Origin of the sequence: Tistrella mobilis (assembly GCF_041468085.1) — a bacterium.
Taxonomy (GTDB): Bacteria; Pseudomonadota; Alphaproteobacteria; order Tistrellales; family Tistrellaceae; genus Tistrella; species Tistrella mobilis_A.
Genome location: NZ_CP121017.1, coordinates 903,580 through 1,016,185 on the forward strand (window position 1 = coordinate 903,580; position 112,606 = coordinate 1,016,185).

104 protein-coding genes and 1 CRISPR repeat array (2 of these 105 running past the window's edge) are annotated in these 112,606 nt (G+C 68.9%); of the genes, 49 read left to right on the plus strand and 55 right to left on the minus strand.

Annotated elements, in window-relative coordinates:
* The 3 genes from P7L68_RS09930 to P7L68_RS09940 all read left to right on the plus strand — a co-directional run.
* Positions 1–963, plus strand: partial view of a methyl-accepting chemotaxis protein gene (locus tag P7L68_RS09930; RefSeq protein WP_372004693.1) — the 3' portion only. 723 nt of this gene lie to the left of the window's left edge; 963 of the gene's 1,686 nt are visible here — the last part of the coding sequence; its start codon lies off the left edge, out of view; the stop codon is at positions 961–963.
* A 265-nt stretch (positions 964–1,228) separates the two neighbouring features.
* A complete protein-coding gene (locus P7L68_RS09935) occupies positions 1,229–2,914 on the plus strand; it encodes a methyl-accepting chemotaxis protein (RefSeq protein ID WP_372004696.1) in 1,686 nt (561 codons plus the stop codon).
* Between the two features lie 242 nt (positions 2,915–3,156).
* The gene (locus P7L68_RS09940; RefSeq protein ID WP_372004699.1) at positions 3,157–4,833 is read left to right on the plus strand and encodes a methyl-accepting chemotaxis protein; all 1,677 of its coding nucleotides are present in this window, start codon (positions 3,157–3,159) and stop codon (positions 4,831–4,833) included.
* Between the two features lie 29 nt (positions 4,834–4,862).
* Here the strand turns inward: P7L68_RS09940 and P7L68_RS09945 are convergent, their stop codons facing one another.
* Both P7L68_RS09945 and P7L68_RS09950 read right to left on the minus strand, forming a co-directional pair.
* Positions 4,863–5,510: a hypothetical protein gene (locus P7L68_RS09945; protein ID WP_372004702.1), complete on the minus strand. Its 648-nt coding sequence runs from the start codon at positions 5,508–5,510 to the stop codon at positions 4,863–4,865.
* A gap of 79 nt (positions 5,511–5,589) precedes the next feature.
* Complete coding sequence (locus P7L68_RS09950; RefSeq protein WP_372004705.1) at positions 5,590–6,669, minus strand: isocitrate/isopropylmalate family dehydrogenase; 1,080 nt, start codon at positions 6,667–6,669, stop codon at positions 5,590–5,592.
* Positions 6,670–6,804: 135 nt separating this feature from the next.
* Between P7L68_RS09950 and P7L68_RS09955 the strand changes: the two genes are divergently transcribed.
* Entirely contained in the window at positions 6,805–7,689 is an 885-nt protein-coding gene (locus P7L68_RS09955; RefSeq protein WP_372004707.1) for a LysR substrate-binding domain-containing protein, read from the plus strand.
* Between the two features lie 22 nt (positions 7,690–7,711).
* On the opposite strand, the gene P7L68_RS09960 is transcribed toward P7L68_RS09955, so the two are convergent.
* The 5 genes from P7L68_RS09960 to P7L68_RS09980 all read right to left on the minus strand — a co-directional run bounded on the left by P7L68_RS09960 (position 7,712) and on the right by P7L68_RS09980 (position 13,055).
* Positions 7,712–8,911, minus strand: coding sequence for a M20 aminoacylase family protein (locus tag P7L68_RS09960; RefSeq protein ID WP_372004709.1), 1,200 nt, complete (start codon positions 8,909–8,911; stop codon positions 7,712–7,714).
* A 179-nt stretch (positions 8,912–9,090) separates the two neighbouring features.
* A complete protein-coding gene (locus tag P7L68_RS09965) occupies positions 9,091–10,479 on the minus strand; it encodes an L-serine ammonia-lyase (RefSeq protein ID WP_372004712.1) in 1,389 nt (462 codons plus the stop codon).
* Between the two features lie 98 nt (positions 10,480–10,577).
* A complete protein-coding gene (locus P7L68_RS09970) occupies positions 10,578–11,096 on the minus strand; it encodes a hypothetical protein (protein ID WP_372004715.1) in 519 nt (172 codons plus the stop codon).
* Positions 11,097–11,101: 5 nt separating this feature from the next.
* On the minus strand, positions 11,102–11,932 hold the full coding sequence (locus P7L68_RS09975; RefSeq protein WP_372004718.1) for a DUF3100 domain-containing protein: 831 nt from the start codon (positions 11,930–11,932) through the stop codon (positions 11,102–11,104).
* A 211-nt stretch (positions 11,933–12,143) separates the two neighbouring features.
* Positions 12,144–13,055 carry a LysR family transcriptional regulator gene (locus P7L68_RS09980; protein ID WP_372004721.1) on the minus strand — a complete coding sequence of 304 codons (912 nt, stop codon included), beginning with the start codon at positions 13,053–13,055 and terminating at the stop codon, positions 12,144–12,146.
* A 104-nt stretch (positions 13,056–13,159) separates the two neighbouring features.
* Between P7L68_RS09980 and speB the strand changes: the two genes are divergently transcribed.
* The 4 genes from speB (at position 13,160) to P7L68_RS10000 (ending at position 16,894) form a co-directional block, all read left to right on the plus strand.
* Positions 13,160–14,173 carry an agmatinase gene (gene speB, locus P7L68_RS09985; protein WP_372004724.1) on the plus strand — a complete coding sequence of 338 codons (1,014 nt, stop codon included), beginning with the start codon at positions 13,160–13,162 and terminating at the stop codon, positions 14,171–14,173.
* Positions 14,174–14,217: 44 nt separating this feature from the next.
* Positions 14,218–15,207, plus strand: a complete 990-nt coding sequence (locus P7L68_RS09990; protein WP_372004726.1) for an ABC transporter substrate-binding protein — start codon at positions 14,218–14,220, stop codon at positions 15,205–15,207.
* Between the two features lie 23 nt (positions 15,208–15,230).
* A complete protein-coding gene (locus tag P7L68_RS09995; RefSeq protein WP_372004728.1) occupies positions 15,231–16,025 on the plus strand; it encodes an ABC transporter permease in 795 nt (264 codons plus the stop codon).
* A 77-nt stretch (positions 16,026–16,102) separates the two neighbouring features.
* Positions 16,103–16,894 (plus strand): ABC transporter ATP-binding protein, encoded by a 792-nt coding sequence (locus tag P7L68_RS10000; protein ID WP_372004731.1) that lies wholly within the window; start codon positions 16,103–16,105, stop codon positions 16,892–16,894.
* A 513-nt stretch (positions 16,895–17,407) separates the two neighbouring features.
* A CRISPR array of direct repeats spans positions 17,408–17,696; the repeat unit is 31 nt; unit sequence GTTTCAATCCACGCACCCGCAAGGGTGCGAC.
* A 554-nt stretch (positions 17,697–18,250) separates the two neighbouring features.
* Here P7L68_RS10000 and P7L68_RS10005 read toward each other — a convergent pair.
* Positions 18,251–19,168 (minus strand): LysR family transcriptional regulator, encoded by a 918-nt coding sequence (locus P7L68_RS10005; protein ID WP_372004733.1) that lies wholly within the window; start codon positions 19,166–19,168, stop codon positions 18,251–18,253.
* 284 nt (positions 19,169–19,452) lie between these two features.
* Between P7L68_RS10005 and P7L68_RS10010 the strand changes: the two genes are divergently transcribed.
* Both P7L68_RS10010 and P7L68_RS10015 read left to right on the plus strand, forming a co-directional pair.
* A complete protein-coding gene (locus P7L68_RS10010) occupies positions 19,453–20,319 on the plus strand; it encodes an NAD(P)-dependent oxidoreductase (RefSeq protein ID WP_372004736.1) in 867 nt (288 codons plus the stop codon).
* Positions 20,320–20,335: 16 nt separating this feature from the next.
* Positions 20,336–21,895: an aldehyde dehydrogenase family protein gene (locus P7L68_RS10015; protein ID WP_372004739.1), complete on the plus strand. Its 1,560-nt coding sequence runs from the start codon at positions 20,336–20,338 to the stop codon at positions 21,893–21,895.
* Between the two features lie 58 nt (positions 21,896–21,953).
* Here P7L68_RS10015 and P7L68_RS10020 read toward each other — a convergent pair whose 3' ends face one another.
* Positions 21,954–23,699 carry an AMP-binding protein gene (locus tag P7L68_RS10020; protein ID WP_372004742.1) on the minus strand — a complete coding sequence of 582 codons (1,746 nt, stop codon included), beginning with the start codon at positions 23,697–23,699 and terminating at the stop codon, positions 21,954–21,956.
* 199 nt (positions 23,700–23,898) lie between these two features.
* Here P7L68_RS10020 and P7L68_RS10025 point away from each other — a divergent pair, with 199 nt between their 5' ends.
* The 4 genes from P7L68_RS10025 (at position 23,899) to P7L68_RS10040 (ending at position 27,632) form a co-directional block, all read left to right on the plus strand.
* Entirely contained in the window at positions 23,899–25,446 is a 1,548-nt protein-coding gene (locus P7L68_RS10025) for an acyl-CoA carboxylase subunit beta (protein WP_372004745.1), read from the plus strand.
* Positions 25,447–25,868: 422 nt separating this feature from the next.
* On the plus strand, positions 25,869–26,933 hold the full coding sequence (locus tag P7L68_RS10030; RefSeq protein WP_372004747.1) for a fatty acid desaturase: 1,065 nt from the start codon (positions 25,869–25,871) through the stop codon (positions 26,931–26,933).
* 135 nt (positions 26,934–27,068) lie between these two features.
* The gene (locus P7L68_RS10035; protein WP_372004750.1) at positions 27,069–27,353 is read left to right on the plus strand and encodes a plasmid stabilization protein; all 285 of its coding nucleotides are present in this window, start codon (positions 27,069–27,071) and stop codon (positions 27,351–27,353) included.
* Between the two features lie 18 nt (positions 27,354–27,371).
* Complete coding sequence (locus tag P7L68_RS10040; protein ID WP_372004752.1) at positions 27,372–27,632, plus strand: hypothetical protein; 261 nt, start codon at positions 27,372–27,374, stop codon at positions 27,630–27,632.
* 65 nt (positions 27,633–27,697) lie between these two features.
* Here the strand turns inward: P7L68_RS10040 and P7L68_RS10045 are convergent, their stop codons facing one another.
* Positions 27,698–28,039 (minus strand): helix-turn-helix transcriptional regulator, encoded by a 342-nt coding sequence (locus P7L68_RS10045; protein ID WP_345958344.1) that lies wholly within the window; start codon positions 28,037–28,039, stop codon positions 27,698–27,700.
* Between the two features lie 144 nt (positions 28,040–28,183).
* On the opposite strand from P7L68_RS10045, the gene P7L68_RS10050 reads away from it, so the two are divergent.
* The gene (locus tag P7L68_RS10050; RefSeq protein WP_372004755.1) at positions 28,184–28,735 is read left to right on the plus strand and encodes a hypothetical protein; all 552 of its coding nucleotides are present in this window, start codon (positions 28,184–28,186) and stop codon (positions 28,733–28,735) included.
* A gap of 17 nt (positions 28,736–28,752) precedes the next feature.
* On the opposite strand, the gene P7L68_RS10055 is transcribed toward P7L68_RS10050, so the two are convergent.
* A complete protein-coding gene (locus tag P7L68_RS10055) occupies positions 28,753–29,997 on the minus strand; it encodes an NAD(P)/FAD-dependent oxidoreductase (protein WP_372004757.1) in 1,245 nt (414 codons plus the stop codon).
* A complete protein-coding gene (locus P7L68_RS10060) occupies positions 29,969–31,888 on the minus strand; it encodes a LodA/GoxA family CTQ-dependent oxidase (RefSeq protein ID WP_372004760.1) in 1,920 nt (639 codons plus the stop codon). Before P7L68_RS10060 ends, P7L68_RS10055 begins: the two co-directional genes overlap by 29 nt.
* Positions 31,889–32,200: 312 nt before the next feature.
* Here P7L68_RS10060 and P7L68_RS10065 point away from each other — a divergent pair, with 312 nt between their 5' ends.
* The gene (locus P7L68_RS10065) at positions 32,201–33,172 is read left to right on the plus strand and encodes a class I SAM-dependent methyltransferase (RefSeq protein WP_372004763.1); all 972 of its coding nucleotides are present in this window, start codon (positions 32,201–32,203) and stop codon (positions 33,170–33,172) included.
* Here the strand turns inward: P7L68_RS10065 and P7L68_RS10070 are convergent.
* Positions 33,169–33,759 carry a hypothetical protein gene (locus P7L68_RS10070; protein WP_372004766.1) on the minus strand — a complete coding sequence of 197 codons (591 nt, stop codon included), beginning with the start codon at positions 33,757–33,759 and terminating at the stop codon, positions 33,169–33,171. The two genes, P7L68_RS10065 and P7L68_RS10070, sit on opposite strands and share 4 nt — an antisense overlap.
* A gap of 229 nt (positions 33,760–33,988) precedes the next feature.
* Here P7L68_RS10070 and ykgO point away from each other — a divergent pair, with 229 nt between their 5' ends.
* The 5 genes from ykgO (at position 33,989) to P7L68_RS10095 (ending at position 39,275) form a co-directional block, all read left to right on the plus strand.
* On the plus strand, positions 33,989–34,114 hold the full coding sequence (ykgO, locus tag P7L68_RS10075; protein WP_014748080.1) for a type B 50S ribosomal protein L36: 126 nt from the start codon (positions 33,989–33,991) through the stop codon (positions 34,112–34,114).
* Positions 34,115–34,321: 207 nt separating this feature from the next.
* Positions 34,322–35,809: an FAD-linked oxidase C-terminal domain-containing protein gene (locus P7L68_RS10080; RefSeq protein WP_372004768.1), complete on the plus strand. Its 1,488-nt coding sequence runs from the start codon at positions 34,322–34,324 to the stop codon at positions 35,807–35,809.
* Positions 35,810–35,813: 4 nt separating this feature from the next.
* Entirely contained in the window at positions 35,814–37,046 is a 1,233-nt protein-coding gene (glcE, locus tag P7L68_RS10085) for a glycolate oxidase subunit GlcE (RefSeq protein WP_372004770.1), read from the plus strand.
* Entirely contained in the window at positions 37,043–38,374 is a 1,332-nt protein-coding gene (gene glcF / locus P7L68_RS10090) for a glycolate oxidase subunit GlcF (RefSeq protein WP_372004773.1), read from the plus strand. Before glcE ends, glcF begins: the two co-directional genes overlap by 4 nt.
* Positions 38,375–39,152: 778 nt before the next feature.
* A complete protein-coding gene (locus tag P7L68_RS10095; protein ID WP_372004775.1) occupies positions 39,153–39,275 on the plus strand; it encodes a hypothetical protein in 123 nt (40 codons plus the stop codon).
* Between the two features lie 279 nt (positions 39,276–39,554).
* On the opposite strand, the gene P7L68_RS10100 is transcribed toward P7L68_RS10095, so the two are convergent.
* The 5 genes from P7L68_RS10100 to P7L68_RS10120 all read right to left on the minus strand — a co-directional run bounded on the left by P7L68_RS10100 (position 39,555) and on the right by P7L68_RS10120 (position 43,222).
* Positions 39,555–40,421, minus strand: coding sequence for a sulfotransferase domain-containing protein (locus tag P7L68_RS10100; RefSeq protein ID WP_372004777.1), 867 nt, complete (start codon positions 40,419–40,421; stop codon positions 39,555–39,557).
* Entirely contained in the window at positions 40,418–41,266 is an 849-nt protein-coding gene (locus P7L68_RS10105; RefSeq protein WP_372004778.1) for an HPr kinase/phosphorylase, read from the minus strand. The genes P7L68_RS10100 and P7L68_RS10105 overlap by 4 nt, the downstream gene beginning before the upstream one ends.
* Entirely contained in the window at positions 41,266–41,715 is a 450-nt protein-coding gene (locus P7L68_RS10110) for an Rrf2 family transcriptional regulator (protein WP_372004780.1), read from the minus strand. Before P7L68_RS10110 ends, P7L68_RS10105 begins: the two co-directional genes overlap by 1 nt.
* Positions 41,648–42,937: an MFS transporter gene (locus P7L68_RS10115; RefSeq protein ID WP_372004783.1), complete on the minus strand. Its 1,290-nt coding sequence runs from the start codon at positions 42,935–42,937 to the stop codon at positions 41,648–41,650. The genes P7L68_RS10110 and P7L68_RS10115 overlap by 68 nt, the downstream gene beginning before the upstream one ends.
* A gap of 123 nt (positions 42,938–43,060) precedes the next feature.
* On the minus strand, positions 43,061–43,222 hold the full coding sequence (locus tag P7L68_RS10120; RefSeq protein WP_372004785.1) for a hypothetical protein: 162 nt from the start codon (positions 43,220–43,222) through the stop codon (positions 43,061–43,063).
* A 191-nt stretch (positions 43,223–43,413) separates the two neighbouring features.
* Here P7L68_RS10120 and P7L68_RS10125 point away from each other — a divergent pair, with 191 nt between their 5' ends.
* Complete coding sequence (locus P7L68_RS10125) at positions 43,414–44,814, plus strand: PLP-dependent aminotransferase family protein (protein ID WP_372004788.1); 1,401 nt, start codon at positions 43,414–43,416, stop codon at positions 44,812–44,814.
* Between the two features lie 4 nt (positions 44,815–44,818).
* On the opposite strand, the gene P7L68_RS10130 is transcribed toward P7L68_RS10125, so the two are convergent.
* From P7L68_RS10130 to P7L68_RS10140, 3 genes are read right to left on the minus strand one after another with little or no spacing between them, the layout of a single operon-like run.
* Entirely contained in the window at positions 44,819–45,346 is a 528-nt protein-coding gene (locus tag P7L68_RS10130) for an ureidoglycolate lyase (protein ID WP_372004791.1), read from the minus strand.
* Between the two features lie 8 nt (positions 45,347–45,354).
* On the minus strand, positions 45,355–46,368 hold the full coding sequence (gene alc / locus P7L68_RS10135; RefSeq protein WP_372004794.1) for an allantoicase: 1,014 nt from the start codon (positions 46,366–46,368) through the stop codon (positions 45,355–45,357).
* 55 nt (positions 46,369–46,423) lie between these two features.
* Positions 46,424–47,107 (minus strand): FadR/GntR family transcriptional regulator, encoded by a 684-nt coding sequence (locus P7L68_RS10140; RefSeq protein WP_372004796.1) that lies wholly within the window; start codon positions 47,105–47,107, stop codon positions 46,424–46,426.
* A 278-nt stretch (positions 47,108–47,385) separates the two neighbouring features.
* Between P7L68_RS10140 and P7L68_RS10145 the strand changes: the two genes are divergently transcribed.
* The 5 genes from P7L68_RS10145 (at position 47,386) to P7L68_RS10165 (ending at position 52,150) form a co-directional block, all read left to right on the plus strand.
* Positions 47,386–48,204 carry a transporter substrate-binding domain-containing protein gene (locus P7L68_RS10145; RefSeq protein WP_372006811.1) on the plus strand — a complete coding sequence of 273 codons (819 nt, stop codon included), beginning with the start codon at positions 47,386–47,388 and terminating at the stop codon, positions 48,202–48,204.
* Between the two features lie 110 nt (positions 48,205–48,314).
* The gene (locus tag P7L68_RS10150; protein ID WP_372004797.1) at positions 48,315–49,040 is read left to right on the plus strand and encodes an amino acid ABC transporter permease; all 726 of its coding nucleotides are present in this window, start codon (positions 48,315–48,317) and stop codon (positions 49,038–49,040) included.
* The gene (locus P7L68_RS10155; RefSeq protein ID WP_372004799.1) at positions 49,033–49,683 is read left to right on the plus strand and encodes an amino acid ABC transporter permease; all 651 of its coding nucleotides are present in this window, start codon (positions 49,033–49,035) and stop codon (positions 49,681–49,683) included. Before P7L68_RS10150 ends, P7L68_RS10155 begins: the two co-directional genes overlap by 8 nt.
* Positions 49,684–49,690: 7 nt before the next feature.
* On the plus strand, positions 49,691–50,443 hold the full coding sequence (locus tag P7L68_RS10160; RefSeq protein ID WP_372006812.1) for an amino acid ABC transporter ATP-binding protein: 753 nt from the start codon (positions 49,691–49,693) through the stop codon (positions 50,441–50,443).
* Positions 50,444–50,686: 243 nt separating this feature from the next.
* Entirely contained in the window at positions 50,687–52,150 is a 1,464-nt protein-coding gene (locus tag P7L68_RS10165) for a PAS domain-containing methyl-accepting chemotaxis protein (RefSeq protein ID WP_372004801.1), read from the plus strand.
* A gap of 134 nt (positions 52,151–52,284) precedes the next feature.
* Here P7L68_RS10165 and P7L68_RS10170 read toward each other — a convergent pair whose 3' ends face one another.
* Together P7L68_RS10170 and P7L68_RS10175 are read right to left on the minus strand one after the other, a co-directional pair.
* Complete coding sequence (locus tag P7L68_RS10170; RefSeq protein WP_372004804.1) at positions 52,285–52,593, minus strand: type II toxin-antitoxin system RelE/ParE family toxin; 309 nt, start codon at positions 52,591–52,593, stop codon at positions 52,285–52,287.
* A complete protein-coding gene (locus tag P7L68_RS10175; RefSeq protein WP_372004807.1) occupies positions 52,593–52,874 on the minus strand; it encodes a type II toxin-antitoxin system ParD family antitoxin in 282 nt (93 codons plus the stop codon). The genes P7L68_RS10170 and P7L68_RS10175 overlap by 1 nt, the downstream gene beginning before the upstream one ends.
* Positions 52,875–53,197: 323 nt before the next feature.
* Between P7L68_RS10175 and P7L68_RS10180 the strand changes: the two genes are divergently transcribed.
* On the plus strand, positions 53,198–53,455 hold the full coding sequence (locus tag P7L68_RS10180) for a type II toxin-antitoxin system Phd/YefM family antitoxin (protein WP_372004809.1): 258 nt from the start codon (positions 53,198–53,200) through the stop codon (positions 53,453–53,455).
* A gap of 257 nt (positions 53,456–53,712) precedes the next feature.
* Positions 53,713–55,128, plus strand: a complete 1,416-nt coding sequence (locus tag P7L68_RS10185; protein WP_372004812.1) for an NAD(P)/FAD-dependent oxidoreductase — start codon at positions 53,713–53,715, stop codon at positions 55,126–55,128.
* Between the two features lie 21 nt (positions 55,129–55,149).
* Here P7L68_RS10185 and P7L68_RS10190 read toward each other — a convergent pair whose 3' ends face one another.
* Complete coding sequence (locus P7L68_RS10190; protein WP_372004814.1) at positions 55,150–55,620, minus strand: Lrp/AsnC family transcriptional regulator; 471 nt, start codon at positions 55,618–55,620, stop codon at positions 55,150–55,152.
* A 196-nt stretch (positions 55,621–55,816) separates the two neighbouring features.
* On the opposite strand from P7L68_RS10190, the gene P7L68_RS10195 reads away from it, so the two are divergent.
* Positions 55,817–56,833, plus strand: coding sequence for a 1-aminocyclopropane-1-carboxylate deaminase (locus P7L68_RS10195; protein WP_372004817.1), 1,017 nt, complete (start codon positions 55,817–55,819; stop codon positions 56,831–56,833).
* Between the two features lie 54 nt (positions 56,834–56,887).
* Here P7L68_RS10195 and P7L68_RS10200 read toward each other — a convergent pair whose 3' ends face one another.
* The 9 genes from P7L68_RS10200 to P7L68_RS10240 form a co-directional block, all read right to left on the minus strand.
* Complete coding sequence (locus P7L68_RS10200) at positions 56,888–57,877, minus strand: ABC transporter ATP-binding protein (RefSeq protein WP_345958366.1); 990 nt, start codon at positions 57,875–57,877, stop codon at positions 56,888–56,890.
* A complete protein-coding gene (locus tag P7L68_RS10205; RefSeq protein ID WP_372004819.1) occupies positions 57,874–58,884 on the minus strand; it encodes an ABC transporter ATP-binding protein in 1,011 nt (336 codons plus the stop codon). The genes P7L68_RS10200 and P7L68_RS10205 overlap by 4 nt, the downstream gene beginning before the upstream one ends.
* Positions 58,884–59,798, minus strand: a complete 915-nt coding sequence (locus P7L68_RS10210) for an ABC transporter permease (RefSeq protein ID WP_372004821.1) — start codon at positions 59,796–59,798, stop codon at positions 58,884–58,886. The genes P7L68_RS10205 and P7L68_RS10210 overlap by 1 nt, the downstream gene beginning before the upstream one ends.
* Positions 59,795–60,814: an ABC transporter permease gene (locus P7L68_RS10215; protein WP_372004823.1), complete on the minus strand. Its 1,020-nt coding sequence runs from the start codon at positions 60,812–60,814 to the stop codon at positions 59,795–59,797. Before P7L68_RS10215 ends, P7L68_RS10210 begins: the two co-directional genes overlap by 4 nt.
* 105 nt (positions 60,815–60,919) lie before the next feature.
* Positions 60,920–62,515, minus strand: coding sequence for an ABC transporter substrate-binding protein (locus P7L68_RS10220; RefSeq protein WP_372004826.1), 1,596 nt, complete (start codon positions 62,513–62,515; stop codon positions 60,920–60,922).
* Positions 62,516–62,636: 121 nt separating this feature from the next.
* Positions 62,637–63,374 (minus strand): sulfite exporter TauE/SafE family protein, encoded by a 738-nt coding sequence (locus P7L68_RS10225; RefSeq protein WP_062763592.1) that lies wholly within the window; start codon positions 63,372–63,374, stop codon positions 62,637–62,639.
* A gap of 11 nt (positions 63,375–63,385) precedes the next feature.
* On the minus strand, positions 63,386–64,909 hold the full coding sequence (locus P7L68_RS10230; RefSeq protein WP_372004829.1) for an aldehyde dehydrogenase family protein: 1,524 nt from the start codon (positions 64,907–64,909) through the stop codon (positions 63,386–63,388).
* Between the two features lie 43 nt (positions 64,910–64,952).
* On the minus strand, positions 64,953–65,882 hold the full coding sequence (locus tag P7L68_RS10235; RefSeq protein ID WP_372004832.1) for a GTP-binding protein: 930 nt from the start codon (positions 65,880–65,882) through the stop codon (positions 64,953–64,955).
* On the minus strand, positions 65,882–67,528 hold the full coding sequence (locus tag P7L68_RS10240) for an amidohydrolase (RefSeq protein WP_372004835.1): 1,647 nt from the start codon (positions 67,526–67,528) through the stop codon (positions 65,882–65,884). The genes P7L68_RS10235 and P7L68_RS10240 overlap by 1 nt, the downstream gene beginning before the upstream one ends.
* A gap of 304 nt (positions 67,529–67,832) precedes the next feature.
* On the opposite strand from P7L68_RS10240, the gene P7L68_RS10245 reads away from it, so the two are divergent.
* Positions 67,833–68,330: a hypothetical protein gene (locus tag P7L68_RS10245; protein WP_372004837.1), complete on the plus strand. Its 498-nt coding sequence runs from the start codon at positions 67,833–67,835 to the stop codon at positions 68,328–68,330.
* A 252-nt stretch (positions 68,331–68,582) separates the two neighbouring features.
* Here P7L68_RS10245 and P7L68_RS10250 read toward each other — a convergent pair whose 3' ends face one another.
* Together P7L68_RS10250 and P7L68_RS10255 are read right to left on the minus strand one after the other, a co-directional pair.
* Positions 68,583–69,365: a hypothetical protein gene (locus P7L68_RS10250; protein WP_372004840.1), complete on the minus strand. Its 783-nt coding sequence runs from the start codon at positions 69,363–69,365 to the stop codon at positions 68,583–68,585.
* Positions 69,366–69,527: 162 nt separating this feature from the next.
* Positions 69,528–70,994, minus strand: a complete 1,467-nt coding sequence (locus P7L68_RS10255; RefSeq protein ID WP_372004842.1) for a PLP-dependent aminotransferase family protein — start codon at positions 70,992–70,994, stop codon at positions 69,528–69,530.
* Between the two features lie 241 nt (positions 70,995–71,235).
* Here P7L68_RS10255 and P7L68_RS10260 point away from each other — a divergent pair, with 241 nt between their 5' ends.
* Positions 71,236–72,606: an aspartate aminotransferase family protein gene (locus P7L68_RS10260; protein ID WP_372004844.1), complete on the plus strand. Its 1,371-nt coding sequence runs from the start codon at positions 71,236–71,238 to the stop codon at positions 72,604–72,606.
* 73 nt (positions 72,607–72,679) lie between these two features.
* On the opposite strand, the gene P7L68_RS10265 is transcribed toward P7L68_RS10260, so the two are convergent.
* From P7L68_RS10265 to P7L68_RS10280, 4 genes are all read right to left on the minus strand, one after another.
* Positions 72,680–76,465: an AAA family ATPase gene (locus P7L68_RS10265; protein ID WP_372004846.1), complete on the minus strand. Its 3,786-nt coding sequence runs from the start codon at positions 76,463–76,465 to the stop codon at positions 72,680–72,682.
* Positions 76,465–77,712, minus strand: coding sequence for an exonuclease SbcCD subunit D C-terminal domain-containing protein (locus P7L68_RS10270; RefSeq protein WP_372004848.1), 1,248 nt, complete (start codon positions 77,710–77,712; stop codon positions 76,465–76,467). The genes P7L68_RS10265 and P7L68_RS10270 overlap by 1 nt, the downstream gene beginning before the upstream one ends.
* 118 nt (positions 77,713–77,830) lie before the next feature.
* On the minus strand, positions 77,831–78,397 hold the full coding sequence (locus P7L68_RS10275) for a DedA family protein (RefSeq protein WP_372004850.1): 567 nt from the start codon (positions 78,395–78,397) through the stop codon (positions 77,831–77,833).
* A gap of 128 nt (positions 78,398–78,525) precedes the next feature.
* A complete protein-coding gene (locus P7L68_RS10280; protein ID WP_372004852.1) occupies positions 78,526–79,422 on the minus strand; it encodes an AraC family transcriptional regulator N-terminal domain-containing protein in 897 nt (298 codons plus the stop codon).
* 239 nt (positions 79,423–79,661) lie between these two features.
* Here P7L68_RS10280 and P7L68_RS10285 point away from each other — a divergent pair, with 239 nt between their 5' ends.
* The 11 genes from P7L68_RS10285 (at position 79,662) to P7L68_RS10335 (ending at position 92,792) form a co-directional block, all read left to right on the plus strand.
* Positions 79,662–80,126, plus strand: a complete 465-nt coding sequence (locus P7L68_RS10285) for a (2Fe-2S)-binding protein (RefSeq protein WP_372004854.1) — start codon at positions 79,662–79,664, stop codon at positions 80,124–80,126.
* A 9-nt stretch (positions 80,127–80,135) separates the two neighbouring features.
* Positions 80,136–82,454 (plus strand): molybdopterin cofactor-binding domain-containing protein, encoded by a 2,319-nt coding sequence (locus P7L68_RS10290; protein WP_372004857.1) that lies wholly within the window; start codon positions 80,136–80,138, stop codon positions 82,452–82,454.
* Positions 82,455–82,512: 58 nt separating this feature from the next.
* Positions 82,513–83,091: a class I SAM-dependent methyltransferase gene (locus P7L68_RS10295; protein ID WP_372004859.1), complete on the plus strand. Its 579-nt coding sequence runs from the start codon at positions 82,513–82,515 to the stop codon at positions 83,089–83,091.
* A 50-nt stretch (positions 83,092–83,141) separates the two neighbouring features.
* Positions 83,142–84,056 carry an SDR family oxidoreductase gene (locus P7L68_RS10300; protein WP_372004861.1) on the plus strand — a complete coding sequence of 305 codons (915 nt, stop codon included), beginning with the start codon at positions 83,142–83,144 and terminating at the stop codon, positions 84,054–84,056.
* Between the two features lie 225 nt (positions 84,057–84,281).
* Positions 84,282–85,457: an ABC transporter substrate-binding protein gene (locus P7L68_RS10305; protein WP_372006813.1), complete on the plus strand. Its 1,176-nt coding sequence runs from the start codon at positions 84,282–84,284 to the stop codon at positions 85,455–85,457.
* Positions 85,458–85,567: 110 nt separating this feature from the next.
* Entirely contained in the window at positions 85,568–87,412 is a 1,845-nt protein-coding gene (locus tag P7L68_RS10310; protein WP_372004864.1) for an ABC transporter permease, read from the plus strand.
* Complete coding sequence (locus P7L68_RS10315; RefSeq protein ID WP_372004866.1) at positions 87,409–88,182, plus strand: ABC transporter ATP-binding protein; 774 nt, start codon at positions 87,409–87,411, stop codon at positions 88,180–88,182. The genes P7L68_RS10310 and P7L68_RS10315 overlap by 4 nt, the downstream gene beginning before the upstream one ends.
* On the plus strand, positions 88,179–88,901 hold the full coding sequence (locus P7L68_RS10320; protein WP_372004869.1) for an ABC transporter ATP-binding protein: 723 nt from the start codon (positions 88,179–88,181) through the stop codon (positions 88,899–88,901). Before P7L68_RS10315 ends, P7L68_RS10320 begins: the two co-directional genes overlap by 4 nt.
* Positions 88,902–89,107: 206 nt before the next feature.
* Positions 89,108–90,292 (plus strand): acetyl-CoA C-acyltransferase, encoded by a 1,185-nt coding sequence (locus tag P7L68_RS10325; protein WP_372004871.1) that lies wholly within the window; start codon positions 89,108–89,110, stop codon positions 90,290–90,292.
* A gap of 143 nt (positions 90,293–90,435) precedes the next feature.
* The gene (locus P7L68_RS10330) at positions 90,436–91,038 is read left to right on the plus strand and encodes a hypothetical protein (protein ID WP_372004874.1); all 603 of its coding nucleotides are present in this window, start codon (positions 90,436–90,438) and stop codon (positions 91,036–91,038) included.
* A 50-nt stretch (positions 91,039–91,088) separates the two neighbouring features.
* Positions 91,089–92,792 carry a Na/Pi cotransporter family protein gene (locus P7L68_RS10335; RefSeq protein ID WP_372004877.1) on the plus strand — a complete coding sequence of 568 codons (1,704 nt, stop codon included), beginning with the start codon at positions 91,089–91,091 and terminating at the stop codon, positions 92,790–92,792.
* A gap of 9 nt (positions 92,793–92,801) precedes the next feature.
* Here the strand turns inward: P7L68_RS10335 and msrA are convergent, their stop codons facing one another.
* Complete coding sequence (gene msrA / locus P7L68_RS10340) at positions 92,802–93,440, minus strand: peptide-methionine (S)-S-oxide reductase MsrA (protein WP_372004880.1); 639 nt, start codon at positions 93,438–93,440, stop codon at positions 92,802–92,804.
* A 197-nt stretch (positions 93,441–93,637) separates the two neighbouring features.
* Between msrA and P7L68_RS10345 the strand changes: the two genes are divergently transcribed.
* Positions 93,638–94,489, plus strand: a complete 852-nt coding sequence (locus tag P7L68_RS10345) for a tellurite resistance TerB family protein (protein WP_372004883.1) — start codon at positions 93,638–93,640, stop codon at positions 94,487–94,489.
* Here the strand turns inward: P7L68_RS10345 and P7L68_RS10350 are convergent.
* Complete coding sequence (locus P7L68_RS10350; RefSeq protein WP_372004886.1) at positions 94,449–95,402, minus strand: LysR family transcriptional regulator; 954 nt, start codon at positions 95,400–95,402, stop codon at positions 94,449–94,451. The two genes, P7L68_RS10345 and P7L68_RS10350, sit on opposite strands and share 41 nt — an antisense overlap.
* Before the next feature lie 99 nt (positions 95,403–95,501).
* Here P7L68_RS10350 and P7L68_RS10355 point away from each other — a divergent pair, with 99 nt between their 5' ends.
* Positions 95,502–96,170 carry an NAD(P)H-dependent oxidoreductase gene (locus tag P7L68_RS10355; RefSeq protein ID WP_372004889.1) on the plus strand — a complete coding sequence of 223 codons (669 nt, stop codon included), beginning with the start codon at positions 95,502–95,504 and terminating at the stop codon, positions 96,168–96,170.
* A 28-nt stretch (positions 96,171–96,198) separates the two neighbouring features.
* On the opposite strand, the gene P7L68_RS10360 is transcribed toward P7L68_RS10355, so the two are convergent.
* From P7L68_RS10360 to P7L68_RS10370, 3 genes are all read right to left on the minus strand, one after another.
* Positions 96,199–96,555 carry an MFS transporter gene (locus P7L68_RS10360; protein WP_372004892.1) on the minus strand — a complete coding sequence of 119 codons (357 nt, stop codon included), beginning with the start codon at positions 96,553–96,555 and terminating at the stop codon, positions 96,199–96,201.
* Positions 96,540–97,442, minus strand: coding sequence for a sugar-transfer associated ATP-grasp domain-containing protein (locus P7L68_RS10365; RefSeq protein ID WP_372004895.1), 903 nt, complete (start codon positions 97,440–97,442; stop codon positions 96,540–96,542). The genes P7L68_RS10360 and P7L68_RS10365 overlap by 16 nt, the downstream gene beginning before the upstream one ends.
* A 299-nt stretch (positions 97,443–97,741) precedes the next feature.
* Positions 97,742–97,909 carry a hypothetical protein gene (locus tag P7L68_RS10370; protein ID WP_372004898.1) on the minus strand — a complete coding sequence of 56 codons (168 nt, stop codon included), beginning with the start codon at positions 97,907–97,909 and terminating at the stop codon, positions 97,742–97,744.
* A gap of 227 nt (positions 97,910–98,136) precedes the next feature.
* Here P7L68_RS10370 and P7L68_RS10375 point away from each other — a divergent pair, with 227 nt between their 5' ends.
* From P7L68_RS10375 to P7L68_RS10390, 4 genes are read left to right on the plus strand one after another with little or no spacing between them, the layout of a single operon-like run.
* Positions 98,137–98,961, plus strand: a complete 825-nt coding sequence (locus P7L68_RS10375; protein WP_372004902.1) for a hypothetical protein — start codon at positions 98,137–98,139, stop codon at positions 98,959–98,961.
* Positions 98,962–98,971: 10 nt separating this feature from the next.
* Positions 98,972–99,823, plus strand: a complete 852-nt coding sequence (locus P7L68_RS10380; protein ID WP_372004906.1) for a sulfotransferase domain-containing protein — start codon at positions 98,972–98,974, stop codon at positions 99,821–99,823.
* 49 nt (positions 99,824–99,872) lie between these two features.
* Positions 99,873–100,139: a PqqD family peptide modification chaperone gene (locus tag P7L68_RS10385; protein WP_062767920.1), complete on the plus strand. Its 267-nt coding sequence runs from the start codon at positions 99,873–99,875 to the stop codon at positions 100,137–100,139.
* A 4-nt stretch (positions 100,140–100,143) separates the two neighbouring features.
* Positions 100,144–102,072: an asparagine synthase-related protein gene (locus P7L68_RS10390; RefSeq protein WP_372004909.1), complete on the plus strand. Its 1,929-nt coding sequence runs from the start codon at positions 100,144–100,146 to the stop codon at positions 102,070–102,072.
* Here P7L68_RS10390 and P7L68_RS10395 read toward each other — a convergent pair.
* The 11 genes from P7L68_RS10395 to P7L68_RS10445 form a co-directional block, all read right to left on the minus strand.
* Entirely contained in the window at positions 102,047–103,057 is a 1,011-nt protein-coding gene (locus P7L68_RS10395) for a methyltransferase domain-containing protein (RefSeq protein WP_372004912.1), read from the minus strand. The genes P7L68_RS10390 and P7L68_RS10395 overlap by 26 nt on opposite strands.
* On the minus strand, positions 103,057–105,177 hold the full coding sequence (locus tag P7L68_RS10400; RefSeq protein ID WP_372004915.1) for a TonB-dependent receptor: 2,121 nt from the start codon (positions 105,175–105,177) through the stop codon (positions 103,057–103,059). Before P7L68_RS10400 ends, P7L68_RS10395 begins: the two co-directional genes overlap by 1 nt.
* Positions 105,178–105,262: 85 nt before the next feature.
* Positions 105,263–106,450 (minus strand): MFS transporter, encoded by a 1,188-nt coding sequence (locus P7L68_RS10405; protein WP_372004918.1) that lies wholly within the window; start codon positions 106,448–106,450, stop codon positions 105,263–105,265.
* 106 nt (positions 106,451–106,556) lie between these two features.
* Positions 106,557–107,540: a helix-turn-helix transcriptional regulator gene (locus tag P7L68_RS10410; protein WP_372004921.1), complete on the minus strand. Its 984-nt coding sequence runs from the start codon at positions 107,538–107,540 to the stop codon at positions 106,557–106,559.
* An 89-nt stretch (positions 107,541–107,629) separates the two neighbouring features.
* Positions 107,630–108,226 carry a TetR/AcrR family transcriptional regulator gene (locus tag P7L68_RS10415; protein ID WP_372004924.1) on the minus strand — a complete coding sequence of 199 codons (597 nt, stop codon included), beginning with the start codon at positions 108,224–108,226 and terminating at the stop codon, positions 107,630–107,632.
* Positions 108,227–108,253: 27 nt separating this feature from the next.
* Positions 108,254–109,288 carry an aldo/keto reductase gene (locus P7L68_RS10420; protein WP_372004928.1) on the minus strand — a complete coding sequence of 345 codons (1,035 nt, stop codon included), beginning with the start codon at positions 109,286–109,288 and terminating at the stop codon, positions 108,254–108,256.
* A gap of 96 nt (positions 109,289–109,384) precedes the next feature.
* The gene (locus tag P7L68_RS10425) at positions 109,385–110,350 is read right to left on the minus strand and encodes an alpha/beta fold hydrolase (protein ID WP_372004931.1); all 966 of its coding nucleotides are present in this window, start codon (positions 110,348–110,350) and stop codon (positions 109,385–109,387) included.
* A complete protein-coding gene (locus tag P7L68_RS10430) occupies positions 110,347–111,636 on the minus strand; it encodes an alpha/beta fold hydrolase (protein ID WP_372004934.1) in 1,290 nt (429 codons plus the stop codon). The genes P7L68_RS10425 and P7L68_RS10430 overlap by 4 nt, the downstream gene beginning before the upstream one ends.
* Positions 111,637–111,705: 69 nt before the next feature.
* A complete protein-coding gene (locus P7L68_RS10435; RefSeq protein ID WP_372004936.1) occupies positions 111,706–111,945 on the minus strand; it encodes a type II toxin-antitoxin system HicB family antitoxin in 240 nt (79 codons plus the stop codon).
* 161 nt (positions 111,946–112,106) lie between these two features.
* Complete coding sequence (locus P7L68_RS10440) at positions 112,107–112,424, minus strand: hypothetical protein (RefSeq protein WP_372004939.1); 318 nt, start codon at positions 112,422–112,424, stop codon at positions 112,107–112,109.
* Between the two features lie 82 nt (positions 112,425–112,506).
* Positions 112,507–112,606: the 3' end of an AMP nucleosidase gene (locus P7L68_RS10445; protein WP_372004941.1), read on the minus strand. 1,433 nt of this gene lie beyond the right edge of the window; the window shows 100 of its 1,533 coding nt (coding positions 1,434–1,533); its start codon lies beyond the right edge, outside the window; it ends in the stop codon at positions 112,507–112,509.

Below are 112,606 nucleotides of genomic sequence, written 5' to 3' on the forward strand. Positions count from 1 at the left end.
CGCGGCGACGAGATCGGCGAGATGGCCAAGGCGGTTGAAACCTTCCGCGACGGCATGATCCGCGCCGACCGGCTGGCGACGGAACAGGAAGAAGCCCGGGCCGCCCAGGACGCCCAGCGGCGCCGGCGCGAGGAACTGACCCGGGGCTTCGTCGACCAGGTGGCCGGCATCGTGACCACGCTGTCGAGCGCTACCGAACAGGTCCGGGGCAGCGCCGACGAGCTGTCGCGCACGGCCGAGGACCAGAGCGGCCGCAGCACCACGGTGGCGGCCGCGGCCGAACAGGCGACCGCCAATGTTCAGACGGTTGCGACCGCATCGGAAGAGCTGGCGGCGTCGATCCGCGAGGTGGGCGCGCGTACGGCCGAGACCGCCGATGTCACCCGCAGCGCGGTGACCGAAGCGGAAGCGACCGATGCGACGGTGCAGGAGCTGTCGACCAATGCCCAGAAGATCGGCGATGTGGTGCTGCTGATCCAGCAGATCGCGGCCCAGACCAATCTGCTGGCGCTGAACGCGACCATCGAGGCCGCGCGTGCAGGCGAGGCCGGCAAGGGCTTTGCGGTGGTGGCATCGGAGGTGAAGAACCTGGCGACCCAGACCGCCCGGGCGACCGAAGAGATCCAGGTGCAGATCAACGCCATGACCGGGGCCACGGGGCGCACGGTGGAGGCGATCCGGTCGATTTCGGGCACGATCGGCAAGGTGGGGGCGCTGACCACCGCGGTCGCCTCGGCCGTGGAAGAACAGGTGGCGGCAACCGCCGAGATTGCGCGCAACACGCAGCAGGCATCTTCGGGGACATCCGAAGTGCTGCACTCGATCACCGGCATCGCCGATGCCGCCGGCCGGACCGGCCAGGCGGCGGAAGAGATGAATGCTGCCTCGGGCGCGTTGGCGGAGCGCACCCGCGAGTTGAAGCGGGTGGTGGACCAGTATGTGGCAGAGATTGCCCAGGTATGATCTGTCGGCGATAAATCCTTCAGAAATCAATGGAGATGCCGCTGTGATGTCTGTCGCAGCGGCATTGAGTCTGATATGTTCATGAATATTGATGCAATACGCATTCGTTTGAATTGCCGTTCGGCAAAATCGTCTGATGAATTTTGTATTTTGGAATAAACTTTCCCATATTTATTATCACTTCATTAACATGGATGCTGCATAAATATTTCACGACCCCGCTTCGTTGCCGCAAGTTGCAACTCGTTTTCCGAGATCGTTCGCGATGTCAATGTCGTCTGTTTCGATCGGCAAAAAGCTGATCATCGCCTTTGCCACCCTGACCACCGTTATTCTGCTGACCGGCGTGTTCGGCTTCTCGCAGCTGGCGACGCTGGAAGATGCGTCCTATGAACTGCGCGACAACCGCATCCCCAGCCTTAAGATCATTGCCGAGGCGAGCAATGTGATACAGAACCACCGGATTGCGGTGAGCCGGCTGGTGGTTGATGATGACCCGGCAAATCGTCCGGCCCATCTGGAGCAGATACGGCATCAGGTCGATGCTTTTGCGGCCGCGGCCAAAGCCTATGACCCGCTGATCGCCGATGATGCCGAGGCCCGGATGGTGAAGCAGGTCGGCGCGGCCCGGGTGCGCTATCTGGACGCAACAGAGAGGCTGATCGCCGCCGTACAGGCGGGCAATGCGGCGCAGGTGAAAGCGCTGTATCTGGGCGAGAGCGGGGCTGCGCGCGAGGTGGTGGTGGCGGAGCTGGACAAGCTGCGCCAGATGAATATCGACAGTGCGGCCACGGCCGGTACCCGCTCGCGGGCAGCCTATGAGAGCGCGATCACCGTGCTGGGGATTGCGATGGTGGTCGGGCTGGTGATCGCGGTTGCGGCGACCCTTGTGATGACCCGCAGCGTGTCGACGCCGGTGCGGAAGATGACCGAGGCGATGCGGCGGCTGGCCGAGCGGGACACCGGCGTCGAGATTCCGGGTGCCGATCGTGGTGACGAGATCGGGGCCATGGCCAAGGCGGTTGAAACCTTCCGCGACGGCATGATCCGCGCCGACCGGATGGCGGCTGAGCAGGAGCGGGCCCGCGCCGATGGAGAGGCGCGGCGCCGGCGACGCGAGGAACTGACCGAGGGCTTCGTGTCGCGGATCGCCACCATCGTCACCACGCTGTCGGGGGCATCGGAACAGGTACGCAGCAATGCCGACGGGCTGGCGCGCACGGCCGACGATCAGTCGGCGCGCAGCACCACCGTCGCCGCCGCTGCGGAAGAGGCGAGCGCCAATGTCCAGACCGTGGCCACGGCATCCGAGGAACTGGCCGCCTCGATCCGCGAGGTGGGGGCGCGCACCGCAGAGACCGCCGATGTGACCCGAGCGGCCGTGCGCCAGGCCGAGGCGACCGACGGCACGGTGCATGAACTGGCAGGCAATGCCCGCAAGATCGGCGACGTGATCGAGTTGATCCAGCAGATCGCGGCCCAGACCAATCTGCTGGCACTGAATGCGACCATCGAGGCCGCGCGTGCAGGCGAGGCCGGCAAGGGCTTTGCGGTGGTGGCATCGGAGGTGAAGAACCTGGCGACCCAGACCGCCCGGGCGACTGAGGAAATCCAGGCCCAGATCAACGCCATGACCGGAGCGACCGGCCGTACGGTCGACGCCATCCGCGAGATTTCGGGCACCATCACCCGGGTGGGCGCGCTGACCACGGCGGTGGCATCCGCCGTTGAACAGCAGGTGGCGGCGACCGCCGAAATCGCCCGCAACACCCAGCAGGCGTCGTCCGGCACGTCGGAGGTGCTGGAATCGATCGCCGGCATCGCCTCTGCCGCAGGGCTGACCGGCCGGTCGGCCGAGGAGATGAGCGCGGCATCACGCGCGCTGGCGGGCAAGACCCGGGAGCTGAAAGAGGTGGTTGACCGTTATGTCGACGAGGTGGCCAAGGTCTGAGGCGCACCCTGCCGACACCTCGTTTCGCCTGTAAGACGTAGAATACAATACTAATGATTGTGTGTTCGGCGGGTCCTGGCGCAAGGCCCGCCGTTCCCGTTTGGCCTTCTCCCTCATGAGCTTACCGGATCCGGTCATTTATGCGGATTTGACCTGTTGAATCATGCCGGAGGATGCGTCATTTTTTTGGAGTGCCTGCCCGCACACGCATCGCAGATATTTTCCCAATCAGGCGGGTCTTTATGAACACATCGAGATGGACGATCGGCGCCAGGCTGATCGTCGCATTCGCGGCATTGACGCTGGTCATTGCCGCAACGAGCGTGTCGGGCATCTCTCAGCTTTCGATCCTGCACGAGGCCACCGATGACCTCAGGGATAATCGTGTGCCAAGCATCAAGCTGCTGGCCGGGATCGAGACTGCCGTATCCGAGCACCGGATCCATGTCTCGGGGGCGGTCATCGCCACCGATGATGCGACGCGGCAGGCAAGACTGCGCGCGGTGGCACAGGCGACATCGCGGGTCGGCGAATTGCTGGCCGCCTATGAGCCGCTGATCTCTGATGCCGGGGAGCGCCGCCATGTTGAGGCGACCCGAACGGCCTGGTCGGCATATCTGTCGCGCAACGAACCGTTGCTGGCGGCGCTGGCCGCCGGGCGCGAAGACGATGCGCGGCGGCTGTTTACGGCTGCCAGCCGACAGGCCCTGATCGCCGAACTGGACGGCCTGATGGCGTACAATACGGCCGCAGCCGTGGCATCCGGCGAACGCACGCAGCGGGCCCACGAGACCGGGATGACGGTGATGAGCGCTGCGATGGCCGTGGGCCTGACCGTCGCGCTGGCGGCGACGCTGCTGATGATGCGCAGCGTGTCCCGGCCCATCCGGCGGATGACCGAGGCCATGACCCGGCTGGCGGCGCGCGAGACCGGCGTGGTGATCCCCGGCGCCGATCGCGGCGACGAGATCGGTGCCATGGCGAAATCGGTGGAGACCTTCCGCGCCGGGCTGATCGAGGCCGACCGGCTGGCGGCCGAGCAGGCGCGGAGCCGTGCCGGGGAAGAGGCCCGGCGGCAGCAGCGCGAGGATCTGACCCAGAGATTCGTCAACCAGGTCGCCGGCATCGTGTCGACGCTGTCGGGGGCGGCCGAACAGGTGCGCGGCAGCGCCGATGCCCTGTCGCGCACGGCAGAGGCCCAGAGCGGGCGCAGCACGGCGGTGGCGGCCGCGGCCGAACAGGCGACCGCCAATGTCCAGACGGTGGCGACGGCGGCGGAAGAACTGTCGGCATCGGTGCGCGAGGTGGGCGCACGCACGGCCGAGACCGCGGATGTGAGCCGCGCCGCCGTGGACGAGGCCGGCACCACCGACGGCACGGTTCAGGACCTGGCGGCGAACGCCCAGAAGATCGGCGACGTGATCGAGCTGATCCAGCAGATCGCCGCCCAGACCAATCTTCTGGCGCTGAACGCCACCATCGAGGCCGCACGTGCGGGGGAGGCCGGCAAGGGCTTCGCCGTGGTGGCGGCCGAGGTGAAGAACCTGGCCAACCAGACCGCGCGGGCGACCGGGGAGATCCAGGTCCAGATCGATGCGGCGACCGGGGCCACCGGGCGGACGGTCGATGCCATCCGGTCGATTTCCGGCACGATCGGCAAGGTGGGGGCGCTGACCACCGCCGTGGCCTCGGCTGTGGAGGAACAGGTATCGGCGACCGCGGAAATCGCCCGCAACACCCAGCAGGCATCGGCCGGCACGTCGGAGGTGCTGCGCGCCATCGCCGGCATCGCCGATGCCGCCGGCCAGACCGGCCATGCGGCGGCGGAGATGAACACCGCCGCCGGTGAGCTGGCCATCCAGACCCGTGCCCTGAAACAGGTGGTGGACGATTATGTGGAGGCCGTCACCCGGGTGTGACGCTTTCCGTGCACGGACGGCCGGGCTGGTCAGTCCGCCATGTCGCCACGATCCCAGCGCTGAAAGTTGTAGCCGTCGGTGATCAGGATATGGGCGAAGCGGCGGCAGACCAGGGTGAAATCCTGGTCGAGCGGCCTGGTTTCATAGGTGTAGTCGGGCGGGGGTGGTGGCAGGTCGCTGCTGTCGGCCCCGGGGAAGGAGGCGACCAGGGCGTAGCGATCGCCCTGCTCGCCGACCAGTTCGGTGAGGATGTTGCCGGCCAGCAGCGTGGTTTCGGTATGGCGCTCGATCAGCCCTGCCGACCAGGCACTGGCCGTGCCGTCCGGGTTCAGAAGCGGCTGTATGAACAGGATGCGGGCGATGAGCATGAAGTCGATCGCAGCCCGCCCCGCCATCAGGGTGAAGGCCCAGGGCGTGCCTGCCGACGGGGTGCCCGGATAGGGGTAGAGCACCGCCGTCTGCGGCACGCCATTGGTGCCGGGTTCATCCTTCACCAGGGCCGCGGGCGCATCGGGATTGCCGAAGGCGACCCGATCGGGCAGCAGCGGATAGACCGCGTTCATCCAGGCGTCGTAATTGTCGCCGGCATGGCTGTAGATGTAGCCGCCCGGGAATTTGGGATGCTGGCGATATTCCTGATTATAGCCGCCTTCCGGCACCTTCATCGGATCGAGCATGGACCTTCCCCCCATCTGAACCAAGGTGACCAGGATGGCACTGGCCAGGAAATCCATCAATAGTGGATGATGATGGGTTTCACATGATTTTATGGTTGTGGGTGGTGGTGGCGATCGCACCGGCCGGACGGAGCAGCCGCGGCGCCTGACCCAGCCGTGCGATCACCGCATCGGCGAAGTCGCGGGTGCCGGCGCGCAGGCGGGAGGTGCCGGGGGTGAGGATATCGGCCGTGTGAATGCCGGCTTCGATGGTTGCGCGCCAGGCATCATGAACGCGATCGGCGACCTCGTGCTGGCCGATATGGTGCAGCATCATCACGCCCGCGAGCAGCATGGCCGACGGGTTGGCCAGGTTGCGCCCGGCAAGGTGCGGGGCCGTGCCGTGGACGGTATCGAACATCGCGCAGTCGGGGCCGAGTGAAGCCGAGGGGGCAAACCCCACCCCACCGGCGAGATGTGCGGCCAGGGTGGCGACCAGATCCCCGTGCCGCGCCGGCACGACCACCACCCCGAAGGCATTGGGGCGATCCGCCAGCCGGGCCAGACCGGTTTCGAAGCGCTGGCGGCCGGCGGGGATGTCGGGATAGCCGGCGGCAACGGCATCGAACAGCTCTGCCGTCAGCCCCCCCTGATGGTCCAGAAAGGCATCGAGCCGGCGAAGCCCCTGAACGCGGGCAACGGCGAAGGCATGGTGCAGAAGGCGTTCGGCACGTCTGTGCCGGGCATCGCCCTGCGCCATGCCGGGCAGATCATGGATGATCATCAGATCCAGCGCCGGATGGCGGCTGGCGATGGCGGGGGCCATGGCGCGGCAGGGGCGGGTGGTGGCGAAGAGGTCGAAACCGCGCCGAAGCGCCTGCACCGGGCAGGCCATGCCGGCCGGCGGCGCGGCGACCGGCGCGCGGTAGAGCACGCCGGTGCGGCGCAGGCTATGTTGTGCGGCCGCGGCGAGGACCGCATCTTCATCGTCGCAATGCCGGGCGTGGCTGCCCGCATCGATCGGCTCGACCGCGATACGGGCGCCGGCGGCCAGCAGGATGCGGAGGCTCGCCTGCATGATCTCGGGACCGATGCCGTCGCCGAAGACGATGCTGATCGGCCGGCTCGCCCGGCCCTGCCGGGGGTCGGCCTGGGGTCGATGGGGGATCTGCTCGGTCATGGGGCGCCTCCGCTCCGCTCAGGCGTCGCCGGCCGTGATGATGCCGGCTTGAACCCATGCTGTCCTGCACCATGTCTTTTGTGAAATTGATAGTCTGCTGCCTCTCTATTGAGATGGTAAATATTGGGAATGGCAATGCCCGCACCCGTGAACCTGGATGTCGACCTGTTGCGCACGCTGGTCACCGTGGCCGATGCGGGCGGGTTTTCCCGCGCCGCCGACCGGCTTCTGCGCAACCAGTCCACGATCTCGCTGCAGATCAAGCGGCTGGAGGAGAGGGTTGGGGCGGTGCTGCTGGAGCGCGGCCCCCGCCATGTGCGCCTGACCGGCGAAGGCCAGGTGATCGTGGATTATGCCCGCCGGATCCTGGCGCTGAACGACGAGCTGATGGACCGGGTGCGCCAGCCCGAGATTGCGGGCCTGGTACGGCTGGGGGCGCCCGAGGATTTCGCCACCAGCCATCTGCCCGGGGTGCTGGCGCGCTTCGCCCAGGAACATCCGGCGGTGGGGCTGGAGGTCACCTGCGACCTGACGCTGAACCTGTTCGACCGCTTCGCCGCCGGCGATCTGGACCTGGCGCTGGTGAAGCGCGAGCCGAGCGCGCCGCTTCTCGGCACCCGGGTCTGGCGTGAGCCGCTGGTCTGGGTGGCGGCGGAGCGCGGGGTGGCGATGCGCCAGGGCCCCCTGCCGCTGGCGGTATCGCCGGCGCCCTGCGTCTATCGCAAGCGCGCGACCGATGCGCTGGATGCGGCGGGCCGGCCCTGGCGGATCGCCTATACCTGCGGGGCGCTGACCGGCACCCATGCCGCGGTGCGTGCCGGGCTGGGGGTGACGGTGCTGCCCAAGGACATGGTGCCGGCGGATCTGGTGATGCTGGACGAAGAGGCCGGGCTGCCGGGCCTGGCCGATACCGAGATGGCGCTGCTGGTGGCGGCCGATATCGGCCCCCCGGCCCAGCGGCTGCGCGAATATGTGATCCGCGAGCTGGAGCGGGGCCGGGGGGAAGGGACGACGGGGTGATCCCGACCGCCGTGCGGCCCGGTCAGCCGGCGAGCACGGTGCGGACCAGCTGCACCCACCAGCTGGCGCCGATGGGCGCCGCGTCGTCGTTGAAGTCGTAGGCCGGGTTGTGAAGCAGGCAGCCGCCTTCGGTCGGGCCGTTGCCGAGCCAGACATAGCAGCCGGGCTTTTCGCCCAGCATGAAGGCGAAATCTTCCGACGCCATCGACGGCGTCGGGGCGTGGTCGATGGCGGCCGCCCCGACCACTTTTGCCGCGGCAGTCGCGGCCAGGGCGGTTTCCGACGGGGTGTTGATGGTGGCGGGATAGCGGCGTTCGTAGCGCAGCTCGCCCAGGCAGTCATGGGCGGCGGCGGAATGTTCCACCAGGGTGGCGAGCCGGCGTTCGATCACCGCCTGCACCTCGGGCCGGAAGCTGCGCGCGGTGCCGCGGATCACGATCGTCTCTGGGATCACGTTCCAGGTGTCGCCGCCATGGATCTGGGTGACCGAGACGACGGCGCCGTCGAGCGGGTTGATCGACCGGCCCGGGATGGTCTGGAGCTGGGTGACCAGATGCGCCGCCGCCGTCACCGCATCGCGGCCCAGATCGGGCATGGCGGCATGGCAGCCGCGGCCGCGGATGGTGATCTCGAAAATGTCGAACCCGGCCATCATCGGCCCCGGCGCCATCGCCATCCGGCCGATCGCCAGGCCCGGCCAGTTGTGCATGCCGAAGACCATGTCGGCGGGGAAGCGGGTGAAGAGCCCGTCTTCGACCATCGCCCGGCCGCCACCCTCGTTCTCTTCCGCCGGCTGGAAGACCAGATGGACCGTGCCGGCGAAATCCGGATCCGCCGCCAGCACCCTGGCCGCCCCCAGCAGCATGGCGGTGTGGCCGTCATGGCCGCAGGCATGCATGCGGCCGGGATGGCGCGAGCGGTGGGCGAAGTCGTTGACCTCGGTCACGTGCAGCGCATCCATATCGGCCCGCAGCGCGATCGCCTTGCCGGCACCGCGCCGGCCGCGGATCGTGCCGACCACCCCGGTACGGCCGATGCCGGTCGTGACCTCGATGCCGAACTCGGCAAGCCTGCCCGCCACGAAAGCCGCGGTCTCGTGCTCTTCGAAGGCGGTTTCGGGATGGGCGTGGAGATGGTGGCGCCAGCCGCGCATTTCGTCGGCAATGGCCGCAATGGCGGGATCGATGGCGACGTCGTTGCGGGGGGTATTGGTATCTGGCATCTGGCAGGTCCTTGTTTTTGTCCCTCGCCGGGCGGGGTGCTTCCGCACCCCTTGGCCGCCGCCTCAATGGCGGCTTGGGTCTGTTTGTTGTCCCTCGCCGGGCGGGGTGCTTCCGCACCCCTTGGCCGCCGCCTCAATGGCGGCTTGGGGGCTGCGCCCCCCGAAGCGGCGCCCTGCGGTCAGCAGACCGGCACGTTGACGGCCAGGCCGCCCAGGCTGGTTTCCTTGTATTTGCTCTGCATGTCGTGGCCGGTCTCTTTCATAGTGCGGATGACCGTGTCGAGCGAGACCACGTGGCGGCCGTCGCCGGCGAGCGCCAGAAGGGCGGCGTTGACCGCCTTGACGGCGCCCATGGCGTTGCGTTCGATGCAGGGGATCTGGACTAGGCCGGCGACGGGGTCGCAGGTCATGCCCAGATGGTGTTCCATGGCGATCTCGGCGGCGTTCTCGACCTGCGCGGGCGTGCCGCCGAGCGCTGCGGCGAGGCCGCCCGCGGCCATGGAACTGGCAACGCCCACCTCTCCCTGGCAGCCGACCTCGGCGCCCGAGATGGAGGCGTTGAGCTTGTAGAGCATGCCGATCGCCGCGGCGGTGAAGAGCAGGGTATCGGCCGCCTCTTCGCTGCCGGTGCCGGAATGGCGGAGCAGCCAGGCCAGGACCGCCGGCACGATGCCGGCGGCCCCGTTGGTCGGCGCGGTGACGATGCGACCGCCGGCCGCATTCTCTTCATTGACCGCGATCGCATAGGCCGACAGCCGCTCGAACCCGTCGAGCGCGGGGAGCGTGTTGGCGCCGGCGCGTTCGGCCAGCCTGCGGGCGAGATCGGCGGCGCGGCGCCGGGTCAGCCGCCCGGGCAGCGGGCCGTCGGTGGCCAGACCGCGGTCGACCGCCCCCAGCATCGCGGCCTTGATCGCCCCCAGCCGGCGCGCGGTTTCGGCCGGCCCCCAGAGGGCATGCTCGTTCTTGCGCACGATGTCGGCGATGGACAGCCCGGTGGCTTCGGTGAGCGCGATCAGCTCGGCGCCGGTCGAGAAAGGGTGGGGAAGGGGGCCGCGATCGCCATGGACCGGGGCATCGCCCGCCCGGGCCTCGGTCTCGGCGCCCGAGACCACGAAGCCGCCGCCGATCGAATAGAAGCTCTCGTCGGCCAGCACGCCGCCCGCGGCATCGCGGGCGGTGAAGTGCATGCCGTTGGTGTGGTGGGGCAGGGTATCGCCCATGCGCCAGACCAGATCGGTCTCGGGATCGAAGGTGATCAGCTTCCGGCCGAGTGCCGCCAGGCGCTTCGACAGGCGGACGCCTTCGACGATGCCGGTGATCGCATCGGGCTCGACGCCGTCGGGGGTCTCTCCGGCAAGGCCCAGGATCAGGGCGGTATCGGTGGCATGGCCGCGGCCGGTGAGGGCGAGCGAGCCATAGACCTCGACGGTGATGCCGGCCAGCGCGTCGAAGCGGCCGGCCCGGTCCAGCCCGGCAAGGAAGCGGCGGGCGGCGACCATCGGCCCGACGGTGTGGGAACTGGAGGGGCCGATGCCGATCTTGAACAGATCAAAAAGGCTGAGCGACATGGGGCGGCTGGTCCATCCGGACGGCGCGGCGCCGGGAGGGGGACCTCCGCGGCGCCGCGCGCTGTTGGCGTGTCGTTCAGGTGGATATGGGCGCCGGATCAGGTCCAGGCGAGCATCAGCTCCGCCACCAGCACCGAGCCCAGATAGGTGCCGAAGAAGACCAGCACCGCGACCAGGGCCAGCTTCCAGCCCGATTTCTTCGCGGTCAGGATCTCTTCGCGCGCGATGGCGAAGCCGGCATAGGCGAGGGTGGGGGTGGTGAGCGCCAGGAAGTCGATGGCCTTCACCTGTTCCAGAACCCAGGCGGAGCCCGGTGTGAAGGGCAGGGTGACGGCCATGCCGACCAGCGAGATCCAGGCGACGCTGGGCAGGTAGAAGGGCATGATCTTGGTCAGCACCAGGCCCGCCAGGCAGATCGCGTAGAGCACCGCGATGCCGGTGAGGTTGTGCAGGAAGCCGACCTCGTGATTGACGGCGTTGACCACCAGGTCGATCGCGCAGACCACGATCAGGACCAGGGCATGGTCCAGCAGGTTGAGCTTGCGCTCGTCCGGCTCGGCCGCGACGCTGAGGGTGCCGTCGGTATAGGTGGTTCCGGGCTGCATGGTCTTCGACATGGGCCTCACTCCCCGGCGGCGGCGCGGGCCGCGGTCTCGTGCCGGCCGCGGGTCATGGCATAGAGCTTCTCGACCAGCGGCAGGGCGATGAACAGGCCGGCATAAAGGCCGGTCGCATAGGTGAGCAGGTTGGAGGCGCCGGCGAGCGCCAGCAGCTCGTCCTTCATCTCGGGCAGGGCGGTTGCAAGCGCGCCCGAGCAGGCGGCCATCATCGAGCCCGAGCCGACACCGCAGGCCATGGCCAGCGAGCGCGGATCAAAAATGTCGGCGGTGGCGAAGATCGAGGCCAGCACCGCGAAGATGAAGGTGCCGAACAGCGTGCCGATGACATAGACGCCCATCACGCCGGTGCCTTCGGGGGATTTCAGCGTGTAGCGGTCGGCGATGATCGCGATATTGGGCTCGCGCGCGATCGAGAAGGTGGCGCCGATCGCCTCGCGGCCGAGGCCCAGCACCCAGACGGCGATCGGGAAGGCGACCAGCACGGTGCCCAGATTGCCCAGTTCCTGCAGCAGCAGGGCGGGGCCCGCCTCGATGATCTTGTCGATCGCCGGGCCGATGGTGGTGCCGAACTTGGCGATGAACGGCATGATCGCGATCACGATCAGCGGCGAGGCGGCCTTGACCTCGCGCGAGCGGATCAGCCTGCCCGCCGGCTTCACGATGTTCGGGTTCATGAGCGCCGCCATGAGGAAGGCATAGAGCAGCGGCAGCAGCAGGATCGCGCCGATCCCGATCGGGATGCGCCGGATGCCGATCAGCTCGGCGATGATCGCCAGCACGAGTACGGCAAGATGCAGCCGCCAGAGCTGCATCGTTTCTTTGATGACGGACATGAAGCGTCCCCCCGATTGGCTGGAGGTGAGACGTGAACCTTCCCAAGGTCGACACGTTATTTCACGGGAGGGGCGCCACTCCCCGGGCGCAGGCCCCCGTTCATCCCGCCAGAATCAAAACTGTGGCCGGTGGCGGCAAGCGCTTTAAAGAGACGCTGCCGTTGCCGGGACGGCAACAGCGCCCGTCATGCCGGGACGGCAACAGCGCCGGTCACCCGCGATGGGCCTCGATCAGGTGCTGGCGGAAGACCCGGGCGATTTCGGACAGCGCCGGGACCGGGAAATGGGCGGCGCAGAGGGCGACGCCGAAGGAGACCAGATCGGGGCGCAGCGCCCGCATGCGGCCGGCCTCCACCCATTGCGCGGCATAGTGGCGGGGCAGGAAGCTGACGAAACGCCCGCTCAGCACCAGATGCGCCAGGCCTTCCATGGAATAGGCGGTGGCGGCGGGCGGGTCGGCGAACAGCGTGCCATAGCCGGTGGCGATGGCATAGCCGCGCCGGGCATGGGCCTGGGCGCCCAGCCGGTCGAGGGTGAGCTGCTTCGCCTCTGCCCCGAAAAGGGGATGGCGGGCGCCGCAATAGAGGTTCTGTTCCTCGTGGAAAAGCTGCTGTAGTTGCACCGCCGCATTCATCGGCTGGTTCGGCACGATAGCGATTTCCATCTGCCGGTTGAGCAGCGCGCTTTCGATCTGGTTGGGTGAGACCACGGTCAGGGTGACATGGACGTCGGGCACCGCCTGGTTGAAGGCGGCGATGGCGGCATCGAGCGCGCAGCGCGGGTTTTCGACCACCGCATCGACCGTACCCAGCCGGAGTTCGCCCACCAGCCGGCCGCGCATCACCCCCACCTCGCTGCGGAAATTATCGAGGGCGGCAAAGCACTTGATCGTTTCGGCATAGACCTTCTGGCCGTGTTCGGTAAGCGCGAAGCCCGACCGGCCGCGCCGGCAGAGGGTGAGGCCGAGCCGGGTTTCCAGCGCCGCCATCTGGGCACTGATCGTGGAGCGGGAAATGCCGAGTTCGGCCTGGGCCGGCGTGAAGCCGCCATTTTCGACCACCGACCGGAAGATGCGCAGCTGGCGCAGATCGACATCGCTGAGCGGCGGGACGTGCAGGGACATGATGCGTCGCAAAATCCGGACGTGAAGTTTTGTACTTCGATCTTATTGGACGTGTCTTCCCATGACAACCTGACCGGAGCAGCCCCTCTTTGGAGCCCCGTTCCATGCCCGATACCAGTCCCGCCGCGCCCCCCGCCCCCGCTCCAGCTCCCGTCTTCCGGCCCGTCTCCGCCTTCGACGTGCCGCGCTATGCCGGCCCTGCGAGTTTCATGCGCCTGCCGCTGGTCGATATCGACGCGGCCGCGGCGGCGGCGGTGGAGATCGGCATTCTGGGCGTGCCCTGGGACGGCGGCACCACCAACCGCCCGGGCGCCCGCCACGGTCCCCGCCAGCTGCGCGACCTGTCGTGCATGCTGCGGCCCCTGCACCCGGCGACAGGCGACGACCCCTATGCCCGGGCGGCGGTGGCCGATCTGGGCGATGTGCCGGTCAACCCGGCCGATCTGATGGACACGCTGCAGCGCATCACCGGTTTCTACGAGCGGGTGAAGCGGCAGGGCATCCTGCCGCTGTCGGCCGGCGGCGACCATCTGATGTCCTATCCGATCCTGAAGGCGCTGGCCGCCGACGGCCCCGTGGGGCTGATCCATTTCGATGCCCATACCGACCTGTTCCACGACTATTTCGGCGGCTTCCGCTACACCCACGGCACCCCCTTCCGCCGCGCGATCGAAGACGGGCTGGTGGACCCGAAACGGGTGGTGCAGATCGGCATCCGCGGCACGATGTATGACGGATCCGACGTCGCCTGGGGGCTGGCGCAGGGGGTGCGGATCATCCGCATCGAGGAATGCGAGGCCCGCGGCGTCGAGGATGTGATGGCCGAGGCCCGCGCGATCGCCGGCACGGCGCCCACTTACCTCACCTTCGACATCGACTGCCTGGACCCCGCCTTCGCACCCGGCACCGGCACGCCCGAGATCGGCGGCCTGACCACGCGAGAGGCGCAGCGCATGCTGCGCGCGCTGGCCGGGCTCAACCTGATCGGCGCGGATCTGGTGGAGGTCTCGCCGCCCTTCGATCCGGCCGGCGGCACCGCCTGGGTCGGCGCCTCGCTGATGTTCGAACTGCTCTGCCTGCTTGCCGTGTCGCCCGCGCTCCGCGGCCGCGCCGGCTGATCGTCTGCGCCCCACCACCCTGATCCGGAGGATCGCCCATGCCCATGCGGATCCGTTCCCGCCTCGGCGCCGCCGCCCTTGGCCTCGCGCTCGTCTTCGGTGCCGGCGCGCCGGCCGGCGCTGCCGAAAAACTCAAGCTCGCGCTCTCCACCTGGGTCGGTTACGGCCCGCTGTTCATCGCCCGCGACCAGGGCTTCTTCGCGAAGGAAGGGCTGGAGGTCGATCTGGTGATGATGGAGGACGTGAAGACCCGCATGCCGGCGCTGGCCGCCGGCCGGGTCGATGTCGCGGTCACCACCATCGATACGGTGCTGGGCTTTTCGACGGCCGAACGGCCGCTGACCTATCTGTTCGCGATCGACGACAGCCGCGGCGGCGACGGCATCGTCGCCCGGCGCGAGATCACCTCGGTCGCCGGCCTGAAGGGGCGCACGGTCGCCTATACCGAAGGCTCGGTGTCGCAATTCTTCCTGAGCGTGCTGCTGAAGGATGCCGGGCTGACGCTGGCCGATATCGAGACCCGCAACATGACCGCCGGCGATGCCGGGGCGGCCTTCGTGGCCGGGCGGGTGGATGCGGCGGTGACCTGGGAACCGTGGCTGAGCCGCGGCAAGGCGACGCCCCATGGCGCGGTGCTGGTGGACAGCGCCAGCCGGCCGGGGCTGATCGCCGATGTCATGGTCACCACGGTGCCGACGCTGGAGGCGCGCCGGCCGGCGCTGCAGGCGCTCTACCGGGCCTGGAGTGCCGCGGTCGACTGGCAGAAGACCCACGAGGCCGAGGCCGACCGGATCATGGCCAAGGGGGTGGGCGGCTGGCTGGAAGACCCGGCGGTCTTTGCCGAAACCCGCGCCGGCATCGCCTTCTACGATGCCGATATGAACCGCCGCTTCATGGACCCGGCCAATCCGGACGGCATTCTGGCCACCATCACCATGGCGCAGAGCCTGGGCGAGGCGGCAGGGCTGTTCAAGGCGGCGGCCGGGCCGGCCCGGATGATCGCGACCGGCGTGGTTGCCGGCGTGGTTGACTGAGCGTGAGCGGAGGGCCGGTACCCATGTGGACCAGAACGCTGTTTTCGCCCAAGATTTCGCTGCCACGCGGCACCTCTCTGGGCCTCGGCGCCGCATCGGTGCTGGCCATCGCCGGGCTCTGGTGCGGGCTCACCTATGGCGGGTTGACCCCGCCCGACTTCCTGGCCACCCCCGGCCAGGTGCTGGGGGCGGGGCTGGAGCGGATCCTGAACCTGTCGCTGTTCGGCCATATCGTCGCCAGCCTGCAGGTGATCCTGGCGGGTTTCCTTCTGGCCTCGGTGCTGGCGGTGCCGATCGGCATTCTGATGGGCAGCTTCCCGGCGGTGCAGGCGCTGGTGGAGCCGGTGACCGGCTTCATGCGCTACATCCCGATCTCGGCCCTGATCCCGCTGCTGATCCTGTGGATCGGCATCGGGGTGGAGCAGAAGATCATGGTGATCTTCCTCGGCACCTTCTTTCAGCAGCTGATCCTGATCTCGGACGTCTCGGCGCGGGTGAGCCGGGATCTGGTCGACTGCGCCTATACGCTGGGCGCCAGCCGCGGCCAGGTGGTGCGCCAGGTGCTGGTGCCCGCCTGCCTGCCCGGGGTGATGGACAATCTGCGCGTCACCATGGGCTGGGCCTGGACCTATCTGGTGGTGGCCGAGCTGGTCGCGGCCGATAGCGGCCTGGGCTACATGATCCTGAACGCCATGCGCGGCCTGTTCACCGATGTGATCCTGCTGGGCGTGCTGACCATCGGGCTGTTGGGGCTGATCACCGACGCCCTGTTCAAATGGCTGCGCCGGCGCCTGCTGCCCTGGGCCGCCGGCCTCTGAGCCGGCCCCCTTCCTCCGAGACAGCCCCCTTCCGCCGACCTGGCCCTTCCTGCGCTTCCGATCGGGTGGTGACCCCTATGAGCCTGCTTGACATCGCGGATGTGTCCGTCCGCTTCCAGACCCGCGGCAAACCCCCGGTGGTGGCGCTGGATGATGTGTCGCTGACCGTGCGCCCGGATACCTTCTCGGTGATCGTCGGCCCCTCGGGCTGCGGCAAATCCACCCTGCTCCGGCTGGTGGCCGGGCTGGAACGCCCGGATGACGGCCGGATCACCCTGGACGGACGCCCGATCGACGGCCCCTCGCGGGAGCGGGGGATGGTGTTCCAGAGCTACACCCTGTTCCCCTGGCTGACGGTGCGCGAGAACGTGATGTTCGGGCCGAAGCTGGACGGTATGGCCAGGGCCGCGCGCGCCGCCATCGCCGACGAGCTGATCGAAGCGGTGCACCTGACCGGCTTCGGTGATGCCTATCCGACGGAACTGTCGGGCGGCATGCGCCAGCGCGTGGCCCTGGCCCGGGCGCTGGCCAACGACCCGCGCATCCTGCTGATGGACGAACCCTTCGGCGCGCTGGACAGCCAGACCCGCCAGGTGATGCAGGAACTGCTGCTGGAGATCTGGCAGCAGCGCCGCAAGACCGTGCTGTTCATCACCCACGACATCGACGAGGCGATCCTGCTGGGCGACGAGGTCCATGTGATGAGCGCGCGCCCCGGGCGCATCCGGTCGTCCATGGTGATCGACCTGCCCCGCCCGCGCGGCATCGACGCCCTGACCACGGGGGATTTCATGGGCTGGAAGAAGCGGATCCTGGGGCTGATGCATGCCGAGGCGGTGCGGGTGGCGGGGGGGCCGGTTGGACGGTGATCGTCCGGAGCAGTCATGTCGTTTTCAGGGGCTGTCCGGCGCCGTCATATCCGGTGGTCGCACCATACGGCCACCGTCATCCCGGCGGAACGGAGCAGGTGAGCGGCACGGTCGCCCCCTTGCCCGCTGCTGCGGCGTCGCCGTTTGGGTGCGGGCACCAGGGGGGCCGTTTGGACGGCGATCGTCCGGGGCAGTCATGTCGTTTTCAGGGGCTGTCCGGCGCCGTCATATCCGGTGGTCGCACCATACGGCCACCGTCATCCCGGCGAAGGCCGGGATCCAGGTTCGTCTCCGCGCGAAGAACGTCGGAAGACCGTCGAACGACCTGCCGCCTGTCCCGATAGCCAAGTTCGCCACCATGGCTGACATGTCGGTCCCTGCAAATATTCGCCATCCATTCCCGTAGAAGCCAACCTGGATCCCGGCCTTCGCCGGGATGACGGTATAAATGTCGGGTGGGGACTGGCAGGTCCTGAGTCGGACGGGGCTGTCGGGATATGGTGTTGCGTTCGAATTTCAATCCACGCACCCGCAAGGGTGCGACGCGCCGCGATCGGCCATCCCGATCAGCCCGCCAGGTTTCAATCCACGCACCCGCAAGGGTGCGACGCCGCGCGTCCGTCGACGATCGGCAGATGCCGGGTTTCAATCCACGCACCCGCAAGGGTGCGACCATCCTTCTCATTCCAGAGACGCGCATAGGTTTTGTTTCAATCCACGCACCCGCAAGGGTGCGACCCCGTCCGGCCGCTCGACCAGCATTCCGGCCAGGTTTCAATCCACGCACCCGCAAGGGTGCGACTCACCCCTTCTTAATACCCTGAATCCGGGGCCGGAAAAAGGCGATCAGCGCGAACCTACTCCGGAGGTCATGCTTTGGTATGAACATGATGATTTTGTGAAATTTAACTGATTGAAAATTGGCGAGAATTTTTTCCGCGAACCTCCCGGGGTTTTTTACGGGAGCTTGGGGTTCGCGGGCGAGGCGGGGTGGGTCTGGGGGCGGTGGCCTGGGACGGCTGTCGGGGCAGGCGGCAGGTGGTTCGATGGTCTTCGTGCGGAGACGAACCTGGATCCCGGCCTTCGCCGGGATGACGGTATAAATATTGGGTGGGATATTGGCATGTACTGAGTCGGACAGGGCTGTCGGAATACGGAAGGGGACAAGTACCTGGACGTCGCATGGGGATCAGCGCAGTGGCCCTGCCTCACGCGTATGAATATGCAAAAGATGTAATAAAGTTTCCATGACCGGCGCAAATGGTCGTGCCTTCAAACTCCCCCTCTTCCGGCCCTTTGTCAAGGGCGGCCTGTGGCGGCACGGTCCGGGGGGGAGGGCGGGAAAGGCCCGCGGCGTCACCCCGCTTCCGCGCCGAAGGCTTCCATATGGTGGGCCATGAGGTCGGCGACGGCGCGGACGGCGCCGGTGCGGGGGCGGCCGGAGCGGACGACGATGCGGGAGGGGACGTGGGCCAGCGGGGCGTCGGTCAGCGGGATGGCGTGGACCTCGCCGCGGCGGAGCTGGCGGGAGACGGCGAAGGCCGGCAGATAGGTGATGCCGGCGCCGCCGAGCACGAAATGCATGGCGACGTTGATCGAATCGGTGACGAGCTTGGGCCGGATGCGCAGGCCCGAGGCGGCCTCCGCCCCTGCGATCAGCTTGCGGACGCCGAAGGTTTCGGCGAGCAGTGCCGCCGGCTGATCGAGGGTTTCGGCCAGCTGGCAGCTGTCGCGGCCGGCGAGCGCATGGCCGGGCGGCACCAGAACGCAGAGCGGCTTGTCGGCCTCTGCCAGCACGTCGAGTTCGGGCAGGCGCGGTGGGTTGAAGACCAGGCCGATATCATAGGCATCCTTCAGGATGCCCTGCATCATCCGGTCGGTGCCGCCGACATCGATCGAGAGCTGCACCTCGGGATAGGTGCGGGCCAGTGCCGAGACCGCGTGGTGCATAAGGTCGACCACGAAGCCCTCGCCGGTGATGACATGCACCCGGCCGGCGATGCCGCCCTTGGCGGCGGCCAGTTCGGCGGCGAAACCGTCGTCGAGTTCCAGCCGGCGGCGGGCATGGCCGGCGACCAGGCGGCCGGCTTCGGTGAAGCGGATGCCCTGTTTGGTGCGCTCCATCAGCAGCACGCCCAGATCGGCTTCGAGCCCGGCCACCTGACGGCTGATCGCCGAGGGCGCGATGTGCAGCCCGTCGGCGGCCGCCCGGATCGAGCCCGCCTCGAACACCGCCAGGAAATAGCGCAGCGGCTTGTCGTCGATCCGCAGCATGATCCCCGTTCTCCTGATCCGGTCACGACCGGCGGGTCTTGCCGCCGGCCGGGTGACGAAACCCGTCGCCATCCGTTGCCATAACGGCAACGCGCCGTTCCGGCAATAGCGCTTGAGCGGGGGGCTGGCGCGCGCTCATTTTCGGGGGGCGGACAGCCGGAAAACATCCCCCGCCCGGATGTCCGCGCAAGATCATGAGGCAGGCGGCCCAAGTCACGGCCGGCCTGTCATCGGGTCTTCGCCCGCGATCGACATTCCCCCTCACGCTTTCCAGGAGTGACGACATGACCGACCGACGGGTCGCCGTCATCGGCCTCGGCAATATGGGCGCCGCCATGGCAGCCACGCTGGCGAAGGCCGGCTTCGCGGTCACCGGCTATGATCCGGCGCCGGATGCCGAAGCCCGCGCCAGGGCGGCCGGCATCGCGCTGGCGGCAAGCCCGGCCGCGGCCTTTGCCGCCGCAGAGATCGCCGTGCTGTCGCTGCCGATGGCCGCGCATGTCGAGGCGGTGCTGGCGGGGGAGGGCGGTCTTCTGGCCGCCGCCCTGACCGGACGGCTGGTGATCGACACCACGACGTCCGAGCCCGCGGTGACCCGCCGGCTGGCGGCGGCGCTGGCGGAAGCCGGCCATGCCCTGGTCGATGCCCCGGTCTCGGGCGGGCCGGCCGGGGCCGCGGCCGGCACGCTGACCATGATGGTCGGCGGTGCGTCGGCCGATATCGACCGCGCCCGGCCGGTGCTGGAGGCGCTGTCGGCGAAGATCTCGCTGTGCGGCGCGGTGGGGGCCGGCCATGTGGTCAAGCTGGTCAACAACCTGCTCTGTGCCGCGCATCTGCTGACCGTGTCGGAAGCGGTGCGAATGGGCGTCGCCGCCGGGGTCGAGGCCGAAACCCTGATCGGCGCGCTGAACGCCGGATCGGGCCGGGCCGGCGTGTCGGAGGTGAACTTCCCGCGCTGGATCCTGTCGGGCAGCTTCGACAGCGGCTTCACCATGGGGCTGATGCGCAAGGATGTGCGCCTGGCCGAGGCGCTGGCGGCCGAGACCGGCCAGGCCATGCCGCTGCTGGAGGTGGCGGGGCGGCTCTGGCGCGAGAGTGCCGCCGGCCTGGCCGATGGCGAGGATTTCAACCGCATTGCCGCGCTCGACTGACCCGGGAGCCCGAGACATGACTGACATGACCGCCCATCGCCCGGCCGACAGCACGGCCGAAATCCGCGCCATCTTTGCCCGCCTGACCGGTTCCGACCGGATCGGCAGCTTCGTCGACGGCCGGGTGGTCGATGGCGAAGGCGAGGCGCTGCCCCTGATCGACCCCGCAACCGGCCGCCTTGTGCTGAGCCTGGCCGATGGCGGTGCGGCGCTGGTGGACGAGGCGGCGGCGGCGGCCCTGGCCGGCCAGACCGCCTGGGCCGGGCTGACCCATGCCGCGCGCGGCCGGGTGCTGTGGGCGGCGGCCCAGGCGGTGCGGGCGCGGATCGAGGATTTCGCCCGGCTGGAAAGCCTGACCGCCGGCAAGCCGCTGCGCGACACCCGCGCCGAGGCGACCAAGGTCGCCGAGATGTTCGAATATTATGCCGGCTGGGCCGACAAGCTGCATGGCGCGGTGATCCCCGTGCCGACCAGCCATCTGAACTATACCCGCTACGAGCCCTATGGCGTGGTGGTGCAGATCACGCCCTGGAATGCGCCGATCTTCACCGCCGGCTGGCAGCTGGCCCCGGCGCTGGCGACCGGCAATGCCGTGCTGCTGAAGCCGTCGGAGCTGACGCCGCTGACCTCGGTGGCGCTGGGCGCGGTGATCACGGAAGCCGGCGTGCCGGCGGGGGCGGTCAACGTGCTGATCGGTGCCGGCCATACGGTCGGGGCGGCGGCGATCGCGCATCCGGCCTGTGCGAAGGTGGTGTTCGTGGGCTCGCCCGCAACCGGTGCCCGTATCGCGGCGCAGGCGGCGGCGCGGGTGGTGCCCTGCGTTCTGGAGCTGGGCGGCAAATCGGCCAATATCGTCTTCGCCGATGCCGATCTGGACCGGGCGGTTCTGGGCGCCCAGGCGGCGATCTTCTCGGGCGCCGGCCAGTCCTGCGTGGCGGGATCGCGGCTGCTGGTCGACCGGCGGGTGCATGACCGGGTGGTGGCGCGGCTGGCCGAGGCGGCCGGCCGGATCCCGATCGGCGACCCGCTGGACCCCGCGACCCAGATCGGCCCGATCGTGAGCGGCGCCCAGCATGCCCGGATCGGCGAGCTGGTCGGCCGCGGCCTGGCGCAGGGTGCCCGCGCGGCCGCGGGCGCCGGGCGGCCGGCAGGGCTGGCCGGCGGCGGGCTGGAAGACGGTTTCTTCTATGCCCCGACCGTGCTGGCCGGCGTTGCCAACAGCATGGAGGTGGCGCGCGAAGAGATCTTCGGGCCGGTGGTCTCGGTGATCCCCTTCGACGACGAGGCCGAGGCGGTGGCGATCGCCAATGACAGCCGTTTCGGCCTGGCCGGCGCGGTCTGGACGCAGGATGTCGGCCGGGCACACCGGGTGGCGGCGGCGGTGAAGGCCGGCACCTTCTGGATCAACGGCTACAAGACCATCGGCGTGATGTCGCCCTTCGGCGGCTTCGGCGAGAGCGGCTATGGCCGCTCCAGCGGCTATGAGGGCCTGCTGGAATATGTGCGGGTGAAGAGCGTGTGGGTCGAAACCGCCGCCAGCGCCGTGCCCGCCTTCGGCTACGCGCCGCCGGCCTGATTGCGGGCAACCGCCCGCCCCGGTCGGGGCGGGCGGGTTCCCGGTTTACGGACTTTTCTTACAGGCTCTTCGCCAGTTCTTCCTTCTTCACCTTGCCGGTGGCGGTCATCGGCAGGGTGTCGACGATGCGGATCTCGGGCACCTTGTAGACCGCCATGGCCTTGCGGCACCAGGCGTCGAGCACATCGGCGGTGATGCCTTCGGCGCGGTCGGGGTCCAGCCGGATGAAGGCGACCGGAACCTCGCCCTTGTCGGCATCGGGGCGGCCGATCACGGCGCTGCCGGCGATGGCCGGGTGCTGGCCCAGCAGCGTCTCGATTTCCGAGGGGAAGACGCTCATGCCCTTGACCTTCAGCATCTCCTTGCGCCGGCCCAGATAGCGGAACGAGCCGTCCTCTTCGATCACGCCGATATCGCCGGTGCGCAGCCAGCCGTCGACCAGCGCCTCCGCGGTGGCCTCGGGCTTGTTGAGATAGCCCTTGAGCAGAGAGGGCGTGCGGATCAGCACCTCGCCCTCGGCGCCGAGCGGCTTCAGCTCTCCGGTCGTGAAATCGCAGATCTTGACCTCGGTGCCCGGCACCGGGAAGCCCACGAAGACCGGGGCGGATTTGAGGTCGTAATCATCCGCCTGCATGCCGGTGGTGAAGGTGTCCGAGGTGTGGGTCTCGGTCATGCCGTACGAGGTCTCGCGGAGCGTGAGGCCGGTCAGCTCGTGCCAGCGGCGGCGGAACTCCGGGTTCAGCTTCTTCACGAACGAGATCGTGGTCATGGAGCGCAGCGACGAGAGGTCGCGGGCGGTGATGTCGGGCCGGTCCATCAGCTCGACGATGTTGTCCATGATCATCGAGCCGCGGCTGACCCGGTAGCGCTCGATCGCGGCCAGCACCGCATCGCCGTCCCAGCGCGCCAGCAGCACCATGGTCGAGCCGCTGAAGACCGGCAGCAGCACACCCAGATTTTCGCCCGCGATCCAGAACACCGGCAGGAAGTTCAGCAGCACGTCGGTCTCGTCGCCCGGCGACACGAAGCTGGCGGAGGCGGCCGAGGTATAGACCATGTCGCGCTGGGTGTGGATGCAGCCCTTGGGCATGCCGGTGGTGCCGCCGGTGTAGTTGATGGCGGCCCAGGCATCCAGATCGGCCTGATGGTCGGGGCGCGGGCCGGTCTCTGCCGCCAGCACCTCCATGAACCGGCCGTCGGCGCCGGCGCAGTCGCGCGGGGCGGCGAACAGCCCCGCCGGCACCGGCAGGGTCGGCTCGCCCTCGGGTGCCATGTCGGCGAAGGCGGTGGTGTAGACCGTCTTGAGCGCCGTTCTGGCCCGCACCGCCTCGACCAGCGGATAAAGCTGGTCCAGCACCACGATCACCTTGGCTTCGGTGTCGTTCAGCTCGTAGGCGAGTTCCAGTTCCTTGAACATCGGGTTGACCGGCACATGGATGCAGCCGGCCTTGAGGATGCCGTAAAAGGCGATCAGGAATTGCGGGCAGTTGGGCAGGAACACGGCGACCCGGTCGCCCGGCACCAGGCCCAGAGCGGCCAGATGGGCGGCGAAGCGGTCCGACAGCCGGTCCAGTTCACCGAAGCTGATCTCGCGACCATAGAAGATGATCGCGGTCTTGTCGGGATTGGCGGCCGCGCGCCGGCTGAGATAATCGGTGATCGCGATCTCGCCCAGCGGGTAATGCGCCTGGCGCGGCAACCCGGCCGGCCAGCGATCCTCGCGGAGCTTCGCGACATGGGCGAGATAGGCGGCTTCATCGGCGAAGCCCGACGCAGTGGCGGGTGCAGCGGCGGCGGTGGTCATGATCCAGGCATCTCCTCTCCCGCGCGGGCGGTCCGCCGTCTCCCGCGGGGCCGGCATGCCCCGGTCTTCGGCAGCGGATCCCTGCACCGCGCATGGGCCCAAGTGAAGCACCGGCCCCAGGCTAATTCAAACGTTTATTTGATCAGCGTTGACGCATCGCCCATACTTTGCCGACAACAAGAACGAGGAAACGTTCCATATGAGCTGGGAAGCCGATATCGAGGACCTGCGCCGTCGTCAGGCGATGACCGCGCGGATGGGTGGTGAAGAAAAAGTCGCGCGTCAGCATGCCAACGGCAAGCTGACGGTGCGGGAGCGCATCGACGCCCTGCTGGACCAGGGCAGCTTTCGCGAGATCGGCTCGGTCGCCGGCCGCGGCAGCTATGATGCGGACGGCAATCTGGTCGATCTGTCGCCGGCCAATTTCGTCTTCGGCCGCGGCCGGATCGACGGCCGGCCGGTGGTGGTGGGCGGTGATGATTTCACCGTCCGCGGCGGTGCCGCCGATGCCTCGATCCACGAAAAGCAGGTGCAGTGCGAAAAGCTGGCCGGGGAATACCGCCAGCCGCTGATCCGCCTGGTCGACGGCACCGGCGGCGGCGGCTCGGTCAAATCCTACGAGACCATCGGCCATACCTATGTGCCCGCCAATCCCGGCTGGGAGGTGGTGGTGCAGAACCTTGAAACCATCCCGGTCGTGGCGCTGGCGCTGGGCTCGGTGGCGGGGCTCGGCGCCGCGAAGACGGTTGCCAGCCATTATTCGCTGATGGTGAAGGACATCTCGCAGATGTTCATCGCCGGCCCCGCGGTGGTGGCGCGGGCGGGCGAAAGCCTGACCAAGGAAGAGCTGGGCGGCGCGATGATCCACGCCAAGGCCGGCGCGGTCGACGATGTGGTCGAAAGCGAGGCCGAGGCGTTCGAGCGCGCCCGCCGTTTCCTCTCTTACCTGCCGTCTTCGGTGGACGAGCTGCCGCCCCGGATTGCGCCGACCGACGATCCGGAGCGCCGCGACGACTGGCTGATCAAGGCGGTGCCCCGGGAACGCCGCCGGGTCTATGACATGCGCCGGATCGTGAAATCGGTGGTCGACCAGGGCAGTTTCTTCGAGATGGGCAAGTGGTTCGGCCGCTCGGCCATCACCGGCCTGGCCCGGATCGACGGCTGGCCGGTGGCCGTGCTGGCCAGCGACCCGCATTTCTACGGCGGCGGCTGGACGGCCGACACGGCGCAGAAGGTGGTGCGCTTCGTGGACCTTGCCGACACCTTCCACCTGCCGGTGGTGCATCTGGTCGACATCCCGGGTTTCCTGATCGGGCTGGATGCCGAGAAGACCGCCACCATCCGCCACGGCGCCCGGGCGCTTTCGGCGGTGTATCAGGCGCGGGTGCCCTGGTGCACGGTTGTCATCCGCCGGGCCTTCGGCGTGGCTGGCGCCGCGATGATGAACCATACCCGCGCGCGCTATCGCTTTGCCTGGCCCTCGGGCGACTGGGGATCGCTGCCCATGGAAGGGGGGATCGAGGTCGCCTATCGCGCCGAACTCGACAAGGCTCCCGACCGCGAGGCCGCGATGGCCGAAATCACCGAACGGCTGGAAAAGGTCCGCTCCCCCTTCCGCAGCGCCGAGGCCTTCTCGATCGAGGAAATCATCGACCCCCGCGACACCCGCCCGCTGCTCTGCGAATTCGCCAATCTGGCGGCTCCGCTGCGCAGGCCGGGCTTCAGGGCGGCGGGGTTCAGGCCCTGACGGCATCCGTACCACCGGCTTCCGCGAAGCCCCGCCATCAGGCGGGGCTTCGTATTTTTCGGGTGAGGCGGGCTTCGCCCCCGGATGTCCGGCGGTCGAATACTTTGAAAATATTGCGGTCTGTTGTTTGTAGCAGATCGGGACACCATATGTTCAAGATCTGGCGGGGCGTATCGACGCCCGGATAACTGTCGCAGACCGGGCGATTTCAGGCGCAGGGGGGATCATCGTCCCTGCAGAAGGCGATCGATGCCGAGGGGCGGCGCCAGCGTGATCATGGTGGGCCGTGATCATGGTCGTCAGCAGGACCGGCGCGCCGAAGACAGCGGCAGACGCGGAACCAAAGTGATCCCGAGCCGTTTCATTCCGGAGCCTCTGGCGAGAGAGCCTCTGACGATTCCGGCCCAGCAAGAGTACACAGCATGAATACATCAGCAGATCTGCGACGGGATGCGCGGCATTTCCAGGCGCCGATCTTACACAAGAGCCTCCTCCAGGTGGCAACATCGTTCGGCGGCTTCTGGGCCAGCTGTGCCGCCATGTATCTCTTAAGCGATATATCCTACTGGCTGTCGCTGGCGCTTGCTCCGCTGGCCGCCGGGTTTCTGGTGCGCATCTTCATCATTCAGCATGATTGCGGGCACTGGTCGTTTTTTCGCGAACGCCGGGCAAACGATCTTCTGGGCTTTGCCTGCAGCCTCTTCACGCTGGCGCCTTACGCATCCTGGCGCCGTCAGCATGCGGGCCATCACGGCGTGTGGAACAATCTCGACCGCCGGCAGAGCGGCGCCGACATCTATTCATCCTGCCTCACCGTCGCCGAATACAACGACCTTAGCCCGTGGCGGCGCTGGTGGTGCCGGACGACCCGGCATCCGCTGGTCGCCAATCTTCTCCTGCCGCCCCTGGTCTTTCTGGGGCTCTACCGGGTGCCGTTCGACGCACCGCCGACATGGCGACGCGAACGTCGGGCGGTCTATGTGACCGATGCGGCGCTGGTCGCGCTATTCGGTGGCCTGGGTCTGCTGCTCGGCTTCGGTGAGGTCGCGAGCATACAACTTCCGGTCATGATATTGGCGTCGATCATCGGCGTATGGCTGTTTTCCGTCCAGCATCGGGCCGAGACGACGCGGTGGGCGCGCGAGCGTGACTGGGATCCGGTCTCAGCCTCCCTGCAGGGATCGACCTGCCTGCGCCTGCCGGCCGTTCTGCAATGGTTCACCGGGAATATCGGTTTTCATCATGTGCATCATCTGAATGCACGCATCCCCAACTATCGGCTCCAGGAATGTCATGAGTCGATCCGCGAGCTGCATGATGTTCCGACCCTGTCCCTCCGGGCGGGGCTCGGCGCGGTGCGCTATGCCCTGTGGGACGAACAGCGCGGACGCATGGTCACGTTCCGCGAGGCAGGGCGCATATCCGACACGGCAATGCCGCCAGCCTGCCCCGCCGGCAGGCCCCCGGTCGTGAAAGCGGGCGACTGATCGAGGGATCGTCTGCCATTTCAGGCGGTTGTCAGAACCCGTCTGGAGACCCGCATGTGGACCCGGGCCACGCACCTGCCGCTCTGCGCATTCACCGGCCTGGCGACCTGAACGGACACGGCCGGAGACAGGGTCATGACCAGCATCACCATCCACGATCTGGACAACGCGCTGACACGCCGCCTCAGTCGCCGCGCCGCCGAGCACGGCCGGTCGGTGGAAGAGGAAGCGCGGGACATCCTGCACCAGGTGATCACCGGCAGCACGGCCGAGGACGCGGACATGAAGGCGGCGCAGGGTCGGGCCGCCGTGTCGGAAAACCTGGGCCGGACCATTCATGCCCGCTTTGCCGCCATTGGTGGGGTGGATCTGGAGGCTCCGGGGCGGGGGACAATGCGCGAACCGCCGTCATTTTCCTGAGGGCTGCGGATCGCACGCATGATTCTGGTCGACACCAATGTCATCTCGGACGTGATGCGCGCCGTTCCCGCGGCTGTGGTCCTGGACTGGTTCGCGCGGCACGAGCCGACGGAGCTTTTCCTCAGCGCCATCAGCGAGGCCGAGTTGCGACGGGGGCTGCTGCCTCTCCGGTTGATTGACTTCCGGCCGCCGTTGACCGACAGTCCCGACATCGGCTTTGAGAATGCGGGCGAACGCCTCCCCTCATCGTCAACGGTTTACGATCCAAAACCCGCCTGATACGGCGGGTTTTGTGATTTCAGCCAGAAAGAAAGGCGGGTATCTCCTGTCTTCGGACACGCTTTTCAGCGCCGCCGCCGCTCCATCACCCCCACAATCCCCGCCAGCAGTTCCACATCTTCTTCCGGCAACAGCTTCACCCCGTTGAGGACTTTCAGGGCGCTGTCGGACATGGTCTGCAGTTCGCCGGGGGCGGGCAGGGTGTCGAGGAAGAAGTCGGCGATCCGCACGTTCAGGATGCGGGCGAGCTGGTCGAGCGTGCGGATGCTGGTGATCACCCGGCCGCGTTCGAAATTGGAGATGGTTTCGACGTTCTTGCGCATCAATTGGGCAAGCTGCGCCTGCGTCAGACCGCGGGCTTCGCGGAACGCTCTGATGCGTGTGCCGATGTGAATGCCGATGTCCATGGGCCCGATCCTGCGGACAAAGCCATCGGCTGACCATCTGCGTAATACACGGGGTCTTTTACCCTATGTAATTTTAGGGTATGGGTGGCGTTCGGCGCATGGGGAGGCGTGCGGATCAACCGCGGATAGGGCAGGTGCAGGGGCATGGCGACGGGAAACCGGCGGGGCGGGCGCAGATCGGGCAGGCGGGTGGCGGCCGTCACCCTCCCACCCCCCGCCCATGCCGCCTGGCAACGCCTGCCGCCTGAACTTGTCCCTTTCGATCCGTCCCCGCCGGACGGGGGCGCGCGGCCGGTCTGGTATCTGGCGGCCGAGGGGCGGGAGAGTGTGCTGGTCGCCAGCTGCCGCGCCGGTGGCGGGCCGGTGCTGTACTGGGTGGCACTGGCCGGGGCCGCGCGTGCCGGCGGGCGGGTGCCGCCGGGGGTGGCGGCGCTGGAGGTGGTGTGGCGGGTGGGCGACGGGCCGGCAGAGGCCGGTGTCTGGTGGGCCGGGCCCACGCCCGACATGCTGCGGCCGGAAGGCGATCTGGCGCTGCTGGAGCGGCTGGCCGGCGAGACGCGTTTCGAAATGCAGGGCGCCCGGCTGCCCGTCCAGCGCTTCGACGTGACCGGCACCGCAACCGTGGTCACCGATGTGGTGACGGCCTGCCTGCCCGGCCGCACCGCCCCGCCGGCATCCGCCGCCCCAACCGACTGACGCGGGGAAAGGCCGGATCAGCCCTGGCCCGATCGCCCCGCCCAGAATTCCGCCCCCGCGAACCGCCCCGCCGCCTGGGCGTAATAGGCGGCCAGACGGCTGAGATAGACCGCACGAAGGCGGGCCTGCGCCGCAACCACCTGGGCGACGGCGCTGGTGTCGCCGCCAAGTGCCGCATCCACCGCGCGCGCCGCCTGGCGGCCGGCATGCATGGCCGACAGCAGCCCCTGCGCCGACAGCGGGTCCCAGGCCTGGCCGGCATCGCCCGCCGCGATCCAGCCGGGGCCGGCCAGCCGGTCGAGCGCGGTTCCGCCGGCATCGCAGGCGGCGATCTGGTCCAGCGCCGCCCCGGCATCGGCATGGCCGGTCAGACGGGCGAGATGGGGGGCCGCAAGCCGTGCCGCATGCCAGCGCGGCCGGTCGGCCAGGATGCGCGCCGCCGTGGCCGGGGTGGTGTGCAGCGCCGCCATCACCGCGCCCGACGGCAGACGCGCGGCATACCACCAGCCCTCGGGCACCGCCTCGATCACCGTCCGGTCGAAGCCCGGATCGGCCATCGGGCCGTCGGTGACGCAGAGCCTTGCGAAGATCGCGATCAGGCGGTCGTCGCGCAGCCGGCCCGCGCCCAGCTGGCGGGCGACGGCCGCCCGCCGCCCGGTGGCGTCGATCAGCCAGCGCGCCAGCACCGGCGGCCCGCCATCGGAGAAATCGACCCGCCAGAGCGGCGCCGTATCCGGCCCCGCATCGCGCCCCGTGCTGTCGGTCACCAACCGGTCGACCTTCACCACCCGCGCCCGCCGCCATCCGGCGCCGGCATCGATGGCCGCCTCCCGAAGGGCCGCGTCGAAGGCCGGGCGGTCCAGCCGCCAGCCGGGCCCGTCGGGGCTGCGCAGGAAATCGGTCGCCTCCAGCTCGCCGGAGGCCCAGGCGGACCAGCTGCCGCGGACGCGGGTATGGCGGTCGGGATCGGGCGGCGGCAGGCCGGCCGCGCGGAAGAAACCGGCCGCGGCCCCGGGCAGGGCCTCGCCGATCTTCAGCTCCGCCGGGGCGCCGCCCGCGCCGCCGGATACGCCGCCGGCCGGGCCGGGGCGCAGGCGCCCCGGATCTGCGATCATCGCCCGGCGCCCGGCCATGGCCAGCGCATGCGCCGCAACGGCCCCGGCCGGGCCGCCGCCGGCGATCAGGACATCGACCACGCGGGCGGCCGGTGCAGCCGGCCGCCCGGGCCGGGCATCAGCGGCGTCTGTCGGTGTGGCGGACACGGATCGACCGGAACTCCTCCATCTGTGCCTCGCTTTCCCAGCCGGCGCGGCGGGCATCGCTCTCCGGCCCCTTGGCCGGGGCGGCAGCAGTGAAGGCGGCCTTCATCAACGCGGCCCCACGGCTTTCCACAAAGATCACCGGCGGCAGATCGGCGTCATCCTGCACGCCCGGGCGCGCTTCCACAATGCCCTGGGCACCGAAACGGGCAATCATCTGGTCCATCACGTCGGCAACGCTGCCGGTGAAGCCGCGCATCCAGCTGGCCCGGCGCTGGAAGGCCGCCACCCGCTGACTGCGGGGCAGGCTCTCATCCATCACCGTCTGGTAGTCTTCCTCCGTCAGCACCTGGTTCGGCACCCGTGCCGGCCAGAAGGACGGCAGATAGGGGTCGTAAGCCGCATCATAGCCCGACCGGCAGAAGGCCGTGTCGCCCTGCCAGGGCAGCGCCATCCAGCGCGTCACATCCCCCGGCGCCTGGGCATAGACCGGCCCGCCGGGGCTGAGCGCCACCGCCTGGGTCAGTTCCTTGCCGTAATCCTGCTCCGGCTGGCCGGCCGGGCGATGGCGCAGGCGATAGGGCGCCTGATACATGCTGCCATGGCGCATCGGCCAGGTGACCTCGCAGCCCGGATGGAAGGCATCGGCGATGCAGTAATGCAGGGCCGCCTTGTCCAGCATTGCCGGCTGATCTTCCAGCGGCACCTGATCGATGCTGTGCGGGGCGGGCCCCGAGGGCCGGTCGTCGGTGAAACGCCCCTCGACCCACATTTCCATCAGCGCCGCCCGGGTGGCCGACATCGGCAGATAGTTGTTCGGGTCATCGGACTGGAACGAGCCATAGGCATCGCCATAGAGCCAGGGCCAGACGCTGGGTTCGCAGGCGATGGTGTGCGGCGCGCGGAAGGCGTTGTAAATGTTCCGCCGCAGCTCCATCCAGGGGTCGTCGCCGCCCGCGGGCGGGGTCGCCAGCCTGTCGATCAGGGCGGGATCGGTGAAATCCATCGGCCCGCCGGCGCCGAACAGCCCGGCAAAGCCCTTGTTGACCCATTGCAGCCCCGTCAGCCGTTCCAGCACCGGCTGGATATCGCGGGCAAAGGAGGCGACATCCGGCATCGGCAGCCGGCCGCTTTCAATATAGGTGTCGGTCAACAGGTCGTGGAGCGTGCGCCACGAGATGACGTCGGGCGCATAATTCGGCGGCGCCACCACCACCCAGGCCGGTTCCACCGGCAGCGGCCGGCCATCCAGCACCACCGCCGCCGTCACCGGCCCGTCGGAGGTGTCGTCGTACCAGTCATCGGCATTGTTGAAGCTGTTCGGATCCTCGGGCCGGTAGACCGGTGCCCCCGAGGGGGAGGCAGAGGCCCCGCGGCCGCCCAGGAACAGCAGCCGCCCGGCATCATCGGTCCGGATCTCGCCCAGCGGCACCACCGTGTCCTTGAACTTGCCGGTGTCGAAGGCATGGTCGGCGCCGCCCGAGACATCGGGCCCGGAGATGCTGCGCGGACCGGGATCGATCACCAGGATGCCGCGCTGGGCGAAGGGGACGTCGGGGTTGCGGCGCGGCACGGCCATCGTCGCCGCTTCGGGGATGTCCAGCGCCGCCTGAAACTGGTACCAGGCGGCCTTGCGGTTCACCGGATGTACCGTCCAGGTGATGTCGGCATCCGCCGCCGTCAGCTCGCGCACCACCCGGCCTTCGGCGTCATAGCCATAAATCCGGAACCGTGCCGCCTGACGCTTCAGCGCCCCGGCCTCGTCGCGATAAAAGCCGGGCTCTTCAGGCTGTGGTGTGGTCACTTCAGGGCCGATGTAATACGCCGTGACGGCATCGCCGATGCGTGCCACCCCGATTGCCGGGTGGATTGCCGCCCGCACGATCTCTGCCATTCGTCCTGCCTCCCTCTCCGCCGGCCCCGCTTCCGGCGCGCCGGTTATCGAGACCTGTTGGGCACATGATGCCAGCAGCCCTCCCGGAATGCATCGGATCTTTTCGCTTTGCGCGCTATACACGTCGGGCTTGCATCTTGCGGGCGAGAAAACGGGCATGGCCGCGGCCGGCAGCCGACGCCGTCATCCCGCATCCCATGCATTCCGCGGCGGTCCGCGATTGAGCGGACCGGCCTTCGCCGTCTATGCTGTCGGGGCCGCGCGGGTGCGGCCGGGACGGGGCGAACGACAGGCACGGAGATCACGCGACGCATGGCGCGACAATCAGCGCGGCGGAAGCCCACGCGGCCGGGATTGCGGCAGCGGTTCCTGGCGTGGTGGCGCGGGCGCAACCAGCCGGTGCTCGCCCTGCCGGCGCCGACGCCGGCCCTGCCGATCCTGGATCTGATCAACCGGGTGGACCCCGATCCGCCATCGGACGATCAGGTGATCGGCAAAAAGGGCAAGGGGCCGCTGTGGACGGTGGACCGGATCACGGTCGCCGAACATCTGTGGGGCGAGGGCTTCATCCAGCCCGGCGGCCCTGAACTGGTCGACGAGCTGATCCGGCCGCTGAGCCTGGACAGTTCCATGCAGGTGCTCGACATCGGCGCCGGGCTGGGCGGGGTTGCGCGCGCGATCACGAAGCAGACCGATGCCTGGGTCACCGCCTTCGAGCCCGACCCGCTGCTGGCCGAGCGCGGCAACGAGTATTCGACCAAGGCCGGCCTTGGCCGCAAGGCGCCGGTGCAGCGCTTCGATGCCGGGGAAAGCAAGCTCAAGGCGAATGTCTACGACGCGGTGATCAGCCGCGAGGCGCTGTTCACCATGCCCGACAAGCCGCAGCTGATCCGCAATCTGGCCGGCGCCCTGAAACCGCAGACCGGGCAGATGCTGTTCACCGACTATATGCTGCCCGCCCGGGGCTATGTGATCCCCGATCTTCGAACCTGGGCGGCGGTGGAACCGGTGATGCCCGACCCCTGGAGCCTGGACGAGGCGCTGGCGACCATGGAGGCCCTGCGCCTGGACGTGCGCATCCGCGACGACATCAGCGAACTCGTCCATCGGATGATCCGGCGCGGCTGGGCGGATTTCGCCAGACGGCTGGAAGGTGGCAACATGACCCGTGGCTTCCGTCGGGCGCTGCTGAAAGAGATCGAGATGTGGGCGGCGCGCGCGACGCTGATCGAACGCGGCCATCTGAAGGTCTATCGGGTTTATGCCCGACGGGTGGGGCGCTAGGTCTTCGTGCCGGGTTTTCGCCGACGCGGCCGCCCCGGGCGGCGGCGGGGATCGGGAAGTGGCGCCGGGGGATCCGGGAGGGGAAATTCAGGCGGATCCGGCGGCGTGTCGATAAAGGGGGAGGCCTGCCACCAGTCGAGCCAGGCGTCGGGGTTTTTCACCCACCAGCTGGTGTCGTAATCGATGGCGATCATGCCCGGATGGTCCAGCGGGCTGAAGATGCGGTAACGCCAGCGCGGAATGACACAGCCATCCAACAGCACCATGCGCCGGAACACCACTGCCTCGGTCGGGTTGGCCGCCCAGTCGAGCGGTGGCGGCATGTCGGCATCGACCGGCCCTGCCGGCGCCCACAGCTGCACGTACCAGACGGGCAGTCCGGTTTCCGGGTCGCGCGGGGGCATGTCGGGGCCGGGCCCGTCGTCCAGCTGTCGGACCAGGCTGTCGGCGGCCACCATGGCCCGCCGCGCCTTGCGGATCAGGCGGTGCCGCGCCGCCACGGTGCCGCGCGACCTGCCGGTTCTTTCGACCGCCAGGCGGGCGGCCGTATACGCAAGCGATGCAAGATCGAAGGCGGTGATCGTCATTGGTCGGGCAGAGCCTGATTGCGGTGGGCCGGTCCCTGTCAGAGTGGGCGAAACCGGCCGCGGCGATCAGCCCCGACGATGCGGCCGCATGCGGCCGCGGGACATGATCAAAACCCCGCGCTTCCGCGTTGACAGCCGCAGGGGGCATCGATATCCTCCGCGCACTTTTCGCCTGAGGAGGAGCCCGGGGCAGTGCCCGAGGGCGCGTGAACCCGCGAGGACCAGACCGATGAAGGTGATCAACTCCCTGAAGAGCGCCAAGAAGCGCGACAAGAACTGCCGCGTTGTGCGCCGTAAGGGCCGCGTTTATATCATCAACAAGTCCAACCCGCGCATGAAGTGCCGCCAGGGCTGATCCATCGGATCGGCCGGCAGCTTCCGGCGCCGGACTTGAGATGATCCCGGTATGTCATGACCGGGTGACGCTTTCGAAAAGCCGCCGTCCTTCGGGACGGCGGCTTTTTCGCGTCTGAACCGTTTCGCGTTTGCGGATCTTGCGGGCGGTATATGATGTCTTCTCACGCGTTCAACCTCGCGCCGCGCGACCCGAGGAGACGACCCGATGCGCATGCCCGCCCCCGAAGCCGCAGCCCTTGCCCAGAGAGACGAGCTGATCGCCGAATTCCGCACCCTGCTGGGGCGGGATGCGGTGATCGCCGACCAGACCGGGCTGGAGGTCTACGAGAATGACGGGCTGACCGCCTATGCCCAGAAACCGATGGTGGCGGTGCTGCCGGCCACGACCGACGAAGTGGCGGGGGTGCTGAAGATCTGCGCCCGGCGCGGCATAAGGGTGGTGCCACGCGGGGCCGGCACCTCTTTGTCGGGCGGCGCGCTGCCGCTGGCCGACGGCGTGCTGCTCGGCCTGGGCCGATTCAACCGAATTCTGGATGTGGATGTTGCCAATCGCTGTGCGGTTGTGCAGCCCGGGGTGCCGAACCTGGCGATCACCACGGCGGTCGCGGCACACGGGCTGTATTACGCCCCCGACCCGTCCAGCCAGATCGCCTGTTCGATCGGCGGCAATGTCGCCGAGAATGCCGGCGGGGTGCATTGCCTGAAATACGGCGTCACCACCAACAACATCCTGGGGCTGGAAATCGTGGTGATCGACGGCACGGTGGTCCGGCTGGGCGGCCGGCATATGGATGCCGGCGGCTATGATCTGATGGGCGTGCTGACCGGATCGGAAGGCCTGCTGGGCGTGGTGACCGAGGTGACGGTGCGGCTGCTGCCGCGGCCGGAAACCGTGCGCGCCCTGCTGATGGGCTTTCCGCGGGTGGCCGATGCCGGCGCCTGCGTGGCCGAAATCATCGGGGCCGGGATCGTGCCCGCGGGGCTGGAGATGATGGACCGCGATGCGATCCACGCGGCCGAAGCCTTCTGCGATGCCGGCTACCCGCTGGATGTGGAGGCCCTGCTGATCGCCGAACTGGACGGGCCGGGGCCCGAGGTGGAGGCGCTGATCGCCCGGGTCGCCGCCATCGCGCGCGCGGCCGGCGCCACCAGCCTGCGCGAAAGCCGCGACGAGGCCGAACGCCAGCGCTTCTGGGCCGGACGCAAGGCGGCCTTCCCGGCGGTGGGGCGGATCTCGCCCGACTATTACTGCATGGACGGCACCATCCCGCGCGGCCGGCTGCCCGAGATGCTGGGGATCATTTCCGGGCTGACGCGCGAATACGGGCTGCGCTGCGCCAATGTCTTCCATGCCGGCGACGGCAATCTGCATCCGCTGATCCTGTATGACGCCAATGCCCCGGGAGAGCTGGAGCGGGCCGAGGCCTTCGGTGCCGAGATCCTGAAGGCCTGCGTGCGGCTGGGCGGCGTGCTGACCGGCGAACACGGCGTCGGCATCGAAAAGCGCGACCTGATGGGCGAGATGTTCACCGAAACCGATCTGGCCCATCAGCAGCGGCTGAAATGCGCCTTCGACCCCGACGGGCTGCTGAACCCGGGCAAGGTGTTCCCGACCCTGCATCGCTGTGCCGAGCTGGGCCGGATGCATGTCCATCACGGGCAGCTGCCCCACGCCCATCTGCCGAGGTTCTGAGCCGATGACCACAGAGAGCTTCAGGCCCGCCGATGCGGCTGAGCTGGTGGAGATCGTGGCCGCATCGGCCGCGGCCGGCCGGAGCCTGGCGGTGGTGGCCGGCGGCAGCAAGGCCGGGCTTGGCCGGCCGGTCGACGCGGCGGCCCGGCTGGATCTGGGGGCGCTGACCGGCATCGTGGACTATCAGCCGGAGGAGCTGATGCTGACCGCGCGACCGGCGACGCCGCTGGCCGAGGTGGCGGCCCTGCTGGCCGGACGCGGCCAGATGCTGGCCTTCGAGCCGCCGGGCCTTGCCGCCCTTTGCGGCGCGCCCGATGCGGTGCCGACCCTGGGCGGCACGGTTGCGGCGGGGCTGGCGGGGCCGCGGCGGATCCGCGCCGGCAGCGCCCGCGACCATCTTCTGGGGCTGGAGGCGGTGAGCGGCCGCGGCGAGCGCTTCAAGGCCGGGGCGAAGGTGGTGAAGAACGTCACCGGCTATGACCTGCCCAAGCTGATCGCTGGCAGTTTCGGCACGCTGGCGCTGATGACCGAGATGACGCTGAAGGTGCTGCCGGCGCCCGAAGATGCGGTCACCCTGGTGCTGCCGATGGCGGCGGCCCCGGCGGTGGCCGCCATGGCCCGGCTGCAGGCCGGGCCGCTGGAGCCGACGGCGCTGGCCTGGCTGCCGGCGACGCTGGCGCGCGCCGCCGATCTGCCGGAGGCGCGGGACGGTGCGCTGCTGGTGCGCTTCGAAGGCCCCGACGGTGCGCTGGCCGACCGGGTGGGCCGGGCGGAAGACAGCGGGCTTGGCGGCTGCGCGGCGGTGCTGGATCTGGCCAACAGCCAAAAGTTGTGGTCTGGGATTGCAGAGGTTGTGCCGATCCTGGCGCCCGAGACGGAAGAGCTGGTCTGGCGGCTGTCGGTGCCGCCGGCTGCGGGGGCGGCGCTGCTGTATGATGCGGTGGCGGGGGTGGGCGCGCGCGGCTTCATCGACTGGGGCGGTGGGCTGGTCTGGCTGGCGGTGCCGGCGGGGACCGGGGATGACGGCGGCGCCGCGGCGCTGCGGGCCCTGGTTGCCCGCCATGGCGGCGGCCATGCCACGCTGATGCGCGCCCCCCCGGCCCTGCGCCGCCGGGTGCCGGTGTTCGAGCCCGAGGCGCCGGGTCTGGCCGCCCTGTCGGAACGGGTGCGCCAGGGCTTCGATCCGCTTCGTCTGCTGAATCCGGGCCGCATGCGCGCTGTGGAGATGGAACCATGAAGACCAGTTTCGCCCCCGAGCGCCTGGCCGACCCCGCGATCGCCGAGGCCGAGCAGATCCTGCGGCGCTGCGTGCATTGCGGCTTCTGCACCGCCACCTGCCCGACCTTCCTGGAACTGGGCGACGAGCGCGACAGCCCGCGCGGCCGGATCTACATGATGAAAGGCATGCTGGAACGCGACGAGCCGGCGACGGCCGAGGTGGTGCGCCATATCGACCGCTGCCTGGGCTGTTTCGCCTGCATGACCACCTGCCCGTCGGGGGTGGACTATATGCATCTGTCCGACATGGCGCGGGCACGGGTGGCTGAGACCTATACCCGCCCGTTGCCCGAACGGCTGCTGCGCGGGCTGCTGGCCCGGCTGCTGCCCTATCCGGGCCGGTTCCGGGCGGCGCTGATCGGCGGGCGGATCGCGAAACGGCTGGGCATCGGCCGCTGGCTGGGTGCCCTCCGGCCCGAACTCAAGGCCATGATGGCGCTGATGCCCGACGCAGTGCCGGCGCCGGCGGCGACCGACCGGCCGCAGCTCTGGCCGGCCGAAGGCACCCGCCGGGGGCGGGTGGCGCTGCTGGCCGGCTGCGCCCAGCAGGTGCTGGCGCCGGGGATCAACGCCGCGACCATCCGGGTGCTGACCCGCCACGGCTTCGATGTGGTGGTGGCGCGCGAGGCCGGGTGCTGCGGCGCGCTGGTGCAGCATATGGGGCTGATGGAGCAGGCTCGGGATCAGGCCCGGCGCAATGTCGCCGCCTGGGCGGCGCTGGCGGACCAGCCGGGCGGGCTGGACGCCATCGTGGTCACGACGTCGGGCTGCGGCACCCCGATCAAGGATTACGGCCATCTTCTGGCCGGCGACGCCTATTATGCCGATCGGGCCCGGCTGGTGGCGGGGCTGGCCCGCGACGTGACCGAGGTGCTGGCGGATCTGGATCTGACACCGGTGCGCGGCCTGCCGGCCGGGCTGCCGGTCGCCTATCACGCCGCCTGTTCGCTGCAGCACGGCCAGAAGATCCGCGATGTGCCGAAAGAGGTGCTGAAGCGGTTGGGCATCACGCCGCTGGAACCGGCGGAGCCTCATATCTGCTGCGGTTCTGCCGGCACCTACAACATGCTGCAGCCGGAACTGGCCGGGCGGCTGGGCGCCCGCAAGGCGCAGAACCTGCGCCGCACCGGGGCGGCGGTGGTGGCGGCAGGCAATCTGGGCTGTCTGACCCAGATTGCCGCACATCTGCCCGAGGCCCGTTTCATCCACACTGTGGAACTTGCCGACTGGCTGACCGGCGGGCCGATGCCCGAGGCGCTGACGGGTGCGGTCGACGGGGTGGTGTGAGCGTGGTCAGGAGACGTTGTCGTCGCTGTCGAGGTTGGTCATGCCACCGATAGCGGTTTCCGACATCGGCAATTCGGCGAGCCGGGCTGTCCGGCCCGGATCATCACGCCGGTATCCGAGGCGCTGGCGGGTATGACGCTGGCCGGTTGACGGAAGAGGCAATCTAAGCGGGATCAGGATACACCCCGAATGCCGTCATCGGGCGCTCCGTAGGCGATCTCCGTTTCTGATGCCGGGCTCAGGCTCAGCTCGGGCTTACGCCAGGCTTGGCGTGAGGGGCGGGCCTTCCGGTTGTCGACCTTTTTAGCCATGTGGTGGCAGCTTTCATTTCTGGATAGAGGGATAACCCTGTCGGCTTGAAGCCTGCAATATGATACAGTATTCGCACGCGAGATGTATATCTGCTGAGTCGACGGTCGATCTTCATTATCGAACAGGCGCAAATCGGTCAGCGGTCACCAAATCGGGCCATTACTGCGCCATGGGCCGCCGTGATCCGGGCGAGCTGTGACGGGGGGGGCGCCCCCGCCGGCCGCGGTGTCCGATGCCGGCATTTCGTCGAGCCGGGGCTTCTGCCAGCGCGTGCGGCCGGGCATCAACCTGCGACTTTGATCGGTCATTGCGTCATGCCCTTATCCGGACATTGAGACCACAGCTGCAGGGTGCCGATATTGTATGCCGAGAAAGCCCTTGGATGCATCGTGTCCGGATACGTCTTCGATTTCTTTGACGGGGATTATTTCGAGTCACCGGTGTCGAGGTCGGCGATCCGGGCCGTTTGACCCGGATCCCCGCCCATCTGCCCGAGACGCGCTTCATCCACACTGTGGAACTTGCCGACTGGCTGACCGGCGGGCCGATGCCGGAAGGGCTGGCGGGGGTAGTTGAGGACGTGGCATGACCCGGATCAGGAAATGCCAAACTTGCCGTCGGCCCTGTTCCCGCCGCTAAACGCCGTCTGTGACGTCGGGGTCTGGTTCAGCTGGGGCTTGTGCCACACTTTGCGTGAGACATTGATCTTATGATCGTGGATCTTACTGGTCATGCTTACCGCTGCTTTGATGCTGATGTTGAATGGTTTCTCAGCCTTGAGACTCATCAAAGTGATATAGGCCGCTTCCCGGGAGATGTACAGACCCCGATCCGTGTTGAAATATGACCGTTCAGGGGAGCGGGCCGATCAGCGGTAGTCGAAGCGGGCCATGACTGCACCATGGGCCGCTTCGATCCGGGCGATCTGAGCCGGGGTCAGCGCGGTGCGCCAGCCCGCGACGCGGCCCTGGCGGAAAAAGCGCCGGCCGGGGGCGGCGGCATTCGTGAAGCCGGTTTCGGCTTCGCGGCGCTGCAGGCGGCTGAAGGTGGTGCCGTCGACCGCCCCGGCAATGGTCGCGGGATCGGCTGGCCAGCCGAGGAAACGGGCGATGCGCGTGAAGATGTGGTGCGGATCGGCCACCATATCCTCGTAGCGGATGATCAGGACAGGGAATCCCAGAGGGGCAGCCGTCCAGCTGTCGGCATGGGCCGACCAGCTGCCGAGCGGCTGGCGGAGCTGGCCGTAAAGACCGTCGCCGCCGGTGTCGATGGCGGTATCGGGTTTTGCCAGAAGATCGATGGCGGCATCGATCGACAGGCCCCAGTGATGGGCATTGGAGACGGCGAGATCGCGCGGATCCCGGACCAGGTAGACGGCGCCGCGAGTGAGCGCCGGCGGGAAGACCGGACGGCCATCCGGGGTGGCGGTGAAGGCCTCGTGCGTGCGGTGGAGATGCAGGCCGGGATCCGCCGTCAGCCGCCGCGCGAAAGCCGCCGGGCGGAGGTTCGACGCCTCGTCATCGGTGAGCCAGGCACTGTCGAGGCCGAGGCAGCGGTCGAAAACTGCCCGGTTGCTGGCCATGGTGAGCCAGCCCTGATCGAGCACGTCGAAATCCGGCGCCGCGCCGCCGTGCTTCAGGCTCCAGAGCGCCAGCCGGAGCCAGGTGCTGCCGGATTTGGGATAGGCGGTCACCCAGACGAAGCCGTCCCCCGGCGTGATGCGGGGCGCGGTCATGACATGGCCTCGACATGATCGGCGAGCCGGGCCGGGGCCCGCCAGTCGCGGCGATGACGCAGACGAATGAGCGGCGCATGGCCGGGCAGGGCCGCGACCTCGGCGAAGATCGGCCGGGCGCCGCGCAGGATGCGGCCCTCATAGAGCTGGCGGACGTTGCCCTCCATGGTCTGGAAGGCTTCGAGGCCGCGGGCCGGCAAGACCTCCAGATCGCTGCCGCCGATGGTCTGCCAGAGGTGGAAGATCGCCGTGACCGGCAGGGGGATCGTGTGCCGCGCCGTCGGCAGATGACGCAGCCGCGGCACCCCCGCCCGGCGCCGCCGCGGCGGCGGGCCATCGATGCGATCGGCAGAACGGGCACTGGCATCGGCATGCAGGGTGAGCCCGGCCGGGCCGGGCAGGATGAGGGCCGGCCCCGGCAGGCCCGAGAGCACGACGATGCCGTCGGCCAGCAGATGATGACCGCGGGCGAGGAGTTCGGCCGCAAGCAGGGATTTGCCGCTGCCGGACGCGCCGGTGATCAGCACGGCCCGCCCGCCGATCACCACCGCCGTGCCCGACACCGGCAGCAGGCCGTGGATATGGCAGGCAAGGCCGGGGAGCATGTCTTCGGCAAGCAGCAGCCGGGCGGCCGCGGGATCGATGGCGCCGGTGGTGTCGATCACCGCATGCCGGGCGGCGGCATCCAGATGGCAGCCGCCGCCGATGGGACCGGCGAGGCGTATGCTGCGGTCGGCCTCGATCCGGATCAGCGGGCCGGCATCCAGCGGCGGCGCTTCAGGCAGGGACGGCAGCGGCCCTGCGGTGATGTCGATCTGCGGGACGGCGGCGGGTGCGGTCACCATCAGATGTGGTACATCAGGGTCTGGCGGTCGGCATCCGACAGGCTGCGCATCTCGGCGAGCGTGCGGTTGTCGAGGATGCCGGCGATCGCATTGCGGACATCCATCATCATCAGCCGCACGGCACACTGTTCCTCGTCGGTGCAGTCGTCACAGCGGCGATAGGACCGGCGGCTGGCGCAGGCGATGGGGGCGAGCGGGCCGTCGAGCACCCGGATCACATGACCGATCCGGATGTCGGAAGCCGGGCGGGCAAGGGTGTAGCCGCCGCCCTTGCCCTTCTTGCTGTGCACGAAGCCGGCATTGCGCAGCTCGCCCAGGATCGCGTCGAGGAATTTCTTGGGGATTTCGTTTTCGGCGGCAATGTCGGAGACCAGGGACAATTCACCCGGCTCTTTGCCCGCCAGATGCACCAGGGCCTTGAGCCCGTACTTGCCCTTGTTGGTCAGCATATCTGTCGAGGGTCTCCGCAGGCCGTGCCGGAAAGTCTCCGTGGCCGCTAGAGATAGTGGAATGATGCCACAGGATCAACGCCGCAAGGCCGAGCAGGGCGCCGAAACCGGTGAGCGCGGCATCCTGCCCCCAGCGGTCGGCGACCAGCCCGGTCAGGATCACCGGCAGGCTGAAGCCGGCATAGGCAAGCAGGAAGAAGCCGGCGGTCGCCCGGGTGGCGGCTTGGCCTGCCCGCATCAGCACGCCGGCGAGGCCGCCCGCATGGATCAGCCCGTAGCAGGCGGTGGCGGCCAGCGCCGTGCCCGCGAAGACCGCCGCGATGCTGCCCGAAAGGGCGCCCCAGGCGATGAGCGGATAGCTGGCCATCAGCACCAGCAGGCCGCGGCGGACGGCCCGTTCCGGCGCCATGCGCCGTGCGGTCGGCACCGCCAGGATGCCGGGCACGATCACCAGGAAGGTGGCGAAACCGGCATGGGCATCAAGCCCGGCGCGGGCGAGGGTGGCGGGCAGCACCGCGATCACCAGCCCGACCACCGCCCAGGCGATGAAGATCGCACCGCCGAAGACCAGCGTTCCGGGCGGAAAGGCCGGGCGCCGGAAGATCCCGCCCCGGGCCGTAAGGCGCAGCGCATCGGGCAGACCGTGCAGCCCGGCGAATGCCAGACAGGCAAGGCCGATCCAGGCCGGGCCGCTCAACGGCCGCATCCAGGCCAGCGGATCGAGCAGCAGGCAGAGCGCGGTTGCCGCGGCACCGAAACCGAAGCCGAAAGTGGTGGCGACCGAGACCCGGGCCGCGATCCGCCGCGGATCGGTGCCGGGGGGAAACTGCGCGGTCATCAAGGCGGGCGCCAGGGTCGAGGTGGTGGCGACCGCGATGCCGAGCAGGGCCCGCGACAGGCCGAGGGTGGCGATGCCCGGCCAGAGGATCATGACAAGATCGGCCAGGACGGCGAGGCCGAGGGCAAGCCTGGCCGTGCGCGCAGCCCCCAGCCGGTCGGGCAGGCCGCTGCCGGCCAGCAGCACCGGCAGGGCGCCGCCGACATAGGCCGCGAAGGCAAGCCCGGCCATGGCCGTGCCGTGACCATCGGCTTGCGCCAGCCGGGCGGCGAGCGGCGTGTGCAGATTAGCCGCCGTGGTGACGGTGAGCAGGGCCAGCGCCAGCCGTGCCGGCGATCCGGTACGGCGGGGGCGCGATCGGGCGGTGGTGAGATCGGCGGTCATCGGTCAGCTTCCCATGCGCGGCGGGCATGCCGCGCCGGTCAGCCTGCCGTGACGGCCCCGCCATCACCAGGGACGGGCCGTGCCGGAAACGACCGGACCGTACCTGCCATTCGCAGGTACGGTTCAGCTGAACCGCGTTCTGGGGACGATCCCGCCTGAGACGCCGTCCAGCTGGTCGTCGCTGAGATTGTTCTGCTCCACCGCAGGGGCAGCCGGTGGCACCGGCTTTTCGTCGGCCCTGGGGGGCAGGTTCCCGGTCGGGGGCGTCGTCGTCTTGTCCGTCATCGGTCCGGCTCCGCGGCGGGTGGGCATCTGACGGCAGCGTGCCAGCCGGGCTGCGGTGCAGGCCAGCCTCTGCAGAGGGGCGGTAAACCGCGATTGCCCCGCGCGGGCGGGGCCGTCGTCATCGGGGCTCGACCGTACCCCCGATCGGGCGGTACGGTTATCAAACCCCGCCCCGCCCGGTGACCCGGCCCATGATCCCGACCCTCGACCGCCGCCGCCCCGAACCGCTGGCCGATCAGCTGGCCGCCGCCATGATCGCCTGGATCGATGCGCGCGGGCCCGGGGCGGTTGCGGGTGCGGCCCTGCCCTCGATCCGCCGGATGGCGGCAGAGGCGGGGGTCAGCCGCAACACGGTGGTCGAGGCCTATGACCGGCTGGTGGCCGAAGGGCGGATCCTGTCGCGTCCCGGGGTGGGGTTCCGGGTGGCGCTACCTGCGGCGCCGCTGCCCCCGGCCGCCCCCGATCCGGGCGGGGTGGCCGCGGTGGCGGACCGGGTGTGGCGGCTCTATGACGACCGGCCGGCGCTGCTCAGGCTGGGCGGCGGCCGGCTGCCCGACGACTGGCACGACACCGCCGATCTGGCGCGCGCCATCCGCCGGGTGGCGCGGGAAGGCGGGCGGGCGCTGATCGATTACGGCACGCCGCTGGGGGAGCCGCGGCTGCGCCGGCTGGTGGCGCAGCGTCTGGCCCGGCTGTCGGTGCCGGTGGCGGAAGACCGGGTGATGCTGACCACCGGCGCCAGCCAGGCGCTGGATGTGGTGATCCGCGCATTGACCCGGCCGGGGGATGCGGTGCTGGTGGAAGATCCGGGCTATCACAACCTGTTCGGCCTGCTGCGCCTGCAGGGCGTGCGGATGGTGGCGGTGCCGCGACGGGTGGACGGGCCGGATCTTCAGGCGCTGGACGCGGCGGCCGCCGCAAGCGGTGCCCGGCTGTTCGTGACCAACGGCGTGCTCCACAACCCGACCGGATCGACCACCACGCCGCAGATCGCCCATGGCCTGCTGAAGATCGCGGCGCGCCGCGACCTGACCATCGTCGAAGACGACATCTATGCCGATTTCGAAGAGGGCGCACCGGCCGTCAGGCTGGCGGCGCTGGACGGGCTCGACCGGGTGGTGATGCTGGGCAGTTTCTCGAAACCGCTCTCATCCGCGCTCAGGGTCGGCTATGTGGCGGCGGCGCCATCGCGGATGCGCGGGCTGGTGGATGTGAAGATGCTGTCCTCGGTCGCCTCGTCGCGCTTTGCCGAACAGGTGATGGCGGTGCTGATCGAGACCGGCGGCCTGCGGCGCACGGCCGAGGCGCTGACCCGGCGCCTGGCCCGCCAGCGCGCGGCCCTGCTGCCGGCGCTGCGCCGGGCCGGCTGGCGGCTGTTCACGGAACCCCGCGGCGGCATGTTCGTCTGGGCGGCGCATGACGACGCAGCCGATGCCCGCCTGCTGGTCGACGCGGCGGCAGCCCGCGGCATCGGCCTGGTCTCCGGCGCGGTCTTCCGGCCGGGGCTGGACGAGGGGCCGTGGCTCAGGATCAACATCGCCGCCGCGGCGGATCCGCGGGCGCGGGCGTTTCTGAAGGATCCGCTGGGCTGAACGGTCAACCCTCCTGCGGCAGCAGCAGCGGGCCGGTGCCGGGGGCGAAGACGTGTTCGTTGAGGTTGCAGCCGGGGCCCTTGCGGTCGACGACCAGAAGATGGGCCATGTCCAGCACCGTGAGCGGCAGATGCCAGGTGCCGCGGCGATAGCTGACGCCCTGGCGGCCGTCGGTGACGAAGGCCTGCATGGTTGCCGGATCGGGCTGGCGGCTGGCGGCCGGCGCCACCACGATCACGAAGCGGCAGCGGGTGAGCGGCATGAAGGCCTGGCTGCCGAGGGGGTGACGTTCCATCACCTCGATCACCAGCGGCAGCGAGACCGCTTCATGGGCCAGGAACAGGCTGATCGCACCATAGCCCTCACCATCCGTCTCCACCCGCGCGAGCTGATCATAGCGCAGCGTCGTGCCGCCATTGATCGCGATCGGCGCGCGGCCGGGATCGGCGGCGTCGAGAACCTCGCCGAAGGGGGCGAAGGCCGCGCGGGTCAGGCGCCGCGGCCTTAGGATGGTGCGGGTATGGGCCTGCATCTGAACGCTCACTCCACGGCGCCGGGCACACCGAAGATGCGCAACCGGTTGACGCCGCCGTCGGGGAAGATGTTGAAGCGGATATGGGACACCACGCGATCCGCATCGGGCGTAAAGCCGTGCGGCGCATCTGGTCCAAGCTTGCGGGAGGTCAGGATCTCCGCCCAGAACAGGCTCTGCGGCACCGTTGCCGCATCCGCCGCATCGGGCGCCATCACGCCCTGAACCGAGCAGGTGTCGGGATAATTACCCTTGAACTCACGCGTGTCGATTTCGATAAACGCAACCCTGCCCGGCGTCGCCAGGCGGATGATGCACCAGTCGTGGCCGGGTTCGCGCCGCCGCCGGGTTTCCCAGCCATCCTCCATGCGCGGTGCAAGGCCGGGCAGCAGCAGGTTGCGCGGGTCGCCGTAATGGGCGTCGTTCCAGGCGATCACCCGGGCACCGCCCAGGGCCGAGGACAGCTCCACCAACCCGTCGGCACGCGGTGCCGGCAGGCCGGCCGGGCGGCCCAGGATGCGCAGCCGCGCAACGCCGCCATCGGGGAAGATGTCGAGCTTCAGATGCGTCCAGGGCCGGCCGTCCGCCGTGCGCACCGCCGGATCGGGCAGGAAGGCGTTGGGGGCATCGCCCTGAAGGGGCGCGGGGGCCAGGATCGGCTGCCAGCGCGGATCATCGGCGGTGGGGGTCTCGGCCGGGTCGGCCGCGGCGATCGCCCACAGACCGGCGGCAGCCGGGTAATTGCCGGTGAAATGGCGGGTGTCGATCTCGATCGCATCGATCCAGCCGGGGGCGGCCAGCGCCAGCACGCACCAGTCATGGCCGCCATCGCGGCGGCGGCGGGTTTCCCAGCCATCCATCCACTTGCCGGCTTCGTCGTATTTGCCGGGGATGAAGACCGGGGCGGCATCGTCGATCAACCGCTCCAGCGCACCGAAGAACTGGTCGGAACAGCTGAGCGTGCGCGCACCCAGCGCGCGGGAGGCAAGGTTGATGGCGGCGGTGGGGGCGAAGCTCGGCATGGATCTGATGTCCGTTCCGTGATGGGGGCCCGCGGTGGGAGCCTGAAAACCGTGGTCAGGGCCGCAGCACGCCGACGCCGGCGCGGCTGGCGGCGGACAGGATGTGGCGGTGCATGGCATCGCGCGCGCCCTGCGGGCTGCGGGCGCGGATCTGCGCCAGGATGCGTTCATGTTCATCCAGCGGCGCGCGCACGCTTTCGCGATTGGCGAAGGGGATGCGCCGGGTTTCGGCCAGCATCGGCCCGGCCGGCCGCATCGCCGCCGGAAACAGCGGATTGCCGGCCGCGACCAGAAGCCGCTGGTGGAAATCGCCATCGGCCTGGGCGGCCCGCACCAGATCGCCCTCGGCGAGGGCGGCCCGCATCTCGGCCACGGTTTCGGCCAGCCGCTCGATTTCGCCATCGGCGGCGGTGATCGCAACCAGCCCCGAGACGAAGGGCTCGATCGCCAGCCGCAGCTGGTAGACCCGCGCGGCATGGGTGTAGCGGTCGCCGCGCGGCCCCGGGGCGGTGTCGTCGGCCGAAGGGTCGGAGACGAAGACGCCCTTGCCGGCCCGCACCCGCACCAGACCCAGGGTTTCGAGCACGGTCAGTGCTTCCCTGAGCGAGGTGCGGCTGACACCCAGCCGTTCGGCCAGCGCGCGCTGGGCGGGCAGCGCCTCGCCGGGGGCAAGCTCACCCGCCAGGATCATGCGCTGCAGGCGCTCGGCAACGTATTCGGGAACGCTGTCTCCGGCCAAATCCGGCTCCTTCGGCTAGACCGGTCAGACCAGTTAGACCGGTTGGCTTTCGGGAAGCATGGCCGGATTTCTACGGGTTTGCAAGCAGATGCCGGGGGTGGCATGCTGGTGTTATGCAAAAACGGCGTTGACTCATGATTAAACAATGGGCACGCTTAAAACATGAGCAGCGGCAACAGGGGGCCGCGGGATGTGCCGGATCCGGCCGTCCCGACCGGGGGGTCGGGGCCGGGCGATCAGGGCGAGGCGTCAACAAGCGGGGAGTGCGGGGCATGACGATGACCAGGCGGTTCGGAGCCGGGCTGCGGCGGCGCAGCGTGCTGGGGGCGATGGCGGCTGCCGTGCTGGTGGCGGCCACCGGCGGCTTCGGCATGACGGCCGAAGCGGCGGGGCTGGAGGCGATTCAGAAGGCGGGGGTGCTGCGCGTGGCGGTCCCGCAGGATTTCCCGCCCTTCGGCTCCGTCGGCCCCGACATGGCGCCGCGCGGCTATGACGTGGACATGGCCCGGCTGATCGGCGATGCGCTGGGGGTGAAGACCGAACTGGTGCCGGTGACCAGCGCCAACCGCATCCCGTATCTGACCACCGACAAGGTCGATCTGGTGATCTCCAGCCTGGGCAAGAACCCGGAACGTGAGGCGGTGATCGATTTCACCAACGCCTATGCGCCGTTCTACAACGGCGTCTTCGGCCCGGCGGATCTGAAGATTGCGGGCGCGGCCGATCTGGCCGGCCATACGGTCGGCGTCACCCGCGGGGCGATCGAGGATCTGGAGCTGTCCAAGATCGCGCCGGCCGAGGCCACCATCCGCCGCTACGAGGACAATAACGGCACCATCCAGGCTTTCCTTTCGGGACAGGTGGAGCTGGTGGCGACCGGCAATGTGGTCGCGGCCGCCATCCTTGAGCGCAACCCGCGCACCCGGCCCGAGCCCAAATTCCTGATCAAGAACTCGCCCTGCTATATCGGCGTCGCGAAGGGGGAGACGGCGCTGGTGGCAAAGGTGAACGAGATCATCGCCGCCGCCAGGGCCGATGGCCGGCTGTCGAAGATTTCGGAAACCTGGCTGGGGGCGCCGCTGCCGGCGGATCTCTGACGGCAGGGCAGACGGGGCGGGGGCGGTGACGGGTGGCCCTGCCGCCCCCGCCCTTGGCCATCCCTGCATCGGCCCTGCCCATCGGCCCACCCTTCCCGGAAGGGCAGTCCATGGCCTATCAGTTTGATTTCACGCCGATCCTGACCTATTCCGACGTGCTGCTCCGCGGGGTGGTGCTGACGGTGGAGCTGATCCTGGTCGGCGGCATTTTCGGCGTACTGCTGGGCATCCTGTGTGCCTGGGCGCGGTCGGAGCGCATACCGGTGGCGGCGGGGATCGTGGCCGCCTATGTCGAACTGATCCGCAACACGCCGTTCATCGTGCAGCTGTTCTTCATCTTCTTCGGCCTGCCCGCGGCGGGTGTGCGGCTGGGCGAGGTGGAGGCGGCGATGATCGCCATGGTGGTCAATCTGGGCGCCTATTCGGCCGAGATCATCCGCGCCGGCATCCAGGCCGTGCCCAAGGGGCAGTGGGAGGCGGCGGCGAGCCTGGGCATGACCCGGGCGGAATGCTTCCGCCATGTCGTGCTGGTGCCGGCGCTGCGCAAGATCTGGCCGGCGCTGTCCAGCCAGATCGTCATCGTGATGCTGGGCTCGTCGGTCTGCTCGCAGATCGCGGCCGAAGAGTTGAGCTTCGCCGCCAATTTCATCCAGTCGCGCAGCTTCCGCGCCTTCGAGGCCTATCTGGCGGCGACCGCGATCTATCTGGGCCTGGCCATCCTGACCCGGATGATCCTGCGCCGGCTGGGCGACCGGCTGCTCTACCGCGCCGCGCGCCATGCGGCCCTGAGCGCCGGCCGTGCCGTCGCCGTCGGCGGAGGTGCGGTCCATGGTTGAATTCGGCACGCTCGACATCCTGCGCAACCTGATCGATGCCGCGCTCTGGACGGTGGTGTTGTCGGTGATCGCCTTTGCGGGCGGCGCCCTGGTCGGGCTGGTGGCGCTGTTCGCCCTGGTCTCGGGCCGGCGGCTGCCGGTGATGCTGGCGCGCGGCTATGTCGAGGCCTTCCAGGGCACGCCGCTGCTGATGCAGCTGTTCCTGATCTTCTTCGGCCTGCCGCTGGCGGGGATCGAGGTGTCGGCCTGGACGGCGGCGATCGTGTCGCTGGTGCTGTTCACCGGCGCCTTCCTGGCCGAGATCTGGCGCGGCTGCGTGGAGGCGGTGCCCAAGGGCCAGTCCGAGGCCGCCCAGGCGCTGGCCATGTCCTATGTGGAGCGCATGCGCTGGGTGATCCTGCCCCAGGCGATGCGGATCGCGGTGCCGCCGACGGTGGGCTTCTCGGTCCAGGTGGTCAAGGGCACGGCGCTGACCTCGATCATCGGCTTCGTGGAACTGGCCAAGGCCGGCACGATGATCGCCAATGCCACCTTCGAGCCTTTCACCGTCTATGGCTTCGTGGCGCTGATCTATTTCGCGCTCTGCTACCCGCTGTCATTTGCCGCCCGCCGGCTGGAAAGGAGGCTTCATGTCGCCCGCTGAACCTGCGATGTCGCCGGCACATCATCTGCGGCCGCTGGTCGAACTTGCCGGCATCCGCAAGAGCTTCGGCCCGGTCGAAGTGCTGAAGGGGGTCGATCTTTCGGTCGAAGAGGGCCGGGTGGTGGCGCTGATCGGCCGCAGCGGATCGGGCAAGAGCACGCTGCTCCGCATCATCAACGGCCTGGAACGGCCGACCGACGGCGTGGTGACGGTGGATGGCGAACGCGCCGACGGCCGCGAAAGCGAACGGGAGCTGAAGGCGCTGCGGCTGAAGGTCGGCATGGTCTTTCAGCAGTTCAACCTGTTCCCGCATCTGTCGGCCGGCGGCAATGTCATGCTGTCGCTGAAGGTGGTGAAGAAGATGGGCACGGCCGAGGCCGAGGCGGTGGCGCGCGAGATGCTGACCAAGGTGGGCCTCGCCGACCGCTTCGATCACACGCCCGATCAGCTGTCGGGCGGGCAGCAGCAGCGCGTGGCGATCGCCCGGGCGCTGGCGATGCGGCCGAAGGTGCTGCTCTGCGACGAGATCACCTCGGCGCTCGACCCCGAACTCGTCGCCGAGGTGCTGGCGGTGGTGCGCCGGCTGGCGGAAGAGGGCATGACCCTGGTGATGGTCACCCACGAGATGCGCTTCGCCCGCGAGGTCTGCGACGAGCTGGTGTTCATGCATCAGGGCCGGATTCACGAGCGCGGTGCGCCTGCCGAACTTTTCGCAGCGCAACGTACGCCGGAGCTGGCGGCCTTCATCGGCGGGCACTGAACGGGAACACTGTCTATCATAAGAAACCACCGAGAGAAAACCATGCACCCCGACAAGATAGGGCAGCTTTCCTGAATATTCTGCAGGCATTGCGGCGCTTCGTCGCAAGTTCAGGCCCTTAACGTATTCTTCATCGCCCGCACATGAAGATGCTGCGCAGGTTCACACCATCAACAGGCGCGCATCATGTTCTGGCGGAAGAATGACGGTATGGAGGGAGCCGACGGAGAAGCGGCTCGTCAGATGGAGCTTCTCGGCCGGCATGCCGGTGTGGGGTTGTGGGATGCGGTGCTCTATCAGGGCGACGCGATGCACGCCAAGGCCTCGTGGCACTTTTCGGACGAGTTCCGCCGGCTGGTGGGCTTCGCCCATGGCGACCGGCAGGGCTTTCCCGACAAGGTGCAGTCCTGGTCCGACCGGCTGCATCCCGAGGATTCCGGCTATACCTTCGATGCCTTCGCCGCCTGCCTGAACGACAAGAGCGGCCGCACCGGCTATGACGTCACCTACCGGCTGAAGATGAAGGACGGCGCCTGGCGCTGGTTCCGCGCGGTGGGCGGCGTGGCCCGCGATGCCCAGGGCAACCCGCTGCGCGCCTGCGGCTCGCTGATCGACGTGCATGACCAGAAGGTGGATGTCGAGCGCATGGCCCTGCTGTCGCGCCATGCCGGTATCGGCCTCTGGGACGCCCAGCTCTACGAGGGCGACGCCATGCATCCGAAGGCGCAGTGGCGCTTTTCGGGCGAGTTCCGCCGCCTGGTGGGCTTCGGATCGGATGATCTGACCGGCTTTCCCGACAAGGTGAACGCCTGGTCCGACCGGATCCACCCCGAGGATACCGCGGCGACCTTTGCCGCTTTCGGCGCCTGCCTGAACGACCGCAGCGGCCGTACCGGCTATGACGTCGCCTATCGGCTGAAGATGAAGGACGGCAGCTGGCGCTGGTTCAAGGCGATCGGCGGCGTGGCCCGCGATGCCAAGGGCAACCCGCTGCGCGCCTGCGGTTCGCTGATCGACATCCATGCCCAGAAGATGGCGGAGCTTGAGAACGAGCGCGCCGAGGCCAATCGCCGCAAGGGCATCCACGAGATCGCCGACACGCTCTCGGCCCGGGTCGGCAGTTCGGCCGATCGGGCCACCGCCAACACCCAGGTCGTGGCGACGGCGACCGAGGAACTCTCGGCCTCGGTGGGCGAGATTGCCGCCCGCTCCAGCGCGGCCGCCAATGCCTCGGCGACGGCCGCGAACGAGGCGACGCGCACCAACGAGACGGTGCAGGCCCTGGTTGCGGCCGGCGAGCGCATCGGCGTGGTCATCAAGCTGATCAACAACATCGCCAGCCAGACCAATCTGCTGGCGCTGAACGCCACCATCGAAGCCGCCCGCGCCGGCGAGGCCGGCAAGGGCTTCGCGGTCGTCGCGGGCGAGGTGAAGAACCTGGCCCAGCAGACCGCCTCCGCCACCGACGAGATCGTCGAACAGATCGCCTCGGTCCAGCGCGAGGCCGCCCGCACGGTGGATGCGATCCATGCCATCTCGGCCGCCATCGGCGAGGTTCAGACCATCTCGGCCTCCATCGCCTCGGCGGTGGCCGAGCAGGACGCGGCGGCGCGCGAGATTTCCGCCAGCATCACCCAGGTCGCCCGCGATGTAGGCGACGTGTCGGAAAATGTCGGCGCGGTGACCCGGCAGCTTCGGGCCGGGTAAGCGGACGGGGCGGACGGCCAGGAACGGACGGAATGCCGCCGGGGAGGGGACTCTCCGGCGGTTTTTCTTTTTTTCAGAGGCATGTCGTGGAGCCGATGTCTACAGCTGGCGGAGGACAGGGAGACCTATCCCCTTCACAGGTCATTGTCACAGAGGATGGTCTGGTCGATATGGCGTCGACCATGCATGACACGTACGATTTCGACATCGTCACCGACGACACGATAAAGTGTCAGCCAAGAACCGGTTGTCAGCTTGCGGATGCCCGGCAGCCTGGCCCCAACCGTTGCCCCGGACTCAGGATATCGCGCAAGGCGCCACCAATGGCGCTCAATCAGGTCGAGTGTCCGGTCCGCAGCGTCGGGATTTTCCTGCGCGATATACGACCAGATTTCGATCAGGTCACGGTCGGCTCGACGGCTGCGGACGAGCCGGTAGGTCATCAGTCCTGGCCCTGCCTGGCGGCCTCGAACCGCCGCCGTGCCTCAGCTTTGACGTCCGCCATGGTCGCAAGCGTGCTGCGGCCGCTCTCAAGCCCCTCTTGCACGGCTGCGCACAGCTCTTCGACCGTGTAGCCTAGCAGGTCACGCCGCTCCTTCCATTCCCGCACGGCATCCTGCACGACATCGGCCGCGGTCGCATACTCTCCGGAAGAGACCGCGGAATGAACGGCGCCGGTCAATTCGGGGGTGAGTGCGACAGAGATTCTGCTGGTAGCGGCCATCTCTTACCTCCTGATCCGGCGACATCCATGCTTCCCGGAGCGGTCGGCCGGTTTTTGTCCACCCGGAGCTTCGGGTACCGGGTCTGCTCAATTTTCAGAGTATGGCTGTCGGGATGTCGGGTTTCAATCGGCCACCGCGTCACAGGCATGGGTTGGCAGATCCGGCCAATCATGGATCTGACGACATCATCGAGCCCCCGTAGATATTTTGTCGATAGCTGGACTGAAGGTTGTGTTTCTGCTGAACGCATCCGGCGCCCTTGACAGAAAATTGCGAACCTCATAGCTCGTGGGAGATCCGTATTTCAAGGCTGGGGGGCGAGATGCTCAAGGTCAGCGCGACGGAGTTCGAGCGGAATCTGGCCTGCTATCAGGCTGTGGCGCAAATGCAGCCGGTCCTGATCACCGGTCACGGTCATGCTGCCTCGGTCCTTATCTCGGCGGAGGAATATCGTCGGCTGAGGCGCCGGGACCGTCAGGTCATGGGCCTTTCGGATTTTACCCAGGCGGATATCGCCGCAGTGGACGTCTCTCGCCCGCCGGACTCGTCCCGGGCCTATGACGACGAGCTGCCGGGCTGACCATCTGCTTTCCGGGCATTTGTGATCCGCAGTGGTGATGGGAGGTCCGCGCACCCGAAAGGGGTGCGACGTGTGCCTGGGGTTCGCGGAAATCGGGGCAGGTGAGGCCATGATTGCCCCGGGTGTGGAGTGGTTACAAGGGGATATGCGCGGGGAGCGGGGGCCGGGGGGAACCGGTGGGTCCGGGCGTGGTTCGGGTGGCGGGTGGGGGGATGTCTGCCCATATGATAATGCGCCACAGCAGCAGGAGCCGGATCATGCCCGATCTTCATCCGCCCGAGGTGACCACCGCCCCGCCGCCCGGCGAGGTTCGCACCAGTGGACGGCGGCCGCGGGTGGTGATCGCAGGTGCCGGCTTCGGCGGGTTGCAGGCGGCGAAGGCGCTGGACGGGGCACCGGTGGAGGTGATCGTCGTCGACCGGCAGAACCATCACCTGTTTCAGCCGCTGCTGTATCAGGTGGCGACCGCGACGCTGTCGCCGGCCGATATCGCCTGGCCGATCCGCACCATCCTGCGCCGGCAGGCCAATGTCACGGTGCTGATGGCCGAGGTGGACGGCGTCGACACCGTGCGGCGCGAGCTGCGGGCCGGGGCGGCGCGCATCCCCTATGACCACCTGATCCTGGCCACGGGTGCCACCCATTCCTATTTCGGCCACGATGAATGGGCGGGGGCGGCGCCCGGGCTGAAGCGGATCGAGGATGCGACCACCATCCGGCGGCGGATCCTGCTCGCCTTCGAGCGGGCCGAGATGGCGCGGTCGGACGAAGACCGGCGCCGGCTGCTGACCTTCGTGGTGGTGGGCGGCGGCCCGACCGGGGTGGAGATGGCGGGGGCCATCGTCGAGATCGCCCGCAAGGTGCTGCCGCCGGATTTCCGGCTGGTCGATCCGCGCGCCGCCCGCATCGTGCTGGTCGAGGCCGGGCCGCGCATCCTGCCCGCCTTCCCCGAGGATCTGTCGGATTATGCCCGCCGCTCGCTGGAGGGCATGGGCGTCGAGGTCGCGACCGGCGCGCGGGTGACGGCCTGCGATGAGGGTGGCGTGTCGGTGGACCTGGCAGAGGGCGTGACGCCGGCCCCCGGCAGCGCGATCGAGGGCGGGCGGATCCCGGCCTCGACCATCATCTGGGGCGCGGGCGTGGTCGCCTCTCCCGCCGGCGGCTGGATCGCGGCGCCGCGCGATCGCGCCGGGCGGATCCGGGTGACGCCCGATCTGAGCGTGCCGGGCCATCCCGACATCTTCGCCATCGGCGACACCGCCGCCGTCACCGGCCCCGAGGGCCGGCCGGTGCCGGGCATCGCGCCGGCCGCCAAGCAGATGGGCGATTACGTGGCGCAGGTGATCCGCGCCCGAGTCGCCGGGGCACCGGCGCCCGGACCCTTCGCCTATCGCCATGAAGGCGATCTGGCGACGGTGGGCCGGCGCTCGGCGGTGGTGAAACGCGGCCGGCTGAAGCTCACCGGCTTTACCGGCTGGATGTTCTGGGGCATCGCCCATGTTTATTTCCTGGTCGGGCTGCGCTACCGCATCGCCGTGGCCTTCAAATGGCTGTGGGATTATCTGACCCTGCAGCGCGGCGCCCGGCTGATCACCGGCACCGAAGAGGACGGGCCGGTGGGCCAGGCGGTGGTGCCGGCGGCTGCGGAGGCAAAGGAGGCGGAGCGAGGCTGAGCCCCCCGTCACACCGCCCCCTCACACGGGCAGCTCGGTGGTCGACAGGATTTCTTTGAGCACGAAGAAGGTGCGGATCTGGCGCACGCCGGGCAGTTTGATGATCTCTCCGGCGTGCAGCTTGTTGAAGCGGGCAAGGTCGCGGGTGCGGAGCAGGAGGAAGTAATCCACCTCGCCCGCCACCAGATGGCATTCCAGGCAGCCGCTGAGGCTGCGGGCCGCGGTTTCGAAGGCCTCGAAGCTTTCGGGTGTGGAGCGGTCGAGCACCACGCCCACGAAGACCAGCGTGGTCATGTCCACCGCTTCCGGATCGATCATGGCGACGGTGCGGCGGATGATGCCCTGGGCCTTCAGCTTTTCCACCCGCCGCAGACAGGCGGTGGCGCTGAGATTGACCCGCCGGGCCAGTTCCGTATTCGGCAGATCGGCATCGCGCTGCAGCTGGCGCAGAATGTTGCGGTCGATACGATCCAGACTGTGATCGCCGTCCATGGCGGGCCCTCCGGGTGGCGCAGGAAAATTGCGTCCTGTGTGAGAATCATGCAGTTCAGACAGGCATCATGTCGAGATCACGACGGATTCCTCGACAGTTCCGGATCACAACGCATTTGCCCTGACGCGATGTCCGCAACACGATTCCAGGGTGGGCGGAGGGAGCCGCCCGCAACTTTCGAGGGAGGTTGCGACCATGAATCTGGATCGTTTCGCGCGTCATCGCCTGACCTTCGGCCCAAGCCCGATCGAGCGGCTGGACCGGCTGTCGGCGGCGCTGGGCGGCGGCGTCACCATCTGGGCCAAGCGCGAGGACTGCAATTCGGGCCTGGCCTTCGGCGGCAACAAGCTGCGCAAGCTGGAATATCTGGTGCCCGAGGCCCTGGCCGAAGGGGCCGATACGCTGGTCACCATCGGCGGCATCCAGTCCAACCACACCCGTCAGGTGGCGGCGGTGGCGGCGAAGCTGGGGATGCGCTGCCGGCTGGTGCAGGAGAACTGGGTCGATTATCACGATGCGGTTTATGACCGGGTCGGCAATATCCTGATGAGCCGGATCATGGGCGCCGAGGTCGAGCTGGTCGATGCCGGCTTCGGCATCTCGTTCAAGGAAAGCTGGGAACGGGCGCTGGAGGATGTCCGCCGCCGCGGCGGCCGGCCCTATGCGATCCCGGCCGGGGCGTCGGATCATCGCCTGGGCGGGCTGGGTTTCGTGGGCTTCGCCGAAGAAGTGCGGGCGCAGGAGCGCGAGCTGGGGCTGCGCTTTGATTATGTCATCGTCTGCTCGGTGACCGGCAGCACCCAGGCCGGCATGGTGGTGGGCTTCGCCGCCGACGGTCGCGCGCGCCAGGTGATCGGCATCGACGCCTCGGCCACGCCCGACGAAACCCATGCCCAGATCCTGCGGATTGCACAGCGCACCGCCGATCTGGTCGGGCTGGGCCGGCCGGTGACGGCCGAGGACGTGGTGCTGGAACGGGGCTATGCCTACCCGTCCTATGGCGTGCCGTCGGCCGAAACCAACGAGGCGATCCGGCTGGCCGCCCGGACCGAGGGCATGATCACCGACCCGGTCTATGAGGGCAAATCCATGCAGGGGATGATCGACCTGATCCGCACCGGCCGGATCCCCGCGGGCGCCAATGTGCTCTATGCCCATCTGGGCGGGGTGCCGGCGATCAACGCCTACAGCTTCCAGTATCGCAACGGTTGAGGATCAGCCGGGGGCGGCACCGTCGATCATCTGACGGTCGGCTGCTCCCGCATCTCATGCCGCCCTGAGTTCCGGGATCGGCGGTTCCAGTTCTCCGGCATAGTGGCAGGCGACCTGGTGGTCGTCGGGGAAGCGGCGCAGGGCCGGTTTTTCGGTGCGGCAGCGGTCGGTGGCGAAGGGGCAGCGGCCGGCGAAGCGGCAGCCCGGGGGCGGGTCGATCGGGCTCGGCGGTTCGCCGGTGATGGTGAAGCGCTCCGCGGGCGCCGTGCCGGCATGGCGTTCCGGCGACAGCGCCGAGGCCATCAGCGACCAGGTATAGGGGTGGCGGGCACTGGCGAAGAGCCGGCCGGTCGGGGCCTGTTCGACGAATTCGCCCAGATACATCACCGCCACCCGGGTGCAGATGTGCTGTACCACCGCCAGATCGTGCGAGATGAAGACGTAGGTGAGGCCGCGATCGCGCTGCAGGCCCTTGAGCAGGTTCAGGATCTGGGCCTGGATGGCGACGTCCAGCGCCGAGACCGGCTCGTCGCAGACCACCAGTTTCGGGCTGGTGACCATGGCCCGCGCGATGCACAGCCGCTGGCGCTGGCCGCCCGAGAACTGGTGCGGGAACAGCCGGCGGGCATCGGGGTGCAGCCCCACCTGCCGGAACATGGCGTCGACCTGGCCGTCGCGGTCGGATTTCGCCCCCAGATTCATCAGGTCCAGCGGCTCGCGCACTGCCGCACCGGCGCGCAGCCGCGGGTTCAGCGAGGAGAACGGGTCCTGAAACACCATCTGGATCATCGGGCGGAGCCGGCGCAGCGCCTCGCCCGAGGCGGTGCCGAGATCATGGCCGTCGAGGCGGATATGACCCTCGACCGGATCGACCAGACGCATCAGCGCCCGGGCGGTGGTGGACTTGCCCGAGCCGCTTTCGCCGACGATGCCGAAGCATTCACCCTCTGCGACCTGAAAGCTGACCCCGTCGACCGCATGCACGGTCTTGCCCGAGGGCAGGGGGAAATGGACCTTGAGGTCTTCGACCGAAAACAGGCTCATGGCCGCGCCTCCGTGCCATGGGGGGTGACGTGCCAGCAGAGCGCCGCCTGGGCGGGGCCGGTCGGCACCAGCGGCGGCGCCTCGGCATGGCAGCGGGCATCGGCCAGGCCGCAGCGCGGGCCGAAACGACAGGCCCGCGGGAAGCGGCCGAGCGGCGGCACCATGCCCGGGATCTCGCCCAGGCCGCGCGGATCGGGCTCAAGGGCGGCGGCGCCGAGCCGGAGCCGGGGCGTGCAGGACATGAGACCGCGCGTATAGGGATGCGAGGGGGCGCCCAGAATGGCATCGACCGGGCCGCGTTCGACGCATTTGCCGGCATAGAGCACCGCGACCTCGTCGGCCATGTCGGCGACCGCCCCCAGATCATGGGTGATCAGCAGGATGGCGGTGCCGGTGTCCATCTGGAGTTCGTGCAACAGCCTGAAGATCTGCGCCTGAACGGTGACGTCGAGGGCGGTGGTCGGCTCGTCGGCGATGATCACCCGCGGCCGGCAGGCCAGCGCGATGGCGATCATCACCCGCTGGCGCATGCCGCCCGACAGCTCGTGCGGATAGGCGTCGAGCCGCTGTTCGGGGCCGGGGATGTGGACCGCGCGCAGCATTTCCAGCGCGATCTCGCGCGCTTCCGCCCGGCTGCGGCCCTGATGCAGTTCCACCACCTCGGCGATCTGCCGCCCCACGGTCATCACCGGGTTGAGCGAGGTCATCGGCTCCTGAAAGATCATCGAGATGGCGTTGCCGCGCAGCTGGCGCAGCCGCGGGGCGGCAAGGCGGGTCAGGTCTTCGCCGTCAAACAGGATCTCGCCGCCGGTGACCGCGAAGCGTTCAGGCAGCAGACCCATGGTGGCGAGTGCGGTCATCGACTTGCCGCAGCCGCTTTCGCCGACCACGCCCAGCGTGCGCCCGGCATGGAGGTCGAGCGAGACCCCGTCGAGGACCGAGAGCGACCGGCCGCCGATGTCGACCTCGACCTTCAGGTCGCGGATGGAGAGGATCGGATCGGCCATCACCGCTTCCTCAGCTTGGGGTTCAGCGCATCATTGATGCCGTCGCCGACCAGGCTGATCGCCAGGACGGTGATGAAGATCGCCACACCCGGCAGGGTGACGGTCCACCAGGCATCGAGCAGGTAATTGCGGTTCTGGCCGATGATCAGCCCCCAGGACATGGTGTTGGGATCGCCGAGCCCCAGGAAGCTCAACCCCGCTTCGAACAGGATGGCAGTGCCGACGGCAAGGCCCGCCGCCACCACCAGCGGCGGCAGGGCGCCCGGCAGGATCACCCGGAAGATCAGATAGGCGTCGCGGGCGCCCGAGGTGCGGGCGGCGGCGACATAGTCGAGCTTGCGGATGCGCAGGAATTCCGCCCGGGCAAGGCGGGCCACCTGCGGCCAGGCGACCGCGCCGATCGCGACGGTGATGATCGGCAGCGAGGCGCCGAAGATGGTGACCAGCACCATGGCCAGCAGCAGCGGCGGCAGGATCTGGAAGAATTCCGTCACCTTCATCAGCGCCGCATCCATGACGCCGCCGAAATAGCCGGCGAGCGAGCCGATCAGAATGCCGATCCCCACCGAGATGGCGGCGGCGGTGCCGCCGACCGCAAGCGTCGCCCGGCCGCCGGCGATGATGCCGGCCAGGATGTCGCGGCCCAGATAATCGGTGCCGAAGGGCGCGTAGTCGCCCAAGGGCGGGGTGAAGGGCACGTCGACCATCGAATAGGGATCGACCGGGTAGAGAACCGGCCCGACGAAGGTTGCAAGCAGCACCAGGGCCAGCAGCAGAATGCCCAGAATGGCCGACTGGTTGCGGGCGAAGGCGCGGAAGAACTCGACGGCCGGATGCACCGGGCGCGGTGCGTCCGGGGCCGGGTCGGCGGCCGGCGCGGAGACGCCTGCGGCGGTTGCGGTCTGGTCGGTCATCGCGGGGCTCCGGTGACTTTGGGCTTGCGCGCGGCAGCGGGCTTGCGGGTGCGGATGCGCGGATCGACGAGGCCATAGGCGATGTCGGTGAGGATGTTGGCCACCACCACCAGGATCGCCGAGAAGAACAGGATCCCGAGCAGGGTGGGATAGTCGCGGCGCAGGATGCTTTCGAAGGCGAGCCGGCCGAGGCCCGGCCAGTTGAACACCGTCTCGACCAGCACGGCGCCGGCGAAGAGCTGGCCGAATTGCAGCCCGACCATGGTCACCACCGGGATCAGCGCATTGCGCAGCGCATGGCCATAGACCACGCGGCGCTCGCTCAACCCCTTGGCGCGGGCGGTGCGGATGTAATCGGCCCCCAGCACGTCGAGCATGGTGGCGCGCGACAGCCGGGAATAGATCGCGATGTAGATCGAGGCGAGCGTCACCGCCGGCAGCACCAGATGGTGGGCGACATCGGCCACGCCGCCGAGGAAGGTTTCGGCGCCGCGGACATCGGCCATGCCCGAGACCGGGAACAGCGGCAGGATCGACGAGAACAGGATGACCAGCATCAGCCCGGTCCAGAACACCGGCGCCGAATACCCGGCGAGCGAGACCAGCGTCACCAGATAGTTGAGCGGGCCGCGCGGCCGGCGGGCGGAGAAGATGCCGAGCAGCGTGCCGACCAGCACCGCGACCGCAAGTGCCGTCACCACCAGCAGGATCGTCGCCGGCAGCCGCTGGAGGATCAGCGACAGCACCGGTTCCTTGAAATAATAGGAGAAGCCGAAATCGCCGTGGAGGATCTTCCAGACATAGACCCCGAGCTGGACGTGCAGCGGCTGGTCGAGCCCGTATTCCGCCCGCATGCGGGCGATCAGCTCTTCCGAGGCGCCGCCCATCTCGCCGACGATGACCGAAACCGGATCACCCGGCGCCATCTGGATCAGCAGGAAGTTCAGCACCACCACCGCCAGCAGCAGGCCGAGGGTCGATGCCAGGCGGCTGAAAAGGGGAAGCAGGCGTTTCATGTCGTGCCCCGGCTCGTGGATCGGGTGGGACGGGCGGGCGCGGGGGAATGGATGGGGGTGATGCGGCCCAGGCAGGCCGCACCACCCACGCGCCGGCAGAGACGGTTACTTCTTGTCCCAGTAGACCTCGTCCATGGGCGAGGCGGCACCCCAGATGGTGAGCGGCGGGTTCTTCAGGTTGGATTTGTAGACCGTGTTGAACGGCGTGACGTTCAGGTACAGGATCGGCGCGTCGTCGACGACGATCTTCTGGAACTCTGCATAGAGCGCCGCGCGCTTCGCCGGATCCATCTCCTGGCCGGCCTGTTCCAGAATGCGGTCGACGTCCGGGTTGCTGTACTGCTGGGTGTTGGACCAGATCACACCCTTGCGGATGTTCGACGACACATAGGTGCGGTTCACGCCGATGACCGGGTCGCCCCAGTTGTAGACATTGTCTTCGGTGACGTCGAAATCATAGTTGGAGATGCGCTGCGCCCAGGTCGGGAAGTCGGGCGAATTGCGGACCTCGACCTCGATGCCGACCTGACGGAGCTGGGTGCGCAGATATTCGACGATGTTGCGCCCCTGATCGGTGAAGCCGGGGATGTAGTCGGCGGTCATCTTCAGGCGCACGCCATCGGCACCGGGCTTGAGCCCGGCCTTGTCGAGCAGCTCTTTCGCCTTGGCCAGATCCAGATCGTAATGTTCGACCTGATCGGTGGCGAGCGGCGAGGAGGGCACGATCGGCCCGTAGGCCCGCTGGGCGACACCGCCGAGCAGGCGGTCCAGGATGAACTTCTTGTCGATCGCATAGCCGATCGCGCGGCGCACATCCGGGTTGTCGAAGGGCGGCTTCTTCGTGTTGAAGGCCAGCCAGTTGAGGGCGCCGAAGCCGTCGGACCCCTTGTCCGAGACGGTCAGCCCCTCGGTCTTCTGCAGCATCTGGATGTCGCGGACGGCCGAGACATAGGGCACCAGATCCAGGTCACCCCGGCGCATCGACAGCACCATGCTGGTCGGGTCGCCGATGATCTGGACGATGACCTCGTCCAGATAGGGGCGGCCCTTGATGAAGAAGTTCGGATTCTTCTTCAGCTTGTAGTATTCGCCCTGCTTGTATTCCTCGAAGACGAAGGGGCCCGAGCCGACCGGCTTCAGGTTGGCGGGGTTGGACTGGATGTCGCCCTGGCCATAGACGTGTTCGGGCAGGATCGGCATCAGCGCCGGCGACATCGCCAGCAGCAGCGCGGGATGCGGATGGGCGAGTTTGATGACCGCGGTCTGCGGGTCCGGCGTTTCGACGTCGGTGACCGGCGCCAGCATGGTGGTGAAGGGGTGGTTCTTCTTGATCGTCATGATCGAGAATTTCACGTCTTCCGACGTGATCGGCTGGCCGTCATGGAAGGTCGCCCCCTCCACCAGATGCAGCGTCACCGACAGGCCGTCGGCCGCCACCTCCCAGCTTTTGGCCAGATAGGGCTGCGGGTTCCAGTTGGCGTCATAGCGCAGCGGGCTGGCGAAGATCTGGGTCGAGGCAAGCGCCGTCGCCTGGCCGGACTGAATGGCGCCGTTGAAATGGCGCGGCACCTGGGTGGTGCCGACCACCAGCGTGCCGCCGTCTTCGGGCGCCGCCTTGGCCCCCGCCCCGCCGAGCGCCGTGGCCCCAAGGGCGAGTGCGACCGCGGCCGCGAGCGTGAACTGCTTCAGTCTGTTCAGCATGTGATGCCGTCCCCCGTTCTTGTCAGGTCGATCTGGCCGTTTCGGCCTCTCTGTCAGCTCTGGTCTTGTTTTTGGGTCGTCTGTCTTGTGGTCGTCTGTCTTGTGGTCGGGAGGGCCGCGGTCAGGGCAGACCGTTCAGCCCCCGCAAGGCGGAGATGCCGGCCGTGATCGCAAGCAGGCCGATCGCGGCGCGGCGGTAGTTGCCCTCGCTCAACCGGGCGAAGACCCGGCCGCCGGCCCAGGTGCCGACGATCAGCGCCGGCAGCGCCACCAGGGCGGCGACGACCTGGTCGCGATGCAGCTGGCCGGCCAGGGCGAGGCCCGGCAGGGCCATGAGCGAGGTGAAGAAGAAGAAGACCATCAGCGAGGCGCGCACCCGTTTCGCCGGGGTGGCGGTGCCGAGGAAATAGGCGATGGCCGGCGGCCCCGGCATGGCGGCGAGCCCCGAGAACAGGCCGGCCACCAGGCCGGCGCCGACCGCGCTGCCGCGGCCCGGGCGCAGCAGCCCCTGGGGGCGGCCGATCAGCACGGCCAGGCCCAGCATCACCACGCCGGCGATCACGATGCGCATCACATCCGGGCTCAACCGGTCGAGCAGCCAGATGCCGGGCATGGTGCCCAGAACCGCGCCCAGCGACAGGAAGGCGAGGGTGCGATGGTCGGTGTCGGCCCTGAGTGCCACCACGTCGCGCAGGCCGACGAAGCTTTGCAGCAGCAGCGCCACCGCGACGGCCTGGGCGGGGGGAACGGCCAGGCTCATCAGCGGCACGGCGGCCAGCGCGAAGCCGAAGCCGGTGATCCCGCGAAGGATGGCCGCCGCGAAGACGGCCGGAACGACGATAAGAAGGGTGCCCGACATCCGGCTCCGGCTCAGTCGAAATTGATGACGATGGTCTTCTTGCGGGTGAAGTGCTCCAGCATCGCTTCCAGCGAGGCTTCCTTGCCGAGCCCCGAGCGGCCGAAACCACCATAGGAGACATTGGGCTGGATGGTCAGGTTCTGGTTCACCTGCACATAGCCGGCATCGATGCGCTGCGTGGCATCGAGCGCGGTGGAGAGAGAGGCGGTCCAGACCGTGGCCGCAAGCCCGTAATGGGTGGCGTTGGCGCGGGCGATCACCGCGTCGTAATCCGTCCAGGGCTGGATGACCGCCACGGGGCCGAAGATCTCTTCCTGCACGCAGGGGTGATCATCGGCGATGTCGGTGAGCAGGGTGGGCTGCATGAACAGCGCAGGATCGAGGGCGGGATCGTCTGGCAGGCGGCCGCAGCGGGTGATGCGGGCGCCGTCGCCCTCGGCCAGATCCAGATAGCGGCGGATGGTCGCCATCTGCTTCGCCGAGATGATCGTGCCGACATCGGTCGCCTCGTCGAGCGGATCGCCGATGACCAGCTGGTCGAGCCGGGCGGTGAGCGCCGCCAGAAAGGCGTCGTACAGCGCCTGATGGACATAGATCCGGCTGGAGGCGGTGCAGCTCTGGCCCTGGCGGGTGAAGCGCATGCCCGAAACCGCGCCCTCGACCGCCTTGGCCAGATCGGCATCGGCGCAGACGATCATCGGGCTCTTGCCGCCCAGCTCCAGGCTGACCGGCACGATCCGCCGGGCGCCGGCCTCGTAGACCGCCTGGCCGACCGCTTCCGACCCGGTGAAGGTGATCTTGGCGACATCGGGATGGCTCGTGAGGGCGGCACCGCAGAGGGCGCCGGTTCCCGAGACGACATTGATCACGCCCGCCGGCAGGTGGCGGGCCAGGATGGCGGCGGCGGCGAAGGTGGCATAGGGCGCCTCTTCCGAGGCCTTGACCACCACCGTATTGCCGGCAACCAGCGCGGGCGCGATCTTCAGCATCATCAGCACCAGCGGCACGTTCCAGGGCAGGATCGCGGCGACGACGCCCAGCGGCTCGCGGGTGGTCATGGTCAGCATGCGCGGGTTGAAGGGGATGGTCTCACCCTTCAGTTCCGATCCGAGCCCGCCATAGAATTCCAGGATGTCGGCGGCGGTGCGCAGCTCGCCCCGGCATTCGGTGCGGATCGCCTTGCCGGTTTCCAGCGCCAGCACCCGGGCCAGATCCTCCAGCTCGTCGAGGATGGCACGGCCGGCGGCGGCGACCCGGCGGCCGCGATCGCGGGCCGGCATCGCCGCCCAGCCGGGCCAGGCCGCCCGGGCCGCCGCGACGGCGGCATCCACTTCGGCCGGGCCGGATGCGGCGGTGACGCCGATGTCTGCGCCGGTGGCAGGCGCGATCACCGGCAGGGTCGCCGCGGCGGCAATGCGCTCGCCGCCGATCAGGTTCAGGCCCTGCCAGGCGGCGATGATGGCGTCGGCGGCCGGAGCTGTGGGGGCGGCCTGGGCTATGGGGGCGGCCTGGGCTGTGGACGTCTGCACGGTCATGATGCGGGGCTCCGGGGGCGAGAATGAAAAAGGGGGGCGGCCATCAGTCTGCGTCGCCGCGCAACAGGGCGGCGAGATCGAGGCCGGGGGTGCTGGCGATGGCCATCAGCCGGGTGGCGGGCGCCTGATCCGGGGCGCCGTGATCCCGCGTGTCGGGGCCGAATTCCCACTGCCCCTGCACCCATTGCAGCAGCTGGGGGTGGGGGGCATCGGTGAACTGCACCCAGCCCTTCAGGCGCAGCAGGCTGCGCGGCAGGCGGCCGAGCGCCCGGTTCAGGGCGGCACGGTCGAAGGGCTGCGGGTCGGTCAGGGTCAGCGGATGGAAGATGCGGTCGTGGCCGGCGTGGTGATGGCCGTGCGGGGCGGCCGCGAAGATGGTGACCTCGTCGCGCACCAGCAGCGCGGCCGGGATTTCGGCCCGCACGGTTTCGATCACCGGCCGGCCGGGGGCCAGGCGGCGCAGCGCCGCCCGCGCGGCATCGCGCGCCTGCGGGCCGGCCATGTCGACGCGGTTGAGCAGGATCAGATCGGCGCCGTCGAACTGGCGGGCGACGGTGTCGCCGACCAGCGGATCTTCCAGTTGGTCGGGCAGGTTGGCGGCATCGGCGAGCGTCACCACCAGATCCAGATGCAGGGCCGGGTCGAGCAGGGCGTATTCGGCCACCCGCCGCGGCTCTCCCACACCGCTGGTCTCGATCAGGATCCGCGCCGGGGCGGCCGCGACCGCCCGTGCGATGGCGGAAGCGAGCCCGTCGGCCATGGAACAGCAGATGCAGCCATTGGCGAGTTCGAAGGTGAGGCCGTCGCCGGAGTTGAGGACGGCGGCATCGACGTTGATTTCGCCGAAATCATTGACCAGAACCGCGGTGCGGGCCGGGCTTTCGGCCAGCAGCCGGTTCATCAGCGTGGTCTTGCCGCTGCCGAGAAAGCCGCCGATCACCGAGACCGGTATGGTCGCAGGCGGGGGCGACATCACGCGGCTCCGATCGCGCTCTGGTGCGGCGTGCCGCCCAGGATGGTGCCCCAGATCCGGACATCCTTCAGCGCCTGGGGCGCGATCCCGGTGGGATCGTCCTCCAGCACCGCGAAATCGGCATATTTCCCGACCTCGATCGAGCCGACGACATGGTCGAGACGCAGCTGCCAGGCGGCGCCCAGCGTGATGGCGTGGAGCGCGTCGGCGACGCTGATCTTCTCTTCCGGGCCAAGCTCGCGGCCGGTGGCCGTCTGCCGGTTGACCGCACACCAGGCGGTGAAGAGGGGGGCGAGCGGGGTGATCGGCGCGTCGGAATGCATGGCGAAGCGCACCCCTTCGGCCATGGCCGTGCCGCAGGCATCCATGCGCCGGGCGCGATCGGGGCCCATGGTCAGGGCGGCGTGCTGATCGCCCCAGTAATAGATGTGGTTGGCGAACAGATTGGCGGCGATGCCGAGCGCCGCCATGCGCCGGAACTGCGCGGCATCGGCCATCTGGCAGTGCTGAAGCACATGGCGATGATCGGGGAAGGGGGCCTCCGCCAGGGCTTCGGCCAGGCAGTCGATGGCGAATTCCGAGGCCTGGTCGCCATTGACATGGATGTGCATCTGGATGCCGGCGGCGTTATAGGCCTTCATCTGCGCCTTCAGCACGGCCGGCGGCTGGTTCCAGATGCCGTTGGGGGCGCCGTTGTGATAGCCGGGCCATTTCAGCCGGGCGGTGAAGCCCTGGATCGAGCCGTCGGTCATCACCTTGACGAGGCCCGGATGGAATTTGTCGTTGGCGCGCTCTTTCAGAACCGCCATGCGGGCGATGCCGGCCTCGGGCGCCCAGGCGGCGGCGGCCATGGCCGGGGCGATCCGCACCGGGAAATCCTCGGCCGTGGTGGCGGCGACATAGGCATCGAGTGCGGCATCGTCGAGCGGCGCGTAAAGATCGGTGCAGGTGGTGACGCCGGCATTGGTGGCGGAGCGGCCGAAACGGCGGAGCGAGGCGATGCTGGTTTCGGTGAGGGCGAATTTCGCGCCCACGGCCTGGCGGGCATACTGCATCGCCGCCATTTCCTGCAACTCGCCGGTGACGTCGCCCTGGCCGTCGCGCAGGATGCCCTCGACGCCGGTCACCTGGAAGAGGCCGCCCCGGTCCAGCACCACGGTGTTGACGTTCATGATGTGGAAGCTGGCATGCATGACCAGCACCGGCCGGGTGGTCGAGACCCGGTCCAGATCATGCCGGGTCATGCGCGCGCCGCCGTAATAGATCGGATCGAAGCCCCAGGCGAGCAGCGGCTGATCGGGATCGGTGAGCGCTGCTTCCGCCCGCTGGAGGCGCTGGACCGCGTCTTCGATGGACCTGATCCCGCCTTCCAGGCTGCCTTCGGGGGAATGGCGCGGGAAGAAGCCGAGGAAGGTATCGGCCCAGACCGCGCCTTCCATCGCATGGCAATGCGCCTCGACCAGGCCGGGCATCAGCACCTTGTCGGCAAAGCGATCATCGATCGGGGCTCCCCAGCCGGCCGCATCTTCGGCATCACCCACCGCCAGGATCCGCCCCTCACGTATCGCCACATGGGTGGCGACGGGGCGGTTGCGCGCCATGGTCAGGATTTTCCGGGCGCGGAAGACCTTGATCGGTTCGGACATCGGGTTCCCTCATCAGCAGCGGTCTTCACGACGCTATGAGGGCAGGGCAAAGGGGGACAGGGCCAGGGGGGGAGGTTGGGATGGGCCAGGATGTTCCGGCCGGGGCATGGGGTGGGGGCGGGATGTGCGGATGACAGGAACGGGTGGCAAAGGGGGATCCTTCGCTCTCTCGACCAATCCAGCGTCGCGTCATCCTCATGCACTGGCATGTATTTTATTAAAATTCGAGAAATATTGACTCAGGAATCCTTTAAGTCATACAATTCAATCATTGGTTGTGTTTTGCAGCTGGGGGAGGTTGGTCATGGCGCGGTTAGGACGTGAGGTTTGGGGGCAGCCGATTGCCCGGCATCAACAGCAGGTTATTGATCTGGTGTATGCCGGACGCTGCAAAGATGCTGCTTTGTATGACTCGCCGCAAAATATTGGACGCGCCTATTTACAAGGGGTTGCTGAGCTTCAGCGATACATAGGACATGAATACGGCTTTGATCAGAAATTTCAGAATATCGCGAACTTTACAAATGAATGGATATCACATGTCGATTATATACATGAGCAATTTGTCGAATCTACGGATAACGTGAACGGTATTCGTTCCAGGGATGTTCAATATGCTCTTGATGTTCTGGTTAACGGATTTTCCACCGGCGGTCTGCTGATGGAGATCGCGAAGGATATAGCTGGAGTCGTCATATCGGGGAGTATATCCAAAGCTGCCCGATATCATGCAGCACAGTTGGAATATAAAGAAAAGGTTGAGGAATACATCGTGCTTGAGGTTGTGGGAAGGCGTGGTTGATGGAGGGCTGCCATCGTTCAGAGTCCGGAAGGCCTGACCTTCCGGGCTCCTTGCGGCACTCAGCTCATATCGTTCATCCGACGGTTGCCAGGCAACATGATGTATGACGACGGTGGGAGACATGCCTGGCGCTTGGTGTCTCCGCGCCGGTCAGATAAGCATGAACGACACGGCAACAATGCCCGGTGATCGTCGGTGACTGTTGTATCAATCAGGTAGCCACGGATTCCTACCTGGATATTCCAGAGTCTTCTACTTTGGTTTATCAATCATTTCCGAAGCAAGAGCAATAAAAAACGTCACAAAGAAAAACAGGGAGATTCCATAGAACGTATTCACTACGACTCCAAAAAAACTTCCGCCGATTTTCAGGGAGTCACCTGAAAATATGGAGGCGATTGTCAAAGTTCCTTTAAGTGCATCAATGGGATCCTTGACGTCAGATTCATTTGAAAATAATCCCAGGACCGTGCCCGTATAGCTTACGACACTATAACTGACAGCCAATGTCAGAAGTTGGATGGCGGCCATGTCTGCGAAATGACTACGGGCAAGTCTTTTATGCTCATCTTCATCTATTTTTGAGAAATCCAGGCCCGTCTGGCGAATGATCCCAGATTTATTTATTTCAGAAAAGATCATATTGTAGCTTTGCGTGCGCATTAAATGGACATCATGCATGATCTGGAAGGTCATGATCCAGGCTCCGATGAAAACGCCCCAGAGCACAGGGGGATACACAAGCCACTGCGGATAGAAAACTTGAAGAATAATTAATGGGCATATTATCCCCGAGCTGCTTAATACAAAGCCGATAAATTTGAAGAGAAAGCTGGCCTGTAAGATGCCATCCGTGATGAGGAAGCGGTATGGGCGTCCGATGTAGGGAAACGCACCTGGAATAGAAAGTAAAGCGTACGCGATGCCCCCAAGCGGGTGAGCATATCGCCTCATTAATACGGTTATGAACGTGACTGACACTCCAAGAAGAATTTCCAGGAGCAACGGTGTAACTCCCCACAAATCGTCCAGCATGGTCTTCCCCCAGAAGGTTTAAGAAACAAAAAGTAGTATAATTTGTAAAAACAAAATCAAAAGTTGATAAATAGCTCGTTGCATTTTACAGCAGCCGGGCTGTTGCCCGTTGCGGGAAGGGCCGTCGCGCTTCCGCACGAAAAAAATGGAAATGGGCCCTGATCAGCCGGTTGCCCGCCCGACCTCCCGCGCCGCCCGCCCCAGCCTTTCCAGCCCCGGATCGATGCGGCGTTCCGAGATGTAGGAGATGCCGAGGCGGATGAAGCGGCCGGCCTGGGCTTCGGGCATGAAAGGGTCGCCGGATTCGATCAGCACGCCCAGATCGGCGGCGCGGTCGGCCAGCGCGCGGCCGTCGATGTCGGGCGGGCATTCGAGCCAGAGGCAGGAGCCGCCGGTGGCGGGGGAGCGGCGGAAGCCGGGGAGGTGGCGGTCGCAGCCGTCGGCCATCCGGCGCCAGCGGGCCTCGTGGGCGGTGCGCAGCGAGCGGAGCAGGGCGGTGTAGTGGCCCTCCGCCAGGAAGATGCCGGCGGTGCGCTGGTTGTTGAGCGGCGTGGAGCGGTGCATCAGCCGGCGCAGCCACAGCGCCTCGCGGATCAGGGCGGCATCGGCGACCATGAAGCCGATCCGCACCCCCGGCGCGAGCACCTTGGACATGGTGCCGAGATAGACCACCCGGCCGTCGGTATCGCGGGATTTGAGCGTGCCCGCCTCTCCCGATCCTGAGAGTTCGCCTTCGAAATCATCCTCGATCAGGATCGTGCCATGGGCGCGGGCGGTAGCGTAGATCCGGTCGCGGCGGCGCTCGCTCATCGAGACCATGGTCGGGCATTGATGGGCGGGGGTGAGCACCGCGAGGTCGAGCGGGCCGGCACCTGAGAGATCGGCGCCTTCGGCATCGACCGGGAGGTCGACGATCTCCGCCTGTTCGGCCGCGAAGATGTTGCGGCCGTCGGGATAGCCCGGCACCTCGATCCCCACCCGGGTGCCGCGGCGGGCGAGCAGGCGGGCGAGCAGATAGATGCCCTGCTGGGTGCCCAGCGTCACCAGGATCTGGTCCTCGCGCACGAAGATGCCGCGCTGGGGCAGGATCTGGGTGCGGATCTGCTCGATCAGCAGCGGGTCGTCTTCAACCGCGCGATCGGCCGTCCACCAGTCGATGGCGGCCCGGCCCAGCGCATCGCGCGAGCAGGTGCGCCAGGTGTTGATCGGGAACAGGTTCGGGTCGACCTGGCCGTAGATGAAGGGATAGTCGAAATCCTGCCAGTTCGACGGCTTGACGATGTGGCGGAGTGTCGACGGCGCCTGTTTCAGCCGGCCCTGCCAGTTGATCGCGCCGCCGCGCAGCGGCGCCTGCGCCTCCGTCCGGATCTGCCCGGCATCCGCCGGCAGACCGCGGCCGACGAAATAGCCCTGGCGGGGCAGGGCGTCGAGATAGCCGCGGGCGACCAGTTCCTCGTAGACGGCGGTGACCGTGTTGCGGGCGATGCCGAGCTGTTCGGCCAGCCGGCGCGAGGGCAGCAGCTTCTGCCCCGGGGTCATCTGCCCGGCATGAATGGCCGCGATGATCGAGCGGCGCAACTGCGACTGGATCGATTCGTCGCTCTGCCGTTCGAGGACGGATATCGACATGCGGAGGCCTTCCTGGGAGGTCGTTCCGCCCCAGTATTGCACGAAAACGGGACAGGAAAGCGAGCGGTCCGGAATCCGGCCGGACGGGGGCGTGCGGGCCTTGCGGCCGCGGGGAACAGTGGAGGGCCGTGGTTCCATCGAATGGCCGGCGCTGGACCTGTCGCGGCCACGCGAAACGGCGTAGCTCAGGGGACGATCACGGGCCTGTTGCCACAGGCCCGACCGAACCGGAGCCGTCACGATGTCTGAAAACGACCTGTCCCATATCGTCGAAGCCGATCGCGCCCATGTCTGGCACCATCTTGTGCAACATCGGGTCTTCGATGCCCGCGACCCGCGGATCATCGTCGAGGGCAAGGGCATGTCGGTCTGGGACCAGAACGGCCGCCAGTTCCTGGATGCGCTGTCGGGTGGCGTGTGGACGGTGAATGTCGGCTACGGCCGCGAGAGCATCGCCAATGCGGTGCGCGACCAGCTGATGAAGATCAACTATTTCGCCGGTTCCGCGGGCTCGATCCCGGGCGCGCGCTTCGCCGAGCGGCTGATCTCGAAGATGCCGGGCATGAGCCGGGTCTATTACTGCAATTCGGGCAGCGAGGCGAACGAGAAGGCGTTCAAGATGGTGCGCCAGATCGCGGCCCGGCGCTATGGCGGCAAGAAGCACAAGATCCTGTTCCGCGAGCGCGACTATCACGGCACCACCATCACGGCGCTGTCCGCCTGCGGCCAGCCCCAGCGCGCCGAACAGTACGGGCCGTTCACCCCCGGCTTCGTCGAGGTGCCGCACTGCCTGGAATATCGCAAGCAGTGGGATGTGGAGAATTACGGCGAGCGCGCGGCCGATGCGATCGAAGAGGTGATCCTGCGCGAAGGCCCCGACACCGTCGGCGCCATCTGCCTGGAGCCGATCACCGCCGGCGGCGGCGTGATCACCCCGCCCGAGGGCTATTGGCAGCGGGTGCAGGAGATCTGCCGGAAGTATGACGTGCTGCTGCATATCGACGAGGTGGTCTGCGGTGTCGGCCGGACCGGCAAATGGTTCGGCTATCAGAATTACGGCGTCGAACCCGACATGGTGACCATGGCCAAGGGCGTCGCCTCGGGCTATGCCGCGATCGCCTGCCTGGTGACGACCGAGGCGGTGTTCGACATGTTCCGCGAGGATGCCGCCGACCCGCTGTCCTATTTCCGCGACATCTCCACCTTCGGCGGCTGCACCGCGGGCCCCGCGGCGGCGCTGGAGAACATGCGGATCATCGAGGACGAGGGCCTGCTGGAGAACACCCGGGTCATGGGCGCGCGGCTGATGGAGGGCCTGCAGGCGCTGAAGGACAAGCACGCCATGGTGGGCGATGTCCGCGGCGCCGGCCTGTTCGCCGGTGCCGAACTGGTCGCCGATCGCGAGACCCGCGAGCCGCTGGCGGAAGCCCGCGTCCAGGCGGTGATCGCGGCCTGTGATGCCGAAGGCGTGCTGGTCGGCATGACCAACCGCTCGCTGCCCGGCTTCAACAACACCCTGTGCTTCAGCCCGGCGCTGATCGCGACCGCCGACGACATCGACCACATCCTGGCGACGGTCGACGGCGCGCTGACCAAAGTGGCTGCCGCCTGATCGGAGGCCGGCTGACGGACCGAAGGGGGACGCCTGCGGGCGTCCCCCTTTTTTCGTGCGGAGACGCGCGACCCTAGCCCGCGACCACCTCCACCCCCGACCGCCCGGCACCCCGGGGGATGACGCGGATCTGGACCGGGATGCGGTCCTTCAACGCCTCGACATGGCTGATCACCGCGACCCGGCGGCCGGTGGCCTGCAGGCGTTCGAGCATCGAGATCGCCATGGCCAGCGCCTCGGGGTCGAGCGCGCCGAAACCCTCGTCGATGAACAGGCTTTCGATGGCGAGCCCGCGGCCGGCGGAAATGTCGGCGAGGCCCAGGGCCAGCGCCAGGCTGACCAGAAAGCGCTCGCCGCCCGAGAGGTTGTGCACCGCGCGCGCCTCGTCGGCCATGTCGTGGTCGACCACCTCCAGCGCCATTTCGGCGCCCTCCATGCGGCGCAGCGCATAGCGCGGGTGCAACTCGCCCAGATGGCGGTTGGCACCGGCGACCAGCCGGTCGAGGGTGAGCGACTGGGCGAAGCGGCGGAATTTCGTGCCGTCGGCGGCGCCGATCAGCTCGTTCAGCTGCGCCCAGACCTCTGCCGCGGCCCGGGCCTCGGCCAGCGCCGCGGTGAGCCGGCCGGCGGCGGCGCGGCGGGTGTCGTCGTCGGCGAGCACCTGTTCGGCCCGGCGGCAGGCGGTCTCGGCTGCGGTGCAGGCCTCCACCGCCTCGGCACGGGCGGCCTCCGCCACCGCGCGCAGGCCGGTATCGGCCCCCGAGGCGATGGTGTCGGGATCGGCGAGATGGCGGTCCAGATCCTCCTGCCGGGCCCGCAACGTGGCCTCGGCCTCGGCCACGCTGCGGGCGAGCGCGTCGAGGCGGCGGGCCTCGGCATCGAGCGCCGGGGCGCCGGCTGCGATCACCCGGCGCAGGCTGTCGGGATCCATGTCGAGCGCTGCGCGGGCGGCGTCGAGCGCGGCATCGGCGGCGGTGGATGCGTCCGCGGCGGCAGCCACCGCCGCCTCTGCCTGATCGCGGGCTTCGAGCGCCCGGGCATGGGCGGCCGCGGCCTCGGTGACGCGGGTGAGGGCGGTATCGAGCGCCGTGCGGGCGGCATTGCGGGCGGCCTCGGCCTCGGCCTCGACCATGGCCACGGACCGGCCGTCGAGCAGGGCGGCACGGGCAGCCTGCAAGGCCGCATGGGTGCGGGTGCGTTCCTCGGCGAGCGCCACGGCGCGGCCGGCGGCCTCGGCGGCGGCTTCGGCATGGGCCCGGGCCGCGGCATGATCGGGGGCAAGGCGGGTCCGCTCGGCGCGGGCGGCCTCGGCCTCGGCCCGCGCCTCGGCCAGGTCTGCGGCGTGGCGGCGGATCAGGGCGGCGAAGCCCGCGGCATCGGCGGCCAGATGCTCCCGCCAGTCGGGCCGGGCGGTGCCGAGCAGGACGGCCAGCCGCTCGTCCAGCCGGCCGATGCGGGCCTCGACATCGGCGCGGCGCTGTTCGCTGCGGGCGATCGCGGCCCCGGCTTCGGCCCGGCGCGCGGCCAGGGTGGTGAGTGTTTCGGCGGCCGCATCGCGATCGCGGGTGGCGGCGGTATGGTCGCGGCGAAGGCCGGTCGCCCGGGTGGCGGCGGCGTCGATCGCGGTGATCCGGGCCTCTGCCGCCTCGATCGCATCGGCGACCGCCTCGCGCCAGCCGGCGAGACGGGCGGCCGGCGGCCGATGGTCGGTCGTTCCGTGAGCGGCTTCAGCGGCGGGCAGCGGCGGCAGGGCATCCAGGCCCGCCTCAGCCGCGGCGTCGGCCAGCCGGATGAGCAGGGCCTCGTGGTCGGCGGTCGCAGCGGCAAGGGTTTCCGCCGAGGTGTCCCCGGCGGTGGCGGCATCGGCGGCGCGGCGGGTTTCGGCGTGCGCACGCTCTTCCGCCCGGGCGAGGGCGGTGGTGAGGGCGGCGAGTTCGGCCCTGAGTGCGGCCACACGGGCGCGGTCGGCGTCGAGCCGTCGGGCGAGCAGATCGTCGATCGCCCGGGTCGGATGATCGGTCGATCCGCAGACCGGGCAGGGCGCGCCCGGGATCAGCAGGGCGCGCAGCCGGCCGGCATGGTCTTCGGCCGCGGCTGCGGACAGATCGGCGGCCCGGCCGGCCTCGTCGAGCCGGGCTTCGACCACGGGCAGGGCAGTGCGGTGGCGGTCGGCCTCGGCGGTTGCGGCCGCAGCGGCCTGTGTTGCGTCTTCGGCCGTGGCGGCATGGGCGTCGCGGGCGCGGGCGGCCTCGAACGCCGCGACCATCACTTCCGAGAGGTCGTCGAGATGATGATCGATCTGAATCAGCCGGTCGCGGCGGCGGCGCAGCGTGCGTGCCTCGGCCTGGTCGGCCGCGGCTTCGGCGGCGGCGATCGCCTGGTCGAGTTCGGCCATGCGGGTGGCGGCGGCATCGCGGGCGGCGGCAAGGCGCCCGGCCTCGGCCGCATCGGCGCGATCACGGGCCTGAAGATCGTCGAGCCCGGCGGTCAGCCGGCGCATCTCGTCATCGAGGGGCGCACGCTCCAGGATGGTTTCGGCCGCGGCCTCCGGATCGGAGACCGGTGGGGCTGTGGCCTCCAGCGCGGCCAGCCGGGTACGGGCTGCGGTTTCGCGGGCCTGGGCCTCGGCGATGGCGGCGGCCAGCCGGTCGGAGGCTGCCTGATGGGCGGCGGCGGCGTCTGCGGCCGCTTCGGCGTCACGGCGGGCCTGGCCGAGCGCCCGTGCCGCCGTGTCGAGCTGGTCGTCCAGCCGCCGCGCCTCGGCCAGATGCGGGGCGCGGGCGGCGTCTTCGTCCCGGCCGCGGCCGACGGCCTCTTCCGCCGCCGCCCGGGCAGCGAGGGCCGTCTGATGGTCGGCCTCGGCCTTGACGAGGGCGTCGGTCGCCGCGCTCAGCCGGTCGCGGGTCCCGGCCAGCCGGGCCGTTGCGGCATCCGCCGCAGCCAGCTCGGCCCGTGCCGCCAGGGCGGCGCGGTTGCGGGCCAGACGGTCACGGTCGGGGGCGGCGGCGGCGTCGGCGCCGCGGGCAGCCTCCAGGGCCTCGGCCGCGGCGGCACGGGCGGCCTCCAGCGCCAGGCGGCGATCGACCCGCCGCAGGGTCTCGGCGGCGACCTCCTGCCGCGCACGGGCGGTGGCGAGGGCCTGACGCGCCGCCTCTGCGGTGGCCTCGGCCTCGGCCCGGGCGGTCTCGTCGAGCGGCTGATGCTCGCCCAGCTGAAGGCGGATGCGGTCGATCTCGGCCTGGGCAGCCTTGTTGCGCTCGAAGGCGGCGATGGAGATGCGGCTGTAAATATTTGTGCCGGTTATCTTTTCCAGAACGTCCGCGCGCTCTTTCCCCGTGGCGCGCAGGAAGGCGTCGAAGTCGCCCTGGGCGAGCAGCACCGACCGGCGGAACTGGTCGAAGTCGAGCCCGATCCGGGCCGCGATCTCGATGCCGGCCTCACGCTTGCTATTGGCCACGACCTGATCTGCGTCCAGATCGATGAGCACCCGCTTTGCCGCCTGCAGCGTGCCGGTGGCCTTGCCGTGGGCGCGGCGCACGCTCCAGCCGGCCCGGTAGCGACGACCGTCGCGGCCGACGAAATCAACCTCGGCCTCGGCCTCGCCAGCGCCGTGGCTCAACACCCGACGGCCGTCATGGAGCCCCACCTCCATCGGTTGATCCTTGCTCGCGGCGGGGCTCCTGGGCAAGGCATCGTAGAGCGCCAGGCAGACGGCATCGAGCAGGGTGGACTTGCCGGCCCCGGTCGGGCCGGTGATCGCGAGGATGCCGGCATGGGCGAGCGGCGGCGCCTCGAAATCGACGGTGAAATCGTCCTGAAGGCTGGCGAGGTTGCGGCCGCGGATCCGGAGCAGGCGCATCAGGCGGTCTCCTCCGCATCGGTATCGGGGCCTGTATGGGCGTCGGCGAGAAGTTCGGCAAAGGCGCGGGCCAGCGCATCGGGCGGGTCGGCGTCGAAATGCTGGCGGTGCAGCCGGGCGAAGACCTCGGCCGGGCCGATCTCGTCGAGGGCGGGCGGCAGGCTGGCGCCGTCGGCGAGGCTGCCGCCGCTGCCGCGGCTGAGCGCACGCACCCGGGCGAGGCGCACCGGCACATCACCCAGCGCCTCGGCCACCCGGCGGCGGAGATCGGGGACCGGGGTGTCGATCGCGACCACGACCTCCAGATAGGGGCGGAGATCGGGGCTCTCGGGCAGGTCGACCTCAAGGCCGGCGACCGCCGCGAGGGCGGCCTCGGGGTCGAGCGCGCCGGTCTCGGGCACGCGCAGGAAGGCGACCGGGCGGGGCACCGGGATCAGCCGATGGGCTGCGGGACCCTGGCCGTCGGTCTCGACCAGCACCACCGAATGGCGATAGCTGCGCTCCGCCATCGACATCGGAAAGGGGGCGCCGGCATAGCGCAGCGGCATGGCGGCTTTCAGCCCCTGGGCGCGATGCAGATGGCCGAGGGCGATATAGGCATAGCCCTTGGGGAAGAGGTCGGGCGACAGCGCCTCCTCGCCGCCGATCATCACCGGGCGCTCGCTTTCGGCCGAGACGTCGCCGCCGGTGACATGGAGATGGCCGGTTGCGATCACCGGCAGATCGGGGAAGCGATCGCGGGCGGCGCTGAGGGCTTCGGCATAGATGTCGGCAAGCGCCGAGGCGCCGCCGCCATCGACCGGCAGATCCCCCGGGCGGGGATAGGCGATGGCGGCGACCACGGCAGCGGTGCGGCCGGTGGCATCGGTGAGCGGCACCAGCGTGCGGGCGGGATCGGGGCGGCCGTCACTGCGGGGCAGGGCGCCGAAGATCGAGATCCGCGACCGGTCGAGCAGCGGGGCCGGCAGTTCAAGACGGCTGGGGCCGTCGTGATTGCCGCCCACGATCACGATATCGAGCCCGGGCCGGCGGGCCAGCGCCGTGTTCAGGAAGCGGTAAAGCCGCTGCTGGGCGGCGACCGGCGGGTTGACCGTGTCGTAGACATCCCCCGCCACGATCAGCGCATCGACCGCCTCGTCATCCAGCGTGTCGAGCAGCCAGGCGAGAAAACGGTCGTGCTCGGCGCCGCGGTCGAAACCGTGCAGCTCCTGGCCCAGATGCCAGTCGGCGGTGTGAAGGATGCGCATGCCCGCTCCGGTCCGCTCCGGTCTGCGCCGGGGCCGTTTCGCCCGCGGCGGGAAGTGGAAGAGCGGACGATACACGCGACGGACGGGGAAGCGGAAGAGGCTGCGGCCCGGATCGGGATCAGCCGGGGCGTCGCATCAGCCGCCAGACCAGGAAGGCGGTGACCTCGACCGCCAGCACGGCGGCGGCGAACCACATCATCACCTGGGTGGTGTCCATCCGGCTTTCGGCCAGCACGTCGCCCAGCACAACCAGCGGCGTGTTCCAGAGCGCGGTGCCGACGATGGTGGCTGCCAGATAGGGACGGAAGGGCAGGCGCATCACGCCCGCCGGCAGGCCGATGAAGATCCGGACCGTGGGGATGGTCTGCGCGATCAGCGTCACCAGGAAGGGGCGGCTGCCATAGGCGTCGCGCATCCGGTCATAGAGCTGGGGGGTGAGCAGGATGTAGCGGCCATGGCGGGCAACGAAGCGCTCGGTGCGCTCCGACAGCACCCGGCCGACCCAGTACCAGCCAATGGCCCCCACCACCGATCCGATCGTGGCCGCCACGACGGTCGCGACGATGCCGCCTTCCATCTGATCACCCAGCGCCCCGAAGGCGGCGAGCATCACATAGGAGGGGATGATCGGCACGTATTTCTCGGCGAAGGCCAGAAAGGCCACCCCCGCGAGACCGGCGGACATCAGCAGATCGATGATGGATTGCGGCATGGATTGAGGGCGCGCGGCCCCTCCGGACGGTGGTTCACCGCCTGTTCATATCATGCCCTGCGGTCGGAGGGCAGTGACCAGATCGCGGCGGTGACGGGGGATCAAAGCTGCACGGGCAGGCCCTTCAGGAACATGGCGTCCTTCTTGGGCGCCGTCCCGAACAGCCGTGTGTATTCCCGGCTGAACTGCGAAGGACTTTCATAGCCGACGCGGAAGGCGGCGCTGGTGACGCTGGCAGATTCCGCCACCATCAGGCGCCGCGCTTCCAGAAGCCGCAGCTGCTTGTGATATTGCAGCGGTGTCATCGAGGTCAGCGTCTTGAAGTGCTGATGGAAGGACGACACACCCATGCGGGCGGCATGTGCCAGCTCCTCGATGCTGAGTGGCTGCCCGACATTCCCGCGCATCAGATGGATCGCTTCCGCGATGCGCTGGGTGTGGCTGCCGGCGCGCGCGATCTTGCAGATCTCGCCGCCATTCGGGCCCGACAGAAGCCGGTAATACAATTCCCTGACGGTGGCGGGGTAGAGAACGGGAACCGCATCGGGCGTCTCGAACAGCTGTACCAGCCGGATAAGGCAATCCTGAACCGGGTCCGACAGTTCCTCGACGAAGACGCCGAGCCGTTCTTCCGCCGGCCGTGGAGGCGAGAGCATCTGATCGAGGACCTCGCGCAGCAGGGCGATGTCGAATTCGATGGTCATGCCGAGGAAGGGCTCCGCCTTCGTGGCCTGCGTCACGCTGCCGAACCCCGGCAGGCCGATGCTGATGATCAGTGCGGTTCCGGCCGAATAGTCGAAGCTCCGATCTTCAAGTTCGATGCGCTTGGCGCCCTGAACGACCACGCAGAGCGACGGCTTGTAAGCCTTGCGGAAGGGCATGCGCTCTTTCGTGCTGCACATGAGGATGACGTCCTGAACCGCTGTCCGCGAGACCGCGTCGGGGCCGCCGTGGCCGGCCACATAGCGCGCCACCACCTCCCTCAATTCCTGCCGCATCGTGATGCTCCCGCCGGTGTCGATACGGGAAAAGCCTAGGCACGAATTCCGCGTCGCACCAGCACCTTGGAGAATCAGGCAAGTTTTTTGCGCGTTCCGGCATGAAGGGCCGGGCCTTCGTTTTCATCTTCCAGAGATGCAACAGGCTGGAGGTCGATGATGACGGGCAGAGATGTCGGATGTGCACCGCAGATCAGGGTCAGCCTGGCCCTGGCGGGAACCGGTCGTGGAGGCGCCGGATGGTCGCGCTGAAGGTGAACGGCCGCCGGGTCGAGGTCGCGGCACCGGATCACAAGCCGCTGCTCTGGGTGCTGCGCGAGGATCTGGGGGTGCTTGGCCCCAAATACGGCTGCGGCGTGGGGGAGTGTGGCGCCTGTCGGGTCCTGGTCGATGGCGAGGCGATACGGTCCTGCATGCATCCGATCGGCAGCCTCGGCGGCGCGTCGGTGGTGACCGTCGAAGGGCTCGCGGATCCGGACGGCAGGCTGTCGGCGGTCCAGCAGGCATGGATCGACGAGCAGGTCCCCCAATGCGGGTACTGCCAGCCGGGCTTCATCATCGCCGCAACGGAACTTCTGGCCCGGACCCCAGCGCCCACCGATGCCGAGATCGACGAGGCGATCACCAACATCTGTCGCTGTGGCACCTATCCGCGCATCCGCCGCGCGATCCACCGTGCCGCCTCCATGATGACCCGGACGTAAGGTGTTCCCATGCCCCGTCTTCTGTCCCGACGCACTTTCCTGTGGACCGGCGCCGCGCTGGGCGGCACGGCGCTGGTCGCCGCGGTCGGTGGTGCCGGCTATCTTGCGACCATCGATGTGGACGGGCGCATAAGCTCCGTCGACGGCGACGGTGCCGCACTCAACGCCTTCCTGACCATCCATGGCGACGGCCGCGTGGTCGTCCAGGTCCCGAAGACCGAGATGGGGCAGGGCATCCATACCGGGCTCGCCATGGTCGTGGCGGAAGAGCTGGACATTCCCTTTGACGATCGCATCCGGGTGAAGTTCCCGGTCGAGCCGCTGCCGGCCTATTCCAACTGGTTCAATATTCTGCGCGTGCGTCCGGAAGAGGCGAGCGGGCCGGTGGTCTGGGTCGGGCGGCGCGTGCTCGGCCTGGCGGGCTTCATCGCGACCGGCGCTTCGGCGTCGACCATGGCGCTGTGGCATCCCATGCGGGTCGCGGGCGCGTCGGCGCGTCACATGCTGCTCGCGGCGGGCGCGGCGCGGCTCGGCGTGCCCGTCGATCAGCTTTCGACCGGCGACGGCAATGTCCGGCACGACGGGTCCGGCCGCAGCCTGTCCTATGGCGACCTTGCGCGCGACGCCGCCTTCATGCCGCCGCCCGACGATCCGCCGCTGAAGCCGGCGGCCGAATGGCGGGTGATGGGCAGGTACCAGCCCCGGGTGGACGTGCCGGCCAAGGTCAGAGGCGAGCCCGTCTTCGGCATCGATGTCGTCCGTCCTGGGATGCTGCATGCCACGATCCGCCACGCTCCCGTGTTCGGGGCAGGTGTCGCACGCGTCATCAACGCCGCCGAGGTGCGTCGCGAACCCGGGGTTGTGGATGTCGTGGTCATCGACGGCAAGAGTGTCGCGGTGGTCGGTGATCAGTGGTGGCAGGCCGAGAGTGCCGCCCGACGCCTGGAGATCGCGTGGACGCCGATCGAGGCGGATCACGTGTCCGACAGCACGCTGTCCGCAGCGCTCAAGGCCGGGCTGCGCAGCGAGACCCCCTATGAACACGTCGACATGGGAGATGTGGATGCGGCCATCGCAGCCGACCCGGCACGCCTGGTCGAGGCCACCTGTGACGTTCCTTTCGTGACCCATGCCTGCATGGAGCCGATGAATGCCACGGTGATCATCCGGCCGGACGGGTCGGCGGAAGCCTGGGTGCCGTCGCAATCGCCCATGAGCGTGCGGAACGGGATACGCAGCGGCGCCGGCCGCGCCGGCGTCAGCGTCGCCGACATCACCTGCAACATCACGATGAACGGCGGCGGATTCGGGCGCCGCAGCGACCAGGATGTGGTCGCGCAGGCCGCGTATCTTGCGGCACGCCATCGCGGACGGCCGGTCAAACTGGTCTGGCCGCGTGAAGAGGATATCGGTCGCGGCCTGTTCCGCAGCCATGCGGCGGCACGGCTGCGCGCGGTGCTGGGCCCGGACGGCCTGCCCGTCGCCTGGGATGCGCTGGTCGCGACGCAGTCGGTCATACATTCGGTCGCCAGCCGGAACCTGCCGTTCACGCCGGGTCCCGACGGCGACCGCCTGGCGATCGAAGGGCTGGAGACGCCCTATTACGCCATCCCCAACCGGCGTGTTCGCAGCCAAAACGTCCCCAGCCATGTGCCGATCGGTCTGTGGCGATCGAACGGGTTTTCCTTCAACACCTTCTTCACCGAGAGCTTCATCGACGACTGCGCGCTGACGGCGGGGATCGATCCGCTGGACTATCGCCGGGCACTTCTGCGCGACAGTCCGCGTCACCTGCGCGTCCTGGAGCACGTGGCCGGGATGGCCGGATGGGGCAGCTCCATGGCAACGGGCCGCGGGCGCGGCATCGCCATCGAGGAATGCTATCGAAGCGTGGTGGCGCAGGTGGCTGAGGTCACGGTCGCCGGGGATGGTGAGATCACCGTGGACCGGGTGTTCTGCGCGATCGATGCGGGGCTGGTGATCAATCCCGACGGGGTGAAGGCCCAGATGGAGGGCGGCATCGTCTTCGGTGTCACCTCCGCGCTGAACAGCAGGATCACGCTGGAGAACGGTGCGGTGGTGCAGTCGAACTTCCACGACTTTCCCATGCAGCGCCTGCACAACGCCCCCGACATCACGGTCGACATCATGGGCAGCGACCTGCCACCGGGAGGTGCGGGGGAACCCGGCGTCGTTCCCGTGGCGGCGGCGATTGCAAATGCGGTTCATGCCGCGACCGGCCGGCGTCTGCGCTCCCTGCCGCTGGCCACCACCGAGACCGTGGGTGACGGGCGCACACGGACCGTCCTGCGCCCGGCAGCGACCTGATCCGATCACGCCAGACGCATTGGTCTTCGGACCCTTATCCATGAAACGGAGCACATCCATGCTCTTCGACCAAGCCCGTTTTTTTCGCGCCTGGCTGGCGAACCCGTTGCGCGTGGCGGCGCTGACACCCTCGGGTCCCCCACTGGCGCGGCTGATCACCAGCGAAATCGGGGTCTCTCAGGCCCCGATCCTCGAACTCGGTCCCGGGACCGGCGTCTTCACCCAGGCCCTGATCGATCGCGGGATCGATGAGCGGGATCTGATCCTGGTCGAATTCGACGAGACGTTCGTGACGCTCCTGAAGAAGCGGTTTCCACGGGCAAACATCGTCCATGCCAGCGCGGCGCGGCTTTCAGGGCTGAGGCTGTTTTCCGGTGTGAAAGCGGGGGCCGTCGTCAGCGGTCTCGGTCTGCTGTCGATGTCGACCCGTACCGTGTTCGCAATTCTCGCCGGCGCATTCGCCGGTCTTGGTCCGTCAGGCGCGTTCTATCAGTTCACCTACGGCCCGCGATGCCCGATCGAGCGGCCGATCCTCGATCGTCTCGGCCTCGAGTCGCAACGTCTCGGCGGCACGCTGTGCAATCTTCCTCCGGCCGCCGTCTATCGTGTCGTCCGCCGCGATCCTTTGTCGGTCTGAAGAACAGGCCATGGCCGTGACGCGGCAAGACTCTCAGGAATTGTACCCACATGACTATGCGCAGCATGAACGACATCCCGTTCCAGGGCGGACGCACGGCGGTCATCACCGGCACCGGTGGCCTCGGCTATGAAGCGGCTCGCGCGCTTTGCCGCGCCGGGGCGCAGGTGATCCTGGCCGGACGCAATGCGGCAAAGGGGGTCGACGCCGTCGGACGGATCCGTGCCGCCATGCCGGGCGTCCGCATCACCTTCGAGCATCTCGATCTCGCCAGCCTCGATTCGGTCGCCGATTTCTGTGCCCGGTTGGATGCGACATGGGGAACGCTCGATCTGCTTATCAACAATGCCGGTGTGATGGTCCCGCCCAGACGACAGCAGACGGCGGATGGCTTCGAGCTGCAATGGGGGGTCAACTATCTCGGTCATTTCGCCCTCACGGCCCATCTTCTGCCATTGCTCAGGACCGGCAGAAATCCCCGCGTGGTCAGCCTGTCGAGCATCGCCGCCCGCAACGGCACGATCGATTTCGACGATCTGAATGCGGCGCGCAGCTACAGACCAATGCCGGCCTACAGTCAGTCGAAGCTCGCATGCCTGATGTTCGCGCTTGAACTGCAGCGGCGCAGTGAGGCTGCCGGCTGGGGCATCACGAGCATGGCCGCTCATCCGGGTGTCTCCCGCACCGGTCTGCTGCACAACGGACCCGGCCGCCGGAGCCTGTCCGGCATGGCGAGGACGTATCTGTGGTTCCTGTTTCAGTCCGCAGAACGGGGGGCCTTGCCCATGCTCTACGCGGCGACCTCACCCGAGGCGACAGGTGGCGGCTACTACGGCCCCGACCGGATGAGCGAACTCCGCGGCTTCCCGGCCCCTGCCCGAATTCCGCCGCAGGCGGAGGATCGCGAGGCAGCGGCACGATTGTGGGAGGTTTCGCAGGTCCTGGCGCGGGTCCGGTTCGCCTAGGAAGGCAGCCGGCATGGTGCATGCCGGCGGGCCTCCATGGCCAGGCCGGATCAAAGCGGGTGGACTTTTGCTCTGAATAAGCATTACCTGTGCGGGACAGGATGGTCCGGCGCCCGTGCGGGGTCTGCGGGGCCGTTGCGGAGAGCCCGTTGCGGAGAGAGTTTGCTCATGACCAGGATCCAGCTTTCCCGCGCCGTGCTGGCGGCGCTTGGTGTCGTGGCCGGGATGGCGGCGGCGGGGGCGCCCGTGCGGGCTGCCGATTCGGGCCGGGCGGGGCCGATCCGGGTGGGCGAGGTCAACAGCTATTCGGCGCTGCCGGCCTTCACCGAGCCTTATCGCAAGGGCTGGCAGCTGGCGCTGGAAGAGGTGAATGCGGCCGGCGGGGTGCTGGGGCGGCCGCTGGAATTCGTCTCACGCGATGATGCCGGCAAGCCGGCCGATGCGCTGAATGCGGTGAACGAGCTGGTGACGCGGGAAGAGGTGGCGCTGGTCGCCGGAACCTTCTTTTCGCATGTGGGCCTTGCGGTTGCCGATTACGCTGCGCGGCGCGACGTGTTCTTCCTGGCGGCGGAGCCGCTGACCGATGCGCTGGTCTGGTCGAAGGGCAATGACGTCACCTTCCGCCTGAGGCCAAGCAACCACATGCAGGCGGCGATGCTGGCCGAAGAGGCGGCGAAGCTGCCGGCGAAGCGCTGGGCGACCATCGCGCCCAATTACGAATACGGCCAGTCGGCCGTGGCCGAGTTCCGCAAGCTGCTGTCGGAAAAGCGGCCCGACATCGAATGGGTGGCGGAGCAGTGGCCGCCGCAGGGCAAGATCGATGCGGGCCCGGTGGTGCAGGCGATCGCGGCGGCCGGGCCCGAGGCGATCCTGAACGTGACCTTCGGCCCCGATCTGGTGAAGCTGGTCCGCGAGGGCACGACCCGCGGCCTGTTCAAGGACCGGTCGGTGGTCAGCTTCCTGACCGGCGAGCCGGAATATCTGGACCCGCTGGGCGCCGAGGCGCCGGAAGGCTGGATCGTCACCGGCTACCCCTGGTATGCGATCGATACGCCCGAGCACAAGGCGTTCCTGGAGGCCTATCAGGCGCGCTGGAACGATCATCCGCGGCTGGGATCGATCGTCGGCTATGTGACGGTGAAGTCGATCGCGGCGATCATCGCGAAGGCGAAGTCGACCGACACCGCGGCGCTGGTCGAGGCGGCGAAGGGGGTGGCGGTGGACACGCCCTTCGGCCCCATCACCTATCGCGCCGCCGATCATCAGTCGACGCTGGGCGCCTTCGTCGGCCGCACGGCGGTGGTCGACGGCAAGGGGCGGATGGTCGATGCGGTCTATCGCGACGGCGCCCGCTACCTGCCGGCAGAGGCCGAGGCGGCGAAGCTCCGGCCGGGCGGCTGAGCCGGTCTCTGCCACCCTCGCACATGCGCGGGCATCCGGTGTAGAGTGGTGCACCCGATCGCCCGCAGACCCTGTCTGCCGCCCGGCCCCAGCTTTAGCGGATCTTCTGCTTGGACCTGATCCTCGCCCAGTTCCTCACCGGCCTTGCCAGTGCGTCCTCGCTGTTTCTGGCGGCGTCGGGGCTGTCGATCATCTTCGGCGTGACCCGGATCGTGAACTTCGCCCATGGCGCCTTCTACATGCTGGGCGCCTATCTGGCCTGGACCTTCGCCGGGCTGTGGGCGGGCGCCCTGGGCTGGTGGGCGGCGATCCTGGCCGCGGCAGCGGTGACCGCGGCGCTGGGCGCCATCACCGAGATCGTTCTGCTGCGCCGGCTCTATCGTGTGCCGGAGCTGTTCCAGCTGCTGGCGACCTTCGGCCTGACGCTGGCGGTGCAGGATATCGTGGTGCTGATCTGGGGCCCCGAGGATCTGGTGGGCCCGCGTGCCCCCGGGCTCGACGGGGCGGTCACGATCATGGGGCAGGCGCTGCCGACCTATGATCTGGTGCTGATCGCCGCCGGACCGATCGTGCTGGCGGGGCTGTTCCTGATCTTCCGCCGCACCCGTTTCGGCATTCTGGTCCGGGCGGCGACCCAGGATCGCGACATGGTGGCGGCGCTGGGCGTGGACCAGCGGCTGCTGTTCACCGGCGTCTTTGCGCTGGGCGTGTTCCTGGCGGGGCTTGGCGGTGCGCTGCAACTGCCGCGGGCGGCGGTCTCTCACACGATGGATCTGTCGATCATCGTCGAGATCTTCGTGGTGGTGGTGATCGGCGGGCTGGGCAGCATCACCGGCGCCTTCCTGGCCGCGGTGATCGTGGCCGAACTGAACGCCTTCGGCATTCTGGTCCTGCCCGAAATCTCGCTGGTGATCGCCTTCCTGGTGATGGCGGTGGTGCTGGTGGTGCGACCGCAGGGGCTGCTGGGCCGGGCCGAGGCGCCGGCGCGCGGGGCCGCGGCCGGTTTCGTGCGCAGGCCCTGGGCGCCCTGGCCGGTGCCGCTGCGTGCGGCGGTGATCGCGGGGCTGGCGGTGCTGGTGGCGGGCCTGCCCTTGGTGACCGGCGGCTATGTGCTGGGGGTGGCGGCCGAGATCGCGATCTTCGCGCTCTTCGCCCAGAGCCTGCAGTTTCTGATGAGCACGGCGGGCGTGGTCTCGTTCGGCCATGCCGCCTATTTCGGGCTGGGGGCCTATGGCACGGCACTGGCCGCCACCGGTTTCGGCCTGGCGATGGGGCCGGCCGCGGCGGCGGGCGTGGCGCTGGCAGGCGCCGGGGCGGTGGTGTTCGGCTGGTTCTGCGTCCGGCTTTCGGGCGTCTATCTCGCCATGCTGACGCTCGCCTTCGCCCAGATCGCCTGGTCGATCGCCTTTCAGTGGGTCTCGGTGACCGGCGGCGACAACGGCATTCTGGGCGTCTGGCCGCCCCGCGCCGTGTCGGACCCTGCGGCCTTCTTCCGGCTGGCGGCGGTGGTGGCGATCGCGGGCGTGATCGTGCTGCGCATGATCACCTTCGCGCCCTTCGGCCAGGCGCTGCGCGCCCTTGCCGATGCGCCGCGCCGGGCCGAGGCGATCGGCCTCGACCGGCGGCGGATGCAATGGGCGGCCTTTGTGGTTGCAGGCATGATGGCCGGGCTTGCCGGCGTGCTTCATGCCTATCTGAAGGGCAGCGTGTTCCCGGACGTGCTGGCCATTCCGCTGTCGGTCGATGCGCTCGCGATGGTGCTGCTGGGCGGCATCGAGACCGTGTCGGGTGCCGTTCTGGGGGCGGGCGTATTCCGCGGCCTGTCGATCTGGCTGACCGCCAGCACCGATCTTTCCAAGCTGGTTCTTGGCCTGCTGATCGTGGTGGTGGCCGCCCTGGTGCCGCGCGGGCTGGGCGGCCTGCCCGCCCTGCTGCCGGGGAGACATCGACGGTGACGCTGGTGCTGGAGGCGGACGGGCTGGTCAAGGCCTGGGGCGGGGTCCGCGCGGTCGACGAGGTGTCGATCCGGGTCGAGGCCGGGCGGATGCTGGCACTGATCGGCCCCAATGGCGCCGGCAAGTCGACCTGCTTCAACCTGCTGAACGGCGAGCTTGCCCCCGATGCCGGGCGGGTGGTGATGCTGGGCACCGAGGTGACCGGCTGGCCGCCGCGGCGGATCCGCCGTCTGGGGGTGGGGCGCACCTTCCAGATCACCGAGGTTTTCGGCTCGATGACCGTGCGCGAGAATGTGCAGGCGGCGCTGATTGCGGCACGGGGAGAGAGTTTCCGCTTGTTCGGCCGCGCCGACCGACGGCATATGGATACTGCAAATGCCTTGCTGCATCGCACCGGCCTGGGGGAGCAGGCGGGGCGGGCGGCGGGCGAGCTTGCCTATGGCGACGTCAAGCGGCTGGAGCTGGCGATCGCCATCGCCAACCGGCCGAAACTGCTGCTGATGGACGAGCCCACCGCCGGCATGGCGCCTGCGGAACGGGCCGGGCTGATGCAGCTGGTGTCGGCACTGGTGCGCGAGACCGGCATGGGGGTGCTGTTCACCGAGCACGACATGGATGCCGTTTTCGGCCATGCCGACCGGCTGATGGTGCTGCATCGCGGCCGGGTGCTGGCCGAGGGCCGACCCGACGAGGTAAGGACCGACCCGCGGGTGCGCGAGGTCTATCTTGGTGGCGCCACGCTGCCGGACGGGAGGGATGAGACGAGATGACCGATGGGCCCGCCCCGCTGTTGGCCGTGGAAGAGCTGAGCGCCTTCTATGGTTCGGCGCTGATCCTGGACGGGCTGTCGCTTTCGGTCGCACCGGGAGAGGTGGTGGCGCTGCTGGGCCGCAACGGTGCCGGCAAGTCGACCGTGCTGAAGGCCGTGCTGGGGCTGGTGCCCCGCCGGCTGGGCCGGGTGACCTTCGAGGGCACCGATATCTCGCGCCTGCCGACCCATGAAATCGTCCGCCGCGGCATCGGCTGGGTGCCCGAGGACCGGCGGATCTTCACCGAACTGACCACGCTGGAGAATCTGGAGGTCGGCCGGCGCGACGCCCGGCCCGGCGCCCCGCACTGGACGGTGGAGACGCTGATCCGGCTGTTCCCCAACCTGGCCGAACTGGCCGACCGGCCGGCCGGGCGGATGAGCGGCGGCGAACAGCAGATGCTGACCATTGCCCGCACGCTGATGGGCAACCCGTCGCTGGTGCTGCTCGACGAGCCTTCTGAAGGGCTGGCACCCCGGATCGTGGAAGAGATGACCCGGATGCTGGCGACGCTGAAGCGCGAGGGGCTGGCGCTGCTGCTGTCGGAACAGAATCTCGCCGTCGCCCGTGCGCTGGCGGACCGGGTCTATGTGATGGAGAAGGGGCGGGTACGCTTCACCGGAACGATGGCCGAGCTGGATGCCCGGCCGGATGTGAGGGATGCCTATCTGGCCGTCTAGGCCAAGGCTGCCGATCATCCCGCAGGTTGAGCCCGATACCGCCCTGCGAAATGTTTAGCCGGCCCTGTTGACACAAACGTTCGTATGAAAGAGCCTTGTTTCCGAGAGAAGGTGCCGCGGCCGGGAGGGGGTCGCCGGCGCCCGCCTGCGTGCAGATCAGCCCCGCATACCCGCAAACCGGGATGCCCGTCCGAGGAAGCGCTCCTATGACCGAAGCCGTCATCGTCTCCACCGCCCGCACGCCGATCGGCAAAGCCTATCGCGGTGCCTTCAACGACACCAGCGGCCAGCAGCTTGCCGCCCATGCCATCCGCCATGCGGTCGCCCGCGCCGGCATCGACCCGGCCGAGGTCGAGGACGTGGTGCTGGGCTCGGCTCTGCAGCAGGGCTCGACCGGCGGCAATGTGGCGCGTCAGGCGGCGATCCTCGCCGGCCTGCCGGTGACCACTTCGGGCACCACCATCGACCGTCAGTGCAGCTCGGGCCTGCAGTCGATGGCGCTGGCCGCCCGCGCGATCATGTACGACAAGGTGCCGGTCGCCGTGGCCGGTGGCGTCGAGTCGATCAGCCTGGTGCAGAACGACAAGATGAACACCTATCGTGCGGCGGATGAAGAGATCCTGCGCATGAAGCCGGAACTCTACCTGCCGATGATCGACACCGCCGAGGTGGTGGCCGCCCGCTACGGCATCAGCCGCGAGGCGCAGGACGAGTACGGGCTGGAGAGCCAGCGCCGCACCTTCGCCGCCTTCGAGGCCGGCCGCTTCAAGGACGAGATCGTGCCGATGACCACCACGATGCTGGTGGCCGACAAGCAGACCGGCGAGATTTCGAAGCGCGAGGTGACGCTGGACCGTGACGAAGGCATGCGCGGCGACTCCACGCTGGAAGGCCTGTCGTCGCTGAAGCCCGTGCGCGGCGAGGGCAAGACCGTCACCGCCGGCAATGCCAGCCAGCTGTCGGACGGCGCCTCGGCCCATGTGCTGATGAATGCGAAGCTGGCCGAGCAGAAGGGCCTGCAGCCGCTGGGCATCTTCCGCGGCTTCCAGGTCGCCGGCTGCGAGCCCGACGAGATGGGCATCGGCCCGGTCTTCGCCATTCCGCGCCTGCTGGAGCGCAACGGCCTGAAGATCGACGATATCGGCCTGTGGGAGCTGAACGAGGCGTTCGCGGTGCAGGTGCTCTATTGCCGCGACAAGCTGGGCATCGACCCCGCGAAGCTGAATGTCGACGGCGGCGCGATCTCGGTCGGCCACCCCTACGGCATGTCGGGTGCGCGCCTGGCCGGCCATGCGATGATCGAAGGCAAGCGCCGCGGCGTGAAGTATGTGGTGGTCACCATGTGCATCGGCGGCGGCATGGGCGGCGCGGGCCTGTTCGAGATCGTCTGATCCGGCAGCCGCCGTCTCTGTCTGCTGCGACCGCCCGGCGGATCTTCCGCCGGGCGGTCGTCGTTTTGATCTGAAGCATTGTGCATGACCGGGCTTCGTGGAACTCTGCACCGACGTCCACCGCAACGGAGTTGCCGAGCCCCATGGAAGGCAGTCCCCGCATGCTGCTGCCCTGTCCCTTGACGCCGCTGGCGGTCGAGGTGTGGGAGCTGCGTGACGATCTGCCGGACAACCCCTTCGACCAGTACGAGGTGCGCCAGCTGATCGCCCCGGACGAGCAGGAGGCGGAAGAGGTGGCGCTGGGCCTGCTGACCGTCTTTGCCGATATGGGCATCGACGAGGTGGAGAGCCTGCAGCTCGACTGGCTGGCATCGGGCATGTCGGGCATGGTGCCGACCGCCGGCGGCTTTCTGGGGCTGCGCGCGGTGATCTATGCCATGCAGGTGGCGGGGATCGGCCGCGAGGATCTGGCGCCGGTGCGCGACTATATCCGCGCCTTCAACGAACTCTGCCTGCGCCGCTGGCGGGCGGACGGGCGCGAGGCGGATGCCGCCGTCCTTGCGGCCTGGCTGGACCATTTCGACGAGCATTGGGCGGTCTTCCTGGGGGCCTGGCAGGCGGCGCATGCGCCAGAGGGGGCGGATGAGGACGCCCCCGCCGAAGAAGACACTGCCGAAGAAGACACTGCCGAAGAAGACTCCGTCGAGGACGGGCCGGGGGAACCCGGGGACGACGTCGCCGGTTGACCCTGGGGCCGCAGAGGGCGGCCATCGGATCAACCCCCGGAAACCCAGCAATGACCGCCACCCTCATCGATTTCGCCGGTTTCGTCGCCCTGCTGCTGTGGGGGACGCATATGGTGCAGACGGGGGTGCAGCGGGCGGCGGGTGCCCGGCTGAAGCTGTGGCTGGGCCATGCACTCCGCGGCCGGCTCAGCGCCTTTGCGGCCGGGATCGGCGTGACCGCCCTGCTGCAGAGCAGCACCGCCACCGGGCTGATGGTCACCGGTTTCGCCGCGACCGGCATGCTGGCCCTGGTGCCGGCGCTTTCCGTGATGCTGGGGGCCAATGTCGGCACCACCCTGATCGTGCAGCTGCTGGCCTTCGATGTGCAGCTGGCGGCGCCGCTGCTGGTGCTGACCGGGGTGGTGGTGTTCCGGCGCCTGGAACGGGGCCGGTTGCATGATCTGGGGCGGGTGGCGATCGGGCTGGGGCTGATGCTGCTGGCGCTGGATCATCTGAGCGGCAGCCTGGCGCCGCTGGCCGGCAGCCCGGCGGTGCGGACCCTGATAGGCCTGCTGCAGGCGGCCCCGGTGGCGGCGGTGATGCTGGCCGCCGCCCTCACCTGGATGGCGCATTCCAGCGTGGCGGTGGTGCTGCTGGTGATGTCGATGGCAGGGCAGGGGCTGGTTGCGGGGCCGATGGCGATCGCCCTGGTGCTTGGCGCCAATCTGGGCACCGCGATCAACCCTGTGCTGGAGGGTGCGGGCGGCGACGACGTGCAAGCGCGGCGGCTGCCGCTCGGCAATCTGATCAACCGGATGATCGGGGTGGTGGCGGCGCTGATCCTGATCCAGCCGGTCTCGGTCGCCATGGGCCGGCTGGTCGGCGATCCGGCGCATATGGTCGCGGTCTTCCACACGCTGTTCAATCTGACGGTCGCGGCGGCGTTCCTGCCGGTGCTGCGCCATTATGCCGGGCTGCTCGCCCGGCTGCTGCCGGTGCGGGCGACGCCGGCCGATCCCGCCCGCACGCTCTATCTGGACGAGGCGGCGCGGGAGACGCCCGAGGTGGCGCTGGGGCTTGCGACCCGCGAAGTGCTGCGCATGGCCGATGTGCTGGACGACATGCTGGCCGGTGCGCGGGCGGCGCTGCGCAGCGGCGAGCCGGGCCCGGCCGCGGCGCTGAAGGGGCTGGACGATGTGCTCGACCACGTCAACCGCGCGCTGAAGACCTATCTGGCGGGCATCGACCCCGCACGGTTGAGCCCGGCCGACGAGCGCCGGCTGACCGATCTTCTGACCTTCGCCACGCGGCTGGAACAGGCGGGGGATACCGTCGATCGTGGCCTGCTGCCGACGCTCGCCAAATGTCGCAAGCGCCGGGTATGGCTGTCGAAAGAAGGGCAGGGGGAGTTGCTGCGCCTGCTCGACCGGCTGCGCGACAATCTGGCCCAGGCGGCCGCCCTGCTGATGACCCGCGACCTGCGCGCCGCCCGGCTGCTGGCGGCGGAAAAGGCGGTGTTCCGCCGCCTTGAGGGCGAGGCGACGCTGGCTCATTTCCGCCGCCTGCGCAGCGGCCGGCCCGACACCGCCCTGACCAGCGCACAGCATCTGGACCTGCTGCGCGACATCAAGCTGATCAACTCGCAGATCGTCGCCGCCGCGGCCTATCCGGTGCTGAACCGCGCAGGGGAATTGCTGGCGAGCCGGGTTGCCGGGGAAGAGATGGCAGAAGAGGCGCGGGAAAACGGGGCGAGGCCGTCACCGCCGCGACGGTGACGGCCGGCCTCAGTCACGCGGCTTCAGCTTTTCGGGGTAGGCCGCCTTCAGCTTGGCGACTTTCGGGGCCGAGACATGGGCGATATAGGGCTGGTTCGGGTTCCGCGCCGCATAATCCTGGTGATAGGCCTCGGCCTCGTGGAAGAGATCGAGGGGGACGAGTTCGGTGGCGACGGGGCGGTCGAAGACCCCGGCCTCGTCGATCGCACGGATATAGGCCTCGGCCACCGCCTTCTGGCCGTCATCGGCGTAGAAGATCGCCGAGCGGTACTGGCGGCCGACATCATTGCCCTGGCGGTTCACCTGGGTGGGGTCGTGGGCGACCGAGAAGAAGATCTTGAGGATCTGGCCCAGATCGATCACCCGCGGGTCGTAGCGGATCCGCACCGCCTCGGCATGGTCGGTGTCGCCGCCGCAGACCGCCGGGTAATTGGCGGTGTCGGCCGTGCCGCCGCTATAGCCCGAGGTGACGTCGATCACGCCGGCCAGCTCGCGATAGACCGCCTCCACACACCAGAAGCAGCCGCCGGCCAGGATGATCTCCTGTTCGGTGGTGCCGGCTTCGAGCGGGGCCGCCGGGGGCGGTTCGGGGAAGCGTCCGGGGGCGGGGCCGCGGTTGCGGCCGAGGATGCCGTCGAGCAGGCTCATCTCGAACTCTCCTTCGGGGACGGTGTCCTGACCAGATGGGAGCGGCGGGCGCCCGGATCCAGGGGGGGCCGGTGTCCTTGCCGTGCCGTGTCCTTGCCATGCCAGAGGACGTCCACGCCTTGAACCATGTCTTCAGGCGGACCATGTGCCGGAGACCACACGGCCGGTGCCGGATCTGTTCGCAGGGAGACACGACCATGGATGCCAGAAAGCTGCTCGACCAGGTGATGGGGGCGGCGTCGTCCCGCAGCGCGCAGGGCGGCAGGCTGCCCTCGGGCCATTCCTCCGGGGGGCTCCCCTCGGGGCTGGGCGACATGCTGGGCAAGGTGACCGGCGGTGCCAGGGGTGGCGGCGGTGCCAAGGGCGGCGGTACTGGCGGGATCGGCTCGATGATGGGCGGGTTCGGCGGCGGCGCCGTGACCGGCGGGCTGGTGGGGCTTCTGTTCGGCAACAAGAAGGCCCGCAAGACCATGAAGAAGTTCGGCGGCGGCGCGCTCGGCTATGGCGGCGCCGCGGTGCTGGGCGCGCTGGCCTATCGGGCCTGGGCCGACTGGCGGTCGGGCAAGGCGCCCGAGGCCGCGGTGCCGGCCCGGCCCGATGATGCGGCGGCGGCAGAGCCCGCCTTCCGGCCGCTGGACACGATCAGCGATCCGGCCGAGGCCGAGGGTTTCGCAATGGCGGTGCTGAAGGCGATGATCGGGGTGGCCAAGGCCGATGGCCATATCGATGCCGAAGAGCGCAGCCGGATCTTTGCCGAAGTGGAGCGCCGCGATTTCGACCCCGAAACCAAGGCGGCGATCTTCCAGGTGCTGGATGCCCCCGTCTCGATCCCCGACATCGCGGCTGCCGGCACCAACGAAGCCCGGGCGGCCGAGATCTGGCTGGCGGCGCGGCTGGCGGTGGATGCCGACCATCCGGCCGAACGGGTCTGGCTGGACGCGCTGGCCCATGGGCTGAAACTGCCGGCACCGCTGGTGGAGCATCTGGATCGCCAGGCGGTGATCGGTCTCAACGATCCGGGCCAGGAGATGGATCCGGCGCGGAACTGATCGCGGCATCGATCCGGGCTTCGAGCCAGTCGAGGCCCGGATCGGGCGCGGAAGCGGCGCGGCGCATGACGCCCAGATCATAGCCGGCCAGCGGCAGCGGTGGCGGGTGGAGCGCCACGCCGAACCGTGCGGCATGGTGGCGGGCCACACGCTCCGGCAGGGTGGCGACCAGGTCACTGTCGGCGACCACCGCAAGCGCCCCCATGAAATGGGGCACGGCCGCAACCACCCGGCGCGACAGGCCGCGTTCCGCCAGCACCTCGTCGATGGTGCCGGTGAGGTCGCCTGCGGCCGAGACCAGGATATGGGCGAGGCCGGTATAGGTGCGCAGGTCGGGCGGGCCGTCGACGAAGGCCGGATGGCCGTGGCGCGCGGCCAGCATATAGCCTTCATGAAACAGCACCCGGCAGATCAGCCGGCCGGGATCATAGCTGGCAAGCCCGATCATCAGATCCACCTCGCCCTCCAGCAGGGCGCGGACCGCCCGGACCCGCCCGAAGCTGACGAAGGCGAGGCCGAGGCCCGGTGCCTCGGCCGCAAGCCCGGCGAGCAGCCGTGGGCCGATCACCGAAATCGTGTTGTCGAAGGCAGCCACCCGGAACACCCGCTGCGCGGTGCGCGGGTCGAAGCCGCGTGCCGTGCCGATGGTGGCGGCGAGCGCATCGAGCGCGGCACGTACGGGGCCGGCCAGGGCCAGTGCCACGGGGGTGGGCTCGATGCCGCCGGCGCGGCGCAGAAAGAGCGGGTCGCCATAGATGTCGCGCAACCGCCCCAGCGCATGGCTGATGGCCGAGGGGGTGAGGCCCAGCCGCTCGGCGACGAGGGTCAGCCGGCGGTGCTTCAGCGCCTCGTCGAGCACCAGCAGCAGGGTCGGGTCCAGCCTGCGAAGTTGAACAGGATCGAAATCGGTCATGAAGCCATTTCGGTGGGGTTCATCTTTCTCCGGTTCTACACCTTGAGGGGACCGGCGGGCCAGCCGCCGGTGCACTGCCGCAACCGGAGACTTCTCCCCATGCATGCCCTCATCGTTCTGTCTCATCCCGAACCGCAGAGCTTCAACGCCGCCATGGCCCGGCGGGCCGCCGCCGCGCTGACGCAGGCCGGCCATACGGTCGATCTGGCCGATCTCCATGCCGAAGGCTTCGATCCGGTCTCGGACCGGCGGAATTTCACCACCACCGCCGATCCCGCCTATCTGAAGCTTCAGGCGGAAGAGATGCAAGCCACCGGCGCGGGCGGTTTCGCGCCCGATCTGGAGCGCCAGATCGCCCGGCTGGAGGCGGCGGACCTGCTGATCCTGCAGTTTCCGCTCTGGTGGTTCGGCCTGCCGGCGATGCTGAAGGGCTGGGTGGATCGCAGCTTCGCCATGGGCCGGATCTATGGCGACGGGCGGATGTACGACACCGGCCGGTTCCGCGGCCGGCGGGCGCTGCTGTCGCTGACCACCGGCGGTGCCCCGGCGGGCTATACGCCGGACGGGCTGCATGGCGATATCGACGGCGTGCTCCGCCCCATCCGCCGCGGCATTCTGGAATTCGTGGGCTTCGAGGTGCTCGCGTCGGAAGTGGTCTGGCAGCCGGCCCGGCTGACCGGGGCCGAGCGCGCGGCAGCGCTGGACCGCTGGGCGGCGCGGCTGGCGAAGATCGGGACGGAGGCGCCCCAGGGCGCCGGGCGGTACTGATCCGGCGGCGGTCAGCTCCAAGCCCCGGTCAGGCGCAGGCGGCGGCGCGGTCGCGGCTTTCGGTCAGCGCCCGGGCGCCGGCAAGGCAGGCGGCGAGGCCGAGTGCCGCCACCAGCGCGAAGATCATGCGCCAGCCCGCGGCATCGATGATCGCGCCCGAGGCGATCGGCCCGAAGGCGAGGCCGACGCCGAAGGCGGTGCCGACCAGGCTGAAGGCCCTGAGCCGCGCAGGCCCGTCGACTGTCTGGGCCAGGGCCGTCATGCCGCCCGCCAAGGCGGCGGCTGCCGCCAGCCCCTGGGCGGCGCGGGCGAGATCGAGCATGAGGATGTCGGGGGCGAGCCCGGCCGCGGGGTAAGCGGGGCGTTCCCTCAAGCCGGAAGCCATGCCCTGAGCAGCGGTGGCAGGGAGGCTGTCTCCAGGCCGAACACGCCCGGCAGCGTGGCAAGGATCCAGTTGCCGCCGGTATTGCCCTCCAGCATCACCATGCCGCAGGTGGAGGGGATCAGATCCCAGTGCACCAGGGCCAGTCCCGGCAGGGCGGTCATGGCGCCGAGAGCCATGGCAACGGCATCTTCGAAGCCCGGAAGAGTGCGCCCCGCGAGACGGGCGTTGTTCCAGGGCAGGCGGGGTATCGGACGGCGCGGGGCGCCCAGCAGGATGCCGGCGGCAAGGCGGCCACTTGCGGGATCGACCGGTACCTGGATGCCGCCGTGCAGGAAGTCGCGCGGGTGGCGGTCCGGAACCGGGACCGTCAGCAGGGCTGACTGCAGGAAGGGCGCCTCGTCGGGGCGTCGGGCGGTGGCCAGCCGGAGGACGGGTGCACGGTCCGCCGTGGCCAGATCGGCGAGGGCGGTACAGGGTGCAAGATGTTCCTGGACCAGCAGGTCATCGGCCCCCAGCAGTCGGTTCAGCCGGGCAGCCAGGGCCGTGGCATCGACCGGCTGAGCGTCGATCTGCCAGCCGCCGCCGTCATGACGAAGCCCGAAGGCACCGGCACCGCCATGGCCATGGCGCGGTTTGACGAACAGCCCCGCGCCGGCCGCTGCGACCGGAACGAGCCGGTCGGGATCGACACTCTGTCCCTGCGAGAGCACGACCGGGGTCGCCGGGAAAACGGCACCCGCTGCGGTCAGCCGTGCCGCTGCGGCCATCTTGTCGGCAAGCAGGACATGAGCGGCCGGATCGCCCAGCCGGGCGAGCAGCAGAGAGGCGGCCCTCTGCGGCAATGGGTTGTAACCGCCATGCAGTCCCCGCCACAGATCGACATCCAACGGTGTGCCGCCGGTCGCGATGCAGTCGCGGTAGAGGCGCCATGCGGCCCCGGCGCCGAGGCCTCTGCGTCGGGCATACCGCCAGCAACTCGCGCTCGCAGCCAGCGGGTGAGCTGTGCGGTCGCCAAGTCGGAGAACAAGACGCAAAAACACCGGCCGCTTCTGCCGCCAGGAAGCGGCCGACCAGTCCCTCAGATCTGCAAGATCAGGATCGGAAGAGGCTTGCCAGCCTTCTCCGTCCCAGGGCAGACCCCGCCACCAGTTGCAGGGTGTCCGGGTACGTCCGGTGCCTGAGAGCCTCAGGAGCCGGGCTTGAGGAAGCTGGGGCCTTCGATGCCGGAGGTTCCGGTACCGGTGGTGAAGGCGGATACGTCGGCATCGTTCAGCACCGGCTTGTTCCAGGGCTTGCGTGCCCCATGGCTGTCCGTTGCATCGGTGGAATACATAGGCAGAGGGGGCTGGACCATGCTATGTGCACATCCTGAAGAGTGAAGTAATATGGCAAATGTAGCATTGAGAGATGGTCCGCCCAATGGAAAATCTTCAGAGGGGCCGGCGTGAGGATAACATTCTCCATATGTATGACGCGACATTTATTTATAGAACGTCAGGGTTGCTGGTGCGATCGGGCGTTTCCTTCGCCGGAGCCGTCTCGCAGAGGGATACCGGGCGCAATCGGCCCGATGTGATCGTCATGCGGGGGGATTGTCCCGCCAGCCTGGACGCGCCTCGTCATCGCGGCCCCTGCTGGGCTGCGGACGACCGGCACCTGCTGCTCGACCTGCCGGGGATTGGTCGGCTGCTGGCGGCCGACGGCGAGCGGGTGACCCTCGATCCGGCACCGGGTGTCCCGGTTGACGACATGGCGGCGTTCGCGGCCGGGATCGGTCTGTCGGCCATTCTTCATCAGCGCGGCACGGGGCTGGTGCTGCAGGCGTCGGCCGTGCTCCTGGATGGTCGGGCCCATCTGTTCTGCGGCCCGCCCGGGTCGGGGAAGTCGACGCTGGCGGCGGCGTTGTGCCAGGCCGGCGGGGGGCTTGTCGCCGACGACCGCTGCGTGATAGAGCCGGCGGAGCCGGTTCTGGTCCATCCCGAGGGGCTGGGCCTTCAGTTGCGGTCGGATGCCTTGTCGTGGCTGGGTCTGGAAGACCGGGCCTGCACACCGGTACGTGGAAGGGGGGCGAAGGTGGTACTTGCCCCGCCGGAGCACACGCCGTCGACAGTACCCCGGCCTGCCGCGCCTGTGCCCGTGGCGTCCATCCAGGTCATGGCTGACATTCCCGGCGATGGGATGGCCATGATGACGCGCCTGCCTGCGCTGCCGGCCGCACAGCTGCTGCTGAACCAGATCCATGCCCGGCGCCTTGCCCTGGCCTGGCCGGCCCGGGTGCAGCCGGCGGGCAGGATTGCGGCAGTGCTCAATCACGTGCCGGTCTACCGCCTGGACCGCCCGCGCGATCTGCGCCGCCTGGGCGAGACCGTCGATCTGGTTCTGGCCATGTCGGCCGACATGGCGTGAGGTGCAAGAGATGGCATCCTTCCCCGCCGGCGCCGTCTGGCTCGCGTCTTATCCCAAATCAGGCAATACCTGGATGCGGGTGTTGCTTGCCAATCTCATGGCGGGCGGTGCGGCCCCCGTTGATATCAATGCCCTGCCCGACGACTACGCCGTGACGTCGCGACGGCAGTTCGCCGAGCATATGCTGATCGATGCCGACCTCCTGACCCCGGATGAGCTGGAGCGGCTCCGTCCCGCCTTCAATGCGGCGGTGTTCCAGCCTCTCGAAGGGCCGGCCTTCTGCAAGACCCATGACCCGTTTTTCGGCAGGGACGGAGCCGGCAGGGCGCGTGTGCCGGTATTGGGAACGGCGGCACGGGCGGCGGTCTATCTGATCCGGGATCCGCGGGATGTGGCGATTTCCTTTGCGCATCACATGGGTGCCGATATCGATGAGGCCATCCGGCGGATGGGTGATGGATCGGCCGTCATGGGCAGTGCCGCGCAGCTTTCCCATCACCTGGGCGACTGGGCTGGTCATGTCGAAAGCTGGACCCGTCAGGATCTGGTGCCGGTGGCGGTGATCCGTTACGAGGACCTTCGCCGGGACACGCATGGTTGTTTCGCAGCGATGCTGAAGCGGCTGGGCGTCGCGGCGACGGCGGCGGAGATCGATCGGGCCGTTGCTCATTCCAGCCTGAAGGCGCTGCAAGGCCAGGAACGTCTGGCCGGCTTCCGCGAGCGGCTGCCGGGCCAGGACCGGTTCTTCCGGTCGGGACGCGTAGAAGGATGGCGCGACGTGCTGAGCACGGCGCAGATCCGGGCGATCGAGGATCAATGCGCCGCGACCATGATACGCTGGGGATACGCCCTGGCGGGTTGATCCCGGCGGGTGATCCATGTGGCCTGTTCCCTTTCTCCGGGATGATCCGATGACCGAGATCCTGCGCCGCGCAGACGACGTTTCCGCCGTAACAGGCGACGGCGAGACGCTGCTGCTGAACCTCTCCACAGGCCTCTGGCACGGTCTGGACCCGATCGCAGCACGGATCTGGGAGATGCTCGCCGAGCCGATGGATGCAGACGGCCTTGTCGCCCGCCTGGTGGCCGAATACGAGGTGACGCCCGAGACCTGCCGGGCGGAGATCATTCCGCTGCTCGACCGTATGCGGGCACGCGGCCTGCTGGCCGGAGGCTGACCCGATGCGGCTGATCTGCGGCATGCTCCGGCTGGATGGCGAGCCGGCTTCAGACCGGCATCTGGATGCCATGGCCGCGGGGCTGACCGCGCCGGGCACAAACCCCGGCCTGTCGCGCCATATCGACGGCCCGCTGGGGATGGCGGTGCTGGATTTCACCGGCGGCACCGACGGTCTGGTCCGGCGGGAGGGGCTGGTTCTGGCCCTGGATACAAGGCTCGATCGGGGCCTCACGGACGAGGGCGCCGCCGTCATCGGCGCGATCCGCCAGCACGGGGCCGATTTTCCCGACCATCTGCATGGTGATTTTGCCGTGGCGGCCTGGGATGCGGCGCGCGGAGAGCTGATCCTGGGCCGGGACTATATCGGTGTCCGGCCACTGGTCTGGACCCTGCAGCCCGGCCGTCGTCTTGCCTTTGCCAGCCTGCCGGCCGGGCTGATCGCGGCGTCACCCGAACGGGCCGCGCCCGATCCGGTCGCACTGGGCCTGCTGTTGGTTCACGGCTATTTCGTCGGCGCCGATACCGGCCATGCGGGCATCGCCATGCTTCAGGCGGGGCACAGCCTTACCGTGCGGACAGGAGAGGGCCGGCCCCCCCGCCTGCACCGCGCCTATCGGCCCGATCCGCGTCTGGTCGGGCGCTGGCGTGGCGACCGGCACGAGGCGGCGGCCAGATTGCGTGATCTGGTGACTGAGGCCGTGACCGACCGCTTGCCCCCGCAGGGCGTCGTCGCCAGCCATCTGACCGGTGGGCTCGACAGTTCGGCCGTGACCGTGCTGGCGGCGCGCGGCATGCGGGAACGCGGCGGCCGGATACTGGCACTCAGCAAGCTGATGCCGACTGCCATGGGGCCGGCGGACCTGGATGAGCGGCCGCTGATCGCTGCCGTGCTGGCGCAGGAGCCGGATATCGTTCATGCCGGGGCGCCGGACCTGCTGCCCCTGCCATCCCAGCCCCAGCATCCCGACTGGCCGGGTCTGCCACTGGACGGACCGGAGGATGACATGGCTGCCGCTGCGGCCGCCTTTGGCGCCGATCGCATCCTGAGCGGTGTGGGGGGCGATGAAGGCGCCAGCTATCACGGTGCCAATCTTTATGCCCGGCTGCTGCGCGACGGCTGGCTGAGGACGCTGGCGCGTGAATTGCCGGCGCGGGCAAGACGGGACGGGGTCAGCCTGAAGCAGGCGGTGCGCGGCCGGTTGATCGGGCCCCTGCTGCCGGACGGTCTTGCCCGCAGGCTGGGGGTATCGGTCGGTCGGGGCCAGCTTTATGGTTCGTCGAAGGGGGTGGCCCGCTTCCTCGCGCCCGGGCTCCGCGACGCGGTCGAGGCCCGACGGATGCGGAAAGTCCTGGTCAGCAACGACCCCGAAGAGCGGGTGGCTGCCTTTGCCGACCACCACATCCCCTCGCGCTGCAGCTTCTATGCGATCACCGCGGCACGGCGCGGGCTGGCAGCCTCGTTCCCGCTGCTCGATCGCCGGGTGGTTGACTTCATCCTGTCGCTGCCGGCAGGCCTGTTCCTTGACGATGGCTTCGCCCGCCAGCCCTTCCGGGCGGCGATGGACGGCATCCTGCCCGACACGGTGCGGCTGAAAGCGCACAAGGTCGGGCTCTATGACGATCGCTTCATTGGTTATGCCGACCATCGTGCCGCCCTGCTGGCAGAGGTGGACCGGCTGGCGGCACGGAGATCGGAGATCGTCTGCCGGCTCTTCGATCTGACCGAGATCCGCGCCGCGCTGGCCCTGTTACCCGATGCGGCCAACGCGCTGGATTTCGTGCGGACACGACCGGGCGACCTTCATGGCGGTGTGCCGCCCTGGCTGCCGCTGATCGCGGTGCACTGCCTGATAGTTGCGCGGCATCTGGACGATCATGCGGCAGTCACGGGCGGGGGGAGTGGTGTCACCCCCGCCCGCAATCCATCCTGAACGGGCCGAAGGCGGTCTCGACCAGCCGGCTGTCGATGCGGGTGAAGCCGGCTTCGGCCATGGCGGCGGCGATGGTGCCGTCGTCGAAGGAGCGGTCCTGACCGCGCAGCGCCGGGACAAGGCGGCCGGTGACATGGGTTTCAGGGGCGGTGCGTTCGGCCGTCAGCGCCTCGTGCAGGGTGACGAAGACCCCGCCGGGGGCGAGGGCCCGGCGGATGCCGGCCAGGACGCGGACCAGATCGCGGGCGTAATAGAGCGTCATCGAGGTCCAGATGATGTCGTAGCCGGTGCCGAAGCCGGCCGCGTTCATGTCACCTGCAATGACCGTGGCGGGCCGGCCGTCCAGCCGGGCGCGGATGCGGTCTGCCATCGGCGGCAGGTCGAAGACGGTGATGTCGAGCTGCGGGTGCCGGTCGGCGAGGCGGCAGGCCAGTATCTCGGATCCGGCCCCCAGATCGAGCAGGCGGCGCGCCGAGGGCCATTCGGGCAGGCGGGTGAGCAGGTCGAGGGCGGTGTCGGCACCCATCGCCCGATGAAAGGCCCTGAGGCTGTTGGCCGAGCCGTCCCAGAAGGCGGGCGACGCCATGTCGGGGGCGGGGGCCGGCCCGGGATCGGCGAGCAGGCCCGCGACGTCGCCATGACGGAGCCGCGGCAGGGTGAGGAGCAGGTCGCGCATCGACCGCGCGCCATCGGTCCTGAGCAGCGGGGCGGCCTCTGCCGTCAGGCCGTAGCGGCCGCGGGTCTTGTCGAGCAGGCCCATGGCGGCAAGGCCGTCGAGCACGCGGCCGAGCCGGGTGGCATCGAGGCCCAGGGATCCGGCGAGATCTGCGGCCGTGGCCGGCGGGTCGAGCCGGTCGAACAGGCCGAGATCGAGCGCACAGGCGAGCAGCTGCCAGCGCAGGGGCGCCTGGATCAGATCGAACAGCCGGCCGGCGAGGCCGTCGCGGCCGGGGATATCGATGATGGGGAGCGTGCGATCGCGCATCACCAGCTTGCCTTCACCTGGAGGCTGACCTCGCGGCCGGCGCCGTCTTCGACCAGCTGGCCGAGCGGCACGCCGACGGCGCGGGCATAAACGTTGCGGTCGAAGATGTTGCTGGCCTGAAGCGAGACCTCGATGGTGCCGAAGCGGTAGCCGAGGGCGGCATCGGCCAGGGCGAAGGCGTCCTGCGACAGCGTGTTGGCACCGTCGAAGTAATAGGGGCCGGAGCCGTTGGCTGCGACCAGGCCGAACCAGCCGTCGCCCCCCGTGCTGCCGCCCTGGTCGTAGCGCAGCCCCGCCGACCAGGTGGCCTCTGCCGCCATCGGCAGGCGGTTGCCGGAATAGTCGACCGGCACCAGCGTGCCGCCGCGGTTGACGGTGGTGCGGTAGGAACTGGCCTCCGCCTTCTGCAGACCGCCGGTGGCGAACCAGCCCCAGACCTCGTCGATCCGGCCGTCGAGGGCGAGTTCGGCGCCGTAGATGCGGGCCTCTGCGGCATTGGTGATGGTGGTGATGCCGCCCGGTTCGAGATCGAGAATCTGGCGGTCGGTCGAGGTGGTGTGGAAGAGGGCAAGGTCGGCGACGACCCGGCCGCCGAACAGCGCGGTCTTCACACCGGCCTCTGCCGTCCAGCTGTGTTCGGCGCCATAGGTCAGGCTGTCACGGCTGGTGGCATTGCCGTAATTGTAACCGCCGGGCAGATAGCCGCGGGCGTAAGATGCGTGGAGCATCGTCTCGGGCGCCACGTCCCAGGCGAGCGAGATCTTGGGCAGAAGCGTGGTGTCGGTGATGTCTGCGTCGAAGCGGCTGCTGCCCGCCGCGTTGGTCAGCCGCATCCGGCCGCTCTGGTCGATCCGCTCCACCCTGGTCCCCAGGGTGACGCGCAGATCCGGGGTGAGGCCGTATTCGGCCTGGCCGAAGCCGGCGATGCCGGTCTGGTCGATCGATGTTTCGCGCGTCACCCGCGGCGTGCCGATGCGGAAATCGAGATCGGTGCGGCTGACATAGCCGTAGAGCCCCGCGAGCCAGCGCAGCCGGGCATCATCATCCGGCGAGGCGATGCGCAGTTCCTGCGAGACGGTATCGTCCTTGTGGGAGGAAAGCGTGGGCAGGGTGGGCAGCGGCGTGCCGTCCAGATCCATCCGGAAATCCCGGGTGTAATGCGTCCAGCCGGTGATGGCGGTGAGATCGACCGGCCCGGCACGATGGTCGATGCGCAGCGACTGGATGGCCGTCACCGTATCGTCCCACGAGGCGGCGTCGTAATTGGTGACATTGCGGGGCGTGGCATAGGGGCCGGTCAGGAAGCGCAGCCGCTGCTTGCCGAGATCGGCCCGCTCCACCACGCTTTTGAGCGAGATGTCGGTGTCGTCGTCGGGCAGCAGGGTCAGCCCGCCGGAAAAGGTCAGCCGATCGGTGGACGCGCCGTCATCGGCGCCGTCGGTGAGGTTGAGACCGGGGCCGCGGGCCTGTTCGGCCCGCAGCGCCACGGCGCCCGCGGCCTTGTCGGGCGCGATCGGCCCCGAGACCCGGCCGCTGACGGTCCAGCTCGGGCTCCAGCCGTCGGCGCCGTCTTCGAACCCCAGGATGGCGCGGGCTTCGGCGCCCGCCTGCCAGTCGGGATCGGCCGTGTCGGTACGGATCAGCCCGGCTTCGGTGTTGCGGCCGTACAGGCTGCCCTGGGGGCCTTTCAGGATCTCCATGGTGCCGGGATCGGGCAGGCGCGGCGCCTGTACCGCGCCATGGGGCAGGGCGACGTCGTTGACCGTGAAGCCGAGCGGATCCTGCAGGGCGGTGTTGGCGACGGTCATGCCGCGCATCACCACCCGGGTCTGCACCGAGGACTGTTCGATCAGCACATTGGGCGAGTGTCGGGCGATGCCGGCGAGGCCACCGGCGAGCGGACCGGCCTGATCCTCGGGCGTGAGCAGGTCGACCGTGCCGGGGGTTCGGCGGACATCCTCGGTCCACTGGCGGGCCTCGACCAGGACGGGCGCGAGGCGGACGACGGTTTCGTCCTCGCCCGCCACGGCCGGACCCGTGACGAGCGTCGTGCCGCCGGCCAGCAGCACGGGGACGGCGGAGGCGAGCAGGCGGGTGCGGACCCTGCGATGCGTGGTCATGGGCGTCTCCGGAAGGCGCTGGAATGAGATGGGCGAGGCTAGCGCCGGCACGCGCCGCCGGCGCCCTTATGGCGAACGCCGACCGTCATCCGGCGAAAGCCTCGGACCGGCGCCGGAAGGCGATCCCGGCGATGACGGCGAGCAGGACCGCCCCCGCCCACCAGGGCGCGGTGGGGGAGAACTGGTGCAGCATGGCGCCGAGCATCGGCCCTGCCGCCATGGCGAGGCCCTGGGCCATGCCGTTGATGCCGGCGGCGCGGGCCTGGGCGCCCGCGGGCGTGGCCAGGCTGAGCCCGGCGAGATTGCCGGGCAGCAGCAGGCCGAAGCCGGCACCGAGCAGGACCATCGCGATCTGGAGCCAGAGGATGGCAGGTGCGGCCGCCGCCATGGCCATGGCGAGGAGGGCGAGCACGGCCCCCCTGCGCACCAGACGGGCCGGGGCCCAGCCCAGCCGGCCGATCACCAGACCCTGCGTCGCGACCATGGCGAGGGTGGTCAGGGCGAGGAGCGCACCGCCGCGTTCGATGGAGGCGGCGGGGGCGAGGCCGAACTGATCCTGGAGGCGGAGCGCCGTTACCTGCTGAAGCTGGGCATAGGCGGCAAGGCCGGCGAAGGTTATGGCAAGGAAGGGCAGAAGCCGGCCGAGCGGCGGGCGCGGCGTGGCGGTGGTGGCCGTGGATACCGGCCGTGCCGTCGCCCGCAGCACCAGCGCCACCAGAAGCGTGCCGGCGGCGATGGCGGCCGAAAGGACCAGCAGCGCCACGGCCGGCGATGCGCCGCCCAGCCGCCAGGCGGTCATGCCGCCCAGAATCGAGCCCAGGCCGAAGGCGGCCCCCATCATCCCCATGCCGCCGGCCCGGCGGTCGCGGGCGGTGACATCGGCCAGAAAGCCCTGGGCGGCGGGCATGATCCCGGCCGATATGGCGGCCTGAACCAGCCGTGCCGCGAGCAGCAGGCCATAGGCGCGGCCGGCATCGAGCCGGCCGCCATCGAGGGCATCGAGGGTCCAGGCGAGGAGGGCGGGGAAGAGGGCGGCGGCGGCAAGCCCCGCCACCAGCACCGGCCGGCGGCCGATCCGGTCGGCGACATGGCCCCAGACGGGCCCTGCCACCACCATCAGCAGGGCCGAGAGGCCGAGCAGCAGCCCGGTTTCAAGATCGCCGAAGCCGCGGGCACGGCCGAGCGGCGGCAGGGTGATCAGCAGGAAGGCATGGCCGGCCCCGTTTGCGGTAAGGGCGGCAAGCAGGGCGGCGACGGCTGGACGGGTCGACATGGGCGCACGGGGCTCCGGATGGGCGGTCGGAGGGGAGACCATGCCCTGTCCGGAAGCTGCGCGCCGTCATCTGGCGAAAGGGTGGCGGGGACGGGGGAGACGCCTTCTATCCGCGCCGGAAGGCCGCCGGGCTGGTGCCGTGGCGGGCGCGGAAGGCGGCGGCGAAATGGCTGGAGCTGCTGAAGCCGCACAGGAAGGCGATTTCGGTGACGCTGGCCTCGCCCCGTTCCAGCGCAAGGCGGGCCTGGTCCAGCCGGCGGTCGCGCAGCCAGGCGAAGACCGTGGCGCCATAGGCCTTGCGGAAACAGCGGTTGAGGCGGACATGGCTCATGCCGGCCAAGGCTGCCAGTTCGTCGAGCGATGGCGGTTCGGCCATGTCGGCCAGCAGCCGGTCGGCGACCCGGGCGACCGCGCGGCGGTCTTCGGGGGCGAGCAGGCCGCCCGGCGGCTCGGGGGCATGTCCGGGCCCCAGCCAGTCGGCGAGCAGGCCGAGCGCCGTGCTTTCGGCCCTGAGCCGATCGATGGCCGTGGCGAGCGGATTGCCGGTGAGGGCGGAGAGCGTCGTGCGGGTCCCGACCCGGCCCAGGCGGCGGGCGCCGGTGCCCTTGCAGGCGATCCCCGCTTCGGCCAGGACCGCGGCGACGCGGTCGAGGTCGAACTTGACCGCGAGCATGCAGGCCTGGTCCTGGGCGGGGGTCAGGCGGCTGATCGGGGCGTCGTCCAGACGGAACAGCCAGACATCCCCGGCCTGTACCTGATGCGTCAGGTCGGGGCGGCCGCAGCCGAACAGGCTGGTGCCCGACAGGCCGAAGGCGAGCACGCCGACCGCGCCGCCATGATCGATCCGCGAGCGATAGTCGGCGTCCAGCCGGCAGGTGCTGGTCGTCAGCGTGATGCCGGGGCCGGGGCGTGCGGTCCGGAAACGCACGGCACCGCCGCCCACCGCCAGCGCATGATCCTGCCAGCCGGCACGGCCGGTCGACAGCCGGTCGAGCAGGCGCGGCCCCACGCGGAATTCGCTGCCGGCGCGCAAGCCGGTGCGCGCAGGGCCGGCAGCGGCGGGGAGAACAAGGGCAGGATGGTCGGTCATGGCTGGCGGATCCGACGGTTGCGGGATGCCGTCAGACTAGCAGATCAAATTATGAGAATGATAGTGATTCGCAGAATATCGCCGCAAGATCAGGCCTCCGGCGGGGCGAGGCCGCGGGTGATCAGGTCGAAAATGTCGTCGAAGGCCCGTTCGACCTCGGCCTCGGGCAGCGACCAGTGGCCGACATGGGCCGGATGATGAAAGACCATGGTGGTCCGCAGCACCGCCCAGGCCGTGGCCCGCGGATCGTTGAACCGCACCTCTCCGGTGACCATGCCGTCGCTCAATATGCGCGATATCTGGTCGACCAGCTTGCCGACATGGTCCTGAACCACGGCATCGGCCTCGCCGGCCAGTGCATGATAGACCGCAAAAAGCTCAGGATCTTCAAGCACCTTGCCGCGCTTGATCCGGATCAGCCGTTCGAGCCAGCGCCGCAGGCGCGGCAGGGCCGGGCCGGTCTCTGCGGCAATCTCGGCCAGCGGCTCCGAGACGCGGGCGAGCCAGCGGGCGGCCACCGCCTCACGCAGGGCGGTTTTGCTGGGGAAATGGCGATAGATGCTGCCATGGCTGACGCCGAGCGCACGGGCCACGTCGACGACCGTGGTCTTCTGAAGCCCGAACCGGCGGAGGACATCCTCCGCCGTGTCCAGGATCTGTTCGGGCGTGAGCGCGCCGTCGGCCAATCCGTCTCTCCCCTGGGGGCCGGGGCGTCAGACGGCCCCGGTCTCGCTGTCCAGCATCCGCATCTGTTCAGGCGTGTAGCGCGTCCCGGCCGTGGCGTCGGCCGGGATGGCATCACGGATCCGGGCAAGATCGCCGGATGAGAGCCGGATGTCGAGCGCTCCGATTGCTTCGGCAAGCTGGTGACGCCGGCGGGCGCCGATCAGCGGCACGATATCCGGGCCCTGGGCCGCCACCCAGGCGATGGCGATCTGGGTGGCGGTCACCTCGCGTTCCGCCGCGATGTCGTGCAGCACGCCGGTGAGCGCCAGATTGCGTTCCAGATTGTCGCCCGAGAAACGTGGCAGATGGGCGCGGTAATCCCCCACCGCCAGCGCCCTGCGTGCCGCCCAGTCGCTGGAGAGCAGGCCGCGGCCGAGCACGCCATAGGCGCTGATCACCGTGCCGAGCCGGCGGGCGGCGGGCAGGATCGAGGCTTCGATGCCCCGGTCGAGCACCGAATATTCGATCTGCAGCCAGCGCACAGGATGCACGGCGGCCGCGCGCTCCAGGGTTCGGGCACTGACTTCCGAGAGGCCCAGATGGCGGACATAACCGGCCTCGATCATCTCGGCGACGGCGCCGACCGTGTCCTCGATCGGCACCGCCGGGTCGAGCCGGGCCGGCTGGTAGAGATCGACGTAATCGGTGCCCAGCCGCTTCAGGGTATAGGCAAGCGCGTTCTTCACCGCGGCCGGGCGGCTGTCGAATCCCAGGAAGCGGCCCTCGGGGTCGCGCAGCGCGCCGAACTTGACCGCGATGAACACATCCTCGCGCCGCCGGCTCCACAACGCCTCGCGGATCAGCAGTTCGTTGTGGCCCTGGCCGTAGAAGTCGCCGGTATCGAGCAGGAAGATGCCCGCATCGAGCGCGGCATGAATGGTCGCGATGCTCTCGTCGCGATCGGCCGGACCATAGGCATCGGACATGCCCATGCAGCCGAGGCCGAGTGCCGGCAGGGTCATCGGATCGTCCAGCCGGCCGGTGGTGCCGGTGAAGGTGTGGGCAGGAACGGAGACAGGCATGACGCCATCCTCTCTTCATCGGGGTGTGAAGAGAGGATGCGCCTGATAATGACAGATTTCAATATCTGTCAGTCAGAGTCTCAAAACCGTCATCCGTTATCCGCCGACTGATGCCTCCCTGGTGGCCGGCTCGTCGAAGAAGGCGGCGGCGGCGGCGGCGATGAAGCCGGAGCGTTCCATCGGCAGCATGTGGGTGATGTCGGCCAGCTGAAGCAGGTCGAACCCCGCGGCCCGGGCGGCGACAGAGGCGATGGCGGCGGTGAAGGGATCGGCCGCGATGCCCTCGGGCCGGCGACCGGCGATCATCAGGCTGGGGGCGATGAGACCCGGTTGCCGCTTCGCCCGGGCGAGCAGATCCCAGAGCCCTTCCGGGGTGTTGCCGGCATAGAAACCGCTCTCGACCACGGGCGGACAGGCCAGGCGGAACCCGCCATCCTCCGCCGGGACCAGCACGGCGGCGGCCAGGTCGTCGGGCGCGCCCGGCTCCATCCAGGCAAATTCCGGCCGCTCGCGGAAGATGCGGGCGAAATCCGCGCGGCTGGCAAAACGGTCCTTGCGGCGTTTGACCCGCTCGGCCAGGAAGTCGCGCCCGGCGGCGGCCTCGGTGGCCCCCTCCATGTCGCCGGCCGGAATCAGCGGCGGCTCCATGAACACCCGGCGATGGTAGAGCCGGCCTTCCGCCTGTTCGGCATGCAGCGACAGCACGCCCGAATAGGAATGGAACAGCGCGTCCGGCGGCGTGCCGGCTTCCGTCGCGAGATGGCGGGCGATGGCGGCCTGGTCGGCGGCAAGCCGGGCCTGGGGCGGGGTGACCTCGATGCCGGCGGCGTTCAGGCCGTGGCCGCGCAGGTCCACCGCCACCACCTCGCGATCCCGCGACAGCGTCTGCCACAGGCCGCGACAGGCCAGGGTGGCGAAGCCGACGCCATGGCCCAGGATCACCGGCCGGCGGCCGCTTTCGGCGAAACGCGGGCCGATCCGGGCCAGGGTGAGGGCAAAGCCATCGTCCATGCCCAGCCGCTCGACCGTGAAGCCGGCATCGGCGAAGGCCTCGGGGATCACGCCGTCACCGCGCGCGTCCGAACCATGATCTCTGAATGCAGCGTCCGATGAACCGGGCATTTGTCGGCAATCTCCATCAGCTTGGCGCGCTGGTCGTCGTCGAGTGGACCGTCGAGACGGATCTCGCGGTCGATCACGTCGATCTTGCCCTCGCGGGTTTCGCACTCGGCGCAGTCTCGGGCATGGACCTTGGCATGCGCAAGGGTGACGGTCACACGGGCGAGCGGCCAGCCCTTGCGATCGGCATACATGCGGATGGTCATCGAGGTGCAGGCACCAAGGCCGGCGAGCAGATAATCGTAAGGGGCAGGCCCACCATCCTGGCCGCCCACCGCCACCGGCTCGTCGGCCAGCTGGATATGGCGGCCGACCCGGACGGTGTTGCCGAGTTTGCCCCGGCCGTTCTCTGCCACCACCACCTTGCCTTCCGGCGGTGGCGCGCCGGCCGCGGTGGCGGCATCGACCGCACGTGCATCGGGCGCGCCGGCCCGGGCGCCGTGGCGATGGCCGGCCTGGTCGTCGCGGGTGTAGCGCGCGGCCCAGGCGGCGATGACGCCTGCGGCATAGGCGGCATCGGCGGCGCCGTTCAGCAGATGGTCGGCGGTGTCGAGCGACACGAAGCTTTTGGGATGGCGGGCGGCGACGAAGATCCGGGTCGCCTCGTCGATGCCGACGATCTGATCGAAGGGCGCATGCATCACCAGCAGCGCCTTGTGCAGCCGGCCAAGGCCGCGCAGCACATCGGTCTCGCGCACGCCCTGAACGAAATCGCGGGTGACGGTGATGGTGCCCGAGCCCAGCGGCAGCACCGCGCGGCCGTCGTCCAGCGCGTCGTCGGCGGCGCGGCCCAGATGGTGCAGGATGTGCTCGGGGGCGGACGGCGCACCGATGGTGGCGACGGCGCGCACGGCGGCCAGCCGGGGGGAAGCGGCCAGCACCGCGGTGCCGCCCAGGCTGTGGCCGATCAGCAGCACTGGCGCCGCGTAGTTCCGCTCCAGCCAGCCGGCGGCGAGGATGATGTCTTCGACATCGGCGGCGAAATCAGGCGCCGGCGGCTCGCAGCCCTCGCCGCTGCCGGTGAAATCGACCCTGAGCACGCCGAAGCCTTCCGCCGCCAGCCCGCGTGCAATCCGGGTGGCCGCGGTGCTGGCGGCAGAGCAGGTGAAGCAATGGGCGAAGATCGCCCAGCCGGCGGTGACCGTACCCTCTTCCGGCAGGTCGATCAGAACCGGCAGCGGTCGGCCGTCACGGCCGGCAATCTCGGGGCGGAGCGGCGGGGAGGTCATGGGCGCGCATCCTTAGGCCAGGTGGACGGGATGCCTGCCATGCTACCGCCCGGTATGGGGGACCGCCAGTCATGCGACTTTGGGGCGCGGCTCGATGCCCTTTTCGCGGCAGAGGCCGAGATAGACGGCCAGCGATCTGCGGCCTTCCTCGATCAGGTCGGGGATATTCGTCGCGTAGAAATCGGCGCCACCGCTCAGGCCGACGAATGCACCGCGCAGCATCCGGGTCTCGGGATCGAGGGTGACGGTCGCCGTCTCGCCGTCAATCTCAAGACGGTCGCTCAGGGGGGCGATGCTTCCTCCCGACATGGTACTTCCTCCCGCCATGGGCGATGATCCGCGGGCGTCAAAGCCTGCCATTCATGCCAAGCTGTGCGTGACAAAAGGTCAAACAGGTTCAGCCCCCACAAGGGCGGGGACCCGCCGCGCGGGCGGCGGCGATGGCCCCCGCCGGGGTGGGGCGGGTGGGGTCAGCGGGCCGGTTCCGGCGGCGGGGCCGGCTTGCGGTTGCGGGTCACACCGGAATTGGGGTCCGAATGCGAGGGCGGGTCGCTGGCCGGGAAGCTCTCATCCAGGGCTTCGTCGATCCGTTCCTCTTCATGCTCTTCGGCTTCCGTCTCCGCATCTTCGGCGGGGTCGTCGTCGATGCGGGCATTGCCGGGCTCGGTCTGGGACGGCGGGTCGCTGGCGGGGAAGCTTTCCTCAAGCGCCTCGTCCAGGCGCTCGTCGGTATGGGCCCGGGCGGCGGTCTCGTCCGCCTCGTCGGCGGGGGATTTCCGGTTGGTCATAGGGTCCTCCTGTTCGGGGGCGCACCTCTCATATGTCGATGCATGCCCCGAGGTACAACCCGCGAGACCCCGATCTGGTGCCCTACTGAAATGCGGTTTCGGTGAAGCTGCGCAGCTTGCGGGAATGCAGGCGTTCGCGTGGCATCGCGCGGAGCGCCTCCATGGCCCGGATGCCGATTTCC

Bases quoted from the DNA above. Each gene is read 5' to 3' on its own strand.
- P7L68_RS09935 (WP_372004696.1), top strand. From the start codon at position 1,229: ATGTCAATGTCGTCTGTTTCGATCGGCAAAAAGCTGATCATCGCCTTT.
- P7L68_RS09940 (WP_372004699.1), top strand. From the start codon at position 3,157: ATGAACACATCGAGATGGACGATCGGCGCCAGGCTGATCGTCGCATTC.
- P7L68_RS09945 (WP_372004702.1), bottom strand. From the start codon at position 5,510: ATGCTCGATCCGATGAAGGTGCCGGAAGGCGGCTATAATCAGGAATAT.
- P7L68_RS09950 (WP_372004705.1), bottom strand. From the start codon at position 6,669: ATGACCGAGCAGATCCCCCATCGACCCCAGGCCGACCCCCGGCAGGGC.
- P7L68_RS09955 (WP_372004707.1), top strand. From the start codon at position 6,805: ATGCCCGCACCCGTGAACCTGGATGTCGACCTGTTGCGCACGCTGGTC.
- P7L68_RS09960 (WP_372004709.1), bottom strand. From the start codon at position 8,911: ATGCCAGATACCAATACCCCCCGCAACGACGTCGCCATCGATCCCGCC.
- P7L68_RS09965 (WP_372004712.1), bottom strand. From the start codon at position 10,479: ATGTCGCTCAGCCTTTTTGATCTGTTCAAGATCGGCATCGGCCCCTCC.
- P7L68_RS09970 (WP_372004715.1), bottom strand. From the start codon at position 11,096: ATGTCGAAGACCATGCAGCCCGGAACCACCTATACCGACGGCACCCTC.
- P7L68_RS09975 (WP_372004718.1), bottom strand. From the start codon at position 11,932: ATGTCCGTCATCAAAGAAACGATGCAGCTCTGGCGGCTGCATCTTGCC.
- P7L68_RS09980 (WP_372004721.1), bottom strand. From the start codon at position 13,055: ATGTCCCTGCACGTCCCGCCGCTCAGCGATGTCGATCTGCGCCAGCTG.
- speB (WP_372004724.1), top strand. From the start codon at position 13,160: ATGCCCGATACCAGTCCCGCCGCGCCCCCCGCCCCCGCTCCAGCTCCC.
- P7L68_RS09990 (WP_372004726.1), top strand. From the start codon at position 14,218: ATGCGGATCCGTTCCCGCCTCGGCGCCGCCGCCCTTGGCCTCGCGCTC.
- P7L68_RS09995 (WP_372004728.1), top strand. From the start codon at position 15,231: ATGTGGACCAGAACGCTGTTTTCGCCCAAGATTTCGCTGCCACGCGGC.
- P7L68_RS10000 (WP_372004731.1), top strand. From the start codon at position 16,103: ATGAGCCTGCTTGACATCGCGGATGTGTCCGTCCGCTTCCAGACCCGC.
- P7L68_RS10005 (WP_372004733.1), bottom strand. From the start codon at position 19,168: ATGCTGCGGATCGACGACAAGCCGCTGCGCTATTTCCTGGCGGTGTTC.
- P7L68_RS10010 (WP_372004736.1), top strand. From the start codon at position 19,453: ATGACCGACCGACGGGTCGCCGTCATCGGCCTCGGCAATATGGGCGCC.
- P7L68_RS10015 (WP_372004739.1), top strand. From the start codon at position 20,336: ATGACTGACATGACCGCCCATCGCCCGGCCGACAGCACGGCCGAAATC.
- P7L68_RS10020 (WP_372004742.1), bottom strand. From the start codon at position 23,699: ATGACCACCGCCGCCGCTGCACCCGCCACTGCGTCGGGCTTCGCCGAT.
- P7L68_RS10025 (WP_372004745.1), top strand. From the start codon at position 23,899: ATGAGCTGGGAAGCCGATATCGAGGACCTGCGCCGTCGTCAGGCGATG.
- P7L68_RS10030 (WP_372004747.1), top strand. From the start codon at position 25,869: ATGAATACATCAGCAGATCTGCGACGGGATGCGCGGCATTTCCAGGCG.
- P7L68_RS10035 (WP_372004750.1), top strand. From the start codon at position 27,069: ATGACCAGCATCACCATCCACGATCTGGACAACGCGCTGACACGCCGC.
- P7L68_RS10040 (WP_372004752.1), top strand. From the start codon at position 27,372: ATGATTCTGGTCGACACCAATGTCATCTCGGACGTGATGCGCGCCGTT.
- P7L68_RS10045 (WP_345958344.1), bottom strand. From the start codon at position 28,039: ATGGACATCGGCATTCACATCGGCACACGCATCAGAGCGTTCCGCGAA.
- P7L68_RS10050 (WP_372004755.1), top strand. From the start codon at position 28,184: ATGGCGACGGGAAACCGGCGGGGCGGGCGCAGATCGGGCAGGCGGGTG.
- P7L68_RS10060 (WP_372004760.1), bottom strand. From the start codon at position 31,888: ATGGCAGAGATCGTGCGGGCGGCAATCCACCCGGCAATCGGGGTGGCA.
- P7L68_RS10065 (WP_372004763.1), top strand. From the start codon at position 32,201: ATGGCGCGACAATCAGCGCGGCGGAAGCCCACGCGGCCGGGATTGCGG.
- P7L68_RS10070 (WP_372004766.1), bottom strand. From the start codon at position 33,759: ATGACGATCACCGCCTTCGATCTTGCATCGCTTGCGTATACGGCCGCC.
- ykgO (WP_014748080.1), top strand. From the start codon at position 33,989: ATGAAGGTGATCAACTCCCTGAAGAGCGCCAAGAAGCGCGACAAGAAC.
- P7L68_RS10080 (WP_372004768.1), top strand. From the start codon at position 34,322: ATGCGCATGCCCGCCCCCGAAGCCGCAGCCCTTGCCCAGAGAGACGAG.
- glcE (WP_372004770.1), top strand. From the start codon at position 35,814: ATGACCACAGAGAGCTTCAGGCCCGCCGATGCGGCTGAGCTGGTGGAG.
- glcF (WP_372004773.1), top strand. From the start codon at position 37,043: ATGAAGACCAGTTTCGCCCCCGAGCGCCTGGCCGACCCCGCGATCGCC.
- P7L68_RS10100 (WP_372004777.1), bottom strand. From the start codon at position 40,421: ATGACCGCGCCCCGCATCACGCCGGGGGACGGCTTCGTCTGGGTGACC.
- P7L68_RS10105 (WP_372004778.1), bottom strand. From the start codon at position 41,266: ATGGTGACCGCACCCGCCGCCGTCCCGCAGATCGACATCACCGCAGGG.
- P7L68_RS10110 (WP_372004780.1), bottom strand. From the start codon at position 41,715: ATGCTGACCAACAAGGGCAAGTACGGGCTCAAGGCCCTGGTGCATCTG.
- P7L68_RS10115 (WP_372004783.1), bottom strand. From the start codon at position 42,937: ATGACCGCCGATCTCACCACCGCCCGATCGCGCCCCCGCCGTACCGGA.
- P7L68_RS10120 (WP_372004785.1), bottom strand. From the start codon at position 43,222: ATGACGGACAAGACGACGACGCCCCCGACCGGGAACCTGCCCCCCAGG.
- P7L68_RS10125 (WP_372004788.1), top strand. From the start codon at position 43,414: ATGATCCCGACCCTCGACCGCCGCCGCCCCGAACCGCTGGCCGATCAG.
- P7L68_RS10130 (WP_372004791.1), bottom strand. From the start codon at position 45,346: ATGCAGGCCCATACCCGCACCATCCTAAGGCCGCGGCGCCTGACCCGC.
- alc (WP_372004794.1), bottom strand. From the start codon at position 46,368: ATGCCGAGCTTCGCCCCCACCGCCGCCATCAACCTTGCCTCCCGCGCG.
- P7L68_RS10145 (WP_372006811.1), top strand. From the start codon at position 47,386: ATGACCAGGCGGTTCGGAGCCGGGCTGCGGCGGCGCAGCGTGCTGGGG.
- P7L68_RS10150 (WP_372004797.1), top strand. From the start codon at position 48,315: ATGGCCTATCAGTTTGATTTCACGCCGATCCTGACCTATTCCGACGTG.
- P7L68_RS10155 (WP_372004799.1), top strand. From the start codon at position 49,033: ATGGTTGAATTCGGCACGCTCGACATCCTGCGCAACCTGATCGATGCC.
- P7L68_RS10160 (WP_372006812.1), top strand. From the start codon at position 49,691: ATGTCGCCGGCACATCATCTGCGGCCGCTGGTCGAACTTGCCGGCATC.
- P7L68_RS10165 (WP_372004801.1), top strand. From the start codon at position 50,687: ATGGAGCTTCTCGGCCGGCATGCCGGTGTGGGGTTGTGGGATGCGGTG.
- P7L68_RS10170 (WP_372004804.1), bottom strand. From the start codon at position 52,593: ATGACCTACCGGCTCGTCCGCAGCCGTCGAGCCGACCGTGACCTGATC.
- P7L68_RS10175 (WP_372004807.1), bottom strand. From the start codon at position 52,874: ATGGCCGCTACCAGCAGAATCTCTGTCGCACTCACCCCCGAATTGACC.
- P7L68_RS10180 (WP_372004809.1), top strand. From the start codon at position 53,198: ATGCTCAAGGTCAGCGCGACGGAGTTCGAGCGGAATCTGGCCTGCTAT.
- P7L68_RS10185 (WP_372004812.1), top strand. From the start codon at position 53,713: ATGCCCGATCTTCATCCGCCCGAGGTGACCACCGCCCCGCCGCCCGGC.
- P7L68_RS10190 (WP_372004814.1), bottom strand. From the start codon at position 55,620: ATGGACGGCGATCACAGTCTGGATCGTATCGACCGCAACATTCTGCGC.
- P7L68_RS10195 (WP_372004817.1), top strand. From the start codon at position 55,817: ATGAATCTGGATCGTTTCGCGCGTCATCGCCTGACCTTCGGCCCAAGC.
- P7L68_RS10200 (WP_345958366.1), bottom strand. From the start codon at position 57,877: ATGAGCCTGTTTTCGGTCGAAGACCTCAAGGTCCATTTCCCCCTGCCC.
- P7L68_RS10205 (WP_372004819.1), bottom strand. From the start codon at position 58,884: ATGGCCGATCCGATCCTCTCCATCCGCGACCTGAAGGTCGAGGTCGAC.
- P7L68_RS10210 (WP_372004821.1), bottom strand. From the start codon at position 59,798: ATGACCGACCAGACCGCAACCGCCGCAGGCGTCTCCGCGCCGGCCGCC.
- P7L68_RS10215 (WP_372004823.1), bottom strand. From the start codon at position 60,814: ATGAAACGCCTGCTTCCCCTTTTCAGCCGCCTGGCATCGACCCTCGGC.
- P7L68_RS10220 (WP_372004826.1), bottom strand. From the start codon at position 62,515: ATGCTGAACAGACTGAAGCAGTTCACGCTCGCGGCCGCGGTCGCACTC.
- P7L68_RS10225 (WP_062763592.1), bottom strand. From the start codon at position 63,374: ATGTCGGGCACCCTTCTTATCGTCGTTCCGGCCGTCTTCGCGGCGGCC.
- P7L68_RS10230 (WP_372004829.1), bottom strand. From the start codon at position 64,909: ATGACCGTGCAGACGTCCACAGCCCAGGCCGCCCCCATAGCCCAGGCC.
- P7L68_RS10235 (WP_372004832.1), bottom strand. From the start codon at position 65,882: ATGTCGCCCCCGCCTGCGACCATACCGGTCTCGGTGATCGGCGGCTTT.
- P7L68_RS10240 (WP_372004835.1), bottom strand. From the start codon at position 67,528: ATGTCCGAACCGATCAAGGTCTTCCGCGCCCGGAAAATCCTGACCATG.
- P7L68_RS10245 (WP_372004837.1), top strand. From the start codon at position 67,833: ATGGCGCGGTTAGGACGTGAGGTTTGGGGGCAGCCGATTGCCCGGCAT.
- P7L68_RS10250 (WP_372004840.1), bottom strand. From the start codon at position 69,365: ATGCTGGACGATTTGTGGGGAGTTACACCGTTGCTCCTGGAAATTCTT.
- P7L68_RS10255 (WP_372004842.1), bottom strand. From the start codon at position 70,994: ATGTCGATATCCGTCCTCGAACGGCAGAGCGACGAATCGATCCAGTCG.
- P7L68_RS10260 (WP_372004844.1), top strand. From the start codon at position 71,236: ATGTCTGAAAACGACCTGTCCCATATCGTCGAAGCCGATCGCGCCCAT.
- P7L68_RS10265 (WP_372004846.1), bottom strand. From the start codon at position 76,465: ATGCGCCTGCTCCGGATCCGCGGCCGCAACCTCGCCAGCCTTCAGGAC.
- P7L68_RS10270 (WP_372004848.1), bottom strand. From the start codon at position 77,712: ATGCGCATCCTTCACACCGCCGACTGGCATCTGGGCCAGGAGCTGCAC.
- P7L68_RS10275 (WP_372004850.1), bottom strand. From the start codon at position 78,397: ATGTCCGCCGGTCTCGCGGGGGTGGCCTTTCTGGCCTTCGCCGAGAAA.
- P7L68_RS10280 (WP_372004852.1), bottom strand. From the start codon at position 79,422: ATGCGGCAGGAATTGAGGGAGGTGGTGGCGCGCTATGTGGCCGGCCAC.
- P7L68_RS10285 (WP_372004854.1), top strand. From the start codon at position 79,662: ATGGTCGCGCTGAAGGTGAACGGCCGCCGGGTCGAGGTCGCGGCACCG.
- P7L68_RS10290 (WP_372004857.1), top strand. From the start codon at position 80,136: ATGCCCCGTCTTCTGTCCCGACGCACTTTCCTGTGGACCGGCGCCGCG.
- P7L68_RS10295 (WP_372004859.1), top strand. From the start codon at position 82,513: ATGCTCTTCGACCAAGCCCGTTTTTTTCGCGCCTGGCTGGCGAACCCG.
- P7L68_RS10300 (WP_372004861.1), top strand. From the start codon at position 83,142: ATGACTATGCGCAGCATGAACGACATCCCGTTCCAGGGCGGACGCACG.
- P7L68_RS10305 (WP_372006813.1), top strand. From the start codon at position 84,282: ATGGCGGCGGCGGGGGCGCCCGTGCGGGCTGCCGATTCGGGCCGGGCG.
- P7L68_RS10320 (WP_372004869.1), top strand. From the start codon at position 88,179: ATGACCGATGGGCCCGCCCCGCTGTTGGCCGTGGAAGAGCTGAGCGCC.
- P7L68_RS10325 (WP_372004871.1), top strand. From the start codon at position 89,108: ATGACCGAAGCCGTCATCGTCTCCACCGCCCGCACGCCGATCGGCAAA.
- P7L68_RS10330 (WP_372004874.1), top strand. From the start codon at position 90,436: ATGGAAGGCAGTCCCCGCATGCTGCTGCCCTGTCCCTTGACGCCGCTG.
- P7L68_RS10335 (WP_372004877.1), top strand. From the start codon at position 91,089: ATGACCGCCACCCTCATCGATTTCGCCGGTTTCGTCGCCCTGCTGCTG.
- msrA (WP_372004880.1), bottom strand. From the start codon at position 93,440: ATGAGCCTGCTCGACGGCATCCTCGGCCGCAACCGCGGCCCCGCCCCC.
- P7L68_RS10345 (WP_372004883.1), top strand. From the start codon at position 93,638: ATGGATGCCAGAAAGCTGCTCGACCAGGTGATGGGGGCGGCGTCGTCC.
- P7L68_RS10350 (WP_372004886.1), bottom strand. From the start codon at position 95,402: ATGACCGATTTCGATCCTGTTCAACTTCGCAGGCTGGACCCGACCCTG.
- P7L68_RS10355 (WP_372004889.1), top strand. From the start codon at position 95,502: ATGCATGCCCTCATCGTTCTGTCTCATCCCGAACCGCAGAGCTTCAAC.
- P7L68_RS10360 (WP_372004892.1), bottom strand. From the start codon at position 96,555: ATGGCTTCCGGCTTGAGGGAACGCCCCGCTTACCCCGCGGCCGGGCTC.
- P7L68_RS10370 (WP_372004898.1), bottom strand. From the start codon at position 97,909: ATGGTCCAGCCCCCTCTGCCTATGTATTCCACCGATGCAACGGACAGC.
- P7L68_RS10375 (WP_372004902.1), top strand. From the start codon at position 98,137: ATGCGGGGGGATTGTCCCGCCAGCCTGGACGCGCCTCGTCATCGCGGC.
- P7L68_RS10380 (WP_372004906.1), top strand. From the start codon at position 98,972: ATGGCATCCTTCCCCGCCGGCGCCGTCTGGCTCGCGTCTTATCCCAAA.
- P7L68_RS10385 (WP_062767920.1), top strand. From the start codon at position 99,873: ATGACCGAGATCCTGCGCCGCGCAGACGACGTTTCCGCCGTAACAGGC.
- P7L68_RS10390 (WP_372004909.1), top strand. From the start codon at position 100,144: ATGCGGCTGATCTGCGGCATGCTCCGGCTGGATGGCGAGCCGGCTTCA.
- P7L68_RS10395 (WP_372004912.1), bottom strand. From the start codon at position 103,057: ATGCGCGATCGCACGCTCCCCATCATCGATATCCCCGGCCGCGACGGC.
- P7L68_RS10400 (WP_372004915.1), bottom strand. From the start codon at position 105,177: ATGACCACGCATCGCAGGGTCCGCACCCGCCTGCTCGCCTCCGCCGTC.
- P7L68_RS10405 (WP_372004918.1), bottom strand. From the start codon at position 106,450: ATGTCGACCCGTCCAGCCGTCGCCGCCCTGCTTGCCGCCCTTACCGCA.
- P7L68_RS10410 (WP_372004921.1), bottom strand. From the start codon at position 107,540: ATGACCGACCATCCTGCCCTTGTTCTCCCCGCCGCTGCCGGCCCTGCG.
- P7L68_RS10420 (WP_372004928.1), bottom strand. From the start codon at position 109,288: ATGCCTGTCTCCGTTCCTGCCCACACCTTCACCGGCACCACCGGCCGG.
- P7L68_RS10430 (WP_372004934.1), bottom strand. From the start codon at position 111,636: ATGACCTCCCCGCCGCTCCGCCCCGAGATTGCCGGCCGTGACGGCCGA.
- P7L68_RS10435 (WP_372004936.1), bottom strand. From the start codon at position 111,945: ATGTCGGGAGGAAGCATCGCCCCCCTGAGCGACCGTCTTGAGATTGAC.
- P7L68_RS10440 (WP_372004939.1), bottom strand. From the start codon at position 112,424: ATGACCAACCGGAAATCCCCCGCCGACGAGGCGGACGAGACCGCCGCC.